The organism is Nocardia terpenica (assembly GCF_013186535.1).
GTDB lineage: Bacteria > Actinomycetota > Actinomycetes > Mycobacteriales > Mycobacteriaceae > Nocardia > Nocardia terpenica.
The window spans coordinates 170314-283907 of the sequence record NZ_JABMCZ010000004.1 but is presented as its reverse complement, the minus strand read 5'-3'; the positions used below and the strand labels follow the sequence as shown (position 1 = coordinate 283907).

Here is a 113594-nt window from a genome sequence, read left to right as displayed (position 1 = left end):
GGTGAGCGGTGCCTGGACGCCTGCGGTGACACCGCCGGTGACGCCGACGCTGGGGGTGAACACATCGACGCCGATGTTGTGTAGCGACCACGGTACTCCCACTTCGAATCCCACGTCGAGCGTGGCTGTCCCGGTGGTCGATTCGCGGCCCGAGCGCGGCCGGATCCACGAATTGCACCGACACGGACGGCAGTCCGGGCGTGCCGATCGCCGCCGCGACGGCAAAGCGCGGTCAGGGACCGCATTCCGATCGATCTCGCCTCGCTCAGCCGTCATACCGAACTCCCGCGCCGACCTACGTGATTGCCAATCATTTGCCAGACTAGGGCAATTCCCTTAACAATGGTGTAAATCCGCAGTGTCATCCGGGAAAATTCCGGCAGGTTCGGGCAATCGGCCGACAGTTGCCGATCATTCACTATATGTCGTGATGGTCAATCGTACGCCCCCGGCCACGACCACACCACACTCGAAAACAGGCCGCCGACGGGCGCGGAAGCCGTTGGCCCGCATCGTCGCGCCCCGGTCGGCGGGCGGATTACGGGCTGTGTCAGCGACTGTGGGGCAGGGCGCGGGCGAGGCGGTCGCGCAGGCGGCCCAGTTGCGCGATCAACTCCGGGGATTCGCGGATCTCGAAGTCGACGCCCAGCGAAATCAGCCGGGTGGCGAGCCATTCCGGGTCGTCGTCGCGGGTGGCGACGAGGCGGCAGGTGCGCTCGTCGACCGCGTCGAGGGCGCCGGGCGGGTCGCCGAGCCTGCCCGCGATGCGGTGCGCGGGCGCGTGCACGGTGATGTCGACCTCGTATGCCGGTGTGGCCCAATCGGTTCGGCGACCGGCCAGATACGCCGCGGCATCGGCGGCGGGCAGCGGGCGCGGAGTGAAACGGACCCCGGTCGGTTGGGCGGCGGCCATGCGGTCTGCGCGGAAACCGCGCCAGGCGGCGCGATCGAGGTCGAATCCGACGAGATACCACCGGCGGCCGGTCACGGCCAGTCCCGCGGGCTCGGCATGCCTGCGGGTTTCGGCGCCCGCGCCGTCGCGGTAGGTGAACCGCACTCGCTCGCGATTGGCGACGGCCGCGGCGAGCGCGGTGAGCACCTCGGGATCCGCCTGCGGACCGGGGCTCGATCCCGCGGCGGTGGCGGCGGCCACGACCCGGACCCGGCGCCGAAGCTGGGACGGCAGCACCTGTTCCAGCTTGGCGAGCGCCCGCACCGACGCCTCCTCGATCCCGGCCACCGCCTGCCCGGCCGCCGCGCGCAACCCCGACCGCGACGGCGACGGCCTCCTCGTCGTCGAGCAGCAGTGGCGGCAGGGCGGTTCCGGCGGCCAGGCGATACCCACCGGCCGCCCCGAGCGTGGCCGTCACCGGATAGCCCAGCTCCCGCAGGCGTTCGATATCGCGGCGCACGGTGCGATCGGTGACGCCCAGCCGCTCGGCGAGCTCGCTGCCCGGCCATTCGCGCGGCGTCTGCAGCAGCGACAGCAGGCGCAGCAGGCGTGCCGGAGTATCGGTCATCCCACCATCATTGCGCACATATAGGACCAGCTCGGTCCTATATCGGACGCGCTTCCCGCTCCGGCAGATGCACGAGAATCAGCCCCACCCCGGCGACGAGGAAGTTCTGCAGGGCCGTGGCGGAGGCGTTGATCTCCCGGTTGGCCCACATCCGGAACCACTCGCCGCCGACGGTGAGGAAGCCACCGACGAACAGCACGATCACCATGGTCCAGCCGAGGCTGGACAGCTTCACCGCGAATTCGCTGCCCGCCGCCCCCGACCGCCCCGACAGCGCCCGCACCCAGGCCACCGTGGCGGCCAACAGCACCAGCGCGATGAGGAATTCCCAGATCACGATGAGAATGTAGGCGACGTTCACGACCGCGCCGTTGCTGATCGCGTGCCAGTTGATGCTCGGGTTGTGAATGGTGCCGTGCATGGACAGCACCATGCGCACCCCGCGCCGATTCGTGTCGGTGTCGGTGCAATTGGTGATCGCGACGATCAGGTAGTACAGCCCGCTGATCGCCGTCAGCACCGCGACGGCCATCCACCGACTGCCCACCGTGTCGAGAAATCCCTTACCGCTGAACGCCATTGGTTCGCCCCTCCTTCATACGGTCACCTGCACCGCTCGGGGACGCGAACAACACCGCGATTCGGGCATTCCGCCCCGACTGCGGGCATGCTACCGCGCAGCGATCGCCACGACGGGGCAACGCCACGGGCGAGGCGAACCCCGCTGCGGGGTAGGTATTTCCACCTCGAGGGTAAGTATTTCCACCTCGAGGCGACGAGGGGTGCGATCAGCGCCGTCCGAACACCTCTCCGGCGGGCGGGACCGCGGGCGCCACCACCGCCGGTATCGCGCCCGCATGCACCGGCCGGGCGTGCTGGGCGTAGCCGAGCCAGCCGGTGCCGACGAACACGGCCAACAGCAGGGAGGTGGGTAGCTCGAGGAGCAACCAGCCGGGTGGGCAGTAGGACACGAACCGGCGGCGCGCTGGTTGTCGATACTCGGGGATCGCCACCGACCAGACACACTCGCCCCGCACCCGCCGCGTCACCCATACCTCCGTCGTCGTTTCCTCGTCCGGCCGTTTGCCGGGACGCCGCCAGCACACAGGATGCCGAACGAGGACCGCCGACACGGCCATTACGGCGAGGACGGTCGGCGTGTCCCGGAAAGTTTGCCGAAAGCTGCTTCGCAGCTACCGCTGCGGCCGGATCAGCGCACGCTCGCGTCGGGCAGACGCGACGGACACGGCGCCCCGGGCAGGGTGGCGAGTTCGAAGTGCCACCACTCGTTGTCGTAGGTGCGGCACAGGCCCCAGCGATTGCCGTTGGCCTCCAGCCACTGCGCGCCCTGCTGCGGTCCGACATCGATCGCCCGCCCCTGCACATGGGTCGACTCGTTCGGCGGCAGCACCCACCGGCGCGCGGCCTCGGCCCCGCCGTAGGTGCGAATCCCGTCCTCCCACAACCGTTCCTGCTCCTCGGGACTCCGGTAGCCGGAGGTGATCGACAGCGGCACCCCTTGCTCGTGCGCCTCCCGCTCGGCCAACGTGTAGGACACGGCCAACAGCGACCCGAGTCCCTCGGTCCCCGCGGCGAAGTCGGCGTGCGCCACCCCCGGCACCACCGCACCCGCAATCCCGATCCCTGCCCCCAGCATCACCCCGGCAATCCCTCGCACCATGCTCCCGATCCTAACGAAAACGATCACCACCACCGACGCGAACCGCCACCGACCGAATCACCGGTCGGCCGTCCGCACTGCGAGCGCGGCGACCGCCGAGGTCAGTACCAGCGCCGCGCCGATCAGTAGGTCGACGGTCATGCCGTGGTGGAATCCCGCGCCACCGGCGACCAGGGATCCGTATACCGCGACCGCCATGGCGGCGCCCATCTGGCGGATCGCGTTGAATACGCCGCTGGCCATGCCCGAGCGGTCGGCGGGGACCGCCTCCAGCAGGACACTCATGACGGTCGGGACCAGGAGGCCGCCGCCCGCGCCGACCGGCACGGCGAGGACGGCCAGCAGCGGGGCCGGGGTCGAATCGTGTACGCCGAGAAGCAGGATCGAGCCGAGCACGACCAGCAGCAGCCCGCCCACGATCGGCACCCGCGGGCCGAAGCGGGCGGCCACCCGTGGGGAGGCCACGTTGGCCAGCCCGATGATCGCCATCATGGGCACGAATGCCGCACCCGTCGCCGGGGCGGACAGGCCCCGCACCTGCTGCAGATACAGGCTCAGCAGGAAGACGATGCCGTAGAAGGCGGCATTGAACGCGAATCCGACGGCCATCGTGATCGACACGCCGCGTGCCCGGAACATGCCCAGCGGCACCATCGGCTGCTCGACCCGGGACTCCACCACGAAGAAGGCCGCGCCCGACAGCACCGTCAGCACCAGCGCGCCCAGCACCGGTCCACTCCCGAACCCGGCCTGGCCGCCCTCGATCAGCGCGAAAGTCAGTGCGGCCGAGGCGAGGACGGCGGTGGCCTGGCCGAGCAGATCCAGCGGCGCGGCCCGGCGCGGCGACGGCGCCATCCGGGCGACGAACACCAGCGCCGCGATGCCGAAGGGCACATTGATCAGAAAGATGGCCCGCCAGCTCACCATGCCGGTCAGCACTCCCCCGGCCACCGGCCCACCGGCGATGGCCACCGATCCCGCGACCGCCCACATCGACAGCGCCCACGCCCGCCGCGCCGGATCGGCGAAACCCTGCCGCACCAGCGACAGCGAGGACGGCAGCACCAGCGCCGCGGCAATGCCCTGCACGAATCGGGCGCCGATCAGCGTGCCGAGATTCGGGGCCGCCCCGCACGCCACCGAGGCCAGCGTGAATCCGGCCAGCCCGATCGAGAAGGCCCGCCCGGCGCCGATGCGGTCGGCCAGCGCACCCGCCGACAGCATCAGCGCGGCGAACATGAGCGTGTAACCGTCCAGCACCCACTGCAATCCGGACACGCTCGCGCCCAGCTCGCGGCCCAGCACCGGCACCGCGACATTCACCGCCGAGGCATCGAGCACGATCACGAAGCTGCCGAACAGCGCGGGGATCAGCACCCGCGCCGACGGCGAGCCGGTACGCACCGCGGTCGGCGATGCGGTTTCCAAGGTCGTCGACATGCTGCCGATTCTGTTCCGGGCCTGCGGATTCCGGCAGGGCGCGCGGAACAGGGGTGTGCCACACCCTCTCTCGCGTCACCGGACACCCGTACTATTCGAACAATGGCCGCACCGAGCGAATTGGGGATATTCCTGCGGGCACGCCGCGAGCTGGTGCGGCCCGGCGATGTCGGATTGCCCACCGCGGGAATACGCCGCACCCCCGGCCTGCGCCGCGAGGAACTCGCCACCCTCGCCGGGGTGAGTGTCGACTATTACATCCGGCTCGAGCGCGGCAAGGAGACCCGGCCCAGCGCCGCCGTGCTGGAGCGGCTCGCCACCGCATTACGGCTCACCGAGGCCGAATTCGCGCATCTGCGCGCGCTCGCCGCCCGCACCGCCGGGCACGCCCCCGGCCGCCGCCGCGGCAGCAGTCGGGCGGTGCGGCCGACCGCGCGGCTGCTGCTGGAGGCGGTCCGGCCCAGTCCCGCGCTGGTGCTCAATCGCATCAACGATGTGCTGGCCGCCAATCCGGCGGGCCTCGCCCTCATGCCCGGACTCGCCGACTGGCCGCCCGCCCAGCGCAATCTGCTGCGCTACCACTTCCTGCACCCGGCGTCGCGCTCGCTGTGGGCCGATTGGACGTCGATGGTGGCGGGCAGCGTCGCGAACCTGCGCGCCATGTCGGGCTCCTATCCCGACGATCCCGAACTGGCCGCGCTGGTCGGCGAATTGGTGGTCAAGAGCCCGGAATTCGCGCGGCTGTGGCATCGCTACGAGGTGCGGCCGCGCGGCGCGGGCACCAAGATCTACCACCATCCCACCGTCGGCCGGATGAGCCTCGAGTTCGAGTCCATGCCGCTGGCCGACACCGACGGGCAGCGCCTGGTGGTCTATCTCGCCGCCCCGGGCACCCCCGATCACGATGCGATGGTGCTGCTGGACATGACCGCCGAATCATCGCTTCGGTAACGCCCCGGGCGTCGTACCCACGAATCAGCGACCTTTCAGCTACCGTGAGATCCACCGCGCGCTCGGCTCCACCGACAGCGAAGAGGGTGTCATGGCGCTACCGACCACCGCGAACCTGCTCGTCCCGCTGGCCGCCGCCCTCGGCGCCGCGGCCCTACTGACCCTGACCGCCCTCTCACCATCGCGCTCCGATTCACGCGCCCGCCTCCACCCGCGCGACGCAGCCCAATCCCGCGGCCCCGGCGCAACCCAACCCTTTGGTCCCGGCGCAGCCCAATCCCTTGGTCCCGGCGTGCTTTTGGCCGGGACCTCGTCAGATTCCGGCCAAAAGCACGCCGGAATCACAAGATTGAATGAATAGGAACCCTCAGACCCGTTCCTTGGACCGCGTGCGCACCCGCAGCGCGATCGGCTTCTGGGTCTCGGCGAAGAAGTCGTTGCCCTTGTCGTCGACGACGATGAAGGCCGGGAAGTCCTCGACCTCGATCTTCCATACCGCCTCCATGCCGAGTTCCGGATACTCCAGCACCTCGACGGAGGTGATGCAGTCCAGCGCGAGCCGGGCCGCGGGACCGCCGATCGAGCCCAGGTAGAAGCCGCCGTGCTCCTTGCACGCCCGGGTCACCTGCGCGGACCGGTTGCCCTTGGCGAGCATGACGAACGAGCCGCCCGCGGCCTGGAACTGGTCGACATAGGAGTCCATCCGCCCGGCCGTGGTCGGGCCGAACGAGCCGGAGGCGTAGCCGTCGGGCGTCTTGGCCGGACCGGCGTAGTAGACGGCCATGTCGCGCAGATACTCCGGCATCGGCTCGCCCGCGTCCAGCCGCTCCTTGATCTTGGCGTGCGCGATGTCACGCGCCACCACCAGCGGTCCGGTCAGCGAAAGCCGGGTCTTCACCGGGTATTTCGACAGCTCCGCGCGAATCTCCGACATCGGCCGGTTCAGGTCGATCCGCACCACGTCCCCGCCGAGGATCGCATCGGTCTGTTCCGGAAGATACTGCGCCGGTTCACGTTCCAGCTGCTCCAGGAACACCCCCTCCGGGGTGATCTTGGCCAGCGCCTGCCGGTCGGCCGAGCAGGAGACGGCGATGGCGACCGGGCAGCTCGCCCCGTGCCGCGGCAGCCGGATCACCCGCACGTCGTGGCAGAAGTACTTGCCGCCGAATTGCGCTCCGATGCCGAAGGATTGGGTGAGCTTGAACACTTCTTCCTCGAGCTCGAGATCCCGGAAGCCGTGCGCCGCCATCGAACCCTCGGTCGGCATGGCGTCCAGGTAGTGCGCCGACGCGTATTTCGCCGTCTTGAGCGCGAATTCCGCACTGGTGCCGCCGATCACGACCGCCAGGTGGTACGGCGGGCAGGCCGCGGTGCCCAGCGAGCGGATCTTCTCGTCCAGGAACTCCAGCATCCGATCCGGATTCAGGATGGCCTTGGTCTCCTGGTACAGGAACGACTTGTTGGCCGAGCCGCCGCCCTTGGCCATGAACAGGAACTTGTACGCCGGATGCGCGGGATCGCCCGCGGCGGAATACAACTCGACCTGAGCGGGCAGGTTCGAGCCGGTATTGCGCTCCTCCCACATGGTGATCGGGGCCAGCTGCGAGTAGCGCAGGTTCAGCTTGGTGTAGGCGTCGTACACGCCGCGGCTGATCCACTCGGCGTCGTCGACACCGGTCAGCACGCCCTCGGATTTCTTGCCCATGACGATCGCGGTGCCGGTGTCCTGGCACATCGGCAGGATGCCGCCCGCGGAGATATTGACGTTCTTCAGCAGGTCCAGCGCCACGAAGCGGTCGTTGCCCGACGACTCCGGGTCATCGATGATCCGGCGCAGCTGCGCCAGATGGGCCGGGCGCAGATAGTGACTGATGTCGTGCATGGCCTCGGCGGTGAGCAGCCGCAGCGCCTCGGGCTCGACCTGCAGGAACGTCCGGCCACCGGCCTCGAACGTGCTGACACCCTCGGTGGTGAGCAGCCGGTACGGAGTCTCGTCGGCGCCGGTCGGCAACAGGTCCGAATACAGGAAATCAGGCGCGGTCACGAATCGCACTCCTCGCGGTGGGTCCGGTGGGCTCGAGCTGGGACTCTAGCCAGCGACCGACACGCCGTTGATCTCAGGCAAGCCTAATCTTCATGATCATGGTCGAGGTTGCACCTTCAACAGTAGGGGTGTACCTCTCAGTGAGTGGTGGCCGAGAACGGGGAGGCAATAGCATGACGAACCTGGGACCTGGAGAGGAATCGTGACCGAACCCCGTTGGCTCGACGACCTCGAGAAGCGCGCCTGGCTCGGCTTCGTGTTCACCCGCGACCTGATCGCCGCCGCGGTGGGCCGCGATTCGCTGCGCGCCTCGAACCTCACCTACGTCGAGTACACGGTGCTCTCCCGCCTCGCCGACGCCCCCGACCACCGGCGCAGCTTCGCCGACCTCGCGGCCGTGCTGGAGTGGTCGCAGAGCCGGCTGTCGCACCAGATCACCCGGATGGAGAAGCGCGGATTGGTTGCGCGCGAAGCGATTCCGGACGACGCCCGGCGCACCGCCGCGGTGCTCACCCCCAAGGGCTACGACGTCTTGGCCACCGCCGCGCCCGCCCATGTCGACAGCGTCCGCAGGCACATGATCGATGTCCTGGACCGCGATCAGCTCACCGCCCTGGCCGATATCTACGACACCCTGCTCGCGCACCATCGCGGACCGGCCGATCATCGCGGGTCGCACAACGGCCACGGGGGCTGACACCCCACCGATCGTCGATGTTTGTTTTGCACTCCACCGGGTAAGGGGTAAGACTAGGCTCGACTTGCGGCGGCCTCGGCCTGTCGTGTGCGAGCCCTGACGAGCTACCGACCTACCCTTAAGGAAAGGGACAGGAGTTTCATGTCCGATGTGTCCATCGGCCTCTCGCCGGATTCACGGCCGGCCGGCCCGGTCGACAACCTGCTTCCGGAGCTGGTCGAACATTTGCGTCAGAATCGCACCGAGCTGCGTGAGGAATGGGCCCGCCGCATCACCGATGCTCAGCTGCTGACCGCCATGACGCCGGAGGAGATCTTCTCCGAGGCCACCTCCGTGTACGACAACTACGTCGAGGTGCTGGAAACCGGTAGCGTCGAGGCGCTGCAGGCGTACGCGCGCGATCTGTCCGAGCGCATCATTCCGCGAGGCGTCGAGACCGATGAGGTGGTCGGTATCGTGCTGCTGCTACGAGATGTCCTCTCGCGCAGCCTGTTCGAGAAATACCAGTCGGACTTCGAACTGCTCAAGAAGGTGCTCGACGCCTACGAGCCGGCCGCCAACCGCATCGCCAACACCGTGGCCATCTCCTTCGTGCAGGAGCGCGAGCGCGTCATCCGCCAGCAGCAGGAGGCCATTCGCGAGCTGTCCACCCCCGTGCTGCAGGTGCGCGAGCAGCTGCTCATCCTCCCCATCATCGGCGTGCTGGACAGCCAGCGGGCCCGTCAGCTCACCGAGCAACTGCTGCGCGCCATTCGCGCCAACCGCGCCAAGGTGGTCGTCATCGACATCACCGGTGTGCCCATGATCGACTCCACGGTCGCCAACCACCTGGTGCAGACCGTCGACGCGTCGAACCTCATGGGCGCCAACGTCATCATCACCGGTCTGTCGTCGGAGATCGCGCTCGCCCTGGTCACCATCGGCCTGGACCTGACGAAGATGAACGCCGTCGGTGACCTGCAGGGCGGTATCGAAGAGGCGGAGCGACTTCTCGGCTACGAAATATCGCGACTGAGCGATCGCGACGGCCGGTAATCCAGGGCGGGCCCATGCCGGTACCCATTCTGAAGCAGGGCACCTACCTCATCGCGTCCGTGCAGTCGGCACTCACGGACGCCGATACCGAGCGCCTGCAGGACGATCTGATGAAGTACGTCAGCAAGTATCGCGCCCAAGGCATCATCGTCGACGTCACGGCGATCGATGTGATGGATTCCTTCGCCGCGCGCTCGCTGCGTACCATCGCCCACATGACCAAGCTGCGGGGAGCGGAGACGGTCATCGTCGGCCTGCAACCCGAAGTCGCTTTCGCCATGGTGCAATTGGGCCTCACGTTCGAAGGCATGCACACCGCCCTCGATCTCGAGGAGGGCCTCGCATGGCTGAACAAGCAGTTGCCCGCCCGCCGCCGCCAGCGAGACGGTCGTGACCGTGGCCGCTGACAATGTGGTGATCGCGGTGAAGGTGTCCAACGACATCGTGACCGCACGTCAGGCCGGGCGCGAACTCGCAGCGAAGCTGGGGTTCACCCTGACCGACATCACCATGATCTCCACGGCCATCTCCGAGGTCGCCCGCAACATCACCAGTTATGCGGGCACGGGTGAGATTCGGATCACCGTGGAGGATCGGGAGGGTCGGCGCGCACTGGTCGTGCAGGCCCAGGATCAGGGGCCGGGGATCCAGGACATCGCACGCGCCCTGGAGGACGGCTATTCGACCGGGCGCGGTCTCGGACTCGGTCTGCCGGGAGCACGGCGGCTGATGGATCGACTGGTGATCGAGTCCTCGCCCGGACAGGGCACGCTGGTGGAGATGTGGAAGTGGGTACCCATCGGTGCATGAGGACGGCTACATCGGTCAGATCGAATGGGGGATCGCCGGGCGCGCCCTGCCGGGCCAGCGCGTGTCCGGGGATCGCTCGCTGGTGCTCGACGCAGGCGGCGGCTCGGTGCTTTTCGCGGTGCTCGACGGGCTCGGGCACGGGGCGGCGGCGGCCGACGCGGCCGATCGCGCCACCCAGGTGCTCGCGGAGAATCGCGCGGAGCCGCTGGACGTGCTCATGCTGATGTGTCATCGCGCCATGTCCGACACCCGCGGCGCGGCGGTCTCGCTGGCCCTGTTCGGTCCCGGCGACCGATTGCAGTGGCTGGGGGTGGGCAATGTCGAAACCCGGGTCGTCGCGGTCGGTCCCGGCAAGCCGACCATCCGCGCGGGGGCGCTGCCGACCCGCGGCATCGTCGGCTACCTGCTGCCCCCGAGCCTGCAAACCCAGACGGTGTCGGTGCGTCCCGGCGACCTGCTGCTGATGTCCACCGACGGCATCGTGGACGACTACGTCGACGGCCTCGACCTGGCCAAGCCCACCGCCGAGATCACCTCCGACATCCTCGCCAAGTACGCCAAGGACACCGACGACGCGCTGGTCCTGGCCGCTCGTCATCGCGGGCCCATGGGACCTGCATCGTGAGCGCGGTTTTGGCCGCTTTTCGCGAAGCGTATTCGAATGCTCTTCGCCTGCATCTGGATTCGCCGACACAGAACACGCTGTCCGAGGGGTACGAGCTCGGGCGGCGGGCGCTGGTCGAGGGCGTGAGCATTCTCGATCTCACCGAACACCACTTCCGGCTGCTCGAACGCGAGGGACTGCTGGAGCCGCCCGTCGGCTCGGAGGTGAAATCCGAAGCGGCACTGGAATTTCTGCTGCAGACCATGGCGGCGCTGGACGTGGCCACCCGCGGCTTCCTGGACAGCACCCGCAGCTACGAGATGCAGCGTTCGCGCGCCGAGGATCTGGCGGGCCGCGACGCCTTCCGGGCCGCGCTGGTGGAATCGCTGCAGGACGGCTTCTTCGTCTCCGATGCGCGCGGCACGCTGCTCGAGGTGAATTCGGCGTTCGGCGCGCTGACCGGGTACGGGCCGGAGGGCGTGCCGTACGCGCTGCCGCATCCGTGGGCGCCCGACGACGGGTCGCGCTATCCGGATCTGGGCACCGAGGCGGCCCGGTTCGTGATGCCGGTGCGCCATCGCGACGGGCGGCGGCTGTGGCTGGCGGTGAGCACCTCCTCGCTGGTGAAACCCGAAGACGGCGAACGCATTTTCGTCGGCACCATCCGCGACGTGACCGCCGAGCACGACGCGCAGGCGCGCGATCAGGCGGTATCGCGGCTGGCGACCGCGGTCGGCGCGGCCACCAGCGTGGTCGAGGTGCTGACCGTGGGCCTCGAGGAGCTGCGGCGCACGATCGGCGCGGAGACCGCGGTGGTATCGGTCTGGCCGAACCGGCAGACCGGCCCGGAGCTGTATGTCTCGGGGCCGGTGGCGAATCCGGATCCGACTGCCGAATCCGATACCGCCGCAGGCGATTCCGAGGCGGCGGTGTCGCGGCAGGTGCTCGACGCGCGGGCGCGGGCGCTGCTGGACCGGGCCCGAATGCGGCCGGGCCGCACCATGTTCGCGATTCCGGAGGGCGCGGCGACCTCCGAGGGGATCGTCGCTCCGCTGGGCGAGGCCGCCGATGCCGCACTGTGGTTGCGCTTCGCCGCCCCGCGCGCCATCAGTCCCGGCGACTGGGCGCTGTTCTCGCTGCTGGTCGGGCATCTCAGCCTGGCGGTGCAGCGGGCGCGCAACTTCGACCAGGCGCGCTCCACCTCGCTGACCCTGCAGCGGGCCATGCTCGGCCCGATCGAACTGCCGCCGCGGTTCTCGGTGCACTACGAGCCCGCGCTGCCGCCGCTCGAGATCGGCGGCGACTGGTACGACGTGGTGCAGCTGCGCGACGGCACGATCGGCGTGGTGGTCGGCGACTGCGTCGGCCGCGGCCTGAAGGCGGCCGTCGTGATGGGCCAATTGCGCACGGCCGCACAGGCTCTGCTGCTGCGCGGGGCCGGTCCCGCACAGCTGCTGGCCGAGCTCGACACCGTCGCCGCCCGCATTCCCGGCGCGATGTGCACCACGGTGTGCGCGGCCATCATCGACCCGGTCCGCGGCGTGCTGCGCTATTCCAGCGCCGGGCACATGCCCCCGGTGCTCGCCGATCCCGGCGGCAAGGGACGACTGCTGGAGGGCGGCCGCGCGGTCCCGCTGGCCACCTTCGATCCCCCGGTCCGCCCCGAGGACAGCACCGCCCTGGAACCCGGCGCGACCCTGGTCCTGTTCACCGACGGCCTCGTCGAGCAGCGCGGCATCGACATCGATATGCGCTTCGACGAACTCGCCGACGAATTATCCGATGCCGCAACCCATCTCCCCCGCGAGGTCGCCGACGCGGTCCTGTCTCGCCTCCGCCCCGCCGCCGGTTACGACGACGACGTCGCCATGGTCGTCTACCGCCAACCCCCCGCCCCCCTCGAGCTCGACGTGCCCGCCGAGGCCCTCCGCCTGTCCGGCATCCGCCGAGCCCTCGCCCTGTGGCTCACCGCCGCCGGCGCCCCCCACGAACTGTCCGCCGACCTCATCTCCGCCGCCAACGAGGCGTGCAGCAACAGCATCGAACACGCCTACTTGAACAGCGCCCCGGGTCATGTCGCCCTGACCGCCCACTGCGCCTCGGACCGCGTCGTCATCGAGGTCGCGGATGTCGGAATCTGGCGTCCACTGCCGGAGGATCCGGGGAATCGGGGGCGGGGAATCACGATGATGCGAGCGCTGACGGACGAGCTGGTGATCGACCATCACGGGACCGGGACGCGGGTGCGGATGGTGGCGAAACTACCCGCGGTGTCGTCGTCGGCGACCAGTCGGGTGTAGTCGCCGACCTGTCACCCGACGCACTGGAATCACGCAGGCCGACCGCAAGGGGCCGCATATGTCCGTTTCGGTGCGTGGGGCGCAGATGTGACACTCCGTCGCATATCCGTCGGCGACCTTTTGGCAACCGTTCGAATCGGCGGTGTAGCTGGGGTTTTCACTTGTCTCGAAAGCGCGAATCGGGTGTCGATCCGGCCAACGATGCAGCGCTTCGGGCGGGTTCATGGCAGATTGGTCTTCTGTGACCAACACTTCCGGAGACGCGTATCCCCTCGCCGACACGATGACCACCTCGGTCTCGGTGCACGACGAAGCGACCGTGCTCACGGTGGCCGGCGAGGTCGACCTGGCGACCGCACCCGCGCTGGAGAATGCGATCGAGGCGACGCTGGGCGGCAAGCCCCCCGCGGCGCTGATCATCGATCTCTCGCAGGTGAGCTTCCTGGCCTCGGCCGGGATGGCCGCGCTCGTGGCCGCCCATCAGCGAGCCGGGTCGGCCACCCGCATCGCCGTGGTCGCCGACGGCCCGGCCACCAGCCGCCAACTCAAGATGACCAATCTGGACCAGGTGTTCGCCCTGTACCCCACGCTCGAGGAAGCGTTGACGGCGCTGCGACAGGGGTAGAGCGGCCAAGGAAACAGAGCGAACCCGCAGCGCGGCCGAACCGAGCGGCCGACCAGTACGCCAGCGGCTGTCTAGACCAACTCACGCAATTGCTCGACCAGCTTCACCCGCTCGGCGGGCGTGGCGGCCATCGGGACCACGTTCAGGACCGTCACCCCCGCCTCGCGGAACGCGGCGATTCGTTCCTTGACGAAACCCGCGGATCCGATCAGGGAAATGTCGCGCACGAGGTCGTCGGGGACCACCTTGGCGGCCTCGTCCTTCTTTCCGGCCAAATACAGTTCCTGGATGCGGTCGGCCTCCGGGCCGTAGCCGTATTTGGTGGCCAGGGTGTGGTAGAAGTTCTTGCCCTTGGCGCCCATGCCGCCGATGTAGAGGGCCAGGTGCGGCTTGACGAATTCGCGCAGCGGCTCGATATTGTCGCCGATGGCGACCGCCGGGCCCGCGTAGACGTCGAGATCGCCCAGGGCCGCGTCGCGCTTGGCCCGGCCCGTGGCCAGCGCCTCGCCCCAGATGTCGTTCGCCTTCTCCGGCAGGAAGAAGATCGGCTGCCAACCCTCGGCCAGTTCGGCGGCCAGTTCCACGTTCTTCGGGCCGAGCGCGGCCAGCAGCACCGGAATGCGTTCGCGGACAGGGTGATTGATCAGCTTGAGCGGCTTGCCGAGGCCGGTGCCGCGATCGGCGGGCAGCGGGATGGTGTAGTACCTGCCGCTGTATTCCAGCCGCTCGCGCCGCCACACCTTGCGGCAGATCTCGATCACCTCGCGGGTGCGGCCGATCGGCGCGTCGTAGGGCACGCCGTGGAAGCCCTCGATCACCTGCGGGCCCGACGCGCCCAGGCCGAGGACGTAGCGGCCGTCGGACACATAGTCCAGTCCGGCCGCGGTCATCGCGGTCAGCGTGGGCGTGCGGGTGTACAGCTGCAGGATGCCGGAGGCCAGCTGGACGCGCTCGGTCTTGGCGGCCAGGTAGCCCAGGGCGCTCACCGCGTCGTAGGAGTACGCCTCGGGCACGAAGACGATGTCGACCCCGGCCCGTTCGAGATCGGCGACCTCCGCCGCCACCTCTTTGAAGCCGCCCGCATAGTTGATGCCCAATCCGATACGCATAGGCCCGAACCTACTGCCTGGTCGGCCGGGACGTCCGCGCAGGGCGCGCCGCGGCGACCGGGTACGGTATTCGGCGTAGCAGCTGCCGCATATCGGAACGGGAGGCCCCGCAGCATGTCTCAGGACATCGCGTCGTCACAGGACACCACCCCCTTCGGGGAGTCGGCGATCGGGCGGTACCTCGACGATCTGGCCGCCAAGATCCCCGCCCCCGGCGGCGGCGCGGTGGCCGCCCTGCACGCCGCCCAGGGCGCGGCGCTGGTGGCGATGGTGGCCCGCTACACCACGCGCGCCAAGGATGCCGCCAACCGCGAGGTCGTCGACCGCATCATCGCGGCCGCCGACGCCGCCCGGGCGCGCTCGCTGGCCCTCGCCGACGCCGACGCCGCCGCCTTCACCGCGGTGGGCGCGGCCTACAAGCTGCCCAAGGCCACCGACACCGAATCGGCCGCGCGCGCCGAGGCCATCACCGCCGCCCTCGTCCAGGCCGCGCGGGTACCGGCCGCGGTGGTCGACGAGGCCGACGAAATCCTTTCGCTGGCAGCGGATCTGCTGCCGATCGGCAATCCCAATGTGGTCACCGATATCGGCGCGGCCGCCGACGCCGCCCGCGCCGCGGCCACCAGCTCGCAGCTCAATATCGCCATCAATGTGGGCTCGCTGAGCGAGGGGCAGGGCGCGGAGTTCGCGCCGGTGCTGCGCCGCATCGAGGAGATCACCGCCCGCGCCGACGCCCTGCACGCCGACGTGCTGTCCGCCGTCGCCCGCTGACCGGCGGGACCGTCACAGCGGCCCGTTCGGGACCGTCGTCGGTGGCTCGTCGTAGCGGCGCAGCCAGTCCAGTACGACGCTGCGCCCGGCCTGCGCGCCGATATTGAGGACCTTCGCGTCGTAGCCGTGGTCGACGAACGGGAACTCCACGTAGCGGTGGGTGATTCCGGCGGCGGTCAGCCGGTCGGCGAACTGCCTTGTGCGGGAGGCGAAGACGAGATGGTCGCCGCGGCCCTGCACCAGCAGGGTGGGCGGGGCGTGCGGGCCGATCTGCGGCGGTGAGTCGGCGGCGGCGTAGCGGGCCGGGTACTCCGCGGGCGTGCCGCCGAGGTAGGCGCGGCCGACCTTCGCGCCCTGACCGGTGTCGGACTGCGATCCGGCCAGCTCGACGGCGGGATACATGCCGATCACGGCCCGAATCCGCGGCAGCTCCCCCGCGGTGCCGCAGGACGGCTTCAGCGTCCCGTTGGCGATCTTGTACGCCACGTTGACCGCGAGGCTGCCGCCCGCCGAGCCGCCGAAGGTCACGACCCGGTGCGGATCCCAGCGGTACTGCTGGGCGTGCGCCATCGCCCAGGTCAGCGCGCAGCCCACGTCGGCGTCCTGAGTGTTCCAGCGCAGGTCGTCGGTGCTGGACAGCCGGTAGTCGACGTCCAGCACGGCGTAGCCCTGCTCGGCGAGCCAGCGGGTGTAGGGCGTGGAACCGCGGCTGCCCGCGATGAACGCGCCGCCGTGGATGCTCACCACCAGCGGCGCCGGATTCGCCGCGGCCGCAGGCAGATACAGGTCGGCGTGCATCGGCCGACCGTCGAGGGTGGCGTAGACGACGGTCTCGTCCGGCGGTTTGGCGTCGTTCAACAGGGGTGCGGCCGGGCCGAACAGCATCCACTTGCCGGTCGCGCTGTGCGCCGAGACCACCAGCGTCACCGACGTGATCAGCGCCAGCGCCAGGCCCAGCCCGGTCGCGGCCGTCAGCGTGCGGGCCGACCAGGACCGGCTGCCCCACGCGGCCGCGGCCGCCGCCAGCACCGCGACCAGGGCGATCACCGGATTCCAGGAGCCGATCAGCGCGCGATTCCACCCGATCGCGAGGATCACCGCCTGCACGCCCGCGCTCCGCAGCACCGGCTGGGTCCAGCCCACCGGCACGATGGCGAGAATCTGAGCGATGAGGGTGTAGAGCCCGAGCACCACGGCCACGATTGCCAGCCCGATGCGCACGGGCGAGCGGCGCCGCGGGGTCAGCGGCAGCCCGGGTCCGGATGGGATCGTCACAACGCCGCCTCCGTCGTCCGCACTATTTCCGAATGGATCCGATGCTACGGGCGAGCACGGGGTACCCGCCGGATATGCACCGCCCAATGTGATCCGGAACTCGGCGACATGCCGATTTCCGATAACACGCACATCACCGCGAATCGCGCAGCGACATGCGGCAAATTGGTCACGATGCGTGCGATCACCGGGGGGCGCGGTGATCATGAAGTTAAGACTGTGTATAGAGACCACTCGAAGGGGTGGAAGCCATGCGGAACATGATTCGGCAGATGTTCCTGGCGCTCGTGATCGGGGCACTCGCCGCGATCACCACCGGCACGGCGGCCGCGCTGGCGGCGACGCCGCAGACCTACGCCGTGGAATCCCTCTCCCCGTCCGATGGCGCGGTCGTCGGCATCGCCCATCCGGTGACCGTCCGGTTCGCGACCCCCGTCGCCGATCGCGCCAGAGCCGAGCGATCGGTGACCGTCGGCGCGCTACCCGGCTCGTTCACCTGGCACGGTGATCGCGAATTGGTCTGGCAGCCACGGGGTTTCCTGCCCGCCGCCACCCGATTGACCGTCGCGGCGGGCACCGCCCGCACCGAATTCCGCACCGACGGCGGCACCACCGCCGACGCGGACATGTCGGCGCACACGTTCACCGTCGACGTTCCCGGCCAGCCGCCGCGGGTGATGCCCGCGTCGATGGGCAAGCCCGGCCGCGAGACGCCGGTGGGCACCTTCCCGGTGCTCGAGCGGGATCGCTCGGTCGTCATGGACTCGCGCACCATCGGCATCCCGCTCAGCAGCCCGGAGGGTTACTACATCACCGCCCAATTCGCCGAGCGGCTCACCTGGAGCGGCGTGTACGTGCACTCGGCACCGTGGTCGGTCGATCAGCAGGGACACGAGAACGTGAGCCACGGCTGCATCAACCTCGCCCCGGACGATGCCCAGTGGTACTACAGCGTCGTCCGGATCGGCGATCCGGTGACGACCCACTGGTGAGGGTCGCGGGCCGGTCAGGAGTGGGCGGCCTCTGCGGCCTCGACGACGTGCCGCATCAGTAGCGCCGTGGTGACGGGCCCGATGCCGCCGGGCACCGGGCTCAGCGCGGACGCCTTGCCGCGCACCGAGTCCGCGTCCACGTCGCCGACGATCTTGCCGTCCGGGCCCTCGTTGGTGCCGACGTCGAGGACCACCGCGCCCTCGCGGATGTGCGCGGCGGTGAGCAGACCGGCGCGGCCGACGGCGGCGACCACGATATCGGCGGCCGAGGTCACCGCGGGCAGATCCGTGGTGCGCGAATGGCATACGGTCACGGTCGCGTTCTCGGCCAGCAGCAGCTGCGCCAGCGGCTTGCCCACCACATTGGAGCGGCCCACCACCGCGACGTGCCGCCCGGCGAGCGGAATCCCGTGAGACTTGGCCAGTTCCACCACGGCCTGCGAGGTGGCGGGCGGGAAGCCGGGCAGACCCGCGGCCAGCAGGCCCAGCGACTGCGGGCTCACGCCGTCGACGTCCTTGGCCGCGGCGATGGCGGAGCTGACATCGGCCAGCGCGACACCGGCGGGCAGCGGGGTCTGCAGCATGACCCCGTCCACCGCGGGATCGGCGCTCAGCGCGGTCAGTTCGGCGCGGATCGTGTCGGCGCTCGCGTCGGCGCCCAGATCCACGGTGTCGCAGGCGATTGCGAGGCGTTCGGCGGCGCGCTGCAGCGACTTCACATACCAGCCGCTGGCCGGGTCGTCGTTGGCCACCACCAGCACCAGCCGCGGGGCGGCGCCCTGTGCGGTGCGCGCGGTGGCGCGCTGTGCGGTGTCGGCGTTGAGGGCGGCGGCAAGGTCCTTGCCGGTCAGCGAAGTCGTGTCCACGGATTCCCACCTTAACGGGCGGCCCGGCGGCGCCGACGGCGGGCGGCGCGAGTCATCGCTATCGATCCGCTATCGCCGCTCGGGCCTTCGCGCACTGCTCGGAAGTCCGACCCGCGCCGCGGTTTACACGGCGGGCAATCGATCGGTTCCCGGTCGCGACCGCGAATCTTACGAAAAGAAATCCTCGCCCTGCGCGACTTCCGCCCGTATCGTGATCATGGATTGACCTCGAGCCACTTGCCAGCAACACATGCGAGACCCCGATCGTCGGAAAGGTGTCGACAGCAGTGAAAATCGCAAGGCGTTTCAGATATCTGGTGGCGGCGGTCTCGATCGCCGCCGCCGTCGCCGGACCCTCGGCGGCCACCGCCTCGGCCGCCATCGGGCCCGCACCCCTGTACAACTCCGCCCAGTCCAACTTCATCGACGGTAACGACGCCGCCGGTCTGGCCGACCTGCACGCGCTGCTGGACCAGACCCCCGACGATGCCCAGGCCCTCGCGCTGCAGGCCATCTGGTCGGACTACGTCGGCGATTTCATCACCCGCGAGACGGCGTTCAACCGGCTCAGCGCGCTCGATCCCGCCATGGCGCAGGGGGCGCGAAACGTGCTGGGCGCCATCGGCGCCGCCGTGGGCACCCTGCCCAATCCGCTGCCCGCGCTCATCGGCCCGCAGACCGGCATCGTGGTGCTCGGCTACGGCCTGCTGCCCGACGGCACCATGCGCCCCGAACTGGTGGCCCGGCTCGAGGCCGCCTGCCGGCAGGCGTTCATCGCGCCCGGTTCCCCGGTCGTGGTCACCGGCGGGAATCCGCAGAACGGCGTGCCGGAGTCGGCGGCGATGGCGGGATGGCTGATCGGCCACGGCCTTCCGGCCTCCCGGGTGCTGGTGGAAGATCGCGCCAACTCGACCGTGCAGAACGCCCTGTTCAGCACGAAGATGCTGCGCGACGCGGGCGCGACCAGCGCGGTCGTGGTCACCTCGCCCAACCACATCCGCCGCGCGGTGGGCGATTTCATCGTCGCCGGGACCCGGGTGGTGGGCGCGACGACCTCGCTCGATCAGCTGGTGTCGCAGCTGCCGCCGCCCAGCCGGGCCGCCCAGCGCGGCATCTATATCGACGCCACCCGCACCTTCCTGCTGCCCGCCATGCGATAAACCATTCGACCCACCCCGCAGAATGGTCCGGTGACCACACCCGACCACGACACCCTGGTGACCGCGCTGCGCGCCGCCGGGTGCGTCTTCGCCGAGGAGGAGGCCGCGCTGCTCACCGCCGCGGCCTCCTCACCCACCGAGCTGGAAGGGCTGGTGGCGCAGCGGGTTTCCGGCGTGCCGCTGGAACATCTGCTGGGCTGGACCGAGTTTCGCGGCCTGCGGGTGGCGGTCGCGCCGGGGGTGTTCGTGCCGCGGCAGCGCACCGGATTCCTGGTCGAGCAGGCGGTGGCGCTCACCGCGCCCGGCCGGGATGCGGTGGTGCTGGATCTGTGCTGCGGCTCCGGGGCGCTCGGGCTGGCCACGGTGACCGAGCTGGCGGGCCGCGGGATTCGCGCCCGGCTCACCGCGAGCGATATCGAACCGGCCGCCGTCGCCTGCGCCCGCCGCAATCTGCGCGCGCTCGACGCCCGCGTGCTCGAGGGCGACCTGTATTCGCCGTTGCCGCCGGAACTGGCCGGACGCGTGGACATTCTGCTGGCCAACACGCCGTACGTGCCAACCGAGGCGATCGCGGCGATGCCGCCGGAGGCCCGCGACCACGAGCCGCGCCGCGCCCTGGACGGCGGCCCCGACGGGCTCGACGTGTTCCGCCGGGTGACCGCCGACGCCCCCGCCTGGCTGGCGCCCGGCGGTCGGCTGCTGGTCGAGGCGAGCCGCGCTCAGGTACCGATCGCCACCGACATCCTCGCGGACCTCGGGCTCGTGCCGACCGTGGCCGAATCCGATGAACTAGACGCGACGGTCGTCATCGGTACCAAGCCACACTGAGGACGCTGCCTCCCGGCGCGCTCCCCCCGTCATCCCGGCGCGCTCCCCTCCGTCATCCCGGCGTGCTCCCCTCCGTCATCCCGGCGTGCTTTTGGCCGGGATCTCAGTGGATTCCGGCCAAAAGCACGCCGGAATCACGGACTAGGCTGTGCGGCCGGTGAATTCGTCCATCGAGTGGTATACACCGACCGCGTTCAGGTACAGGTCGCGGATCTTGAGTGGTAATAGGCCCGAGATGGCGCGGTTGAGCCGCGAGGTCCACGGCATGACCACCAGCGGGGAGCCCTTCTTCATCTCGGACCAAGCTGTGTCGACGGCGTGGTCCTGCTCGATGATGGGGGTGAACAGGAAACCCTTTGCCCCGGCGAACATTCCGGTGTTGATGTAGGTCGGGCAGAACGTGGTCATCTTCACGTGCCCGTTGCCGGACTGCTCGAGCTCCAGCCGCACCGAATCCGACCAGCCCAGCGCCGCCCACTTGGAGGCCGCGTACACGCTCATTCGCGGATTGGACACCAGCCCCGCGGAGGAGGCGACGGTCAGTATCCGCGCCGGGCTGCGGTGTGCCACCATGGCGGGCAGGAATTCCAGCGTAATGTACATGGGCGCAAGGGAATTGATTGCCATCGTCTGGTCGATGTCGGCGCGGTCGCGGGTCTCCCAGAAGTAGCCGTTGCCGCGCACGATGCCCGCATTGTTGATCAGCACGTCGATCACGCCGACCGCGGCGCGCACCGATTCCGCCGCCGCGGCGATCGCGTCCCGGTCGGACACGTCGACGGCGTACCGGTGAATCCTGCTGCCGCCCACTGCCGTCAGCTCGGCGGCGGTCTTGTTCAGGGCCTCCTCGTTCACATCCCACAGCACCACATCGGCGGCCCGCTCCCGCACCGCCCGCTCGGCGAACGCCTTGCCCAGCCCCATCGCGGCGCCGGTGATGAGGACCTTGGTCCCGGCTACGGTCTCCATATTCCTGCCCTTTCCCGTATTCACTGCTGCCGCAACGCCTTCATGACGCCGAAGTACAGCGTGAGCGTCTTCGCCCACACCGCCTCGGACATGCCGGGCAGCGGCGCGATCGGCAGCGCCCGCTGCACCGCGATGGTCTGGGTGTCGATGTACTTGCGCAGCCCCTCGGGACCGTGCCGACGGCCGCCGCCGGAAATCCCGAGCCCGCCCGACGGTGCCGCCGCGCTGCCCCACGCCGCGATGAAGCCCTCGTTGACGTTCACCGATCCGGCGGCGATGCGGGCGGCGACCGCGCGCGCCCGCGCCCGATCCCGGCCCCACACACTGGCATTGAGGCCGTAGGCGGTGTCGTTGGCCCGCTCGACGGCCTCGTCGTCGCCGTGCACCCGGTACACCGACACCACCGGACCGAACGTCTCCTCCCGGTATACCGTCATGCCGGGCCGCACGCCCTCGAGGATGGTGGGCTCGTAGAAGTACGGGCCGAGGTCGGGCCGGGCGCGGCCGCCCGCGAGCACCGTCGCGCCCTTCGCCACCGCATCGTCGACATGCGCTGCGACGGTGTCGATCTGGCGCGCGAAGGTGAGCGAGCCGATCTGGTAGGAGTAGTCCAGCGCCGAGCCGAGGGTGAGTTGGCGGGTGTTGTTCACGAATTCGCCGACGAATCGCTCGTACACGCTGTCGTGCACGTAGATTCGCTCGATCGATTCGCACAGCTGGCCCGCCGAGGCGAAGCAGGCGCGCACCGCGATCTTCGCCGCCGCGCGCACGTCGGCGTCGTCCAGCACCAGCATCGGGTTCTTGCCGCCGAGTTCGAGCGAGTAGCCGATCAGCCGCTCCCCCGCCTGCCGGGCGATGGTGCGGCCGGTGGCGCTGGACCCGGTGTAGTCGACGAAATCGGCGCGCGCGATCACCTCGCCGCCGATGGCCGAGCCGCGGCCGAGTACCGCCTGCCACAGGCCCTTCGGCAGTCCGGCGCGTTCGGCGGCGTCGATGGCCCACAGTGCGGTCAGCGCGGTCTGGTTGTCGGGACGGGAGACGACCGCGTTTCCGGCGGCGAGGGCGGGCAGCGCGTCGGAGGCGGCCAGCGCCAGCGGATAGTTCCACGGGGAGATCACCGCGACCACGCCCTTCGGGCGGTGCCGCACCTCCACCCGGGTCAGCACCGGCAGCACCCCGCGCGGGCGGCGCACCGCCAGCAACCGCTCGGCCGCGGCGGCGCAGTAGCGGGCGTTGACCGCGACGTCGGCGACCTCGTCGAAGGCGTGCACGCGCGACTTGCCGGTCTCGGTCTGCACGATATCGAGGATGGCGTCCTGTTCGGCCAGCACCAGATCGTGGAATCGGCGCAGCACCGCGACCCGCTCGCGCACCGGCACCCGCGCCCACTCCCGCTGCGCTCGCCGGGCGGCCGCGAAGGCGGTGTCGATATCGGCGACCGACGACTGCGGCAGCTCCGCGATCTTGTGGCCCGTGGCGGGCGCATACACCTCGACCGCCGGAGCGCCGCCCGCGACGGCGTGCGACAGCAGCCGCTCCACCAGCGGGAACGGCAGGGCTGCGGCGGGAGCGAGCTCCGGGGCGGTCGTCATTGTCGGCCCTCTCTATTAATTGAACACTACTGTTAGATTAATGACCGCGTGGGACACTCTGTCAAGACCGTGCCACCGATCAGGGAAGGATCCACAGATGCCCAGCGACGCGGTGGTTACCTCCCATGGTGGCGCGCGGCGGGGACGACCGCCGCAGACGCCCGAGCAGGCCGACGAGGTGCGTGCCCGGATCGTGTTCGCGACCGCGCAGGTGTTCACCGAGCACGGCTCGCGCGGGCTGAGCGTGGCCCGGATCATCGAGCGGGCCGGGATCTCGCGGCCCACCTTCTACCGCTATTTCGGCAATGCGGAGGCGCCGCTGCACGCGCTGCTCACCACCTCCAACGAGGGGCTGGTCGGCGGTATCCGGGCGGCGGCGGAGCGGTCGGGCGAGCCGGTGGAGCTGGGCATCGGCATCATCGACGCGTATCTGGACTGGGCGCGCGGGCACGGCCCGATGCTGCGGCCGGTCTTCGCCGAACTGCACGATCCGGCCTCACCGGTGTCGGCCTATCGGGAGCGGGCCTTCGACGATATCCGCGCGCTGGTGTGCGCCAAGTTCGCCGAGCTGGGCCGCCCGCGCCCGGCCCTGCTGGATCTCGATACCGCCCTACAGGTCTGCGAATTCGTGGTCTACCGGGTCTCGGCGGCGACCGCGCCCGGCGGCGAGCCCGACCCCGGCGAGGTCGCGGCGGCCCGGCTGACAATGATCCGGAACGTCCTGGTCACGCTGGGGCGGCGCGAGGACGTGGAGCGTGCGCTGGCGATTCCCGGAATCTTCGAGGGCACAGCCTGATTCACGGCGCGCTCGCCACCCTCAGCGTCAATTCACAACGTGCAGCGGCTCACGCCGTTCCGCCCGAGCGAATCGCAGTGCGCCGTCATCGATCTTCCCGTACCGGAACGCCGGAATATCGCGCAGATAGTTCATGTGCAGCCGCCACGGCTTGCGATCGCCCGCGACCGGGAAGCGATCGGCGGCGCGCAGCACGTAACCGGCGCTGAAGTTCGGCAGAAATGGCGTCGTGCCCACCGAATGATCGCGCACCGGGGTCACGCTGGAATAGCCGTGCTCGTCCAGGTACCGCAGCAGGCGAACCACGTACTCGCACACCAGATCCGCCTTCAGCGTCCAGGAGGCGTTGGTGTAACCCATGATGTAGCCGAAGTTCGGCACCTCCGACAGCATCATGGCCTTGTACGCCATCGCCTTCGGCACGTCGACCACGGCGTCGTCCACCACCAGTTCGATGCCGCCGAACAGGAGCAGGTCCAAACCCGTTGCGGTGACGACGATATCGGCCTCCAGCTCGGTTCCGGAGGCGAGGCGCACGCCGGTCTCGGTGAAGGTGTCGATGCGGTCGGTGACCATGTCCAGGTCGCCCGCGCGGATGGCGCGGAACAGATCGCCGTTGGGCACCAGGCACAGTCGCTGATCCCACGGGTTGTAGGCGGGCGTGAAGTGGGTGTCGATGTCGTAGCCCGCGGGCAGCCAGCGCTCCTGCCAGCCGCGGATCCAGGCCCGCATGCGGTCCGGATACCGTTGGCACAGTTGATAGATCGCGGTGCTGACGGCGATGTTCTTGGCGCGGGCCAGCGCATAGGCGGCCTTGGCGGGCAGCAGCGTGCGCAGCCGGTCGGCCAGGTCGTCGCGGGCCGGGGCGGACAGGATGTAGCTGGGCGAGCGTTGCAGCATGCACACCGTCGCGCCGAGCCGGGCCAGCGCCGGACCCAGCGTGACCGCGGTGGCGCCGGAGCCGATGATGACGATCCGCTTGCCCGCCACGGCCAGATCCTCGGGCCAGTGCTGCGGGTGCACCACCGTGCCGCCGAAGCGGTCCAGGCCGGGGAATTCCGGAGTGTAGCCCCGGTCGTAGCGGTAGTAGCCGGAGCAGCCGAACAGGAAGTCCGCGGTGAGGACGACCGATTCGCCGGTGTCGGTGCGCTGCGCGGTGACGGTCCAGCGCTGCCGCTCGGACGACCATTCCGCGCGCACCACGCGGTGCCCGAACCGAATGTGGCGATCGATGCCGTATTCGGCGGCCGTCTCGCGCACATAGCTCAGGATCGAGTCGCCGTCGGCGATCGCCTTGTCGCCCAGCCACGGCCGGAACCGATAGCCGAGGGTGAACATGTCCGAGTCGGAGCGAATCCCCGGATACCGGAACAGATCCCACGTCCCGCCGACAGCATCCCGCGCCTCCAGAACAACGAGGCTCCGCCCCGGAAACGCCCGCCGCAAGTGACAGGCCGCCCCGACCCCCGACAGCCCCGCCCCGACAATGAGCACACCGACGTGCTCAGCCACACTGGTCATGTCTCGAACCCCTCGATCCGCACAGATCCCGACACGTGCCGTATAGCCCCAGCGTAGATCGTTCCGACGCAACATACCTATCAAGTCGCCCCAACACGATCTATCGAGTCCCCCGCCTTCAGTCATCCCGGCGGCCCTGCCCTCCAACCATCCCGGCGGCCCCCCTTCCAGTCATCCCGGCCACCAAGCCCTTCAGTCGTCCCGGCATGCTTTTTGCCGGGATCACCCGCGTAAGCCGCTGGCGCGGAGGACGCGGCGGGCGATTCCGGCGCGGATGGCGTCTTCGGTGCCGAGGATGCGGACGTGGGTGCGGGCGCGGGTGATGGCGGTGTAGAGGAGTTCGCGGGTGAGGAGGGTGGAGTCGGGGCCGGGGAGGACGACCGAGACGGTGCCGTATTGGCTCCCCTGGCTGCGGTGGATGGTCATGGCGTATACCGTTGTGACACCGGGGAATTGGGTGGGATGCACCAGGTAGGGCTCGGAGCCGCGCTGCAGGGCCGCGCGCAGGGTGCCGTCGGGGGCGCGGACGATGACGCCGGTGTCGCCGTTGTAGATGCGGGCCTCGTGGTCGTTGGCGGTGACCAGCAGCGGCTGGCCCGGGAACCAGTGCCCGGCACCGTGTTCCGCGCCGATTCCGGCCGCGGCGACCCAGCCTCCGGCCAACCGGTCCCAGCGGTCGACGCCGAACTGGCCCTGGCGGTGCGCGCACAGCAGGCGATGGGATTCCATGGCCGTCAGCGCCGCCGCCGCATCACCGCGGTCCGCCGCGGCCGTCGCCGCGCGGGCGGCCGCCACGACATCGGCTCGCACGCCGATGATGTCGTCGGGCTCGCACAGCGTGAGTTCGTCGCCGCCGTCGGCCAGCAGCGCCAGCGCCGCATCCGCGTCACCGGCGCGCACGGCGACGGCGAGTGCGGCGATGCGGCCACCGAACCTCCGGCCGCGGGTCAGGCGAACGATGCCGCCGCGCAACCGGTCCCGCTCGCGCGGGGTGAGCGCGTCGGGATGCTCGACGCCGGTATTGCCGTCGAGCACCTGATCGAGCACCGGATTCGGCTGCCCGGCAACCGGTCCCGCGACGAGGTCGGCGAGCACCGCACCGGCGTCCACCGAGGCGAGCTGGTCGGGGTCGCCGACCAGGACCAGGCGGGCGTCGGGACGCACCGCGGGCAGCAGGCGGCTCATCATGGTCAGCGACACCATGGAGGTCTCGTCCACCACGATGATGTCGTAAGGGAGCCGGTTGAATTCGTGGTGCCGGAACCGGGTCGCGCCGCCGCGCTGCCACCCCAGCAGGCGGTGCAGAGTCGCGGCGGTGAGCTCCGGCAGGTCCAGGTCACCCGCCTGTTCGCGCACCGATTCCTGAAGCCGCGCCGCGGCCTTGCCGGTGGGCGCGGCCAACGCGATCCGCAGCGCGGGCGCACCCGGCATCGACCGCTGATGGGCCACCAGCAGCGCCAGAATGCGAGCGATGGTGTGGGTCTTGCCGGTTCCCGGGCCGCCCGCCACGACGGTCGTCCAGTGGGTGGCCGCCAGCGCGGCCGCCACCCGCTGCCGGTCCGGCGGATCGTGCGGTCCCGTCGGCTCCGGGAACAGCCGATCCAGTTCGCGCCGAACGGTTTCCGGATCGATCAGCGGATATCCCGCGCCCCGCTCGATCAGCGCCTGCCGAATGGTCTGCTCCTGCCGGTAATACCGGTCCAGGTACAGCAGCGGCCCCGCATCGTGATCGACCAGCCGCAACGGCCGCAGCGGCCCCGCCGGACTCCCCTGCACCAGCGGACTGACCCGCAGCGCCGCCAGCACCGCATCGACATCGGGCCACGGCAGGGTCGCCGGATCGATCGCCTCCGGATCGCCACCGGTATCGAAACCCTCCCCGTCGATACCGATCTCGTGCATCCGTAGCAATTCCAGACACACCGACCCCGACCGCACCGCCCGCACCGCCAAGGCCGCCGCAAACAACACCACCTCGGACTCTTCCCGCCCCAACCGCCCCAGCCGCACCGCCACATGCACATCGGCCGCCGACAGCACACCCGCGGTATTGAAGGTGCGCAACAGCCCGGTTGCCCGCTGCGCCAATTGAATAGCGGTCATCGCGCACTCCTCGCCACGGGCAGAGCAATACCCGACAAGCTCGCACCGACGGACGACGGACCGCCGATGGCGCCGAGCGCACGGGAGGGCCGAGTTGCCCGCTCCGCCAGCCGAACAGCGGTCATCGTCCACTCTTCGCCGCGGGCAGAACGGCTTTCAACACCCGGAAAATTCGAGCCGACGGCCGAAGCACAGTCAATATCATCGATCGCGCAGGAGAACCGAGTTGCCCTCTGCGCCAACAGGCTTGCCGTCATCGCCCACCAACCCGCGTTTGATGGCCGATGCCCGCCAGCAGGTCCGACAGGTCGGTGATCAGGGCGGCCGGTGGGTCCCAGGCGAAAACGCCGTGGTCGGGTGGGGTTTCGGGGCCGATCATGCCGCGGACGAACAGGTAGCGGACGCCGCCGAGGTGGCGGGTCGGGGTGTAGTCGGGTAGGCGCCAGCGCAGGAAGCGGTGCAGGGCGGCGGAATACAGGAGGGCTTGCAGGGGGTAGTGGGAGCGCATCATTTCCGCGGCCATGCGGTCGCGGGTGTAGTGCGCCACGGTGAGGTCGCCGGTGCCGAGGCGGTTGGTCTTGTAGTCGACGACCACGAAACGCGGTCCGGCCGTGCGCAGGACGGCGTCGATGCTGCCGGTGAGGTAGCCGCGCAGGGGCGAGTCCTCGATGGTGTCGAGCCGGTCGGCGTACTCGGCGAACGGGTCGTCGGCGGGCAGGTGGGTGCGCAGCAGGGTCGCTATCTGCCGCAGCGTCACCCGCTCGGTGCGCGGGGTGTCGCCACCGCCGAGGGGCAGTTCGAAGTCGAGCTCGTTGAGGCGGTCGCGGCTGGAGATATCGGCCAGGGAACCGCCGTCACCCAGGGGTGTACGCAGGACCGCGAGCAGCGCGGACGCCAGTTCGTCGGGGTCGATGTCGGCGAGCTGTTCCTCGATCGCCCGGGCGCAGCGGGCCCGGACCTCGGCGGCCAGATCGGCGGCGTCGGTGTCGACCACCTCGAGCACACCGTGCACGAGCGTGCCGAATTCCGCACCGTAGGGCAGGGCGTTCATCAGAGACGGTGCGGCCGTGTCGAATTCGGTCCTATCGTCGAGATCGGCTGCGGGAGCGTCGGGTTCGTCGGTCCCGGGGACCTCGTCCGGTTCGGCGGTATGCAGGTCGTGGGCGCCCGCGGTGAGCGCGGAGTACGAGGTGCGCCGCCAGTCGTGGTCGAGCACCCGATCGAAGCGGGCCGCCGCCAGTTCGCCGGTCGCCGCGGCGGCGCGCTCCCAGCGCGGCCGGACCGGCCCCACCGCCGTCACCGCCTCGATGGCGATCGTGTCGGCCACGCCAGCGGCCGACCAGGCCGAAAGCTGTTCCAGCACCACCGAATCCGCCGCGACCGCACTGCGCGCGGGCACCTCCGCGCTGCCCGGCATCCGGCCCAGGATCATCCGGTGCAGCGGCGCGAACGCGGTGCCGTAGGCGGGGGCCCACCACGCCACCACCTGACACTGCGCGCGGGTGAGGGCCACGTACAGCAGCCGCAGCTCCTCCCCCGCGTCCTCGGCGTCGGCGGAGCGTTTGCGCTCCGCGTATCCCGGCGCTTCCGCGCCGCCCACATCGAGGACGCGGTCGCCGCCGCCGTCGTGGAACAGCAGCGTCACCGGGTTCGGATTCTTGGCGCTGTCCCAGGCGAAAGGCACATACACGACCGGGAATTCCAGGCCCTTGCTGGCGTGCACGGTCGCGATCTGCACCGCCGCGGCATCGCGATCCAGGCGGCGGCTGCGGTCGGATACCGTGCCGGACGCCGGATCTCGCACCCGGTCGGCCAGCCAGCGGGTGAGCGCGGTCAGGCCGAGCGATTCGCGCAGCGCGACCCGATCCAGCAGCTGCGCGATATGCCGCAGATCGGTGAGCTGCCGTTCGCCGCCCGCCACCGCCAGCAGCCGGGGCGCGAGTTGTGTTTCGGCGGAGAGCTTCTCGAAGACGGCGGCGAATCCGGCGCGGCCGAACAGGCGAGCCGCGTCCCGCAGCTGCGCGCCCAGCGTGCCGACCAGATCCGCACCGCCGGAATCGATCTCGGCGGCCGACAGCCCGAGCAGCGGGGTGCCCGCGGCCAGCCGGACGCGGTCGCCGCGATGCGGTTGCTCCAGGGCGCGCAGCAGCCACAGCCAGTCCGTGGCGCTCCGGGTGCCGAAGACGCTCGCACCGCCCGCGAGCACCGACGCCACCCCGACCTTGTCGAGCGCGCCGCGCACCAGGTCGATCTGGGATCGCGTGCGCACCAGCACCGCGATATCGCCCGGGCCCAGCGGGCGGTCGTCGATCCGCACGCCCGCGTCGAGCAGGCGCACGATATCGGCGGCCAGGTCGTCGGCGACGCGGGAGCGCTGGCGGCCCACCGCCGGGAAGTCCGTCTTGTTCAGCGGTCCGGCGCCCGTGCGCGGAAAACAGCGCAGCCGCAGGGGAATCGGTGTGTGCTCGGGTGCCGTGAGCCGGGTGCGGGGGCGCACCGCCGCCACCGGGTGCACCACAATCTCCTTGTGCCCCAGGGCCGCACCGCGCATGAGGTGGTCGAGGGCGTCGAGCAGCCCGGCGTCGCTGCGGCGATTGGTGGTCAGTTCACGACGGGAATCGGCGTGTGCGACCGCGTCCAGGTAGCTGAGCACCTCCGCGCCGCGGAAGGCGTAGATGGCCTGCTTGGGGTCGCCGACCAGCACCAGGGTGGCGTGGCCGTGGAACGAGCGGCGCAGAATGTCCCACTGCAGCGGATCGGTGTCCTGGAACTCGTCGACCAGCGCCACCCGGTAGCGCTCGCGGATGCGGCGGCACGCGCGCTCGCCGTGCACCGGGTCGGCCAGCACGTCGTGCAGCAGCACCAGCAGATCGTCGAAGTCGCGGATGCCCGAAAGCCGTTTGCGCCGTTCCACTTCCGCGCGCACCTCGGCGGCGAAGGCGACCCGCTCGGACGCCGGGTGATCGCCGATGTCCTCGTCCGGCACCAGGCGCGCATGCCGATCCTGCACCGCGGCCGCCGCCAGCTGATGCGCGTCCTTCAGCGAGAACGGCGGCCCGCTGCGCGCGTAGCGGGCCAGGAACAGGTCATCGGCGACGGTGTCGACCAGATCGTCGACGCCCTCCACCATGCGCACGCCCGGATCCTGCTCCCCCGCCAGCCCCAGCTCGTCGAGCATGCGCTGACAGAAGCTGTGCGTGGTCGCGATGGTCCCCGAATCGAAATCCGACAGCGCCGCGACCAGACGTGCCCGCCGCCGCGCCACCTCCGCCGAATCCGCCTGCGCCAGATGGCGAATCAACTCGTCGGCGCTGTCCCGCGCCGCCGCATCGGCCAGTCCCGCCGCCACCGCGACGAACCGGTCCCGAGTCCGCTCCCGCAGTTCCTGCGTGGCCGCCCGGCTGAACGTCACGAGCAGCAACTCCGAGACATCCACCCCGGCCTCGGCCACGAACCGCACCGCCAGCCCGACGATCGCATAGGTCTTCCCGGTCCCCGCACTGGCCTCCAGCACGGTCGTCCCCGTCGGCAGGGGGCCGCACAGCTCGAATCGCGTGCCGTCCGGCTTCGAAGTAGTTTCCGGGGCAGTGCCCGCCATCGCGTCGGCCTCGGATGAGGTACCGGCCCCGGCGGATTCGGCACCGGCAGGCGAGACGGGCTCGACAAGGCTCAGCGTGCCGTCGGTCTCTGATGCCGAGACGGCCTGGGGTGCAACAGATGTGGCCGGGCGGCGGCGGGTGGGGCGGTGGGCCGGTTGCAGGTCGGCGACGGAGAACAGTTCGTCGGTCACGGCTGCCCCTGGGATTCGCAGGCCAGCAACGGATTCCACAGGCGGCGGGCGAGGGCGCCGAACCGGGTGCGCTCTCCGGCGGGGTCGGGGTCGGGCAGGGGGGACTCCAGGTGTTCGAGGCGTGGGGCCGGGCCCCAGACGTAGCGGAGGTAGCGGTCGGTGTGGTCGCCGAAGGGCTTGGGACCGTTGGGGCCGCCGAGGAATTCCTGATCCGCGGCGAGGCGGGCGTCATCGAGACTCGCGCCCTGGCAACGGCGTTCGGCATAGACCGCGGAGGCGGTCGGCGCGATCGGCAGCGGCTCGGCCAGGCCCTCGTCGCGCAGGTCGGCCAGGTCGCGCAGAATCGACTGCGCCACCGCGCCATTGGGTGCGGTCAGCGCCGAACGCCACGCGGGACGGCCGAATTTGCCGCGGCCGATGCTCAGCGCCCGCCAGCCCTGGTGCCGCTCGGTGGCGGCCAGGGCCAGCACCCGCACCCAGGCTGCCATCCGATGCTTGGGCGCGAGCCGGGAGAAGGTGGTGCGCACGACGGCGTCGTCGTGCACGTCCGGCACCGTGCCGCTGAGCAGCCGCCCGTCGCCCAGGTCGACGGCCACGTCGATGGTGCGCGCGGGCACCTCGTGCAGCGGCCGCGCCACCCGGACCAGCCGGTCCACGGTGTCGGCCACATCGTCGAGGACGGCGGCGCCGAGCCCGAACGGCGGCAGGGTGCCGCGCCGCCATTCGGCCGCCCGCAGCGTCGCGGGATCCGCGCCGGTGAGCCGGGCCGACAGCATGCGCTCGCCCATATTCCACCGGGCCAGGCCGTCGAGTTCGATCGGCAGCCGCTCGTCGATCTCCTCCTCTTCCTCCGGCACCCGGATGCCCAGGCGCTGCCACAGGAACGCGCGCACCGGGTGTTCGGCGAACGAAATCAGTTCCGCCAGCTCGACATCCACGCGTGCGGCGGCGGGCAGCGGGCCGGGCAGGAAGGCCGGGCGTTCCCGCGCCGGGCGGGCGGCGGCCCGGGCTCCCGCCAGCGCGACGGTGTCGAAGCTGAACGGCCGGTCCGGGTCGAAATTGCGACTGTCGAAGGACTGCAACGGATGTCGGGTCACCACGGTCGAGAGATCGCCGGTATGGGCGCGCAGCACGTCGAGCAGTTCGGCGAGCGGGATGGCGGGCGGGCGGTGTGCGCCGGTCACCGGATCGGCGCCGGTGTGCAGCACGATCAGTTTCTCGCGCGCGGCCAGGATCGCGTCCAGCAGCAGCTGCCGATCCTCGCTGCGCGAATCCCGTTCGCCCACTCGGGGTTCGCGCGCCAGCACGTCGTCGCCGTCGATGCCGCCCGCACGCGGGAACACGTCGTCGTCGAGCCCGAGCAGCACCACCACCCGGTGCGGGACCGAGCGCAGCGGCTGCAGCGTGCACACGGTCAGTTCGCCGGTGCGAAAGTTGGTGCGCGACACCCGGCTCGCGAGCCTGGCGTGCAGCAGCGCCGCGATATCGGGCAGCCGCAGGGCGATGTCACCGGCGTGGTCGAGGGCCACGCGCACATCGCGCCGCGCCTGGACCGCCTGCCAAGAGTTCGCGTGGGTGGTGTCGGTGAGCAGGTCCAGGGCCCGGCCTAGCACCTGCGCCCATTCGTGCGCCGGGCGTTCGGATCCGGCGGGTTCGGCCGGGGTGGGGCCGCGCAGGTCGCGCACGCAGACCGCGAGCCGGTCGACGAATTCGGCGAACCGGCCCGCGAGATCGACGTCGCCGGAGTCCACGTCCTCCAGCGGCAGCGCGAGATCCAGCCAGTCCTCGGAGGATTCGCCCGCCGCGACGCCGAGCAGAATCCGGTCGACGGCCGCGTTCAGGGTGTTCTGCGCGAAGTCGGTGAGGCCGAACGCCTGTCGCTGCCGCTGCCCGATGCCCCACCGCGCGCCGGTCTCGGCCGCCCATTCGCGCAGCCGCTCGATATCGTCGTCGTCGAAGCCGCAGCGCAGCCGAATCGGTTCCGCCGCGGCGAGATCCAGCACCTGGGTGACGGTTACCCGCCCGTCGGCCAGGGCCAGCAGCTCCTCGAGCACGCTCAGCACCGGATTGACCACGCCCGGCGACCGATCGGCCAGCCGCACCCGCAGCCCGTGCGCCGGATGCGCCGGTCCCGCCGTGAGCTCACCGTGCCACTGCCCGAACGCGGCCCGCACCAGCGGCCCGTAACCGTCCACATCCGGGCACAGCACGATCACATCCCGCGCCTGGAGCGTCGAATCCGCCGCGAACAGCCCCAACAGCACATCCCGCAGCACCTCGACCTGCCGCGCCGCCCCATGACACGAATGCACCTGCACCGTGCCGTCACCGACCGCATCGCCCCGCGGCGGCCACACATCCCCGACGATCCCGGCCTGCACCTCGGAAAGCAAAGCCCCCGAGGACATCCCCCCGCCCGGATGATGCACATCGCACACCCCCCCCGAGCACCCGCAGCCGCTGCTGCAACTCCCGCACATCCCGCCCCAGCGCCGCCGACAACGGATGCGACACCACCAACGCACTACCGTCTCCCGCGCGAACGGGTGCTACGACCTCGGCGACCCGATCAGTACCGAGATCGGTGCTCTGATGCCACCCGATCGTCCCGGCACGTTCTCCTGCCATCCCGGCGGGCACTCCCGCCACCCCGACACGCTCTCCAGTCACCCCGGCGCACTCTCCCGCCACCTCGGCGGGCACTCCAGTCACCCCCGCGCGCTCTCCAGTCATCCCGGCGCGCTCTCCAGTCATCCCGGCGCGCTTTTGGCCGGGATCCATCGTAACCCGCTGCATACCAGTAGATTCCGGCCAAGTGCACGACGGAATCACGGAGGTCGGTGACGACATCTCCCCCAGCCGCTTCCACAGGACAGGGCTCGGATGTATGAGCCAGAGGTGGACATCCCGTTGTTGTCCCAGGGCGTCGAGCACCAGCAGTTGGTCGGTGCTGAGGCGGGTCACGCCGAACAGTGAAAGGCGTTGCGGCAGGGCGACGATGGCGGGGGTGGAGCGTAGGCGGGCGCAGGCGTCGGTGAGGCGTTCAGCGGGGCTCGGGGTGCCGAGGTCGGCGCGCAGCCGTCGCCACAGTTCGGGTTGCCAGCGCAGGTCTTCCGGGAGGGGGGTGCCGCAGCCGTCGGTGTCGGAGCCGGTGGCCCAGGCGGTGAGCACGGTGGGGCGGTGGGCGGCGTAGCCGTCGAAGAGGGCGGCGATGCGAGCCGCGGTGGCGAAGCGGCGGCCCGCGCGATGGCTGCGCCCGGCCGGTTCGTCGGCACCGAGGTGGTGGGCCAGGACCGCGCACCACGGCTCGCCGACGGCGGCGTCGATGACACGCAGCAGCGACCACACCATCCGGTCGGGCGCCCACGGGTCGTCGTCGGCCGCGATCCCGGTCGCCCCGGCCAGCGCCTCGGCGACCAGGGCGGCGGGACTCGGGAACGCGATATTCGCCGACACGCCGTCCCCATCCGCCGCGCCGAGCATCCCCGCGAGCCGCTGGGTGAGCCAGCGCTCCACGCCCTTGGCGGGCACCGCCACCACCTCGGCGGCGAACGGATCGGCCAGCGGCCGCGCCAACACCGCCCCGAGCGCGTCCGCGAGCGTCTCCGCTCGCTCGCCCCGGTGGATGTACAGCACCATCGACCGCCTCTCTACCCTCGCCCACTGCCCCGCCGATCCCGACGCGCAACTCACCGACTCTCCCGGACCACGCGCCCCGCGGGTCATCCCGTCGAGCTCTCGCGCGCCCGCGCCGGTCGGTCCGGGGCTCCGGCGCGCACCACACCGGATGGTCCCGACCCGACGCCGACTGTCGGCTCCGCAGATCGTCTCGGCACGTCTTTCGTCGATGCCTCGTGGTTGCTTGTCGCTGGCCGATCCTACAAAGTCGCGGGCTCGAATCTCGGGTGCGACTCGGGTTCCGCGACACATACTCTGCGGTCGCTATCGAGCAACCGTCTCGCATACCCGTTCATCACGCATTTGACGATTCAACCTAACTACACCAAATTCGCAGCAACACAAACGATCTCGATGTCGATCACATCAACCGCGATTCGCCACCGCGTGTCACCCGGGATGCCCGGGTGTCATGTGCCACAGTGCTCTGCGGGGAGGTAACGGGAGAAGCAGTATCGAAAGGCTGGTTCGTTCATGCGTGCGACGGTGGTTCCCCTCATGCCCAGATCCGGGTTCACGGTCCGCCGAGTCGGTGAGCGGTGGGAGCTGATCAATTCGCGGTACTACGGTCGCACCGTCGTTCTGAACTCCTGGCCCCGCGACGGCCACGGCGAAGCGTTCGCGCACTGCTACCGGCTCAACGGCCGCAGCGTCGAGGATTTCCTGGCCGCTTTCCGCTGACCCCGGACCGCTCGGCGGCCGGGGTCGGCACGCAGCGAAATGCGATGCGCCGCAACGGGCGACGACGGGGCGTCGGACCGGGCGATCGGATCGCAGACGTGCACGACGAGCCGTTCGGTGGCTATCCTTGTCCACCGTGCGTACTCCCAGGGCCGCCTCGCGCGCCATCCGACCCTCGCGCATGGCCGTCGGTGCCTGCGCTCTCACCGCCGCGCTGATCACCGGCGCGCCGGCCCTTCAGTCCGCCGTCGCCGTCGCGGCGCCGATCCACGCGCAGGGCTGCGTCGGTTGCGACCTCGCCGGTCGCGTCGCCGCCGTCGACGCCTACCTGTCCGGACGCCCCGGCGTGACGGGTTACGTTGTGCGCGACCGGGTTACCGGCGCGGTGTTCCGCAACGACAATGCCGACACCATGATCTGGACCGCCTCCACGATCAAGCTCGCGATCGCCGAGGACCTGATCAACCGGCAGCGGGTCGGCGCGATCGCGCTGACCCCGGAGGACCGCTCGCTCATGGAGTCGATGCTGGCCACCTCCAACGACAATGCCGCCGACATGCTGTGGAGCAAGTTCTCCGGCCCGGACCACCAGGCGTTCAACAACGCCTTCCGCGCCAACGGCATGACCTCGCTGACACCGCAGCCCACCGGCGGCGCACGGCCGTTCCCGGACTGGGGTTTCCAGCAGTGCACCCCCGCCGACCTGGACCGGCTGATGAACAACGTGCTCGACCACATGCACCCCGACGACCGCTCCTACCTGCTGGACCGCATGCGCAATGTGGACACCAACCAGCACTGGGGCGTGTGGGGCGCGGGCGACGCCATGCGCCCGGGCCTGAAGAACGGCTGGTCGGACGAGCGGGGCGGCTGGGTGGTCAACTCGGTCGGCTTCGCGGGCCCCGGCGAGCGCTACACGCTGGCGGTGATGAACTCGCTCGGCGACCAGGGCGGCTACGAGGACGGCGAGCAGACCACCACCCAGGTCGCCAAGCTGCTGCTCGGCTAGGCCCGCCGCCGCAACCGCATCGGCGCGCCGTCGCGCGGGAACGGAATGGTGGTGAATCCCCAGGGCATCCGATAACTTTCGGGGATCCGCCACTCGTAGTCGCGCACCATGGCCGCGATGATCACCTTCACCTCGAAGGTGCCGAAGTGCATGCCGATGCACTTGTGCGCGCCCGCGCCGAACGGCATCCAGGCCAGCCGATGCGACCTGTCCTCGCGGCGATGCTCGGCGAACCGTTCGGGATCGAAACGCATCGGGTGCGACCACAATTCGGGCAGCAGGTGGTTGACGCCGTACGCGACATCGATCTGCGTACCGGCCGGAATGTAGTGCCCGGCGATCTCGGTGTCGCGCGCCGACCGTCGCGTCAGCCCGGGCACCGGCGGCACCAGCCGCAGGCTCTCCTTGATCACCAGGTCCAGATCGGGCAGCCGGTCCAGATCGGCGATGGTCGGTGGGCCGCCGCCGGTTTCGGCGGCCAGGGCCAGCGCCTCGGCTCGCACCCGGTCCTGCCAGTCCGGATGCCGCCCGAGGTAGTAGGCGACCGCGGTGGCGGTGGTGGTCGTGGTGTCGTGCGCGGCCATGATCAGGAAGATCATGTGGTTGACCACGTCCGCGTCGGAGAAGGTCTCGCCGTCCTCGGTGCGGGCCTGGCACAGGGCGCTGAAGAAGTCCGCGCCCGGCGCGCGCCGCTTGTCCGGAACCATCCGAGTGAACCAGTCCTCCAAGACCTTTCGCCCGCGCAGCCGGGCCCGCCACGGCATGCCCGGCACCGGATAGCGCACCACCGCGAGCGGGGCGTGCGTGCAGGCCAGGAACGCCGCCCCCAGCCGCTTGCGCTCCGGACCGGCGTGCACGCCCATGAACGTCTCGGTCGCGATCTCGAGGGTCAGGTCCTTGACCGTCGGATACAGCCGGACCTGGCGCGCCTCGCCCGGCACCCAGCGGTCGATCGCCGCGTCGACCACGGGCGCGAGTTCGGCCAAATGCGCTTCCAGCCGGTCCCGGGTGAACGCCTGCTGCATGATCCGCCGGTGGTACATGTGTTCGGAGAACGACAGCAGCAACAGCCCGCGCCGGAAGAAGGGGCCGATGAAGTAGTCCCAGCCCGAGCCGAAATCGTTGCGCCGCTTGCCGATCACCTCGTCGACCGCGTCGGGGCCCGCCACCATCACCCGGTCGGTGCCGAGCGCGGAGTTGTAGGTGACCGGGCCGTAGCGGCGGTAGCGGTCCAGCGCCTCCGCCGGGCCCCAGCGCATGTAGTGCAGCGAACGGCCCAGATACGGCAGCCCGGCGTCGCCACGGACCGGCACGGTGTCGCTGCCGGGCGGCGGATCGGCCAGCGTCCGTTCCCGCCCCGGCAGCAGCCGCAGCATCCGGTCGATCGGATGGCGGGCCGGGATTTCGAACAGGTCGATGTTCTCGCGATCGGCGCGATACGCGCGCGGGTCGACACTGACCATGGGAAGCCTCCCGTTAAAAGTACGCTCTGTACTTTACAGGTAGAGTGGGCGCTGTGACAAGGGACACATCATCGACGCGCAGCCGCGGGCGCCCGCCGGGCCCACCGCGCGATCCGGCCCGTCGCCGCTCGGAAATCCTGGACGCGGCCGAGCGCGTGGTCGCCGAGCTGGGCACCCGCATCACCATCGCGCAGGTCGCGGCCGAGGCCGGTTATGCCCGCACCGCGGTGTACGCGGTGTTCCCGGATCTGCCCGCGCTCATCGACGCGCTCGCCGAGCGGCACATGGAGGTCATCATCGCGGCCGCCGACACCGTGCTCGCCCAGCCGCTGCCCGCGCGCCGGCTGCTGCGCGAGATCGTGGCCCTGATGTGCGACTTCGTCGACGCGAACCCGAATCTGCACCACGTGATGATGCAGCGGCTGGAGAGCGGGGAGGCCGAGCACCGGCCGTTCTTCACCCGCGTCTCCGATTGGGCCACCGCGGTTTTCGATCTACTCCTGCGCAGACTGGACGCAGATCCGGGCCTGGCCCGGATCTGGGCGACCGCGACCGTCGGCGCGATCCTGATGTCGGCGGAGGCGTGGGCCCAGGACCCGGGCCGCTCCCGCACCGAGTTCGTGGACCAGCTGGCCGCCTTCCTCTGGCCGACCGTCGAAAGCATCGGTGGAGACCGTCTGGTCGGTCCTATAACTCCGGAGGTTGCTTCGGCGGCGCACGGAAGAGGTCCCGGCCAAAAGCATGCCGGGATGACTTAAGGGGCATGCCGGGATGACGGGAGGGTATGCCGGGACGACGTGAGGCGATGGTCACCGACTACCGTTATGCATGTTGTAGATCGAACGTCCGCATGAGGAGCTACCGATGAGCATCGAGACGACCGTCGCGACCCGACGCCATCGAGTGGTGGTGATCGGATCCGGCTTCGGGGGGCTGTTCGCCTGTAAGCATCTGAAGAATGCCGACGTAGACGTCGTATTGATCTCCAAGACCTCCACCCACCTGTTCCAGCCGCTGCTGTATCAGGTGGCCACCGGCATCCTGTCCACCGGCGAGATCGCGCCCGCCACCCGGCTGGTGTTGCGCAAGCACCGCAACACTCAGGTAATTCTCGGCGAGGTGCGCGATATCGATCTGGTCAACCGGACGGTCACCTCGCACCTGCTCAACGACGACACCGTCACCTCCTTCGACAGCCTCATCGTCGCGACCGGTACGCAGCAGTCGTATTTCGGCAACGATCACTTCTCCACCTACGCGCCGGGCATGAAGACCATCGACGACGCCCTCGAGCTGCGCGCCCGCATCCTCGGTTCGTTCGAGGAGGCCGAGCTGGCCAAGACCCAGGAGATGCGCGACCGGTTCATGACGTTCGTCGTGGTCGGGGCCGGACCCACCGGCGTCGAATTGGCCGGGCAGATCGCCGAACTCGCCGACCACACCCTGGAGGGCACCTTCCGCAATATCGACCCGCGCGACGCCCGGGTCATCCTGCTCGAGGGCGCGGACGCGGTGCTCAAGCCGATGGGGCCCAAGCTCGGCGGCATCGCCCAGCGGCGGCTGGAGAAGATGGGCGTGGAGATCCAGCTCGACGCCATGGTCACCGATGTCGACGCGCGCGGGGTCACCGTCAAGGACAAGGACGGCAGCACGCGGCGCATCGAGGCGGCGTGCAAGGTGTGGTCGGCGGGCGTGCAGGCCAGCGAGCTGGGCAGGATGCTGGCCGAGCGGTCCGAGGGCACCGAGGTCGACCGCGCCGGGCGGGTGATCGTCGAGCCGGACCTCACCATCAAGGGCCACCCGAACGTGTTCGTGGTCGGCGATCTGATGGCGGTGCCGGGCGTGCCGGGTCAGGCGCAGGGCGCGATCCAGGGCGCGACCTACGCCGCCAAGCAGATCAAGGCCGAGCTCGCCGGTAAGCAGACTCCCGAGCAGCGCAAGCCCTTCCACTACTTCAACAAGGGCAGCATGGCGACGGTCTCGCGGTTCTCCGCGGTGTGCCAGATCGGCAAGCTGGAGTTCGGCGGGTTCCTCGCCTGGCTCATCTGGCTGGTGCTGCATCTGTACTACCTGATCGGCTACCGCAGCCGCATCGTCACCGTGTTCCAGTGGCTCGTCACCTTCCTCGGCGGCCGCAACCGCGGGCAGATGGCGGCCACCGAGCAGTGGGTGTTCGCGCGCCTGGCGCTGGAGGCGATGTACGGCAACGAGGAGGACGGCCGGGAGGTGCAGGCCGAGCTCGGCGAGAAGCCCGCGGCGAGCGCGAAGCAGCCCTCGGATCGCCGGGCGGGCTGACCCGTCCCCTCGGTTGGTACACCGACGAATATTTCGCTGTAGCAACCGAAGAGTGATCGACACCGAAGCGAGAGCCGGGATCTCATTCGAGATCCCGGCTCTTTCGTTGGCACGCTTGGCGGTTCGTCCGAATCGCAGCTAATCACTCGCTACGGCAATGGCTTCGGCGTGTCGAAATCCGTACCCATCCGGTCGCGCTCCGGGTCCGAATGTCGAGCGTCGGATCCTCCTGAAGAAAGGTCGTTATGGCCGCAGGCAAACACAGAGCGCCCAACCCGCATCGTCTCAGAGTCAGCAATGCCGTCGCCGCCGGTGCGGTGCCATTGGTGCTGGCGATCGTCGGCTCCGGGGTCGCCAACGCCGCCCCGGCCGAGCAGAGCCAGGCCGCCCAGCAAGATCAGGCGCCCAAGCCGCAGTGGCCCGCGGGCGACACGCCCAACGCCCGGCCCTACGAGGGCCTGCACATCCCGGGCAACACGCTCAGCTCGCTGCAGTCCGCACGATCCATGCCGGACCGCAGCTACCTCGCCCCGGTCGGTGTGCTGCATCCGCCCGCCCCGGTGCCCGCCGTACCGCCGATCGCGCCGCCGCCGGGCAAGTTCCGCTTCGGCGACGTGCAGGTCGACGCGCCGCAGTGGATGGACCGCGAGCAGGCCATCGAGATCAACGACAACTCGGCGCAAACCGAGGCGAACCTCGCCACGTTCCTCGATTCGATCGGCATGGAGCGCAGCCGTTCCGACCGCATCGCCGGGCAGACCGTCGGCACCGCCGCCCAGGGAGCGGTCGCCGGTGCGGCGATGGCCGCACCGCTGGCGCTCACCTCCGGCCTGGTCGGAGGCGCGCTCGGGCTGGTGATCGGTTTACCTTTCATGCCGGTCGGAGTCGTTGCCGGGCCCGTGCTGGGCGCCAGTATCGGCGCGGGCGTCATCACCGCTCCGGCCGCGGCCGCCGGTGCCGCCGCCGGTGCCGTGGTCGGTGCGGTCAGCTCTTTCAACGCGCCCCCGCGCGTGGTCGGCGACTGACGACGCCGACCGGCTCGTCCGGGGCGGGAATCGGCCGACGACGTCCGCTTCTCGCCCCGTACGCGCACCCACGCCCGGCTCCGAGCGCAACCTTCCGCTGTGATCTACCTCTCAATACAGTTCTGTATCGAAACACGCTATGCCACGCTGTCCATAAGTAGCTGACAGTTAACTGGTGGCTCGACGGTCACCGGCACCCTAGAGGAAAGCGATTCGGTCATGAGCGCCGTCACTCCCGGCTCCACCCGCGAGACCACGCCCCGGCCCGCCCTCGCCGACGCCCCTGACCACGACCTCGAGCCCCTCGCCCCCTTAGCCGTCCTGGCCGGCTTAGCCCTCCTGATCGCCGCCTTCGCCACCCTCGGCAAGATCCCCCACTGGGCCGACGAATACAGCCACATCCTCGTCTACCTGGCATTCGTCCTCTACATGACCCTCGCGGGCCGCCTCACCTGGTGGGGCATAGACACCCTCACCACCCGCCTCCGCCACCGAGCCTGACGGCGAAAGGGCAACCGCCGCAACGGGTTCAGTACTCCAGCTCCGACCAGGGAATGCGGACCGGGAAGGGGAAGTCGATCTCGATACCGTCGGGATTCTCGCGGGTCCATTCCCCGACGACGATGTAGTTCGCGGAGCGCAGCGGGTGAACACCGTCGGGCAGATGCGCATGCCCGGTGTCCAGACCGTATGCCCGAACCACCGCGACGGCACTGACCTCGCGCTCCAGCACAACCTCCCAATACCAGGGAATGCCTGCACCCGCGTAACGAGCCTTCTTCGCCTCGATGTCGGGTGGTGTGTTACTCGGCGACAGCACCTCGCCGACCAGCAGCACGTCGGTTGCTCGCAGGTCCTGATAGGCCGATCCCAGGCACCGATGTACGAGGAAGTCCGGTGTCAGGAAGTCCGATTTCCCAGTCTTCCCCATGAAGATGTTGGTCTCCGTGGTGACGCGCCAGCACTGCTCCGGATCATCGGACATCACTTTTCGCGCCCAGCGCTCGAGCGAAGCCCACAGGCGGTTCGAGAAGGTCTGATGTTCACTGGGTCCGCGACGCACCCACACCACCCGACCGTCCCACAGCTCGATCTGCTCAGCGATCTCCTCGGGCAAACGCTCCAACTCTTCCCAGGTCATACGCTCGGGAAGATCGGGCCGCTCGACACCAGGCACGGACATGCCGCAATCATAAGTGCACGCACCGACAGTTCAGCTCACACCGAGGCACCGAGCAGCCGTCCCGTCCGGGTGAACAAGCTTCCCCCCGCTGCCAGGGGAAGTCGGGCCGAGTCCAGGCCGATTGTTTCGGGTGGGCGGTTGTCCGGGTAGCGCAGTTCGCTTTCGAGGGCGCGGGGGGCCGAGAGGGGGTCGTCGGTGGGGGTGTGCGGGCCGAGGTCCAGGCGGTGGCGGAGGAGGGGGTGGGTGGGTAGGTCGGCGGTGAGGTCGCCGCGCCAGTAGCCGGATTCTTCGCCGGTGCGGCCGATTTGGACGCGCTCGCGGAGGCGGAGGTGGGCGGATTCGGTGAGGTGGACGGTGGTTCGGGATTCGTGGTGGGCGCCGCCCGCGATGACGGTGGGTTCGGGGTCGAAGTCGAGGGCGCCCGCGATCTCGAAATGCCAGTGCGCGTGGGATTTTCGGGTGCGGCGGCCGGGGAGGGCGATGGTGGCGGCGACCGAGCGGACCGTGAGGTGGGCGCCGGGGTCGACGAGGATGGTGATGTCGAGCTCGTCGCCGCCGAGAGGGGTTGCGGCCGTGCCGATCAGGTGCACGGTCGAGCGGCCGGTGCGCCGCGCGGACAGTCCACCGGTGGCGTGGATGTCCGGCAGCGCACCGGCTTTCGCGTGGATGCGCAGCTCAGTGCGCAACGGCGGCGTCGTGGTCGGCGACCAGGCGGAGCTGCTCGCGCACCCAGGTGAGCACCGGGGTGGCGGCCGGATCGTCGGTCAGCGAGGTGAACACGAACGGGCGGCCCTCGCGGACGGCGGTCGAATCACGGTCCATCACGGCCAGATCCGCGCCGACCATGGGGGCCAGGTCGGTCTTGTTGATGACCAGCAGGTCCGAGAAGGTCACGCCCGGGCCGCCCTTGCGCGGCACCTTGTCGCCGCCGGCCACATCGACGACGAAGATCTGCACGTCGATCAGGCCGGAGGAGAAGGTCGCGGTCAGATTGTCACCGCCGGATTCGACCAGGATCAGATCCAGCGGCGGATTCGTCTCGAGCAGGTCGTCGATGGCGTCCAGGTTGGCGGTGATGTCGTCGCGGATCGCGGTGTGCGGGCAGCCGCCGGTCTGCACGGCGCTGATCCGCTCGTCCGGCAGCACCGCGTGCCGCCGCAGGAAGTCGGCGTCCTCGGTGGTGTAGATGTCGTTGGTCAGCACCGCCAGCGACAATTCGTCACGCAGTTGCCGGCACAGCGCGGCCACCAGGGCGGTCTTACCCGAACCGACCGGGCCGCCGATGCCGATCCGCAGCGGCTCGCCCGGGGTGCGCTCGCGCTTGGGGCGGTCGTGCGCGTGATCGTGCGGCTCGCCGTCGATGAGATGTGGGGGCATGGGCGAATGTCCTTTCCTACGATGCGAACAGCGGCATATCCCGCTCGACGTGCCGCTGGGCGAGCACGTCTTGCAGCGGATCCGAGAGTGCCGCAAGACCTTTCACGGCCTCGGCGGCGGTCCGGTCGCACAGCTCGGTGAGCCGGACGGTACCGGCGGCGACCGTGGCGGGGTCCAGGGCCAGCAGGCGCTGGGCGGCGGTCGCGGCCCCGGTCATGGTGGTATAGACCACGATTGCGGCGATCTGTTCCGGCGTCGCCTGCGCGACCGTGCCGACCACGCCGAAGACGGTGGACAGGTGCGGCCGCGCGCCGAGCGACCAATCCCGTTGCGGCCACACCTGTTTGGCCAATCGCAGCAGGCCCCTCCCCTGCGCCCGGGACGCGGTGCGGGCCGCGGGCGCCGGGGTGCGCGCGTCGGCCTCCGCCTCGGCGCGCACCGGGTCCAGCTCGCCGCCGCACACCGCCGCGGCCAGCGACGCCGCCACCAGCCCGGAGGTCCGGATGCGCCGCCGCAGATACGACTCCACGCTCGCCGCATCCCGCACCAGCCCGGACGCGATCGCCTCCTCGACGCCGCCGGAGTGCACGTGTCCCCCGATCGGCAGCCGCGAGTCGGCCAGCGTCATCAAGATCGCCAGGCTCATCGGCGCACTTCCGGGGCTTGCACGGTTCGATCCTAGGCGCAGCCTCCCGCTGGCCCCGCAGGTGGTCGCGTCGTCGCCCCGGTCACACTCGCTTGACCTGAACTTATATTGAGATTGCACGGTGGGTCGCATGTATGCGATTCGTCTGCACGAGTTCGGACCGGCCGGAAACCTGCGCTACGAGAGCCTCGACGATCCGGTGCCGGGTCCCGGCCGGGTGCGGATCAAGGTGGCGGCGGCCGGAGTGCATCTGGTGGACACCGCGCTGCGGGAAGGAAAGCCGGGGCCGTATCCGCGGCCGGAGTTGCCCACCGTGCCGGGGCGGGAGGTCGCCGGAACCGTCGATCGAGTGGGACCGGAGGTGGACGAGACCTGGCTCGGCACACCGGTTGTCGCGCATCTGGGCGCGGCGCCCGGCGGGTACGCGGAGCTCGTGGTGACCGAAGTCGAACGGCTGCACGAGATCTCGGCCGATCTCGACCCGGCCGAGGCGGTGGCCATGATCGGCACCGGCCGAACCACGCTGGGCATCCTGCAATTCGCCACGCTCGAGCCCGGGGCGGTGGCCATCGTGACGGCCGCGGCCGGTGGTATCGGCACCCTGCTGGTGCAATACCTGAACAATGCCGGGCTCACGGTGATCGGCCTCGCGGGCGGTCCCGCGAAAACGGAGATGGTCGCCGCCAACGGCGCCGAACTCGCCCTGGACTACCTGCGCCCCGACTGGCCCGACCGCGCCCGCGCCCGCTTCGGCGACCGCCCCGCCGCCCTGCTGTTCGACAGCGTCGGCGGCGAAACGGCCCGGACCGCAACGGATCTGCTCGCAGAGAACGGCCAGCGGCTGGTCTACGGCTGGTCCGCCGGTGCACCACTCACTTTGGACGAGGACTACCTGCGCGACCGCCGCATCACCTCCGAGGAGGTCCTCGGCCCCAAGATGCTCGACCGCGCCGGAGGCATCCGCAACCTCGAAACCCACGCCCTGAACCAATGGATCACCGGCCACCTCCGCCCCGCAATCCACCGCTTCCCCCTACCCGAAGCCGCCACCGCCCACCACGCCCTCGAAACCCGCTCCACAACAGGCAAAGTCGTCCTGATTCCGTGAATTTGCACGACCGGTGCCCGAATGACGGAAAGGTGGTTCAGCGGCGGAAGCCGCGGGACATGAAGCGGTGGGCCGGGCCTCGGGTGAGTTCGGTCCAGGCCTGGAGTGGGGCGCTCCACCAGGGGGCGATTTCCAAGGGTTTGGCGACCACCGCGTGGCATACGACGTCGGCTGCCTCGTCGGCCGTCAGGCCGGGCATGCTCCCGAAGTTGGTGGGGGCGCTCATGCGGGTGTGGACCAGGGGCATGTATACCGAGGTCGTCGTCACGTTGTCGGCGGCGATTTCGGTGGCCACGGTGCGTAACCATGTGTCGAAGGCCGCCTTCGAGGCGGTGTAGGCCGACCAGCGCGGCGTGGGCGGCATGCGCAGGCCCCAGGTGGAGATGTTGACGATGTGGCCCGCGCGGCGTTCGCGCATGGCGGGTAGCAGGGTCAGCAGCAGGCGGACGGGGCCGAGGTAGTTCACGTCGATGGTGCGGGTGAAATCGTGGAAGCGGTCGTAGGATTCGTCGAGCGCGCGCCGAATCGACCTGCCCGCGTTGTTGATCACCACATCCACGTGCCCGTGCGCGTCGAGCAGGTCGCGGCCCAGCCGGTCGGTGGCGTCCATATCGGTGAGGTCGGCGCGGTAGACGTGCGCGGTCCCGCCCTCGGCGCGGATCTCCTCCGCCACCGCCTCCAGGTCCTCCAGCGAGCGCGCCACCAGCGCCACCACCGCCCCGGCGACGCCGAGTTTGCGCACGGTGGCCTTGCCGATGCCGTGCGAGGCCCCCGTCACCAGCACCACCCGGCCGGAAACCGCCTCGCGCAGCGCCCTTTCCCGCGGCCGCGAGGTCGGATACAGCAGCCGCGTCGCCACCCGCTCGGCCAGTGGTCGGCCATTGGCTGTGGTCTCGTTCACACTTCCGACTCTAGGCGGCGGGGATGATCTCCGCTCGGGAACCCGACGACGCCCGCACCCGCGCACCGGGCGTGACCAACTCGCGTTCCGGCAGCCATACAGTAATCGGCATGGCCGAACGTTCCTACCATCACGGCGACCTGCGCGCGACGCTGCTCACCCGGGCCGAGGAGATGCTGCGGGTGTCCGGCACGAACGACATGTCGCTGCGCGAACTCGCCCGGGTGGTGGGCGTCAGCCACGCCGCGCCGCGCCGGCATTTCGCGGACAAGGCGGCGCTGCTGGAAGCCCTTGCCGCCGAGGGGTTTCGCCGCCTGGGCGCGGTGCTGACCCGGGCCGCCGAGCGCGACGACCGGAGCGTGGCGGCCACCCTCACCGATATCGGCATGGCCTACGTGCGGTTCGCCACCGCCAACCCGGCGCTGCTGGACCTGATGTTCGCCAGCAAACACCGCACCGACGCCTCCGAGGAACTGCGCCGCGCCGCCGAGGACACCTTCGCCTCGGTCGTCGCGCTGATCGCGGCCGCGCAGGAGGCCGGAGATCTGGTACCCGACGACCTCCACCGAGTCGGCACGGTACTGCTGGCGACTCTGCAGGGACTCGCGTCGCTGATCACTTCCGGCATGGTCGACACCCTCGACGACGAACTCATCGCCTACACGATCGAATCGGTGCTGACCGGTTTGACGCCCCGGACTTGATCGGCCGCCCCGGCCGTGCCCTGCCCGCGCGACCGCGCGCCCACCAGCACCGCCACCGCCATCAGCACCAGCAGCCCCGCGCCGACCGACACCGCCACGTGCATACCGGTGACGAACGACGCCCGCGCCGAATGCGCCAGCGCCGCATCGCCGCCCGCGCGCACGACGGTCTCGCCGAGCGTGGCCGCGAAATCGCCGCCGGACCGGAACACCAGGGCCGCCAGCGACCCCAGCAGCGACAGGCCCAGCGCATTGCCGAGTTCGAAACTGGTCTCGGAGATGCCGACCGCGGAACCGGCCCGCTCCGCCGGAACCGACGACACCGCCACCTCCGACACCATCGTGAACACGATGCCGTATCCGATGCCCGACACCGTGGAACCCGCGACATACCAGGCGATTCCGGCGTCCACGCCGATGCCGAGGATCATCAGGTTGCCGATCGCGGCCGCGCTCAGGGCGAGCACGAACGACGCCCGGGTGCCCAGTCGGCGCGCGATCCGCGCGCCGCTCATCGAGAACACGAACACCACCGCCGCCGCCGGAATGCTCAGCAGCGCCGCGGCGAGCGCGTCGCGCCCGGCCACCGACTGCAGATAGATACTGGTCAGATAGCTCATCCCGGCCAGCGACATCATGCCGATGGTGGACGAGCCGATGGCGATCGAGAAATACCCGCGCCGGAACAGCTTCAGATCCAGCAGCGGATCGGCCAGCTGCCGCTGCCGCCGCACGAACAACACCAGCACGACGATGCCGACCACACCGGCCACCACCACCAGCGCGTCGAAGCCCTCGGCCGCGGCCTGTTTCACCGCGTACACCAGCGGCAGGATGCCGCCGATCGACATGGCCACGCTGAGCAGATCCAGCGGCCCGCGCCCCGTGCTGCGATGCTCCGGCAGCACGAACGGACCCATCGCCAGCAGAATCACCAGCACCGGGATATTGATCAGGAAGACCGAACCCCACCAGAAGTTGTGCAGCAGCAGGCCGCCGATGACCGGGCCCACCGCCGACCCGCCCGCGAAGAACGCCGTCCACACGCCGATGGCGGTGCCGCGCACCCGCGGATCCGGGAACAGGCTGGAGATGAGCGCCAGGCTCGACGGCAGCAGCGTCGCGCCGCCCATGCCCATCAGCGCCCGGGCGGCGATCAGCACCCCGGCGCTCGGCGCGAACGCCGCCAGCACCGAGGCCAGGCCGAACACCGACGCGCCCACCAGCAGGATATTGCGGCGGCCGATGCGATCGCCCAGGTTGCCCATGGTGATCAGCAATCCGGCGATCATGAAGCCGTAGATGTCGAGGATCCAGAGCTGCTGGGCGGCCGAGGGATCCAGTTCGGCGGTGAGCGTCGGCATGGCCAGGAACAACACCGACATATCCATCGACACCAGCAGCACCGGCAGGATCAACACCGCCAGGCCCAGCCACGCGGCGCGCGAGGTCACGGGTGTGCGGGTATCGAGGTCGGTCATCACCTATCCTTTTCCGAGCAGTGCGTACAACGTACGCGGGCAGATCGGGTACAGCGTACGCACCCGGTCGCGAAAATGAAAGCGAGTTATCGATGACGGAGCCGAAGCTCACCCGTGCCGCCATCGTCGACGCGGCCATCGGGCTCGCCGACGAGGCGGGCCTGGAGGCGCTGTCGATGCGGCGAATCGCCGAGCGGCTGGGGGTGGGCGCGATGTCGCTGTACCGGCACGTCCCGAACAAGGACACGCTGCTGGCGGAGATGACCGACGAGGTGGCCCGGCGCAACCCCTATCCGGACCCGCGGCCCGGCTGGACCTGGCGGGACCGGGTCACCATCGCGGCCGATATCGATTGGCGCCTGTACCAGGAACATCCGTGGGTGCTGTTCACCTTCGCGGTGCCGCGCTACAACTTCGGCAGGCACAGCATGACCTGCCTGGCCTGGCTGGTGGAGGGCTTCACCGAGCTGACCGACGACCGGCGCGAGGCCACCCGGATGTCGCTGTCGGTGTGGAGCTACATCTCCGGCATCGCGCTGCAACAGGTCAGTGCCACGCTGCTGGCCAAGCGCGACAGCGAGGAGGAGATCTCCGGAATGGCCGCGCTGCTGGAGGGCGCGCCGCTGTGGCCGTCCCCGCCCGCGCTGGCGCCGCTGGAGGGCACCGGCCGGGGCGATCTGCTGAATCCGGAGCGGATGCTGCGGTCCGGACTGGATGCGCTGTGCGACGGTTTCGCGGCGCGGCGGTGACCTCGCCCGCGCGGCGCGCCCGGGGTCGTCAGTCCACGACGAGGGCGTAGACGAAGCCGTCCCAGCCCTTGGCGCCGACGGTCTGCAGGACGGTGCCGTCCAATCGCGGCTCGGCGGCGACGAATTCGATGACCTCGCGGCTGCCGCGCACGGACGCGTCGTCGGGGTCGCCGTCGACCAGGCCGCCGCGGCGGACCACGTTGTCCACCACGATCACCGAGCCGGGCCGGGTCAGCCGCAGCGCCCAGCGCACGTACTCGGTGTTGTTGGCCTTGTCGGCGTCGACGAAGACCAGGTCGAACGGCTCGGGATGCTCCTGCGCCAGCACCGGCAGCGTGTCCAGCGCCGCGCCGACCCGGATGTCCACCCGATCGCCGACGCCCTTGCGGTCCAGGTTCTCCCGGGCCACCCGCGCATGCTCCGGGTCGAATTCCAGGGTGACGACCCGGCCCTGCGGGCCGACCGCACGCGCCAGCCACAGCGCGCTGTAGCCGCCGAGGGTGCCGATCTCCAGCGCCCGCCCCGCGTGCAGCGACCGCGCGATCAGGTGCAGGAATTTGCCCTGCGGCGGGGAGACGTCGATGGCAGGGAGCCCGGCCGCCGAATTCGCTTGTTCCACATCCTGATCCCCGTGGCCGATGAGGGTGTCCACGAGGTAGCGATCCACGTCGCTCCAGTCCGCTTTCGTCATACCGGCCAGTCTGCCACCGCAGCGGATCAGAACAGGAAGTAGCGCTGCGCCATCGGCAGTTCCACCGCCGGGTCCTCCGCCCACACCTCGCCGTCGACGCGGACGGTGAAGGTGTCGGGGTCGACCTCGATGCGCGGCATGGCGTCGTTGTGCGGCAGGTCGGCCTTGGTGCGCCCGCGCACGTTCGCGACCGGCGCCAGTCTCCGGTTCACCCGCAGCCGTTCCGCCAGCCCGGCCTCCACGGCCTGTTCGGACACGAAGTGCAGCGACGCGCCCGCCGCCACGGTCGGCGCCGCCCCGAACATGGGCCGCGGCCGCACCGGCTGCGGTGTCGGGATCGAGGCGTTGGCATCGCCCATGGCCGCCCACGCGATCGCGCCGCCCTTGAGCACCGCGTGCGGCCGCACCCCGAAGAACGCCGGTTCCCACAGCACCAGGTCGGCCAGCTTGCCCACCTCGACCGAGCCGATCTCGTGATCGAGGCCGTGCGTAATCGCCGGGCAGATGGTGTATTTCGCGACGTAGCGCCGGACCCGGTGGTTGTCGGCGGCCCCGTCGCCGGGCAGCGCGCCGCGGCGGCGCTTCATCACGTGCGCGCTCTGCCAGGTGCGCAGCACCACCTCGCCGATGCGGCCCATCGCCTGCGCGTCGGAGCCGATCATCGAGATCGCGCCGAGATCGTGCAGCAGGTCCTCGGCGGCGATGGTGGAGGGCCGAATCCGGCTCTCCGCGAACGCCAGATCCTCCGGGATCGCCGGATTCAGGTGATGGCACACCATGAGCATGTCCAGATGCTCGTCGAGGGTGTTGACGGTGTGCGGCCGGGTCGGGTTGGTGGAGCTGGGCATCACGTTGGGATGCGCCGCGACGGTGATGATGTCGGGCGCGTGCCCGCCGCCCGCGCCCTCGGTGTGATACGAGTGGATGGCGCGGCCCGCGATGGCGGCCAGCGTGTCCTCCACGAATCCGGCCTCGTTCAACGTGTCCGAGTGCAGCGCTACCTGCACGCCCGCCGCGTCCGCCACGGTCAGGCAGGCGTCGATGGCCGCGGGCGTGGTGCCCCAGTCCTCGTGCAGCTTGAAACCGCCCGCGCCGCCGCGCAATTGCTCCCACAGCGCCTCGGGCCGCACGGTATTGCCCTTGCCCAGCAGCAGGATGTTCACCGGCCAGCCGTCGGTGGCCTCGAGCATCCGGCCCAGATGCCAGGCGCCCGGGGTGACGGTGGTGGCCTTGCTGCCCTCGGCCGGTCCGGTGCCGCCGCCGATCAGCGTGGTGATGCCGTTGCCCAGCGCCTCGTCCAGCAGCTGCGGGCAGATGAAGTGCACGTGGCAGTCGATGCCGCCCGCGGTGACGATGCGGCCGTTGCCCGCGATGATCTCGGTCGAGGGCCCCACCACCAGCCGCGGATGCACCCCGTCCATGATGTCCGGGTTGCCCGCCTTGCCGATCGCGCAGATGCGGCCGTCGCGAATGCCGATGTCGGCCTTGATGATTCCCCAGTGGTCCACGATCACCGCGCCGGTGATGACGGTGTCGGGCGTGCCCTCGGCGCGGGTGGCGCGGGCCTGACCCATGGATTCGCGCAGCACCTTGCCGCCGCCGAAGACGGCCTCGTCACCGGCGAGACCCGGTCCGCCGCTGCGATCCTCGGTGATCTCGATGAGTAGATCGGTGTCCGCCAACCGGATTCGGTCCCCGGTGGTGGGCCCGAACAGCTCGGCGTAGCGGGGGCGGGAGAGTTCGGCCATCAGGCGTCCAGCTTTCCGGGGGCGTCGAGTGAGATGCCGTGCACCTCGCGGGCGCCGCGCAGCGGGATCAGCGAAACCCGCTGCCCCAGGCCCGGTTCGAAGCGCACCGCGGTACCGGCGGGAATGTCGAGGCGGCGGCCGCGGGCGGCGGCGCGGTCGAACTCCAGGGCCGCGTTCGCCTGCGGGAAGTGCACGTGGCTGCCGACCTGCACCGGCCGGTCACCGGTATTCACCACGTCCAGTTCGATGCGGTCGGCGCCCGGGTTGATCTCGATCGGGTCTGCGGCATAGAGGAATTCGCCCGGCACCGGCCGCGCGAAAATGTCTGATTTAACCGAATCTTCATGTAGCATGGTCGCGTACCTCAGCCGATGGGGTGGTGGACGGTCACCAGCTTGGTGCCATCCGGGAAGGTCGCCTCCACCTGCACGTCGTGAATCATCTCCGGGACACCGTCCATGACGTCCGCGCGGGTGAGAACCGTTCGGCCCGAGGCCATCAGCTCGGCCACGGTGCGACCGTCGCGGGCGCCCTCGAGCACGTGATCGGTGATGATCGCGACCGCCTCGGGGTGATTGAGCCTCAGGCCGCGGGCTTTTCGGCGCCGGGCCAGCTCGGCCGCGTAGCTGAGCATCAGCCGTTCCTGCTCATGCGGCGACAATCGCATGCATGCTCCTCCGCGAATCGATAGCCGGGGATGGGGGAATTCTGGCACGGCCGCACGCGGGCGCCGTGGCGAAACTCAGCTGTCGGCAGCGAGATTCTGCAACCGCACCTGGCCGCGGGCGACCGCGCGGTCCTGCTCGTCGACGATGACGACCTGCCACAGCTGCTGCGACCGGCCGCGATGAATCGGCGTGGCCTCGCCGCGCAACACACCCTCGCGCACCGCGCGCAGGAAGTCGGTGATGTTGTTCACGCCGACCACGGTGCCGCGCTCGCCGTACCAGACGCCCGCGGCGACGCTGGCCAGGGTTTCGATGACGGTGCAGTACACGCCGCCGTTGACGATTCCGGCGGGCTGGAACAGTTGCGGCGAGACCACCCATTCACCGACGACCCGATCGGGTCCGATCTCGGTGTACTTCAGGCCGATCAGATCCGAGAAGGTGCCTTCGCTGAAGCGGGTCATCATCTCGGGAGTCATATCCGCGAGCGAACGAACCTCGGGCTCATCGTGCTGTGCCATAGGAAAACATTTACACAAGGCAACTACCAGCCGGTTGGCGGGTGTGCCGATCGGCCGGGTGAACCACGGAACCGATTGCCGCCCAGGGATATCGAACGAAGCGGCGGGCCCCCCGGGAGGAGGGGCCCGCCGCGGCAGAGGATCGGGGGTCGCTGCAGCCCTCAGCGACACTCACGCGATCCGAACGCCGCAGTCAGTGTAGGTCAGGCTTACCTAACAAAGCAAGAGGCACGCGGGGTCGCGGCTATCGGGACTGCACGAGCACCAGGCGGTTGGCAACCCGGCGCGTGCGATGTCCCAGGCAGGTCGTGCGGCGCACCGGCAAGCCGCGCTCCTGCAGGGCCGTCAGCAGGCCCTCGCCGCGCCGCGCGCCCACCTCGGGCGAGGTGCCCGCCAGGTCCGGCACATAGGTCGCGGCGCCCATGACGGCCTCGCCGACCAGCTCCCAGAACCGGCCCGGATCCAGCCCGGCGTGCCGGGCGAGGCTCTGCTGCACCATTGTCAGCGAGGCGTCGCAGCGATGGGCCAGCCAGACGAACATCGCCCGTTCGCACGGCAGCGCCACCACGCCGGGCTCCCCCGCCGCCGCGTCGCCGTCGACGACGCGAATCGTGGTGTCCGACAACCCCGCCCAGTCGACGCCGCCGTCGTTGTCGGTGTGCAGCCACAGGTTCTCCAGCCCGGGATCCCAGGCGCGGCCCTCGGCCACCAGCAGCGCGGTGACCCGGCCGATCACGCCGTGCACCAGCGCCGTGGCCACCACCTCGGCCGCGATGTCGGCGCTGATCATCTCCGCGGCGTGCCGGTGATACATGAGCTCGATGCGGCCCTCGCGGTTCCCGTCGGCCAATCGCCACCAGCGGCGCCGGGCCTGTTCGGCGATCGCCGCCACGGCGTACACCCGCGGATGTTCCGGCTGCAGCGAGCGCAGTCGCGCACAGGCCCGCCCGAACACCGCCTCGGAGCGAGTGGTCGGGCGAGCGGTCATCGGTTCGTACATCGAACCTCCTCTGTCGATTGGCGGTGCGGGCCGAAACGGAAGATAGGTTAGGCTTACCAGACTCGCCGAGCAATGAAAGTAATCACGTCAGGAGTTATTCGTCGCCGTGCCCGCTGAAGTCACCCGTAAACGGCATCGTGCGGCCGGTCTGCTCGTTCTGTCCGGATTACTGCTGGTCGCGGCCGTCGCGGGGATCGCGATCGGCGCGCGATCGCTGTCGCCGGGCGACGTGTTGCACACCCTGGCGTGTCCGGGCGGCTGGCCGCTGAGCTGCCCGGCCCGCACGCCCGCCGATCAGATCGTGCGCGAATTGCGGCTGCCGCGAACCGGACTCGCCGTGGTGACCGGGCTGGCGCTCGGCATGGCGGGCGCGCTCATGCAGGGCTACACCCGCAATCCGCTGGCCGACTCCGGGCTGCTGGGCCTCAATGCCGGGGCCGCCTTCCTGGCCGCGCTGAGCATCCACTTCCTCGCGCTGACGCGACCCGAGCAGTACATCTGGTTCGCGTTCGCCGGGGCGCTGGTCGCGGGCCTGGTGGTGTTCGGTGTCTCGGCGCTGGGCGGCGCCACCGCGAGCCCGCTGAGCCTGGTGCTCGCGGGCGCGGCGGTCACCGCGTTCCTGCAGGCGCTCACCAATACCGTCGTCCTGCTCGATCCCGCGTCCATGGACACCTACCGGTTCTGGATCATCGGCTCGATCTCCGGCCACGACGCGACCGTGCTGCGGCAGGTGCTGCCGTTCATCGCGCTCGGCGCCGTGCTGGCCTGCTGTGCCGCACCGGGTTTGAACGCCCTGAGCCTGGGCGAGGACGTGGCGCGCGGACTGGGCGTGCACATCGGCCGCAACCGCGCCCTCGGCCTGGCCGCGGTCGTGCTGCTCACCGGCGCCGCCACCGCCGCCGTCGGCCCCCTCGCCTTCCTCGGCCTGCTGGTCCCCCACCTGGCCCGCATGCTCACCGGCCCCGATCACCGCTGGCTGCTTCCCTATTCGGCCCTGCTCGGCGCGTTGGTGCTGCTGGTGGCCGACATCATCGGCCGAGTCCTCGCCCGCCCCGGCGAACTCCAGGCCGGAATCATCCTGGCCGCCTTCGGCGCCCCGTGCTTCGTCTACCTGGTGCGACGGCGAAAGGCGGTGGGGCTGTGAGTGTCTCGACACTGTCGCGGGTGCGGCCCGCGGTGCGCGCCGGGCGGTTGTCCGCGGTGCTGCGAATCACCGTGCTGCTCACCGTGATCGCGCTGGCGGCCGGGGTGGTCGTGCTGTTCGCGGTGGATATCGCCATCGGCGAGTACACGATTCCGGTCGGGCGGGTGCTGGAGGTGCTGGCCGGGGGTGGGAGCCGGGCGCAGCGGTTCATCGTCGTCGACTCGCGGCTGCCGCGGGCGGTGACGGCCGTGGTGGCGGGGGGCGCGCTGGGCACCGCGGGCGCGGTGACCCAGTCGATTCTGCGGAATCCGCTGGCCAGTCCGGATGTGCTGGGCATCACCTCGGGGGCGAGCCTCGCCGCGGTGGCCGTGCTCGCCGGAACCGGTGGCGCGACAACGGGTGTCGCGGCCGCGCTCGGGGTGCCGCTGGCCGCGCTGGCGGGCGGGCTGGGCACCGCGGTGCTCATCTACCTGCTCGCCTGGGGTCGCACCGGCGCGGGAACGGCCGGAGTCAGCGGGCTGCGGCTGGTCCTGCTCGGCATCGGCGTCAACGCCATGCTGATCGCCGGGATCAACTGGCTGCTCACCCGCGCCAGCCTGGCCGACGCCACCCGCGCGCAGCAGTGGCTGACCGGCTCGCTCGGCGGCGCGGACTGGGGGCGGGCCGTGCCCGCGGCCCTCGGATTCGGGCTGGTGCTGGCGGTCGCCGCCGGGTCGGCGCACACGCTGGCCGCCCTGCGCTTCGGCGACGACACCGCCCGCGCGCTCGGCGTGCGCGTGCAGACCCGGCAGGCGGTGCTGATCGGCGCGGCGGTGACCGGGGCCGCGCTCGCGACCGCCGCCGTGGGACCGCTGGCCTTCGTCGGATTGGCCGCGCCGCAGATCGCGCGCCGACTGCTGCGCGCGCCCGGCGAACCGATCGTCGGGTCCGCGCTCGTCGGCGCGCTCGTGGTGATCGGCTCGGATGTGGCCGCCCGCACCGTCTTTCCCGTCGACCTGCCGGTCGGCATCGTCACCGCCGCGCTGGGCGGACCGTTCCTGCTGTTGCTGCTCGTGCGCGCGAACCGGAAGGCGACCTGAGTCATGACCGCGACCCCGCATCGGCTGCACGCCGACGACCTCACCCTCGGCTACGGCGGCCGGGTGGTGATCGACGATCTCTGTCTCGCCGTCGAACCCGGCCTGATCACCACCGTCATCGGCCCCAACGGCTGCGGCAAGTCCACGCTGCTGCGCGCGCTGGGCCGGCTGCTGCGCCCGCAGACCGGGCGAATCCTGTTGGACGGCAAGGCGATCGCCACCATGAAGACCCGCGACGTGGCGCGCGTGATCGGCCTGCTGCCGCAGACGCCGAGCGCGCCGGAGGGCCTGACCGTCGCCGATCTCGTTGCGCGCGGCCGCCATCCACACCAGTCGTGGCTGCGGCAGTGGTCCTCCGACGACGAGTCCGAGGTCGCCGCCGCCCTCGCGCAGACCGGCATCGCCGACCTCGCCGACCGCCCGCTCGAGGAACTGTCCGGCGGTCAGCGCCAGCGCGCCTGGATCTCCATGGCGCTCGCGCAGGGCACCGACATCCTGCTGCTCGACGAGCCCACCACCTATCTCGATCTGGCCCATTCGCTCGACGTGCTGGACCTGGTCGACCGCCTGCACGCCGAGCTGGGCCGGACCGTGGTGATGGTGCTGCACGATCTCAACCTCGCCATCCGCTACAGCGACCGGCTGGTCGTCATGCACGCGGGCCGCATCGTCGCCCAGGGCGCCCCGGGCGACATCATCGATGCCGAATTGTTGCGAGAGGTCTTCGGCCTGCGCGCCGAACTGCACGACGATCCCGTCTCCGGCCGCCCGATGATCGTCCCGATCGGCACCCGGCACGTACGCGCTACGATCGGCGGCCCGAATCCGTGCCCCACCTCGCTATGAAATATCCCACACAGCTACCGACCGGTTACGACGACCTGTAGTACGCATTTGTGTCGTTGCCTCCGTAAGCTTGAGGGATGGCAGGTCTTGGTGAACTCGAGAAAGCGGTCATGGACCAGTTGTGGTCGGCCGATGAGCCACAGACGGTCCGGCAGGTTCACGAGGCCCTCGCAGCGCGGCGCGAACTCGCGTACACCACGGTGATGACCGTTCTGCAGCGGCTGGCGAAGAAAAACCTGGTCGTGCAGCAGCGCGATGATCGCGCGCATCGCTACGCGCCCGTGCACACCCGCGACGAACTCGTCGCCAGTCTCATGGTCGACGCGCTGCAACAGGCCGACGAGGTCGGCAGTCGCCGAGCGGCGCTGGTGCACTTCGTCGAAGCGGTCGGTAAGGACGAGGCTGCCGCGCTGCGGGAGGCACTCGCTAAGCTCGAAGAAGCCGAGGCCGCGCGCAACGCGCCCGACGACGACACGGGAGCCGCCCCACCGCAGTAGATTCTGCGATGTCCCGTGGGAGCCGCCGGACCGCAACAGCGCCGCGATCTCGGGCACCCTGGCCCCACAACGCAGTGAGCTGAGCATGAATGCAACCGCGCCGGTATTCGCCGGTCTCGCTTTGCTTCTCGCGGGACCGGTCCCGGCCCTGCTCAGTCGAGCCACCTGGCCGTACCGGACCCCGCGGGCGGCCCTGGTGCTGTGGCAGGCGGTCGCCCTGGCCGCCGTGCTCAGCGCCTTCGGCTCCGGTCTGGCGATCGCGAGCCTGCTGCTGGTCCCCGGCCCCGACGGCCGCCCCACCACCTCCCCCACGCAGGAGATCCACGCGCTGGGGCTGCCGCTGTGGCTGGCGTATGTGGTCGTGTTCGCGCTCACCCTGCTGGTCGGCGCGCGGCTGATCTACGCCGTGGTCCGGGTCGGCGTGCACACCCGCCGCCGCCGGGCGCGCCATCGCATGCTGGTCGACCTGCTCGATCAGGGCGGCGGCGACTACCCGCACGCCGATACCAAGGCCCCCGACATCCGGGTGCTCGGCGCGACCGAGCCCATCGCCTACTGCCTGCCGGGCCTGCGGCGGCGAGTGGTGTTGAGCCAGGGCACCTTCGCCAGCCTGTCCGAGTCGGAGCTCACGGCGATCGTGAGCCACGAGCGGTCGCATCTGCGGGCCCGCCACGATCTGGTGCTGGAGGCGTTCACCGCCGCCCACGAGGCGTTTCCGCGGGTGGTGCGCAGCAAGTCGGCGCTGGACTCGGTGAAACTGCTGATCGAGTTGCTCGCCGACGATTCCGCGGTGAAGGTCACCGGCCCGACGCCGCTGGCCCGCGCGCTGGTGGCGTGCTCGAATTCGACCGCGCCGCAGGGCGCGATGGCCGTCGGCGGGCCCACGACGCTGATCCGCATCCAGCGGCTGACCGGTCCGCTGGGCGATCTGCGCGTGGCCTCCGCCGCGTATGTCATGGCCGCGGCGATCCTGGTCGTGCCCACCATGGCGGTGGCGATTCCGTGGCTGGTGGAGCTGAAGCGGCTGTTCCGTGCCTGAGCCCCGCTTCGCCGACCTGGGCCTCCCGCCGATCCTCGTCCAGGCGCTGCGCCGCGCCGGGCTGGCGACCGCGTTCCCCATCCAGGCCGCGGTCATCCCCGACATTCTCGACGGACGCGACGTATTGGGCCGCGCCGCAACGGGTTCGGGCAAAACGCTGGCATTCGGACTGCCGATGCTGGTCCGGTTGCGCCGCGGGGTGTCCGCACCGGGGAAGCCGCGCGGCCTGATCCTCGCCCCGACGCGCGAGCTGGCGGTGCAGATCGAGCGGGCGCTCGACGACCCGGCGGTCGCCCTGGGTTTGCGGCTCGGCACCGCGGTCGGCGGCGTGCCGATCAAGCGGCAGACCGACCGCCTGGCCCGCGGCGTCGATCTCCTGGTCGCCACCCCCGGCCGGGTCACCGACCTGATCGCCCAGGGCGCGGTCGCCTTGGACGCCGTCCGGGTGGTCACCGTGGACGAGGCCGACCACATGGCCGAACTCGGCTTCCTCGACCAGGTCACCGCGCTGCTCGATCGGGTCCCCGCCGACAGCCAGCACCTGCTGTTCTCCGCGACTTTGGACGAGGCCGTGGATACATTGGTCCAGCGTTATCTTCGCGAACCGGTCGAGCACGCGATCGATAAGGCGGAAACCACCGGCGCACAGCCGGATTCGGCCATGTCGCACCACGTTCTGCGCATCCGCAAGACCGACAAGCGCAAGCTCGCCACCGAAATCGCCGCGCGCCGGGGCCGGACGCTGCTGTTCGTGCGGACGCAGTACGGGGCCGACAAGCTCGCCCGGCAGCTGCGCGAATCCGGTGTCCCGGCGGTGCTGCTGCACGGCGGCCGCGCCCAGAATCAGCGCTCGCGCGCGCTGGCCGCCTTCGCCGACGGGTCGGCCCCGGTGCTGGTCGCCACCGATGTCGCCGCCCGCGGCATCCACGTCGACGACATCTCCCTGGTCGTGCACGTCGATCCCCCGGCCGACCCCAAGGACTACCTGCACCGCGCGGGCCGCACCGCCCGCGCCGGAGCCACCGGCACCGTCGTCACCCTGGTCACCGACGAGGACCGCGACGCCTTCGCCGCGCTGCTGGACCGGGCGGGCATCACCTTCACCGAATCCCGGGTCCATCCCGGCGATCGCGAGCTGGTGGCGCTCACCGGCGCGCGCCCGCCCTCCGGCCGCCCGGTGCCCGATCCGGCCGCACCCCCGGTCGACGACACTCCGCACCCCCGCGACACGCCAGGAAATCGCCGCCGGAATACCCGCCCGCACACCGGGTTCCCGCGCCGCCGCAACCGTTCGGCTAATTGAGCTCGGAAGTGCCTGGGGCGCAGCCCATCCGAACAAACACCACAATCGGGTGAATCCGGGCGCGTTGGTATGCTGGCGGCAGCGTCGACTGTCGAAGGGGATGGCGATGACCGAACGCAAGCCGCCGGGTGTGAGTTACGAATTCTGGCTGGACAAGCAGATTCGCGAGGCCACCGAGCGTGGCGATTTCGACGATCTCCCCGGCAAGGGCAAACCGCTGCCGGATGCCGGGCAACCCTACCGGGAAGACTGGTGGCTCGAGAGCTACCTGCAACGTCAGGGCGTCGGCGGCGAGGGCCTGCTGCCGACCTCCCTGCTGCTGCGCCGCGACCTGGAGCGGCTGCCCGAGACCGTGCGCCGCCTCGGCACCGAATATCAGGTCCGCAGAACGGTCACCGACCTCAACACCCGCATCACCGACTGGTTGCGCATGCCGCACGGCCCCTGGGTGAACGTCGCCCCGGTCGATGTCGACGAGGTTGTCGAACAGTGGCGCAGTCGCCGCCAACCCGTGACGACGACCCCCGAAGCGGCCCGCGGGCACGCCGGATCGGGCCGCGGCGGCACCGATCGCCGGACCACGTGGTGGCGCAGCCTGTTTCGCCGCCGCCCCGAAGCGCACCCGTAGCGATCACGCATCCGGGCCGTGACCAGGACGACCGGACCGGGCCCGGGCTTTCCGCGCATCCCGGGCATTCCCCTACAATGGCCAAAGTGCAGTTTCTTCCAGGCCACACGCCGCCGTACGACCTGACCTACGACGATCTGTTCCTCGTCCCCAATCGGACGGATGTGGCGTCGCGCTTCGATGTCGACCTGTCGACCACCGACGGGACCGGCACGACCATCCCGATCGTGGTGGCCAATATGACCGCCGTCGCCGGTAAGCGCATGGCCGAGACCGTCGCCCGCCGCGGCGGCATCGTCGTCCTACCGCAGGATCTGCCGATCGCCGCGGCCGCCAAGACCATCGGCTACGTGAAGAGCCGCTCGCTCACCGCCGAGACCCCCGTCACCCTCGGCCCCGACCACTCGGTGTCCGAGGCGCTGGCGCTGATCCACAAGCGCTCGCACCGGGCCGTCGTGGTCGTCGAGGACGACCGCCCGGTCGGCGTCGTCACCGAGGCGGCCTGCGCCGACGTCGACCGTTTCGCGCGCCTGCGCACGGTCGCGGCCACCGACTACATCACCGCGCCCGCCGACACCTCGCCGCGCGACATCTTCGAACTGCTCGAATCCCGGCACGCCGACCTGGCCGTGCTGCTGGCCGCGGACGGCACCCTCGCCGGTGTCATGACCCGCACCGGCGCGGTCCGCGCGGGCATCTACACCCCGGCCGTCGACACCGCGGGCAAGCTGCGCGTCGCGGCCGCGGTCGGCATCAACGGCGACATCCCGGCCAAGGCCAAGGCGCTGGTCGACGCGGGCGCCGACGTCCTGGTGATCGATACCGCGCACGGCCACCAGGTGAAGATGCTGGAGGCGCTGCGCTCGGTCGCCGATCTGAAGCTGGGCGTGCCGCTGGCCGCGGGCAACGTGGTCTCCGCCGCCGGGACCCGCGACCTGGCCGAGGCCGGGGCCGACATCATCAAGGTCGGTGTCGGGCCGGGCGCCATGTGCACCACCCGCATGATGACCGGCGTGGGCCGTCCGCAGTTCTCCGCGGTCGCCGAATGCGCCGCCGCCGCACGGGAACTCGGCGTGCACGTGTGGGCCGACGGCGGCGTGCGGCACCCGCGCGACGTGGCGTTGGCGCTGGCCGCGGGCGCGTCGAACGTCATGATCGGCTCCTGGTTCGCGGGCACCTACGAGTCGCCCGGCGATCTGCGCACCGACCGCAACGGCACCGCCTACAAGGAGAGCTTCGGCATGGCGTCCAAGCGCGCCGTGGCCGCCCGCACCGCCTCCGACTCCGGCTTCGACCGGGCCCGCAAGGCGCTGTTCGAGGAGGGCATCTCCTCCTCCCGCATGCGCCTGGACCCCGAGCGCCCCGGCGTCGAGGACCTCATCGACCACATCTGCTCCGGCGTCCGCAGCGCCTGCACCTACGCCGGCGCCCGCACCCTGGCCGAACTGCACGACCGAGCCGTCCTCGGCGTCCAGTCCGCCGCCGGCTTCGCCGAGGGCCGCCCCCTGCCCTCCGGTTGGTGATCTCTCCGTAGCCCCGACGCGCTCTCCCTGCGGTTCCAGCGCGCCCGCTCACCGCGGTTCCAGCGCGCCCGCTCACCGCGGTCCCAGCGCGCCCGCTCACCGCGGTCCCAGCGCGCCCGCTCACCGCGGTCCCAGCGCGCCCGCTCACCGCGGTCCCAGCGCGCCCGCTCACCGCGGTCCCAGCGCGCCCGCTCACCGCGGTCCCAGCGCGCCCGCTCACCGCGGTCCCAGCGCGCCCGCTCACCGCGGTCTCTGCGTGCCATCTCCTCGCGGTCCTGGCGCGCCACCTCACCATGGTCCCGGCGTGCTTTTGGCCGGGACCACGGTGAGATTCCGGCCAAAAGCACGCCGGAATCACAAGGTGCACCCGGAAGGACACGACGACCGACCGGGACGAGACCGGCGCGGCGACCGTACTGTGGTCGGGGCAACCGGGGCGGGGCGGCGTGGAGCCGGTAGCATGAGAATTGCCTTGTTCGGGAGCTCGGCTTCCGGGGTGGGCACTCATACGAATCCGTACGCACTGCGAAAGGAACCAGTTGTCACCCGCGTCCGAGGGCGCCACACAGGAGGGCTCCTCTACCGAGCCGGGTGACCAACCCGGCGCCTCCGACCTCGCAGACCCCCTCCAACCGGGACGGTGCTGACGGTGTCGGTCGTTCTCACGCTGCTCAGCCTGGTGGGGTTCGTCGCCCTCACCGCGGGCACCGCACTGTTCGTCGCCGCCGAATTCTCGCTCACCGCGCTCGAGCGCAGCACCGTCGAGGCGCATGCGCGCGACGGTGACCGGCGCGCCCGGCAGGTCCGCCGCGCCCACCGCACCCTCTCGTTCCAGCTGTCCGGCGCACAGCTGGGCATCACCATCACCACCCTGGTCACCGGTTTCATCGCCGAGCCGGTGCTGGCCCGGCTGTTCGAGCCGATCTGCACCGCGATCGGATTGAGTCCCGGTGCCGCACAAGGCGTCTCGCTGGTGGCGTCGCTGGTGCTGGCCACCTCGCTGTCGATGATCTACGGCGAGCTGGTCCCCAAGAACATCGCGATCACCGCGCCGCTGGGCACCGCACGCGTGGCCGCCGTGCCGATGATCGCGTTCTCCTCGGTGTTCGGCTGGCTGATCAATTTCCTCAACGGCGTCGCGAACTGGGCGGTGCGCCACATGGGCATCGAACCCGCCGAGGAACTGCGCTCGGCGCGCTCCCCGCAGGAACTCGGCTCGCTGGTGCGCACCTCCGCCCTGCGCGGGTCGCTGGATCAGCGCACCGCGCAGGTGGTCGACCGCTCGCTGCAGTTCGGTGAGCGCAGCGCCGAGGAATTGATGACCCCGCGCGTGAAGATCGAAACCCTCGACCAGGACGACACCATCGCCGACCTCATCGCCGCCGCGGGCCGCACCGGCTTCTCCCGGTTCCCGGTCATCGACGGCGATCTCGACGACACCCTCGGCGTCGTGCACGTCAAGCAGACGTTCCTGTTCCCGGCCGGGCAGCGGCGCACCATCAGGCTGCGCGACCTCGCACACGCCGTGCCGATCGTCCCGGCCAGCCTGGACGGCGACGAGGTGCTGGAGCGGGTGCGCGCCGACGGCATGCAGGTGGCGCTCGTCGTCGACGAGTACGGCGGCACCGCGGGCATGGTCACGATGGAGGACATCATCGAGGAGATCCTCGGCGACGTGCGCGACGAGCACGACGAGGAGGAACTGGTCGTGCGCCGCACGGCCGCGGGCTGGAACTGCTCGGGTCTGCTCCGCATCGACGAGATCTCCCGCGCCACCGGTTACGACGCCCCCGAGGGCGAGTACGAGACCCTGGGCGGGCTGGTCCTCACCGAACTGGGCCGCATCCCGGACGTCGGCGACGAGATCCTGCTCCCGGAACCCGGTGCCGCACACCAGCATTCGCTGGATCCGCACGTGCGCGGCGGCTGGCTGGCCCGGGTGGAGCGGATGGACGGCCGCCGCATCGACCGGGTGCTGCTGCGCCCGGTGGACGCCGACGCCAAGTCGACCTGGGAGCTGAGCCATGGGTGACCTGTTCGGCGTGCTGCTGACGCTGATCCTGCTGGCGGGCAACGCCTTCTACGTCGCCGCCGAGTTCGCGCTCATCTCCGCCCGCCGCGATCGGCTGGAAATCCTTGCCGCCCAAGGTAAGCGGGGCGCGCACACGGTCATCCGCGCGGGCGAGCACCTGTCCATGATGCTGGCCGCCGCGCAGCTGGGCGTCACCATCTGCTCGCTGCTGCTGGGCCGCATCGGCGAACCGGCGGCGGCGCACCTGCTGCAGCGGCCGTTCGATCTGGCCGGGCTGCCGGATCAGCTGCTGCATCCGGTCTCGTTCGCGCTGTCGCTGGCGATCGTGGTCATGCTGCACATGCTGCTGGGCGAGATGATCCCGAAGAACATCGCCCTGGCCGGTCCGGAACGCGTTGCGCTGCTGCTGGTTCCGATCATGCTGGCGTGGCTGCGGCTGGCCCGCCCGCTCATCGTGTTCTACAACAAGGCCGCCAACCTGAGCCTGCGCGCGCTGCGCATCGAGCCCAAGGACGAGCTCGACGCGACGGTGTCGTCGGTGGAGCTGGCGGAGATGATCGGCGAGTCACGCTCGCAGGGCCTGCTCGACGAGGAGGAGCACCGCCGCCTCACCCAGGCGCTGGGCACCACCGACCGCATCGTCGCGGATGTGATGGTGCCGCTGGCGAAGACGCGGTCGGTGCCGCTGCGCGGCGACGGCACCACGCTCGGCGATATCGAGAACGCGGTCGCCGAGACCGGGTTCTCCCGCTATCCCGTGCGCGCCCACGACGGCTCGCTGGTCGGCTACCTGCACGTGAAGGACGTGCTGGACAAGGTCGCCGACGACGCGGCCGGACCGTCGACGCCCATCCCCCGCACCGATATCCGCCCGCTGCCGACGGTCAGCATGGGCACCACGCTGTACGAGGCGCTGGCCCGGCAGCGGCGCACCAACAGCCATCTCGGCCGGGTGATCGACAGCCGCGGCAATACCGTCGGCATCGTGGCGCTCGAGGATCTGGTGGAGGAGTTCGTGGGCACGGTGCGCGACGCCACCCACCGGATCGCGGAATGAGCAGGACGGCCACGGGAATTCGCGTGCTACCCGAGTCCGCATGGCGGGCTCGGGCGGCCGCGCATCGGGACCGGGCCGACGAGCTGGTCCGCCCGTATCTGGAGCACCGCGCCGCCGGGATGAAACACCCCGTCATCGACTTCCTGTTCACCTACTACGGCCACAAACCGGCCCAGCTGCGGCGCTGGCATCCGGGTTACGGCGTGGCCCTGGCGAATGCGACGGAGTACGCCGGATCGCGCGGCTACCACCAGGTTTCGGGACCCGCCTGGACCGCCTCCCCCGACTTCCTCTCCCGCCGCCGCGACACCATCCGCTTCGTGGCGAATCTTCTGCGCGCCACCGCATCCCGGCCGCCGCAGCTGTCCTGCTTCGGATTGCACGAGTGGGCGATGGTGTACCGGACCGACGCGGTGCGCCACGAGCAGGTGCCGCTGCGCCTGACGCCCGCCGCCACCGATGCGGTGGTGGAGTCGATGTCGTTGCGCTGCACGCATTTCGACGCGTTCCGCTTCTTCACCCCGGAGGCGGCGCCGCGCAATGCGGAACCGCTCACCCGCGACGATCAGGTGCGCCGCGAGCAGCCCGGCTGCCTGCACGCGAACATGGACCTCTACAAGTGGGGTTTCAAGCTGATCCCGCTGATCGATGCCGAACTGCTGCTGGACTGCTTCGCCCTGGCCTGCGCCGCACGCGAACTCGACATGCGGGCCAGCCCGTACGACCTGTCCGAATTCGGCTATTCCCCGGTGCCGATCGAAACCCCGGCCGGGCGAGCCGAATACGTGCGGGCGCAGGCGCAGCTGGCCGAGCGGGCCGAACCGCTGCGGGCACGGTTGCTCGGCGCGGCCGAGGCGCTGCTCGCCGTCGATCTCGCGGAGTGACCGGCCGCGGCCGGAAGTTCTCGCGGCGATCCGGCGAAATCACGCAAAGCGACCGCTTGGGATATTAGAAACTAGTTCTTTTTTCAAAATGCCCGTGCGGCAGGACCGGGGCGTTTACCGTTGCACATGTTGGCGTAACCAGCGGTACTAGCTACCGATACGGCGCAGGTGGATGGGGTGACCGCGATGGTGCGGTGGTCAGGGATTCGGCGGTCCAGGCCGATGGTGGCGGTGGCGGCCGCGCTGCTGGCGGCGGCGGTGCTGCCGGTCGGCGGCGCGTCGGCGGATCTGCAGTCCGATATCGCCACGCAGGTGCAGCAGTTCCTCGACATCGGGCGGACATCGGTGCCGCGTGCGGACTGCGGTCCGGGGTCGATGCCGGAAACCGGCCTGCAGGGCGATGTTCCGGCCGCCGATCGCGACAGTCGCCGCAGCATGCGGGGATACAGCTGCAATATGTCGTTCGTCGGCGGCTATGCCGGGCGCGGCGGCGGCATCACCTCCACCACCTACGACCACTGCTCCTACACCGGCTCGTTCTTCCCGGGCAATCTGCTCGGCCCGGCGCAGGGCGTGCAGGTCATCGATGCCGCCGATCCCGCGCATCCGGTGCTGACCGCGACGCTCACCGAACCGGCCATGCTGGCCGGGACCTGGGAGAGCCTGAAGGTGAACGAGGCGCGAAAGCTGTTGGTGGGCACCGGGGTTCCGCTCGTCGAGGGCGCGGGCTACCTGTCGGTGTACGACATCTCCGACTGCGCCCATCCGCGGCTGCTGAATCCGGGTCCGGGCTCGAATCTGGCCATGCCGCTGCCGATCACGACGCACGAGGGCGGATTCTCGCCGGACGGCCGGACCTACTGGGCCTCGGGCATCGCACCCGGTTTCGTCTCCGCGGTGGATCTGACCGATCCGGCCAACCCGCACGTGATCTGGCAGGGACTGACCGGAATCGAGGCGCACGGCTTCGGGATCAGCCCCGACGGCAATCGCATGTATCTGTCGGCGCTGGGCGGTTTCACGGTGCTCGATATCAGCGCCGTGCAGCGCCGCGACCCGAACCCGCAGGTCAACCACATCGGGCGAGTGTTCTGGACCGACGGCTGGGCGACCCAGCACAGCATTCCGGTCACCTACGGCGGCAAGCCGTATCTGTTCACCGCGGACGAGGGTGGTTCGGGCGGAGTGAAACTCGTCGACATCTCCGACGAGAACAACCCGAAGGTGGTCGACAAGATCAAGCTGGAGATCAACCTGCCCGAGCATCAGGACAGCATGCTGGCCTCGGCCATGGGCGGGTCGGTGTTCGCCTACGATTCGCACTACTGCGCGGCCGACCGGCCCGCCGATCCCACCGCGCTGGCGTGCGGGTGGGAGTCCTCGGGCATCCGGGTGTTCGATGTGCGCGACCCGTTCCACGTGCGCGAGATCGCCTACTACAACCCGCCCGCCCGCACGGGACAGAATCTGCAGCTGTGGAATTCGCCGCACGCGCTCGGCTCGCTGATCGGACCCCCTGCGATGGAGGGCTTCTCGATCGCCCGCGCCATCCTGGACGGGAAATTCGATCCGGCCCGGGCACTGTCGCCGCGCAGCGGCATGCTCGCGCTCGGCGACGTCTCGACCGACTGGTGTTTCGCGCCGCCGGAGTGGCACGGCAGCCAGCTGTGGACCACCTGTAACGACAACGGTTTCATGGTGCTACAGCTCGGCAACGACGTGTATTCGCCACCGGCGGACCAGCATTCGATCGTGGGCTCGTAGTGCGGGGGTGGGTGCGCGGCGGCGCCTATGCCGCCGCCGCGCTGATTCTGCTGGTGATGGGCGCCGCGCTGCGCCCCCTGGTGCTGCCCGAGCACGTCGCCCCGTCCCGCGTGCTCGACGATACCGAGATCGGTTTCGCCCAGGACATGACCGCGCATCACCAGCAGGCGATCCTGATGGTGGCTCGGCTCGATCCGCACGCCGACCCGGGTGTGTTACAGCTGGCGCGCCAGATCGATCAGACCCAGCGGGTGGAGATCGGCACCATGCTCGGCTGGCTCCGGTTGGCCAATGCCGCACCGACCGCCGCCCATCCGATGGCCTGGATGCACGAGGATACCCTTGCCGCCCACCATCATTCGGCCGCCACCCCCGCCCCGGCCCCCGACGCGATGCCCGGCCTGGCCACCATGGCCGAGCTCGACCGACTCTCCGCCGCCCGCGGCCGGGACGCGGAAGTCCTGTTCCTGCAACTGATGTACCGCCACCACCAGGGCGGCATCACCATGGCCCGAGCCGCCGACCACGAGATCGCCTCCGGCCCCGTGAAGGAGACCGCCCGCAGCATGATCGTCTCCCAGAGCCAGGAGTGCGGGCTGATGGCCCTCATGCTGAGTCAGCGTGGGGCACAACCACTTCCGTAGATTCCGGCCAAAAGCACGCCGGAATGACGAGCGAGCATGCCGGAATGACGAGAGCGGGCGTATGTACCCGCTACTCGACCACCTCGCGGATCGCGCCGACCGGGCAGGTGTCCACCGCCCGGCGGGCCGCGCCCTGCTGGTCCGGCGGCGGCACCGGCGTCAGCAGCAGCACGCGGCCGTCGTCGGCGCTCTGGTCGAAGACGCTCGCGGCGAGCAGCGAGCACATTCCCGAACCGCAGCAGCGGTCCCGGTCCACCGCGAGCCGCATCACGACTCCCAGGTGACCGGGAGCCGGTCCACGCCGAGGATGTTCCCGATCCGCAGCGACACCTCCGTGCGCGGCACCGCCAGCCGCAGCGTCGGGAACCGGATCGCCAACGCGGGCAGGGCGACCCGCAGTTCCACGCGCGCCAGCTGCTGGCCCAGGCACTGGTGCACGCCGTGCCCGAACGCCAGGTGCCCGACCGCGCGCCGCCGGATGTCGAGGGTGTCCGGGTCGTCGAAGCGCCGCGGATCGCGATTGATGGCGTTGACGGCGATGGCCACCGTCTCCCCCTCCCGGATCGTCTCACCGGCCAGTTCGAGATCCTCGAGCGCGGTCCGGCCACCGGTGTGCGCGATGCTCAGATAGCGCAGCAGTTCCTCGACCGCGCCCTCGGCCAGATCGGGATCGCCGCGCAGCGCGTCGAACTGCTCCCGGTGTTCCAGCAGCGCGAACGTGCCCAGCGCGATCATGCTGCGGGTGGTCTCCATCCCCGCCCCCAGCAGGAACGTACCCATCCCGGCCAGTTCCTCGTCGGTGAGATCGGTGGTGGTCAGCGTGCTGAGCACATCGTCGGTGGGCGCGGCGCGCTTGGCCACGGCCAATTCCTTGATGTACTCCGCCAATCGCGTCCACGCCTCGCCCATCGCCTCGATCGACTCGGGCGCCGTGACCGCCGAGATCTGCTCGCGGAAGAAGTCGTGGTCGCCGTAGGGCACGCCGAGCAGTTCGCAGATCATCAGGGCGGGAATCGGAGCCGCGTAGTACTCGACCAGATCGATCGGCCCCCCGTGCCGCGCCATGGCGTCGAGGTGCTCGTCGGTGATCTGCCGGATGCGCTCGGTCAGCAGGTTCATCCGGCGCACGGTGAACTGGGCCGTCAGCGCTCGGCGCAGCCGGGTGTGCTGCGGGGCATCGACCCCGCTGAGATCGCCGGGGGCCGCGGGGATCCCGATCATGTCGACGTCGTTCAGCGGGTTGTGCATCAGCTCGTAGCGCACGCTGAACCGGGGGTCGGCGACCATCGCCCGCGCCACCTCGTGCCCGGTCACCAGCCAGCCGAGGTGCCCGTCCGGGAACGTCATCCGCGTCAACGGGCGCGTCCGGCACAACTCCGCCAGCTCCGCGGGGGGATCGAACGGTCGGTCCGGATCGCGGACGAGGGGCAATGTCACTGCGCCGGTGGATGATTCGGTCATCACGGTCTCCTTTTCGTGTCGAGCACCACGCTAGGAACCGTTCACTCCAGCGGCAACGAACATTCCGGGAAAGTACCTGGAAAAACCGAGTTCTTCGAAAATATCGGTGCAATGACAGTGAGCGCGAACGCAATTTACGCCGCTTCCTGTTGCAACAGCCTGTTCATGAATGCCACTCTGGAGCACATGCCGGGACATCGACTCACCTACCGCGACCGCCGCGCCATCACCGCGGGGCTGTCCGCCGGACTGACCTACGCCGAGATCGCCCGGCAGCTGGACCGCCCGACCTCCACCGTGACCCGGGAGGTCAACCGCAACGGCGGCCCCGCCGGTTATCGGGCCGAACCGGCGCAGCGCTCCACCGACGAGCGCGCCCGCCGCCGCCCCCTGCCGCCCCGCGCCGACGGGCCGACACCCTCGGACCCGGACGTGGTCCGCGAGGTGGGCGAACAGCTCATCGACATGATCGTCGCCGTGGGCCTGTCCCGGACGGCGGCGCGGGTGTTCGTCCACCTGTGTCTGTCCGACGACGACAGCCGCACCGCGGCGCAACTGGTGCAGAGCCTGCGGGTCAGCCCGGCCTCGGTCTCCAAGGCCATTCGCTTCCTCGAGGAGAACGGCATGGTCCGCCGCGAGCGCGACGGCCGGCGCGAGCGCTACCGCATCGGCCCCGATATCTGGTCCCGCGTCTCCATGATCAGCGCCCAAAAGGACCGGGCGGCAGCCGATCTGGCGTGGCGCGCGGCCGCTGTCCTCGGCGCCGACACCCCGGCCGGGTCCCGGCTGGCCGATATGGCGTGGTGTTTCGAGACGGTGCTGCGCATCGAGACGCTCGGCGCCGAAATGCTCGCGGCCTTCCCGCATCCGCCGGCGCAGTTCCGGCCCGACAAGCTGATTCCGGAGCACACGCCGTCCGGCAGCGTCGCGTGCCCGTCCTGCGGCACGGCCGTGCCCGTGCCCGTCCCGGTGGGGTAGCGCGGCTCAGGAGTGCGCGACCTGCTGGGCGGCCTGCCCCTCGGCGACGTCCTCCGGCGTGAATCGCATGGCCAGCACCACGATTCCGGCGGCCACGGCGAGGGCGGCGCAGCACGCGAAGGCCAGCCCGCACGTTTCGGCGACGGTCCGCAACTGCCGTGCCGACGGATTGTGTTCGAGCGCACCGGGCGACGCCGTCCCCGTGCCGACGATCGCCCCGACGATCACGAGTCCGACCGCGCCGCCGAGGTCCTGGGCCACATTCGCGAGCGCCGTGATCGGCCCGATCTCGGTGGCCCGGACACCGGCCACCACCGAGAGCGTCAGCGGAATCACCGCCAGCCCCAGGCCGAATCCGATGGTCAGCACCGGAACCAGGAACCACGGCAGATACGCGGGCCGGTGCGGGGCGAGCACGGCCGCGTACACGCAGCCGACGAGAACGATTGCGCCGCCGAGCAATACCAGCCAGCGCGGCTGGAACCGCAGCGCCAGCCGCGAGGCGATCGCCGCGGCGGCGGCCAGCCCGAAGGCGAAGGGCACCACGGCCAGTCCGCTGCGCAGCGGCGAATACCGCAGCGCCTCTTGCAGATACCGGGACACGTACACGGCCAGGCACATGATCATCGCTCCGGCGAGGACGATCGACACCAGCGCGGCGACCCGGCTTCGGTTGCGGAACAGGGCGAACGGCAGGATCGGATTGGCCGCCCGCCGCTCGACGGTCAGGAACACCGCCAGCAGCACCGCCGCGACCAGTGCCGGGAAGACGACCACGGGCCGTCCCCAGCCGCCCGGGCCTTCGTTCACCGCGAAGACCAGCAGCGTGATCCCCGCCGTCGCCGAGATGGCACCGGCCACATCCAACGGCAGCCGCTCCCCTTGCGATTCCCGCAGGCACACCACGGCACCGACCGCGACCAGCGCCCCGATCGGCACATTGATCAGGAACACCAGCCGCCACGACACCTCGGTGAGCACCCCGCCCGCGATCAGTCCGACCACCGACCCGACCCCGGTGAGCGCCGCGTACACCGCGAACGCCCGGCTGCGCGCCCGGCCCGGCGCATAGGTGGTGGCGATCAGGGCCATGGCCGTGGGCGCCGCGACCGCCGCCGACATGCCCTGTAGCGCCCGGCCCGCGATCAGGCTCGCCTCGTTCCACGCCAGCCCGCACAGCAGCGAGGTCAGCGTGAACGCCGCCACCCCGCCCGCGAACACCCGTCGGCGCCCGAACGCGTCGCCGAGCCGCCCGCCCAGCAGCATGAGCCCGCCGAACGCGAGCACATACGCGGAGATGATCCAGTTCCCCGCGGCGGTGGACAGATCCAGCGCCGCCCGGATCCGCGGCAGCGCGAGCGCGACGACGGTCCCGTCCAGCACCACCAGCAATTGCAGCCCGCCGAGCACGAAGATCGGTAACCCCCAGACCCGCTGCTGTCCCGTCGGTACGGCCGTGCCGGTAATCGCTGCCATGCCGACCGACGGTACCCGGACCGCCGCGAGCCCCGCCGCGGCGCTTCGCCGCCGAAACCCGCGCGGTGGACCGTTTCGGATGAAATCATCGAGGGGTCCGGGCAGGGCCGCGCGCCGCTGCGCTCGTAGGGGGAGCGCAGCGGCCCGGCTCACAGATTGCCGACCGCGTGTTCCAGCCTGCGCGCCACCAGCTCTCGCGCCTGCTCCCGCAGCGCGGGGCGATATCCGCTGGGGTACACCGGATCCGCGGGCGTGTACTGCTTCAGTACCTCCTTGGCGAGGGTGATCTTGTGCACCTCGGTGGGTCCATCGGCGATCGCCATCACCTCGGCGTAGTTCATCATGTCGACGAACGGCAGATCCTCGCTGACGCCGAGGGCGCCGTGCAGGTGCAGCGCGCGGCGGGCGACATCGTGCATGACCCTGGGCATGGCGACCTTGATGGCGGCAATGTCCTTGCGCACCTTCAGGTAATCCTGCTCCTTGTCGATGCGCCAGGCGGTGCGCAGCACCAGCAGCCGGAACTGTTCCATCTCGATCCAGCTGTCGGCGATGCGTTCCTGCGTCATCTGCTTGCCGCCGAGGACGCCGCTGCCCATCGGCCGCGACACCGCGCGCTCGCACATCATGTCGAATGCCTTGCGCACCATGGCGACCGTGCGCATGGCGTGATGCACCCGGCCGCCGCCGAGCCGGGTCTGCGCCACGATGAAGCCCAGGCCCTCGGCCCCCAGCAGGTGGTCGGCGGGGACGCGCACATCGGTGAAGCGCAGGTGCGCCTCGTGTTCGCTGAAGCCGTGCACGTGGAAGTTCTTGACGATCTCCAGGCCGGGGGCGTCGGCGGGCACGACGAACATCGACAGCCGCTGGTGCGGCGCGGCCTCGGGGTCGGTCACCGCCATCACGATGTGGAAGGCGGCGTACTGGGCGGCGGTATTGAACCACTTCTCGCCGTTGATGATCCAGGAGTCGCCGTCGCGCACCGCGCGGGTGCGGAAGCTGGTCGGGTCGGAGCCGCCGGTCGGCTCGGTCATGACGTAACAGGAGCCGATCTCGCCGTCCAGCAGCGGTTGCAGGTATGTCGCCTTCTGCTCCGGGGTGCCGTAGTGGGCGAGGATCTCGGCGTTGCCGGAATCCGGCGCCTGGCAACCGAACACCATCGGCGCGAACATCGAGGTACCCAGCACCTCGTTGAGCAGCGCCAGCTTCAGCTGCCCGTAGCCGGGGCCGCCGAGCTCCGGGGCCAGGTGGCACGCCCACAGGCCCTGCTCCCTGACCTGCGCCTGCAACGGTCGCAGCAGCGCCCGCACCTGCGGGTCGGTGCGGTTGTACGGGTTGAGGTCGGTCAGGTCGAGCGGCTCCACCTCGGTGCGGACGAACTCGGCCACCCAGTCCAGTTTCCTCTGATAGTCCGGGTCGGTCTCGAAATCCCAAGCCATGGTCAGCCTTTCGTGTGATGGGTGGGTGCGGTGATGCCGTCGAGAACGGTGGCGGCGAGGATGTCGGCGATCTCGTCCGGGCTGCGCCCGCCGTGCGGGCGGTACCAGAGGGTGACCGAATTCAGCATGGCGAGAACGCTGTTGGTGACGACGTGATCGGCGGTGCGCAGCAGCCCGGCGGCGTGCCCGGCGTCGATCACCCGCTGCCAGCGGTGCTGCACCCGGTCGCGCAGCTGTTGCAGGTCGGCGGCGCGGTCGCCGGTGAGGGCGGCGACGTCGCGCAGCTGGATGGCGACCTCACGGCGGTGTTCGATGATCAGCCGCAGGTGGCTGTGGATCAGCTTGCGCAGCTGGGTGATCGGGTCGTCGGGGCCGTCGGTGATCGCGCGGGCCTCGGCGTACATGAGTTCGGTGTAGCCGCGCAGGATCTGGAACAGCAGCTCCTCCTTGGAGCCTATGTGGTAGTACAGCGCCCCGCGCTGCACGTCGGCGCGGTCACCGATCTCGGCGACGCCGGTGGCGTGGAAGCCCTTCTCCGCGAACAGCTCCACGGCGGCGCGCACGATGCGCTCACGGGTCTCCCCGGCCGTCGAGGCGGGCGGGCGGCCCCGGCGACGCACCGGGGCGGCGGTCATCGCCAGCCCCCGTCCAGCGCCAGCGTCGCGCCCGAGCAGTAGCCGGAGGCGGCCGGGTCGGCGAAATACAGTGCCGCGCCGACGATCTCGTGCGGTTCGCCGACCCGGCCCGCGGCGGTGTGCGCGCTCAGCTGGGTGCGCAGTTCGTCGGGCCAGGCGGTGGAGATGTCGGTGGCGAAGGGCCCGCACTGAATCGTGTTGACCCGCACCGAAGGTCCGTAGGTCTGCGCCAATCCCAGTGTGAGCGCGTTCAATCCGGCCTTGGCCGCGGCGTAGGGCACCGCGAACGGTTCCGGCCGCACGGCCTCGAGCGAGGACACGTTGATGATCGACCCGCCGCCCGCCGCGGCCATGCGCGCCCCGATCAGCGCCGAAAGCCGGAACGGCCCCTTGAGATTCACGCCGATCACCTTGTCGAACAGCGCCTCGCTCACTTGGTCCAGGCTCGGGTACAGCGGGGACAGGCCCGCATTGTTGACCAGCACGTCGACCCGGCCGAACTCGGCGTAGCAGGCATCGGCCAGCGCATCGCACTGCGTCCAGTCGCTCACATTGCACGCCACCGGCAGGGCCCGGCGGCCGTAGGTGTCGCGCACCCGGTCGGCGAGCGCCGCGCACGCCTCGTATTGACGGCTGGCGATCACCACGTCGGCACCGGCCCGCGCGAACCCGAGCACCATCTCGCGCCCCAGGCCCCGGCTGCCGCCGGTGACCACGACGACCCTGTCCGACAGCATCGGCGGCACCTCCCGACCGTAATGTTCCACTCAGTACATTAAATGTACCGAGCGATACAATCAAGGCCGCACAGCGACGGGGACCACACCCCCATAGACCGTTTTCTACCGCCGAGTAACATGACGGACGTACTTTTTCCATCCGGCTTCTCGAAATGAGGCAGTAGATGACAGAGCGGATTCAGGTCGGCGGGCTCCAGGTTGCCAGCGTTCTGCACGCATTCGTCGAGAATGAGGCGCTTCCCGGTACCGGCGTAGATTCCGCCGCGTTCTGGTCCGGTGCCGAGGCGGTCATCAACGACCTCGCCCCGCGCAACCGCGCCCTGCTGGCCGAACGCGACGAGATCCAGGGCAAGCTCGATGCCTGGCACGCCGAGAACCCCGGCACCGGCTACGACAAGGCTGCGTACAAGAAGTTCCTCACCGACATCGGTTACCTGCGCCCGGAGCCGGCGGATTTCCGGATCGGCACCGAGAACGTCGACGACGAGATCGCCACCACCGCGGGCCCGCAGCTGGTGGTGCCGGTGATGAACGCCCGGTTCGCGATCAACGCCGCGAACGCCCGCTGGGGCTCGCTCTACGACGCCCTCTACGGCACCGACGCCATCCCCGAGACCGGTGGCGCGGAGAAGGGCTCGAGCTACAACCGGGTGCGCGGCGACAAGGTCATCGAGTGGGCGCGCAACTTCCTCGACGACGCGGTGCCGCTGATCACCGGCTCGCACATCGGCTCGCGGGCGTACAAGATCGTCGACGGCGAGCTGGAGGTCACCCTCGAGGACGGCACCGGCATCGGGCTGGCCGACGCCTCCGCGCTGGTCGGGTACCTGGGTGAGCCGCAGTCGCCGACCTCGATCCTGCTGCGGCACAACGGCCTGCACATCGACATCCAGATCGATCCGGCCTCGCCGATCGGGTCCACCGACACCGCGGGCGTCAAGGACGTCGTGCTGGAGTCGGCGGTCACCACGATCATGGACTTCGAGGATTCGGTGGCCGCGGTCGACGCCGAGGACAAGGTGCTCTGCTACCACAACTGGCTGGGCCTGATGAAGGGCGATCTGGCCGAGGAGGTCAGCAAGGGCGGTAAGACCTTCACCCGCACCATGAACCCCGACCGGGTGTACAAGGCGCTCGACGGTTCCGACCTTGTGCTGCACGGCCGTTCGCTGCTGTTCGTGCGCAACGTGGGTCACCTGATGACCTCCGACGCGATTCTCGACTCCGACGGCAACGAGGTGCCGGAGGGCATTCTCGACGGCCTGATCACCTCGCTCATCGCGGTGCACTCGCTGCGCGGCGACGCGCGGGTCACCAACTCGCGCAAGGGTTCGGTGTACATCGTGAAGCCGAAGATGCACGGCCCGGACGAGGTGGCCTTCGCCAGCGAGCTGTTCGGCTGCATCGAGGACGTGCTCGGCCTGCCGCGCAACACCCTCAAGGTCGGCATCATGGACGAGGAGCGGCGCACCACCGTCAATCTGAAGGCGTGCATCGCGGCGGCGAAGGACCGGGCGGTGTTCATCAACACCGGCTTCCTGGACCGCACCGGCGACGAGATCCACACCTCCATGGAGGCCGGCGCCATGGTGCGCAAGGCCGAGATGAAGAAGCAGCAGTGGATCCTGGCCTATGAGGACTGGAACGTCGACAAGGGCCTGGAGACCGGCCTCCCGCACAAGGCGCAGATCGGTAAGGGCATGTGGGCCATGCCCGATCTGATGCACGACATGCTCGAGCAGAAGATCGGCCACCCCCGCGCCGGCGCCACCACCGCCTGGGTGCCCTCCCCCACCGCCGCCACCCTGCACGCCACCCACTACCACCTGGTGGACGTGTTCCAGCGGCAGACCGAGATCGCCGAGAGCGGCCCGCGCGCAACCGTCGACCAGCTCCTCGAGATCCCGCTGTCCCCCTCGACCACCTGGACCGCGGACGAAATCCGCAACGAGCTGGACAACAACTCCCAGTCCATCCTCGGCTACGTCGTCCGCTGGATCGACCACGGCGTCGGCTGCTCCAAGGTCCCCGACATCAACGACGTCGCCCTCATGGAAGACCGCGCCACCCTGCGCATTTCGAGCCAGCTGATGGCAAACTGGCTGCGCCACAACATCATCACCACCGACCAGGTGATCGAAAGCCTGGAGCGCATGGCCCCCGTGGTCGACCGCCAAAACGCGGCCGACCCCCACTACAAGCCCATGGCCCCGGATTTCGCCGGCAGCATAGCCTTCCAAGCCGCCAAGGACCTCATCCTGGAAGGCACCCAACAGCCCAACGGCTACACCGAGCCAATCCTGCACCGCCGCCGCCGCGAGGCAAAGGCACTGGCCGCCAAGAACTGAGCGGGCTGCGTGACGTCCCCGGCCGGATGGTTCGGCCGGGGCGTCAGCCGCAGTCGGGTGTGATGGATCCGACTGGGGCGCCGGTCAATTCGGCGTGGCCGAAGCCGTCGATCTCCTGCTCCTCGCCTGCGAAGTGGGGCTTGTTGTTGAGGCGGATTATGCAGCCGAAGGAGTTCGGGATCGGGTTGTATGCCGAAAGTGGTTTGATCATGGGTTCGAGATCGTCTACTTCGGGGAAGGTGAAGCCCTCGTCGGTTACCTTGACGTCGAGGCGGTAGAGGACTTTTCCGGTCTGGTGGTGGCCGCTGAACAGGCAGAAGTCGGTGGATCGGCACTCGGGCGGGGGTGTCGCCTGAGCGGGGGCCTGTGCCAGTAACAGGCCGGTGGCCGCGACGGTGGTCAGTGCTAGGCCGATGGCTCGGGTCGACATGGCGGCTCCTTCGATCGTTGCGGATTGCATGGAAAACGACCGATTGTGCTGCGGCACTTCGCAATTAATGGTCGTGTGACCATCTTTGGCCCGGGCTCTTCGTGGTGTCAAGATCCACAAGGAGACCCCGTAGGGGTTCAAAGGCCAACTGTGGCAACATGTTCAGCGCGCGACCGCCCTCAGCCCAGATTCTCCAGGCACGTCGTCAACAGAGCGGCAAGGCGCCGAACGTCTTTCGAGGGAATGCCGGTCAGCATGCGATCCTCCACGTCGAAGACGATGGCATCGGCCCGGTCGAGCAGGGAGCGGCCGCCGGGGGTGAGGGCGACGGGCAGGGCGCGGCCGATGGTGGGCGCGTCGGCAATGGTCACCAGGTCCGCGCCGAGCAGACCGGACAGGACGTCACGCAGGGATTGGCGGGTGACGAAGGTGCGCCGGGCCAGTTCGGCGGCCGGGGCGGGGCCGATATCGGCGACGGCGCGCAGCACCGCGTACTGGGACATCGAAAGGCCCAGGGGGCGAAGGCGTTCCTCGCAGCCGCGATGGAACGCCTGTTGAGTCTGCTTGATCAGATAACCGATCTTCTCGCGGACATCCTCTTGACTCATGACAGGAACCTTACACATACTGGAGCGAGTAAGGAACCTGACACACCACCGAGGGGCGACATGAGCACCGAAACCACCATCGTCACCGACGCGCCGATCGCCACCCTGATCAACGTGTTCACCGTGCGACCGGACCACCAGCGCGCCCTGGTCGACCTGCTGGCCGAGGCGACGGAGCAGGTCATCCGGCACTCCCCCGGATTCATCTCCGCCAATTTCCACGTCAGCACCGACGGCGTCCGCGTGGTCAACTACGCCCAGTGGGAATCCCCCGAGGCCATGCAGGCCATGCTCGACGACCCGGCCGCCCAGGCCCACATCCAGGAGGCATCCGCCCTGGCCGACGGCGTCGAACCGCACGTGTACACCGTGGCATCGGTACATCACCGCTGACGAATGTGCCGGGCCGCGCGAAACCCGGCCCGGCACATCACGATCGGCCTACGAGCCGCCGAAGCTCCCCGTCGCGGGCAGCGCCGGGCGCGCGGGCACGGCGGGCGCGATCACCACACCGTCGCGAGGCTGCGCGGGCGAGATCATCACGCGATCGCGAGGCTGCGCGGGCACATGATCCGGATACTCCGGACCCACGATCGTCACCGTATCTCCCGGCGCCGGTTGGAAATTCGGCCCCTGCGTGACCATCGGGGCCGGGGCCGTCGGCGCGGCATTCGCCAACCCCGCCGCGCCGAGGACCCCCGCACCCGCGAGACCCGTGCCGACCACCACCGCGGCGATCCGCGCGCGACGCCGTCCGAACCGTCCTGCCATAGCTGACTCCTTTCGATTGCGCCGCCCCGATCCGGTCGGGGCGACGGAACCGACGGTAGGAGCGCAGTTTTCAGCGTCGGTTGCGCAATCGTTAGGGAACCGCTAGATCACGACGGGCTGTCCGCCCCCGGCCAGGCTTCGTCGACCGGCCAGCCGCCTGCCAGCAGGTGGGTGCGGACGCGGGTGAGGTCGGATTCCAGCGGCATCTCGTCGGTGAGCTTGGTGATGATCACCCCGGCGTCGGCCTTGTCGGCCGGGAGGGCGCCCTGCTGCACGAGCGCGGCCGCCACCTGCTGGACCTCCTCGCGCGAGAGCCGCCGCGCGAGCAGCGCCAGCAGCGGGATGTAGTCCGCGTCCGGCACGCCCTGCGGATATCCGGCCCGCAACCATTCGACGATCCTGGTGAGGAAGGCGGATAGCGCCATCGGGCTCCAAATCTGTCCGGGACGGACGTGTGTCGGGTGAAGTACGCGAGCCCACCCTACTTCTTCGGCCGCGCTCCGAATAACTGAACGTTCACGGTGTGGCTGATGAAATCCTTGGCGATGTAGAGAATTCCGAGCACCACCGCCAGCACGACCACCGCGAAACACAGATACGCGACCGCCTGGGCGGCCGTATTGCGCCGGGTCACCGCCGCGTCGGCGGCGGGCTCCATCGACCAGAACCGGATCCCGACGGCGAAGATCAGCGGCAGGCCCGCGCCGAGCACGAGCGCGATGAGCGTGACCTTGCCGAGCGAGGCGACGATGGCGGTGAACGTGTGCACGGGCGTGCCCTCCTCAGACCGCCGTACCGGCGGGAGACTCGGCGAGGCTGGACGGCGGGGTGAGCCCGCCCTCCCACTCCTCGTTGACATTGCGGGTGTCGACCGGGCTGCGCCGCGACCGCAGATACAGGTACGCCGACAGCGCGACCAGGATCGCGGTATCGACGAGCACCCCGCCCAGACCGCCGATCAGATGCGCGACCCCCCAGCACAGCGCGCCCGCCAGCGCGGCCAGCGGCAGCGTCAGCAGCCACGCGACCACCATCCGGCCCATGACGCCCCAGCGCACCACCGCGCCCGCCTTCCCCAGCCCGGTGCCGAGGATCGAACCGGTCGCGGTCTGCGTGGTCGACAGCGGCAGGCCGAACTGCGCCGAGGTGAGAATGATTGCCGCCGAGGAGGATTCGGCCGCGAAACCCTGCGGCGGATCGATCTCCACCAGTCCCTTGCCGAGCGTGCGGATGATCCGCCACCCGCCCAGGTAGGTGCCGAGCGCGATGGCCAGCGCGCAGCAGATCTTCACCCACATCGGGATGTTGTCGCTCGCGGTGTAGGTGCCGTGCGCGACCAGCGCCATGAAGATGACGCCCATCGTCTTCTGCGCGTCGTTGGTGCCGTGCGCGAGCGAGACCAGCGCCGCCGAGCCGATCTGGCCCAGCCGGAAGCCGGTGCGCACCTTGGCCTCGGCGGCCTTGCGGGTGATCCGGTAGACCAGGAAGGTGCCCAGCCCCGCGACCAGCGCCGCCACGAACGGCGCGAGCACGGCCGGGACGATGATCTTGTTGAGGACGCCGGTGCTCTGATTCCCGGTCCAGATCACCCCGCTCGCGCCGAGGGCGGCCACCGCCGCGCCGATCAGGCCGCCGAACAGGGCGTGCGTGGAGCTGGACGGCAGGCCGAGCAGCCAGGTCAGCAGATTCCAGAGAATGCCGCCGATCAGCCCGGCGAACACGATGTGCAGCATGGCTATGTGGTTGACGCCACCGATGTTCAGCAGCCCACCCGAGACGGTCTTGGCGACCTCGACCGACAGGAACGCGCCGACCAGATTCAGGACCGCCGACATCGCCACCGCCACCCGCGGGCCCAGCGCCCCGGTGGCGATCGAGGTCGCCATGGCATTGGCCGTGTCGTGGAAACCATTGGTGAAATCGAAGGCCAACGCGGTGACCACGACGATCAGGAGAACGATGAGTTCCGAGCTCACGTGGACAGTCTGAGCCCGGACGACGGCGGCGGACCACCACGGGCCGATTGTTCATTCGACGTTAAGCTCCCCGAAAAATGATCCGACACCGGCGGTAACGCTGTGTCACCATGGGGACGATGTGCATACGCCGTCGCGGTGCGAAATACGGTGACTCCCATGCTGTTCCGGCACGCCGATGCGCGATCCGCACTGCCCGAAGCGATTCGGCCGTTGCGCTACGCCCATCTCGTCGCCGCACAGCGAGTGGACCCGAGAAAGGAGGGATCCGAAATGACGAACGCAGTACAGGAGCTCACCCTGGTGGATCTGCTCCCGCTCTCGGACTCGCAGAGCTGGGATCAGGCCGCCTGCAAGGGTGATCCGAACCACGACGCGTGGTTCCCGTACCCGTCGCAGGACTTCGCGTACGCGCGCGGCGTCTGCGCGGGCTGCCCGATTCGCCGCCAGTGCACCGAATTCGCCGCGAGCACCGGCCAGTCCGGCGTCTGGGGCGGGCACGAGTACGACCGCGGGCGCATGATCCGGGAGTAATCGCGGGAACATAGACTGATTCCTCGTGGGCACACATCGCAGCGCGGCCGGGTCACGGGGCGTCAGCAAAGGTCTCGTTATTTCCATCGCGGCGGCGCTGTTGGTGGTGGCGGTCGTCGGCGGCTGGTTCTGGTTGAACCGGCAGTCCGCCTCGCAGGACCGCAGCGCCGCGTCCGGATGCCTGGCGGGCCCGACGACCCTGGCCGTCACCGTCGATCCGGCGCTGGCCACGCCCGTGCGCGCGGCCGCCGACCGATACAACGCCACCAAACCGACGGTGCGCGACCACTGCGTCACCGTCGCGGTGGCCGCGCAGCCGTCGGCGGCCATGGTGGCCGGGTTCACCGCCACGGCGTGGGACGCCAAGCTCGGGCCGCAGCCCGCGCTGTGGATTCCGGATTCGTCGCGCTCGATCGAGGAGATGCGGGTGCCCGGTCTCGTCCAGGGCACGCCGGTACCGGTCGCGGCCAGCCCGATCGTGCTCGCGGTGCCCGATCCGCTGCGGCAGGCGCTGGAACAGGCCAAGACCAGCTGGTCGGATCTGCCGCGGCTGCAGCAGGGTTCGCTGGGCGATATCGGGCTGGGCGGCTGGGGCGGGCTGCGCATGGCGCTGCCGGGCGACGACGAGACCCTCGCCGTCGCGGCGGCGGTGGGCGCGAACGTGTCCGGCAGCGACCCGCTCACCGACCAGGCCGCCCGGTCCGGACAGGTGATCACCGCGATCTCGCAGCTGGCCGCGGGCGCACCGCGGTCCGACGACGCCGTCTCCACCCTGTCCGGCGTCGCCGGATCGGCCGCGGACGCACCCGTGCACGCGCTGGCCGTTACCGAACAGCAATTGAAGGCGAAGGGCGGTGTCGGCGAGTATCGCCCGGCCGGGTCGGCGCCGATGGCCGACTACCCGGCGGCGCTGCTGTCCGGGCAGTGGGTGGACAAGACGCAGAACCTGATCGCCGGTCTGTTCGCCGACTACCTGCGCGCGCCGGAGCAGCAAAAGCTGTTCACCGACGAGGGTTTCGCCGCAGCCCCCGCCGCGACCACGCCGGTGCCACCGAAATCGGTTCTGGACCAAGTACATTCGGCGCTCACCAAGCCGGTGCTGGGCATGCAGACCACGGTGCTGATCGACACCGGCGCGGACATGGGCATCACCGACGGATCGCTGACCCGCCTCGGGAACACCCTCGGCGCGGTGCAGTCCACCATGGACACCATGCCGCCCGACTTCGGCCTGGGCGTGCAGACCTACGCCAACGACGCCGAGAACAAGGTCCTGTCCCCCACCGCCCCCCTCAGCCAGCAGCACCGCGCCGAACTGTCCAAGGCACTGAGCAATGTCTCCGCGACCAGCGCCCACGGCGACCACACCTATCCCGCCCTGGAGGCGGCCTACCACACCGCGGTGACCGAATACGCCACCGGCAAAACCAATTCCGTCCTGCTGATCACCGGCGGCCCCAACGACGACTCCGCCGTCACCCCCGACCAACTCCTCGCCGACATCACCGCCGCCACGGACCCCGCCCACCCCGTCCGCATCGACATCATCGTCCTCGGCGGCCCCGGCGCCCCCACCCTCCAAACCCTCGCCCAAAAAACCGGCGGCACCTACACCCGCCTCCCCACCTCCGACGACCTCACCTTCGGCACCGCCGTCAACCAGGCCCTCACCACGCCCTGATCCCGGCCAAAAGCATGCCGGGACAACAAAGAATGTCAGCCCCGTCTGTCACCATGCCCTCATGGGGAGGCGATACTGGCAGGCGCCGCCGTGTGTGTACATCCTGGCGAATCGACCCGACGGGATCATCTACATCGGCGCGACCCGCAATCTGGTCGGCAGGGTGTGGCAGCACAAGAACGATGTGGTGCCCAGCTTCACCCGGCGCTACCGGGTACACACCCTCGTCTGGTACGCGGCGCACGACACGCTGGAAAATGCCCTCCTTCAGGAGAAACGTCTCAAGACATGGCGACGCGAACGCAAGATCGCGCTGATAGAGGCCGGGAATCCGGAATGGGCCGACCTCTATCCGACGCTCCTGTGACCTACTCCCCGTACGCCTCCAGTGGTGGGCAGGAGCAGAGCAGGTTGCGGTCGCCGTAGGCGCCGTCGATGCGGCGGACCGATGGCCAGACCTTGGCTCGGGCCGAGGACAGTCCGCGGGGGTAGACGGCGGTTTCGCGGGTGTAGGGGTGGGGCCAGTCGCCGACCAGGCTGGCGGCGGTGTGGGGGGCGCCGCGCAGGGGGTTGTCGTCGACGGGCCAGACACCGCTGGCTACCTGGTCGATCTCGGCCTTGATGGCGATCATCGCGTCGATGAAGGCGTCGATCTCCTCCAGGTTCTCGCTCTCGGTGGGCTCCACCATGAGGGTGCCCGCGACCGGGAAGCTCATGGTGGGGGCGTGGAATCCGTAGTCGGCCAGGCGCTTTGCCACGTCGTCGACGGTGACGCCGGTGCGCCTGGTGATTTCGCGCAGGTCCAGGATGCACTCGTGGGCGACCATGCCGTTCTCACCGGTGTAGAGCACCGGGAAGTGCGGATCCAGCCGCCGCGCAATGTAATTCGCCGACGCGATGGCGGTGAGCGTGGCCCGCCGCAGGCCGTCGGCGCCCATCATGCGGATGTAGGCCCAGGTGATCGGCAGGATCGACGCCGAACCGTGCTCGGCGGCCGACACCGCGTGCGAGCCCGCCTCCAGCGGATTGCCCGGCAGGTACTTCGCCAGGTGCTCGCGCACCGCGACCGGCCCCACACCGGGACCGCCGCCGCCGTGCGGAATGCAGAAGGTCTTGTGCAGGTTCAGGTGCGACACGTCGCCGCCGAACCGGCCCGGACGGGCGAGTCCCACCAGCGCGTTCAGGTTCGCGCCGTCCACGTACACCTGGCCGCCGGCGTCATGCACCAGCGCGCACAGCTCGGCCACCTCCTGCTCGTACACGCCGTGCGTGGACGGGTAGGTGATCATGATGCAGGCCAGCCGGTCGGCGTGGTCGGCGATCTTGGCGCGCAGGTCGTCGAGGTCCACGTCGCCGTTCTCGCGGCACTTGACCACCTCCACGCGCAGCCCGGCCATGGCCGCGGACGCGGCGTTGGTGCCGTGCGCGCTGGACGGGATCAGGCACGTATCCCGGTGTGTGTCACCGCGATCCAGGTGGTAGCGGCGGATGGCCAGCAGGCCCGCGTACTCGCCCTGACTGCCCGCGTTGGGCTGCAGGCTGACCCGGTCGTACCCGGTGATCGCCGACAGCCAGCCCTGCAGATCCTCGATCACCCGCAGCATCCCGGGCACGTCCTCGATCGGGGCGTACGGGTGCAGGCGGGAGAATCCGGGCCAGGTGATGGGCTCCATCTCCGCGGTGGCGTTCAGCTTCATGGTGCACGAGCCCAGCGGAATCATGCTGCGGTCCAACGCGATGTCCTTGTCGGACAGCTGCCGCAGGTAGCGCAGCATCGCGGTCTCGGTGTGGTACCGGGTGAACGCCGGATGGGTCAGGTACTGCGAGGTCCGGGTCTCGATCGACGGCAGCTCCGTCGCGGCGGGCACGCCGTCGGCGCCGAAGCTGTCCAGCACGATCGCCACGTGCTCGTCGGTGGTCGCCTCGTCGCACGCCACCGCCACGTGATCGGCATCGACCAGCCGCAGATTGATGCCGCGCCCCTTGGCCTTGGCCACCACGGCCTCCGCGCCGCCGGGCACCTGCACCAGCACGGTGTCGAAGAAGCGTTCGTGCACAACGGATTCGCCGAGCCCGGTCGCCAGCTGCTCGGCGTGCCGGTGCACCCGCCGCGCGATCGCGCGCAGGCCGTCCGCGCCGTGATAGCTGGCGTACATGGCGGCCACGATGGCCAGCAGCACCTGCGCGGTGCAGATGTTGGAGGTCGCCTTCTCCCGCCGGATGTGCTGCTCGCGGGTCTGCAGCGCGAGCCGGTAGGCGCGGTCGCCGTCGGCGTCCACCGAGACGCCGACCAACCGGCCCGGCAGCTGCCGGGCGTGCGCGTCGCGCACCGCGAGATACCCGGCGTGCGGGCCGCCGAAGCCCAGCGGCACACCGAAACGCTGTGTGGTGCCGAAACATACGTCCGCGCCCTGCTCGCCCGGCGACGTAATCAGCGTCATCGCAAGCAGATCCGCGCCCGCGGCCACCAGCGCGCCGCGCTCGTGCGCCGCCGCGAACACCGGGGCCCAGTCGACGATGCGGCCGGAGGCGCCCGGAACCTGAACCAGCACACCGAAGAACTCGCCCTCGGGCAGCACCCCGCCGGACAGGTCGGCCTCCACGATCTCGATGCCCAGCGGCTCGGCGCGGGTGTACAGCACGGTCCGCGTCTGCGGGAACAGGTCGGTGTCGACCAGCAGCCGCGGCGACTTGCTCGCGCGATTGGCGCGGCGCAGCAGCGTCATCGCCTCGGCCGCGGCGGTGGCCTCGTCCAGCATCGACGCGTTGGCGACCGCCATGCCGGTCAGGTCCGACACCATGGTCTGGAAGTTCAGCAGCGCCTCCAGCCGCCCCTGGCTGATCTCCGGCTGATACGGCGTGTAGGCGGTGTACCAGGCCGGATTTTCCAGCAGATTGCGCACCAGCACCGGCGGGGTCAGCGTGTCGTAGTAGCCGAGACCGATCATGGAGGTGGCGACGGTGTTCGAATGTGCCAGCGCGGCAAGCTCGTTCAGCGCCTCGTGCTCGGACAGCGCGGGCGGCAGCGCGTCCAGGCCGTTACCGGCGGACTGATCGAGAATGCTCGCGGGCACGGCGCGCCCGGCCAGGTCCTCGAGCGAACCGACGCCGACGGCGGCGAGGATGTGCTCGAGGGCACCGGCATCGGGCCCGATGTGGCGGTCGGCGAAAGAGCGGGTCACGGCAAGCTCCCAGGGGTCGGGTCATAGGGCCCTCCCCCTCTGTCGTGGCGCCTGAGAGATTCGGGACCCGGGCTCGGGTTCCCTTTCCCCATGGGCGGCTGGTCCGCATCGGATACGGCCAACTCTTTCCAGAGGCGTCGAGTGTCCGTACGGTCCCTGGTGCCTGAGAGATTGACGGGGAGGTGCTGCTCCTTCGGCGCCCGGGCCGGAACCCGGAGCTCTCCCGCACGGCGGCGACGCACTGCCAAGTCTATGTGGTGAAAAGTGACATGCGTGTTACCGGGCCGTGTTTGCGGCTAACCGGTTTTGCGGCTCATCCGCGCCTTGCGGCGGTAGGCCAGTTCGTCCTCGGGACGTTCACTGGTGGTGTGGGCCTCGGCGCGCTCGGCCGGGAAGTTGGCGATCGCCCCGGTCAGCTCTCGCATCGCGCCGCTCACCGCGATGCCGAACACGCCCTGCCCGCCTTGCAGTAAATCGACGACCTCCTCGGGGGAGGTGCATTCGTAGACCGTGGTGCCGTCGGAGAACAGCGTGATACCGGCCAGATCCTCGACGCCGCGGCTGCGCAGATGGTCGACGGCGATGCGGATGTTCTGCAGCGAGATGCCCGCGTCCAACAACCGCTTGACGATCTTGAGGACCAGGATGTCCTTGAACGAGTACAACCGCTGGCTGCCCGAGCCGGACGCGCTGCGGATCGAGGGAACGACCAGCCCGGTCCGGGCCCAGTAGTCGAGCTGCCGGTAGGTGATGCCGGCCACCTGGCACGCGCTGGGCACTCGATAGCCCATCAGTTCGTCGGGCACCGTATCGTCGGGGAACAGCCCGGGCTGCACCACCGCGGCGGGCCGCGGATTCGATGCTGTGTGATGCGGTAGGTCTCCCACTGACTACTCCCTCACTGCTTCGCCGAAGTCGAGCTGCGGCCTAACTGTCGAGGCTACTCTTTCGATTGTCTCGGCAGGATCGGCATGGAGCCAAACTCCGCGCGCGGCGTGTTTCTCGACCTCTACGTGAGGTTCACAACGTTGTCACTCCGTCGTGCTATCGACCAGGTCAGGGCCGTAATCGTGCCGCTATCGCGCGGCTATCGCAAGTCAGCTATCGGTGGCCTTGAAGTCGTCCGGCGAGACCGACTCCAGGAACTCCTTGAACTTCTCCACTTCGTCTTCGCGCTCGTCCGGCATGACCAGCCCGGCCTCCTCCAGAACCGGCTCTTCGGCATAGATCGGGCAACCTACGCGCAACGCGATGGCTACCGAATCCGAGGGCCGGGCGGAAATCCGCAGATCGTTCTCGAACACCAGATCCGCGTAGAAGGTGCCCTCCTGCAGATCCACGATCCGGACCTCCTTGAGGGTGTGCCCGAGTTCGTGGATGAGGATCTTGATCAGGTCGTGGGTGAGCGGGCGAATGGGCGTGACGCCCTCCTGCTCGAGCACGATCGCCGTCGCCTCGGTCTGACCGATCCAAATGGGTAGATACCGATCGCCCGCTACCTCGCGAAGCAACAGCACGGGCTGATTCTGGGGCTGTTCGACCCGAATGCCGATCACACGCATCTCGCTCATCGCACTGCTCGCCTCCCGTGAACTCTCCGGCCACCCTCCGCGGCAGCGGGCCAGCCGTATCACCGAGTCTAGGCGAAGATTTCAGCCACCGAGGGCGGCGCGCACCGACGTCTTCACGAGGCTGGTGTGCAGCGTCAGCGACAGGGCCGCGAGCTCGCGCACGGTCTCCTCGGCGCGGGCGCGCGCGTCGGCGTCACGGCTCTTGGCGATCGGGGCCGCGATCTGGGCCACCATGGCCGCCTCACGATCGGCGGCGAGCTTGAAGGCGCGCAAATGCCGCGCCTCCAAACCGAATTCGCTCAACGCCTTGGCCGTGCGGGCGAGTGTCACGGCCTCGGCGTCGAAGTACCCCGCCGCGCCCGGGGTGATGAGGTTCGCGCGGATCAGTTCGGTGAGGAACTTCTCGTCGATGCCGGCCCGTTCGATCAGATCGCCGCGCGTGATCCGGATTTCATGATCGAACCGCAGCTCTTCGGGAGAGACTTCACCGGGCACCACGCCGAGCCTCCGGGGCGGAGCGAGTTCTGCAGATGTACCGGAGGGGGCGGCGGAGCCGGGCGCACGCCCCGGTCCGGCCGCTCCGGCGCCGTCGGCCCGGGCGCGCGCCTCGCGCACCCCGAGCGTCGCGGCGCCACTGTCGATCGCCTCGAGTTGCTCCTTGATCACCTTCAGCGGCAGGTACTGGTCGCGCTGCGCCGTCAGGACGAACTTGAGCCGTTCGACGTCGGCGACGGAGAACCTGCGATAACCCGAGGGCGTGCGCTCCGGGCTGATCAGCCCCTCCGATTCGAGGAAGCGGATCTTCGAAATGGTGATGTCGGGGAAGTCCGGACGCAGCAGGTCGAGCACGGAGCCGATCGACATCCCTCCGCGTGTCCACTGCGCTGCGCCTGTCATCTCGTCTCGGCCTCGGTCTACAGTGCGCCCGCCGAGTCGCTCTGGGCGGGCTTCGGGCCGGTCAGGAAGACCAGCCGGAACTTGCCGATCTGCACCTCGTCGCCGTTCTGCAGCTCCGAGGAGTCCACCGGTTCCCGATTCACGTAGGTGCCGTTCAGGCTGCCCACGTCCACCACCTGGAAGGTGTCGTCGTCCTGACGGAACTCCGCGTGGCGACGGCTGACCGTGACATCGTCGAGAAAGATGTCGCTGTCGGGGTGACGTCCCGCCGAGGTCGTCGGCTGATCCAGCAGGAACCGCGAGCCCGCGTTCGGACCGCGCTTGACCACCAGCAGGGCAGCGCCCGCAGGCAGGCCCTCGACCCCTTGCACCGGCTGTTCGCCGGTCTGCTCACCGGAGCGCGACGCGTCGACCTCGTTGAGGAAATCAGCGCGGAACACCGATGTGGTCTCGGCCGCGCTCTCCCCGTAACCCGGGTCTTTGTTCTCGCTCACCCTTGCTCTCCTCCTCGAACCGATTATCCGTACAAGCATCATCCGAAGCCGTCACCCAACGCGACCGGCTGTCGCGCCCTTGGAGATTCCGGCACCGGTCGCCGGCACATCTGTTGGCATTGACCGTACCCTGCCAGGGTGTCCCCGTGCAGGTAGAACTGTGAAGGCCGCTTCAGTCCCCGATAACTCCTTCATAACCTGCGGCATCGAGCAGTTCGGCGAGTGTTGCGTCCAGCTTCGCGGCGTCGTCGACCTGCAGCTCGAACAGCCAGCCGTCGCCGTAGGGATCGGTATTCAGCGTTTCCGGCGCGCCGTCCAGAATGTCGTTCACCGCAACGACTTTCGCGCTCAGCGGAGCATAGATGTCGGAGACGCTCTTGGTGGACTCGACCTCGGCGATACCGTCTCCGGGCGCGACGTCGGTGTCGAGCGCGGGCAACTGCACGAAGACGACGTCACCGAGCTGTGACTGCGCGTAGTCGGTAATTCCGACGCGCACGCGAGTCGGACCGACACGCCGCACCCATTCGTGTTCCTCGGTGTAGCGCAGGTCCTCCGGAAGGGAAGTCACAGGCCGAATCCTTTCACCGCATGTCCTTTCACGTGGCGTCCTTTCGCACGTGTCGTGCTCACTGTATCGGCTGCCGTGATCCGTGCGGGACAGCCGGTATCGCCCGCGCGACGGCGAGGGCCCTACCCAGGTACAGCAGTCCGGTCCAGACGTAGGTCGCCGTACCCCAGATCAACAGTGCCCAGCCGAAGGCCCGGCCGAAACCTGCCGCGGCCCAGTCCATCTGCCCGGCCAGCAGCCACGGCAGCGCCGACATGAGCGCGAAGGTGGCGGCCTTGCCCAGGTAGATCACCTCGGGCGGGGGCAGGCCGCGGCGGCGGTAGATCGGCAGCGTGGTGGCCAGGATCGCTTCCCGCGCGACCAGCACCAGCACGATCGGCCACGGCAGGATGCCGCGCACCAGGAAGCCGAGCACGGTCGCCACCAGATACAGCCGGTCCACCAACGGGTCCAGCAGCGCACCCAGCCGCGAGGACTGATCCAGCAGCCGGGCCAGCTTGCCGTCCAGGAAGTCGGTGACGCCGCTGGCGATCAGCAGCGCGAACGCCCAGCCGTCGGCCTCGACCACCAGCAGCAACCACAGCAGGACCGGCACGCCGATCAGGCGCAGCACGCTCAGCGCGTTGGGCACGGTGAGAATGCGGCTCTCGGGGTCGGTCGCCGGTGCTCCGGCGGGTTCGGGGGTCACAGCACGTTGCATACCGGAATCGGGCGCGGACCGCCATTCGGGCACGCCGCGGGGGCCGCAACGGCACGATAGTTTTCGACCGTGTGCGACTGATGACACAATGAGTCGGAAACCGTTTCATTGCGGTGGGTTGACGAGAGGATCACGATGCCCGACTTCGACTACGACGTGGTTGTGATCGGCTCCGGGTTCGGCGGGAGCGTGAGCGCGCTGCGCCTGACCGAGAAGGGCTACCGGGTGGCGGTGCTGGAATCGGGCCGGCGCTGGCCGGCCGAGGCCATCCCGGGCACGAATTGGAATGTGCGCAAATCGATCTGGGCGCCGCGGCTGGGCCTGACCGGGACGCAGCGGATCAGCCTGCTGGGCAAGTGCGCGGTGTTCTCCGCGTCCGGCGTGGGCGGCGGATCGCTGATCTACGGCAATACGCTCTACGAGCCGCTGCCCAACTTCTACCGCGACCGGCAGTGGTCGCACATCACCGACTGGCGCGACGAACTCGCGCCCTACTACGACCAGGCCAAGCGCATGCTGGGCGTGACGGCGAATCCGCGCACGACCCCGGCCGACGAGGTGATCCGGTCCATCGCGGTGGATCTGGGGGTGCAGGACACGTTCCATCCGACCAATGTCGGGGTGTTCTTCAACGAGGACGATCCCGGTGTCGAAGTGGACGATCCGTACTTCGGCGGCGCGGGGCCGCGGCGGCGCGGCTGCATCCACTGCGCCCGCTGCTTCACCGGCTGCCCGCACAATGCCAAGAACACCACCCCGACCAACTACCTGTACCTGGCCGAGCAGGCCGGGGCGGCGGTGTTCGAGCTGACCACCGCGACCCGGGTGCGGCCCATCGTGGGCGGCGGGTACGCCATCGAGACGGCGCGCTCGGATCGCTGGATCCGCAAGGCGCGCAAGACCTTCACCGCCGAGCAGGTGGTGTTCGCCGCGGCCGCGCTGGGCACCCAGAAGCTGCTGCACAAGATGCGCGACGAGAAGGTGCTGCCGCAGCTGTCGCCGCGGCTGGGCGAGCTGACCCGGAGCAATTCCGAGGCGATTCTCAATGTGGTCAGCCGGGATCGCAGCGATTTCGCCGAGGGCATCGCGATCACCTCGTCCATCCATCCCGAGCCCGACACCCACATCGAGGTCTGCCATTACGGCAAGCGGCAGAACGCGCTGTTTCCGCTGTCGGTGCCGATCGTGGACGGGGGCGCGTTCCGGTTCCTGCGGTTCCTGCTGGCGATGGTGCTGCATCCGATGGTGTTCCTGCGCAGCCTCAATGCCCGGCACGCGTCGGAGAAGTCGGTGATCCTGCTGGTGATGCAGTCGCTGGACAACTCGCTCACCTCGTTCCGGCGCTGGGGGCAGCTGAAGACGAAACAGGGCACCGGGCAACCCAATCCGACCTGGATCCCGATGGCGCACGATGTCGGCCGCCGCTTCGGCGCGAAGGTGAACGGCGATGTGCACGGGCTGGTCATGGACGTGTTCAATATCCCCGCGACCGCCCACTACATCGGCGGCTGCGTGATCGGCGAGGGACCCGACACCGGCGTGGTCGATCCCTATCAGCGCGTGTTCGGCCACCCCGGCCTGCACATCGCCGACGGCTCCGCCGTCACCGCCAACCTCGGGGTGAACCCGTCGCTCACCATCACCGCCCAGGCCGAACGCGCCATGGCCTTCTGGCCCAACAAGGGCCAGCCCGACACCCGCCCCGAGCTCGGTCGGCCCTACCGCCGCATCGAGCCGGTGGCCCCGGCGTACCCGGCGGTCCCCGCCACCGCCCCGGGCGCCCTGCGCCTTCCGATCACCCCCGTCGACCCGGCCGTGCCGACCGCCTGACCCCCGCCCGGGTCATGCCTCGGGCAGGCCGGGACACGGGAAGTGGCTGGTTCGGGTGACAGGCGGGCGGAGATGCCTGCTCGAACTCGCACAGCCACTTATGCTTTGCGGTATCGAGTGTCGACGGGAAGGGCGGGTCGCGAATGCTCGTGCGAGTGCAGAACGCCGCCGGCACCCTGGCCGAGCGGGCGCTGATCGACTGGTTACGCACCTGGAAGGGGCCGGGCGATCCGCACGGCGTGGCCATCGTGAATTGCAGCCTGTTCTATGCCGATCGGCTGCACCAGTTCGATGCCGTGGTGTGGACCCCGACCAGCTGCGTGGTGATCGAGGCCGAGGCGCTGGTCGAGCGGGTGGACGGCGAGCTGGAGGTGCCGCTGAACGGGCCGTGGCGGGTCGGCAGCCAGGTGGTGACGCTGGAGGGCGGCGATCGGCATACGCCGCTGGACAAGTCGCGCGATCACACCTATGCGCTGCAGAGTTGGCTGGCCGAGCGCGGTCTCGGGCAGCGAGTGGTGCACGGCGTGGTGCTGGTGGTGCCGCCGCAGGGCTCGCGCCTGCAGATCCGCCAACTGTGGAGCGATCCCGGTTTCCAGGTGTTGCTGGGCACCGACCCGCGGCCGCTGGCGGAATATCTCAACACCCTCGCCTCGCAGGGCCGGGCGCAGTGGACGGCCAACGATGTGGCGCTGTCGTTCCGCGGGCTGGGCGCGCTGCCGTATCTGCCCGCGCCGCAGGATCTGGTGCGCGAGGGCTTCGGCGGGTCGGTGGACACCACGCTCTGGTACGGCGGCCCGCAGCAGGCGCAGGCCGAGGCATTCATGGAGGAGCAGGCCCGCATGGACCAGTCCGCCAGCGGCCCGCTGGCGTTGCAGGCCCCCTGGTACAGCCCGTGGGAGCTGTACCCGAAGCAGTCCGACGGCATCGACCTGGGCCGCGCCTTCATGCGAATCGCCCTCGCCCTGGGCATGCTCATCGCCTTCGCGTGGGCCCTGTGGTTCGTCATCGCGGTCGTATTGACCTACGGGCCGGGCTGATTCGGCGGTCTACTCCTGACCACGGCGCAGACCGCGGACGCGACGAGCACCGCGGCGACGGCGGTCGCGATGCCGCCGACGATGTCCGTCGGATAGTGGTATCCCAGTCCGATCATGCCCACCGCCACTCCGGCGAATATCACGGCGGCGGTGGCGGTTTCGACGATGCGGACTCGCGCCGTACCGGCCACGAGGACGAAAGCCGCTGCTATGGCCACGAATTGGACGGTGTGCCCGCTCGGGTAGGCCAGGTAATGCTGTAAGTGGCGATGCCACAGGGGCTTCAGCGCCCAGGTGTTGACCGCGACCACGAGTTCCGGCACCACGAGCAGGAATCCGGCCCGCCACCACTGCCGACGCCACGCGTACCAGAGCACCCCGAGCGCCAGCAGCGGAATCAGGACGTAGGCATTGCTCGGAATCACCAGCGCCCGATACACCCCCGGATGCGCGTCCAGGGCGCGGTGGATCCGGTCGCCGACCGCCCGGTCGAACCCCGTCGGCCCTCCCCCGGCCGGAAAGCTCAGCGGCAGCAGGACAGTGACGAGCACCCCGATCGCCACGGTCGCCGATGCGGCGACCCGGTGCGGGGTGAGAACGAGCGGTCGGTTCACGCCCCGACCCTATCGAGGTTGCAGCGGATATGCTCTAGCCCGTGCGCGTGCGCGAATTGTCCGTTTTATCGACCGGCGGGTTGCTGGTCCTGCTGCTCGGCCTGCTGCCGCCGGTGATGGACGTCTTCATCGTCAATGTTGCGCTGCCGACGCTTTCGGCCGATCTCGGCGGCGGGGACACGCGGATCGAGCTGGTGGTGGTCGGGTACGGCGCCGCGTTCGCGGTGATGCTGGTGCTGAGCGGGCGCCTGGGTGATCGGTTCGGGCGGCGGCGGGTGCTGGCGGCCGGGCTGGCGGGGTTCGGGCTGGCATCGCTGTGGTGCGGGCTCGCGGATTCGATGACGGAGCTGATCGCGGGGCGGGTGGTGCAGGGGGCGTTCGCCGCGCTGATCCCGCCGCAGGTGCTCGCCACCATCCGGGCGGCGACGCCGCGGGCGCGGCGGGCCCGGGCGGTGAGCTGGTACACCTCGGTCAGCGGCTTCGCGGCGACGTTCGCGCTGCTGGCCGGTGGGCTGCTGCTGGCCGGGGATATCGTCGGAATGTCGTGGCGCGCGGTGTTTCTGGTGAACGTCCCGATCGGGCTCGCGGTGCTGGCGGGGATCGCGCGCTCGGTGCCCGAGACGCGCTCCGAGGCGCCCGGGGACCTCGATCCGATCGGCGCCGGACTGCTGGCGGTCGTGCTGCTGGCCGCGCTGATTCCCGCCACCCGCGCCGCGGCCGCACCCTGGACGGTGCCGCTGCTCCTGGTGATTCCGGTGGCGGCGATGGTGCTGTGGCGCTGGGAGATTCGCCTCGCCACCAGCGGCCGGATCCCGCTCGTTCCGCCGGAGCTGGTGCGCACCACCGCGATTCGCCGCGGCCTGCTGCTACTGGCCCCGTTCCTGGCGGTGGGTGGTGGGTTCCTGTTCGCGTTCCCGCTGACGATGCAGGACGGGTTCGGATTCGGCCCGCTCGCCGGGGGTCTGGCGACCATCCCCATGTCGGCGGCATTCTTCGCCGTGTCGTTCGCCGTGCCCCGATCGCTGGCCCGGTTCGGGACCGCGACGGTGACGGCGGGGCTGATCCTGCAGCCGATCGGCCTGGCGCTGATCCTCGGTGTGCTGCACGGGATGTCGGTGACGCCGTGGACGGTCGCGCCGGGTATGGCGCTGGTCGGATGCGGGCAGGCGCTGGCGATCGGGGGCGTCAACGCCTCGGTGATGGCGGCGGTGCCCGCCGAGGTCGCGGGGGTCGGCGGCGGCGCGCTGATCATGGTGCATCAGGGCGCGATCGCGATCGGGACGGCGATCGTGGGCACCGTATACACCACTCTCGCCGCCGCGCACGGCCATGCCGCCGCGTTCTCGGTCGTGATCGCGGTCCAGATCGCCCTGGCGCTCGCCCTCGCCGCCGTGTCGGGGTTCAGGCGGTGAGCGCGCCCAGATCGTCCAACGACATCCGCATCTCCTCGACCAGGAAGCGGGCCATGGTCCAGTATCGCAGCGCCCCCGCGTCGAAGGGGCCGAAGGCGTTCTGGTACAGCGGGATCCAGCGCAGCCCCTCCTCGATCATCTGCCGCCGGTCCGGCTCGGCCCCGTAGTCCTGGTAGCTGATGCTGCGATGGTGGATGAATTCGCCGCCGGGCAAACGGTTCTCACACAGGTCGCGGTATTCGCGGGTCTGCAGGATGAGGTAGTGCCACACCTCGTCGACGGCCTGCTCGACCGGCAGGAACAGCCCGGCGAGGCGCTCGCGGTGCGCGGAGATCAGGTAGAGGTAGCGCGCGCATTCGAGCATCGGGCGCTGCGCCGCGGCGGCGTCGGTCCCGGTGGCGTGGGCGGTGTGGGCGACCGTCTCGTCCCACAGCCGCGGACCGACCAGCTCGCGCAGGTCCTCCGGCGTCACGATCGGCGACATGGCGGCGCTCCTAACGGGTGTCGAGGTCGTCGACCAGCCAGGCGTACTTGCCGGACCGGCCGATCGGAAGGTGGTCGCGGTGGGCGAGCTCGCACGGCATACCGGTGTGGAACGAGATCGTCTCCGCCAGTTCGCCTTCGGCGGACTCCGACAGCGGCCGGTCGTCGAAGGTGGTGTACCGCAGCACGATGCGGCGCTCGGTGGTGATGTGCAGCTGATGCAGGAAGACCCGCGAGGAGACCGCGGCGATCCAGTCGTCGAGATCGGCGTGCGCGATCACGGTGGCGCCGATCCGCAGCAGTTCCTTCTCCCGGCCGCAGAAGCGGGCGATCTTCGCCGGGTCCGGGCTGTCGTCGGTGGTGCGCACGCAGTCGCCGGACCGGTAGCGGATCAGCGGCATGTACGGATTGCGGACGCTGGACACGATGAGGCCGAAGATGGTGCTGCCCTCCGCGATCGGCACCAGCTCCAGGGCCATGTCCTCGAGGTAGGGGTGGTAGGCGCCGCGCCGGTCGGAGTAGTAGAGATAGCCCAGTTCGGTGCTGCCGAACAGGTCGATGATCGGACAGTCGAAATGCTGCCGCAGATAACGCCCCACGGTGATCGGGGTGTACTCGTAGGCGTGAACAATGCTGTCGGGCAGGGGAAATCGGTCCCACAGCCGCCACCGCGTCACCTTGCGCAGCAGATGGGCGAGGTGATAGCCCGAGCAGTCCAGATGGTAGCGGCCCTGCGGGTGCGCGGCGCGCAACTCATTGATCTCGTCGAGCATGCGCTCCACCTCGGCACGCGTCCATTCGGCCGGATCCAGGCGCAGATTGACATAGACCGTCCGCTCGTCGAGGCGGCGGTCCGCGAGCGCCGGTATCGCGGCCGGAGTCGCCCCGATCTTCGCGGCATTGACCCGCGCGACGTGCTCGGTGGCCAGCACGGTGGTGAGCGAGATCCGCGGGCAGCCCGACGCCCAGGTGCCGGAGATATCCGGATGCTCGCTCCAGAGCCGGTAATAAGATTTCAGCAGGAAATAGGGCGGGCGAATCAATTGCATGCGGGCATGATTGGTGCCCGTCGAGAGGACGAATTCGGCGCGCCCGTCCGCCAGCGCCGCCGCCACCTCGGGGGTCATCCAATTGTCCGGAAATCCGTCGGCGATCACCGACTTCTCCAGGATCGGGAAATACCCGCGGTCGATCGCATCGCGATAGAGGGGGATATCGCGAATGCGATCGACCATGGCGGCGGTCGGCTGGGAATTCACCAATTTCCGGGTCAGCTGATGCAGCCCTGCTTGACCACGGAAATGCAGCCCTCCTTACCGGATTCCCGGACGGAATTGGCCGCCACCCACTTCTCCCACGCGGCATCCTCGGCAATAGCTTCGATCAGGCGTTCCACGATGAATCTCCTCGGTCGAAAGGGGTATTGCCCCACCGAGAGTAATGGGATGGTAAAGGGGTGTCAAATGAAATCTTTTCCGATTCGGGGGTTCACCGCTGGTGCACGCTCGCGTCGTCGAGCATGGCGGCGTGCAGCATGGTCTCGGGGACGCCGAGCGCCTCGACCAGGGTCGCGGCCTGCGGGCGCAGGCGGTCGACCAGCTCGTTCACCCCGCGGCGGACGGTCTTGGCGCGGTCCACCGACATGAATCGGTGCATGATGTACCACGCCTGGTTCTGCTCGATGGTGGAGTACACGTACAGGTCGCACACCGTGTCGGCCACCTCCCGCGCCGCCGGGTCGTCGATTCCCGCGATGCCCTCGATGAACGCCTCCAGCACCAGCCGCTCGATATGCGCCTCACCGGCGACGAGGATGTGGTCCTGGGCATTGTTGAACGCCTCGAACGGCCCGGTCTCCTGGGCGCGGGCGCGCAGCCGGTGGGCGGCCGTGCGGACCAGGTAGTCCTCGCGATCGGCGAACAGCTGCAGCTGCACCGAACGGCGGGACAGATCGCCGTCGTCGATGCCGTCGTCGGCGCGGTCGCGCAACCGCTGAATGAGCTGGCGCACTCCGGAACTCTCGCGCACCACGTCGCGGGCCATGGTGGCGGCGAACCGCACCCAGCCCAGTGCGTCGAGATCGCGGACCTCGTCGGAGTAGGCGGTCAGCAACTCCTTGGCGACCAGCTGGGTGAGCACCACGTTGTCGCCCTCGAAGGTGGTGAACACATCGGTGTCGGCCTTCAGCGTCACCAGCCGGTTCTCGGTGAGATAGCCTGCGCCGCCGCAGGCTTCGCGACACTCCTGAATCGCGCGGGTGGCGTGCCGGGTCTGGGCGACCTTGAGGCCCGCGGCCCGCTTCTCCAGGGCGCGCTGCGCGTGCGGGTCCAGGTCCTGCCCGGTCTGGATCACGTGCATGCGCCGAACCAGATCGTTCTGCGCGAACGCCAGCGCGAAGGCGCGCGCCACATGCGGGAGCAGCCGGCGCTGATGGCTGCGGTAATCCAGCAGCACCACCTCCTCGCCGGTTTCGGTGTCGGCGAACTGGCGGCGCTTGTCCGCGTAGCGCAGGGCGATGCTCAGCGCCACCCGCGCGCCCGCGGCGGCCGCCCCGCCCACGCTGACCCGCCCGCGCACCAAAGTGCCGAGGGTGGTGAAGAATCGGCGGCTGGGGTTCTCGATCTCGGAGCTGTAGGTGCCCTCCGGGGTCACGTCGGCGTAGCGGTTGAGCAGGTTCTCGCGCGGGATGCGGACATGGTCGAAGCGGATGCGGCCGTTGTCGACGCCGGGCAGGCCGCCCTTGAGCCCGCAGTCGGAGGTGGTGACGCCGGGCAGGTCGCTGCCCCGCTCGTCGCGGATGGGCACCAGGAAGCAGTGCACGCCCTTGCTCTCGCCCTCGATGATCAGCTGCGCGAAAACCGCTGCCATGCGGGCATGTTCGGCCGCGCCGCCGATGTAGTCCTTGCGCGCGGACTCGGTCGGGCTGTGCACCACGAACTCCGCGGTGGCCGGATCGTAGGTGGCGGTGGTCTCCAGCCGCGCCACGTCGCTGCCGTGGCCGGACTCGGTCATGGCGAAGCAGCCCAGCAGATCCAGCGACAGCAACCGCCGCACCACGTCGCGATGCCGCTCGGTGCCCAGGTTCTCCACCGCGCCGCCGAACAGGCCCCACTGCACACCGGATTTCACCCACAGCGACAGGTCGGCGTAGGCCAGCATTTCCAGGCCGGTGACCGCGCCGCCCGGATCGCCGGTGCCGCCGTTCTCGAGCCGGAAACCGCGCTCGGCATAACCGAATTCGCGGACCAGCCGCATTTGATCGAGCACGCGCGCCCGCGCCGCCCGATAGTCGAGAAAGGGGTCGCCGTACAGGCGGTCGTCGTCGAGTTGCCGCCGGGCCTGCTCGCGCACCTCGCGCCAGGGGCCGTCGAGAGCCGCGCGTAGATGGTCTGCCGTGGATTTGCTCGCGGTCGCCATACCCCCGACCCTAACGGCGCGCGCCACATTCACCCTCGTGATCGGCCTCACGTGTTGTGCGCGCCGCCGGTGACGGATCGCAACCGACCATCTACCTTGCAGTATATGAGCGAGCGGAGCGAGCGAACCAAAAATACAGCCGAGCCCTCGCTCGTGGCGACGCCGAGCGCCAGCGAGGTGTCGGCATGAGCGAGCGGAGCGAGCGAACCAAAAATACAGCCGAGCCCTCGCTCGTGGCGACGCCGAGCGCCAGCGAGGTGTCGGCATGAGCGAGGAAGTGGATTCGGACCTGGCCCGGGACTCCACACCGGAATTACCGGGACCGCGGTGGCGGCGGGTCGTGCATCGCTTCGTCGACCGGCTCACCGCGGAGCGGGAAGCCACCGTGGACGCCGTGGTCGAGGCGCCGACGCCGCTGCAGCCCATCGATCTGGCCGACGACGCCAAGGTCACCCAGGTGCTGGAGTTGGCCGAGCGGGTCGGCGAGGTGGTGCTGGCGTCCGGCACCGCGGTCACCGACACCACCACGCAGGTCGAATTCATCGCCGCCACCTACGGTTTGGCGCAGTGCGACATCGACGTCACCTACAACTCGATCCGTATCTCCGCCGACCGCGGGCCGACGCTGCCGCCCGCCAGCACCATGCGGGTGGTCCGGTATCGCTCACTGGATTTCACCCGGCTGGCCGCCGTGGACCGGCTCACCCGCCGCATCCGCCGCGAGGTGGTGCCGCCGGAGGACGCGCACGCCGCCCTGGACACCATCACCACCGCGCCGCATCCGTACAACCGGTGGGTGGCCACGGCCGGATGGTCGCTGCTGGCCGCCTCGGTCGCCCTGCTGCTGGGCGGTGGAATCCTGGTCGCCGCAACCAGTTTCGTCGGCACGGCCATGATCGACCGCGCCAATCGTGAACTGAACAAGCGCGGACTGCCGTTCTTCTTCCAGCACATGGCCGGTGGGGCGATCGCCACCGTGCCCGCAATCGTGTTGGCCACCTTCGCCGGTCGCATCGAGGCCAATCCGTCGCTCGTGGTCGCGGCCGGAATCACCGTGCTGCTCAGTGGATTACAACTCGTCGGCGCGGTCGAGGACGCCATTACCGGCGCGCCGATCACGGCCGCCGCGCGTTCGCTCGAGGTGGTGATGATGACCGCGGGCATCATCGCGGGCGTGGCGCTGGCGCTGCGGGTCGCCGATCTGTTGCACGCGGTGGTCCCGATGATCGACATGACCTCCTCCCGCGATATCGACAATCTGCCGCTCAAGGTCGCCGCCGGTGCCGTGGCGTCGATGGCGTTCGCGCTGGCCTGCTATGCCGAGCTCCGGGCGCTGGCCGCGGCGGCGTTCAGCGGCGCGGCGGCGACGGTCTGCTATCTGGTGGTGCAGCATTCGGGATTCGGGCCGGTGGTGTCCTCCGGCGTGGCGGCGACCGCGGTCGGCCTCGCCGGTGGTCTGATGGCCCGCCGCTCGCTCACCCCGCCGCTGGTCGTCGCCGTCGCCGGTATCACTCCCCTGCTCCCCGGTCTCCGCCTGTACCGGGGCCTGCAGGCGTTGCTGAACAGCGAACAGCTGATGGGACTGAACCAGCTGTTCGGTGCGTTCACCGTCGGCTGCGCCCTGGCCGCCGGTGTGACACTGGGCGAATGGATCGCGCGATTCCTGCGGCGCCCCCGAATCATGCGGCGGTTCCAGGGGATTCGGCATCCCATGCCGGGGCAGTGAGCGGCCCGGTCAACCCGCCCTGTTGTTCCCGGCGCGCTTTTGGCCGGGATCTTGCGGTAGGTCCCGGCCAAAAGCACGCCGGGAACAACGGAGGAAGCACGCGGGAACAACGGAGGAAGCACGCCGGGAACAACGGAGGAAGCACGCCGGGACCGACGGAGGAAGCACGCCGGGAACAACGGGGAGAGAGCGCCGGGACCGACGGAGGTGATGGTTACAGGCCGATGGTGCGGGCCAGGTCGGCGAGGGTGGCGTCGAACAGGGCGTCCGGGTCGCTCACCAGCATGGGGTAGTTGCCGAAGACCTCGAGGGTGACGTGGCCGTAGAGGCGGGCCCAGAAGGTCATCATCAGGTAGGTGACGCCGAGGTCGAGTTTTTCGGCGGGGAACTTCTGGCCGGATTCGGCCAGGACCGCGAGCAGTTCGGTCTGGAAGGAGACCAGGTCCTCGCGCAGCGGCTCGGGAATGACATCGGTGGCGGGGGTGACGATGTCGTAGGTGGTGAGCAGCTTGCCCGCAGCCTCCAGGAAGATGCGGCCGAACGGCTCCTCGAATTCCCGCATGGCGCTGCGGGTCTCACCGGCGGGCGAGGCGAACACCAGGGTGAACTCGCGGGCGTGCGCCAGCGCCCAGCGCCGAAATCCCTTGCACAGGGCGAACAGCTGCACCACCCCGTCCTCGGGCAGCGCCGCCACCTCGACGCTCAGCTCCGCGGCCAGGTCGGCGCAGATGTCCAGGCGCAGCGCCCCCACCAGGGCGTCGCGCGAGGCGTAATACCGATACAGTGCCGGGGCGGTGATGCCCAGCTCGCGCGCGATGGCGCGCAGGGTCACCGCCTCCGGCCCCTGGTCGACCAGCAGCGCCCTGGCCACCCGCCGGATGTCCGCGTCGGCGACCGCGGGCATCCGGCCCCGTCGTGCGGGTTGTGTCATTGATATGCGACCTGCCAGCTCTTGATCCCGTTCAACCACCCAGAGCGTAGCCGCACCGGCTCGGAAATCTGGCGCAAGTGCGGCATCGCGTCGGCGATCGCGTTGAAGATCAGGTCGAGCTGCAGGCGCGCGAGGTTGGCGCCGAGACAGTAGTGGGTGCCGGTGCCGCCGAACCCGACGTGCGGGTTGGGGTTTCGGGTGACATCGAATTCAAACGGCCTGTCGAAGTGGTCTTCGTCGAAATTGGCGGAGGCGTAGAACAACCCGACCCGCTGTCCCTGCGCGATCGGCTGCCCGCCGAGCTCGGTGTCGCGGGTGGCGGTGCGCTGGAAGGCGGTGACCGGCGTGGCCCAGCGCACGATCTCGTCGGGCGCGGTGCGCGGGCGCTCGGCCCGGTACAGCTCCCACTGCTCGGGGAAGTCGACGAACGCCTTCATGCCGTGGGTGGTGGCGTTGCGGGTGGTCTCGTTGCCCGCGACCGCCAGCAGGATGACGAACCAGGCGAATTCGTCGGAGCCCAGCGCCTCGCCGTCCAGATCGGCGGTGACCAGTTCGCTGACGATGTCGTCGACCGGGCACTTGCGCCGCTCCTCGGCGAGATTCCAGGAGTAGCCCATGATTTCGGCGGTCGCCTCGCGGTGATTGCCGTGGAAGTCGGGGTCGTCGTAGGAGATCATCTCGTTCGACCAGTCGAAGATCTTGCGGCGGTCGGACTGCGGGATGCCCAGCAGCTCGGCGATCGCCTGCAGCGGCAGCTCGCACGCCACCTGCTGGACGAAGTTGCCGCCGCCGGTCTGCTTGGCCTCGTGGACGATTCGCTCGGCGCGCTCGGTGAGCGCGGCCCGCAGGCTCTCCACCGCGCGCGGGGTGAAACCGCGAGAGATGATGCGGCGCAGCGTGGTATGCGCCGGCGGGTCGGTGTTGACGAGCATGGCGCGCTGGATGTCGATCTCGTCGCGGGTGATCTCGCCGTTGAATCGGATGACCGCGGTATTGGCGCTGGAGCTGAACACCTCCGGGTGCTTGGAGATCTCCTTGATGTGGTCGAGCTTGCTCACCACCCAGTACCCGCCGTCGTCGAACCCGCTCACCCCGTCCGGCTGCGGCACCCACCAGACGGGCGCGGCGCGGCGGAGCTCGGCGAACTCCGCCACGGGTAGCCGACGAGACAGCAGGTCGGGATCGGTGAAATCGAAATCGGAGGGGATGGACGGAGCGGACACGGGGACCTCCTTTGGAACACGTTCCAAGGAGTGAACCACATCACACCCCGCTTTGTGAACAGGTATTACTAAATAATGTTCACATCAGTACGCGCCGTCCCCGCGCGTCACGGCCCCGATGGTCTTGGCGATCAGCTGGAGATCCCACACCATCGACCAGTTCTCCACGTACGACAGGTCCAGCCGCATGGAATCCTCGAGCGACAGATCCGACCGGCCGCTGACCTGCCAGAGCCCCGTCACGCCGGGTTTCACCAGCAGCCGCCGCCGCATCGTGCTGTCGTAGGAGTCGACCTCGCGCCGCACCTGCGGGCGCGGGCCCACCACGCTCATCTCGCCGCGCAGCACATTGAGGAACTGCGGCAGCTCGTCGAGGGAGAACTTGCGGATGACCCGGCCGACCGGCGTGACCCGCGGGTCCCGTTTCATCTTGAAGAACAGCGGGTTGCCGCCGTGGGCCGCGATCAGTCCGGCGATGTGCGCCTCCGCGTCGACGTACATGCTGCGGAACTTGATCATCCGAAACGGCCTGCCGCCCCGGCCGATTCGCTCCGACAGGTAGAACACCGGGCCGGGGCTGGTGAGCTTGACCGCGATCGCGATGGCGAACAGCACGGGGGCGATGACCGTCAGCGCGGCCAACGAGAACAACAGGTCGAACACGGCCTTGCCGGTCGATTCGGCCCGGCCGTAGCGCGGTTTGCCGACGTGCAGCATGGGCATGTCGGCGACGAGCCGATGGGTCAGCCGGGTACCGGCGATGTCGACCAGTCCGGGCGTGACGATCAATTCCACGCCGAGCGGGTCGAGTTCCCAAGCCACGCGCCGGAAGTCGGCGGGACCGAGGTTGTCGGTGGCGGTCACCGCGACGGTGTCGGCGCCGGTGGCCCGCACCGCGGCCAGGATCGAACGGTCCTGCCCCACAACGGGAATCGCGCGATCGCCGACCCACAGGTCCGATGCGGCGCCGTCGGGGGTGCAGACACCGGCCACCTGGTATCCCGACGCCGGGTCGCGGGAGAAGGCGGTCACCATGGCGGCGGCCGCGTCCCGGCTGCCGACCACCAGGACCCGGATCGAATACCCGCCCGCCACACGGCGTTTGGCGATCCAGCGACGCCACATCCGGCGCTGCGCGATGAGGCCGGTCACGCCCAGCGGCAGCGCGATGGCCAGATACCCGCGGGCGATGTCGACGCGAAAGATCAGCGATCCGATGGCGGCCACCCCGAACAGCTCCAGGGTGGCCGCCACCACTCTTCGGTATTCCTCCGTGCCGCTGCCGATCACCCGCGGCGATCGGCTTCCGGCGCTGGTGAGGAATATCGCCCACACCATGGCGAGCAATATCGAGACCACCGTGTAGCGGACCTCGAGCGGTAATCGGGTCGCCAGCGGCGGGTCGGCGGGTCCGCCGAACCGGATGATCTGCGCCGCGGCGACCGCGAGGCCGACCACGAGCAGGTCCCCGGCGAACAGCCGGCGGGCGTAGTCGGCCTGCCAGCATTCGCGCTCGGAAGGGGGCGTGGACCTGATCACGGACATGCGTGAGCCAGGGTGGAGTTCGAAACTCATGAATAAAGCACCGCCACGAATGAACTCGGTTCCGATCTCCACTGACCGGGCCCCCCGTCGCGGCGCGCCGTGGCCGACGACGGTTCGCCGATTTTCTAAAGCCAGGAGTCGAATGATAGCGGTCGTAGGCGCGCATAGGAACCCGAATGTTCCGCGCGGCAACACATCTCGGAGACCGCCGGGAACGTGGCAACCGGTCCCTTCCAGAATCCCCTAATGGCGCAATTTCGGAAGTACCGTCCGCCCCGCATTTTTCGTACCCTCGGACGGGAGGGAAACCGACCGGAATCTCAGGTCACAGGGTTACCCACCAGATACTTCTTCGAAACGCGAATCGTGTTGTAACGTAGGGAGCGTCGAAGCCGACGTGGAGGCCGTACCGGCGCTGTCGCCGACAAATCTCTGCCCCGGCGAAAGGTGGGGGAATCTTCGAATGCGTTGCCGTTTGTGCGATTCTGCGCAGCTGATCGACGTCGTCGATCTGGGCGCAACCCCGCCGTGCGAGAAATTTCTCGCACCCGCGGAGCTCGATCTTCCGGAACCGACCTATCCCCTGCACCTGCGACTCTGCGCGGACTGCCTGTTGCTGCAGATTCCCGCGCTGATCACCCCGGCGGAGACGTTCACCGAGTACGCGTACTTCTCCTCGTACTCCGACTCCTGGGTGCGTCACGCGAAATCCTTTGTCGACCAGGCGATCACGGCCCTCGGCCTGGGGTCGGGCACGCTGATCGTGGAGGTGGCCAGCAACGACGGATACCTGCTGCGGCACGCGGTCGCCGCGGGGGTGCGGTGCCTGGGTATCGAGCCGTCGATCAATGTGGGCGCGGCCGCGCGGGACCACGGCGTGCCGACCGTTACCGCCTTCCTGGACGAGGATCTGGCCGCGGCCGTCCGCGCCGAGCACGGCCCGGCGACGCTCGTCGTCGCCAACAACGTGTACGCGCACGTGCCGGACCTGCTGGGTTTCACGCGGGCGCTGCGCGGGCTGCTCGCCGACGACGGCTGGGTGTCGATCGAGGTCCACCATGCGCTGAATCTGGTGCGGCTCGGGCAGTTCGACACCATCTACCACGAGCATTTCCAGTACTACACGGTGCTCTCGGCCCAGAACGCGCTCGCCACCGCCGGATTGACGGTGGTCGACGTGGAACTGCTTCCCACCCACGGCGGTTCGCTGCGGCTGTGGGCGCGCCCCGCGGCCGTCGCCCGGCCCCGACCGAGTGTGGCGCGGGTGCTGCGCGCCGAGTCCGATGCCGGGTTACACAGTCCCGCAGGCTATTCCGGCCTGCGGCCGCGCGCCGAACGGGTGCGCCAGGAGTTGCTGCGGTTCCTGCTGGACTGCCGCGCCGCCGGGAAGGCGGTCGTCGGCTACGGCGCGCCGGGCAAGGGCAACACCCTGCTCAACTACTGCGGTATCCGCCCGGATCTGTTGTCCTACACCGTCGATCGCAATCCGTACAAGCACGGTCGGTACACCCCGGGCACCCGGATTCCGATCCATTCCCCCGAACGTCTCGACACCGATCGCCCCGACGTGGTGGTGGCGCTGCCGTGGAACCTCGAGGCCGAGATCACCGCGCAGCTGCGGCACATCGGCACCTGGGGCGGACAGCTGGTGTATCCGCTGCCGACCCTGCATCATGCGGACCTGTCTGGGAGTTTTTCGTGAAAGTCGTTCTGTTCTGCGGTGGTTACGGCATGCGCATGCGCGGCGGCGCCGAGGATCCGGTGCCCAAACCCATGCAGATGGTCGGGCCGCGGCCGCTGATCTGGCACGTGATGCGCTACTACGCGCACTTCGGGCACAAGGACTTCATCCTGTGCCTGGGCTACGGCGCGGCCCACATCAAGCAGTTCTTCCTCACCTACCAGGAGTCGGCGTCCAACGACTTCGTCATCCGCGGCGGGCGGGTGGAGCTGCTGGGTTCCGATATCGGCGACTGGACCATCACCTTCGTCGACACCGGCCTGGAGTCGGCGATCGGTGAGCGGCTGCGGCGGGTGCGCGAGCATCTGGCGGGCGAGGAGTACTTCCTGGCCAACTACGCCGACGTGCTCACCGATGCCCCGCTGGACGAGATGATCGACAAGTGCATGGCGGCCGGGGCGGCGGCCTCGATGATGATCGTGCCCCCGCAGTCGTCGTTCCACTGCGTCGACGTGGACCCCAACGGCGCCGTCGCGCACATCACACCCGTTGCGCGGCTACCGATCTGGGAGAACGGCGGGTACTTCGTGCTCACCCAGGAGGTGTTCGATCTGCTGCCGCCGGGCGGGGATCTGGTCGAGGACGCCTGCGGCGCGCTGGCCGCCCAGGGCCGGCTGCTCGGCTATCAGCATCTCGGATTCTGGAAACCGGCCGACACCTTCAAGGAGCGCGCCGAGCTCGACGCCGCCTATCACTCGGGGCGGCGGCCCTGGGTGGTGTGGGAGCGGAGTCGCGCGTGCTGACCCTGGCCGCGGCCGGTGTGCGCGAGGTGGCGCTGCTCGGTGCGCACTGCGACGATCTCGCGCTCGGCGCGGGCGGCACCCTGCTCCGCCTCGCCGAATCCGGTGCGGGACTGCGGGTCCGGGCGCTGGTGCTGTGCGGCGGCGGCAGCGTCCGCGCCGCCGAGGAGCGCGCGGCGCTCGAATCGTTCTGCCCGGGAGCCGAACTCGATCTGACCGTGCTCGAGCTGCCGGACGGGCGCACCCCGGCGCACTGGGACGCGGCGAAGTCCGCGGTGGCGCGGTTGCGGCGCGGCGGCGACCCGGACCTGGTGTTCGCGCCGCAGCGCGGGGACGCGCATCAGGATCACCGGCTGCTGGCCGAGCTGGCGCCCACCGAATTCCGCGATCACCCGATCCTGGGGTACGAGATCCTCAAGTGGGAGACCGATACGCCGCGCCCGACGCTGTTCGTCCCGCTGCCCACCGCGATCGCGGAGCGCAAGGCCGAGCTGCTGCTGAAACATTATCCGTCCCAACATGATCGGGACTGGTTCGACCGGGACGCCTTCCTCGGCCTGTCGCGGCTGCGCGGGGTGCAGTGCCGCGCGCCGCACGCGGAGGCGTTCGTCGTCGACAAGACCGTTCTCGCCTTCGGAGGTGTGTGAGGATGCGGGTGCTGCTCACCGGGCATCAGGGATATCTCGGCACGGTCATGGCGCCGGTGCTGCGTGCCGCGGGACACGAGGTGACCGGGCTGGATATCGGCTATTTCGCCGACTGCGTGCTCGGCGAGCTGCCCGCCGACCCGCCCGGCACCGCCACCGACCTGCGGGAGGTGGGCGCGGACCGGCTCGCCGGATTCGACGCGGTGGTACATCTGGCGGCGCTGTCGAACGATCCGCTGGGCGCGCTCGCGCCGCGGATCACCTACGACATCAACTATCACGCGTCGGTCCGGCTGGCCCGGCTGGCGAAACAGGCCGGGGTCCGGCGCTTCCTGTACGCCTCGACCTGCTCGGTGTACGGGGCCGCGGGCGACGGCCTGGTCGGCGAGGACGCCCCGCTGCGCCCGCTGACCCCCTACGCGGAGAGCAAGGTGCGGGTCGAGGGCGAGGTGGCGGCCCTGGCCGATGCCGAGTTCTGCCCGGTGTTCCTGCGCAATGCCACCGCGTTCGGGTTCTCGCCGCGGCTGCGCGCCGATATCGTGCTCAATAATCTGGTCGGCTACGCGGTGCTGACCGGTGAGGTGCGGGTGCTGTCGGACGGCACGCCGTGGCGGCCGCTGGTGCACGCCGAGGACATCGCCCACGCGTTCGCGGCCTGCCTGACCGCGCCCGCGCAGCGAATCTCGGCCCGCGCCTACAATATCGGCGACGAGGCCAATAATCTCACCGTCGCCGACATCGCCGGGTCCGTGGCCGACGCGGTCCCCGGATCGCGGCTGGTGATCACCGGCGAAACCGGCCCGGACCCGCGCTCCTACCGCGTCGATTTCGCCCGGGCGCGAGACGAATTGGGCTTCTCGGCCCGGTGGAGCATTCCCGCCGGGGCGGCGGAGCTGGCCCGGGAGTATCGGGCACGCGGCCTGACCGCCGCCGACTTCGCGGCACGATTCACCCGCCTGGCCCGCCTGCGTGCCCTGAAAGATGCGGGGCTCCTCGATGATTCGCTGCGGCGACCGACGGTCGGGGCATGAGATGGTCGCAGGCTGCCGGGGCTGCCGGGGCACCGGGCTGGATCGGGTGCTGGATCTCGGGAGAATGCCTGCCGCGGACCATTTTCCGCGCCTGGACGACCCGGTCGGCGCCGATGCGACGCACGCGCTGGCAATGGATGTGTGCCGCTGGTGCGGGCTGGCGCAGCTCGCCGAGGACGACACGGTGGTGGCCGAACCCCGGGGCGTGGAGCCGCGGGCGCTGCGCGATCAGGCGGCCGATGCCGTGGCCCGGGTGGCCGCCGCGGGCCTGCTGAACGGCGGCACGGTGCGCGAGTTCGGCAGTCCGCACGGCGGCACCTGGCTGCCGCTGCTGACCGCCCGCGGTTACACCGAAACACCCACGCGCCCCGCCGATGTCGTGCTCGACAGCTTCGGGCTCATGCACGAGCCGGACCAGCGCGCCGCCGTCGCCGCCCGGGCCGCCGCCCTGCGCGCGGACGGGGTGCTGCTCGTACAGTTCCATTCGCTGCGCGCGATCGTGGCGCAGGGGCAGTGGAATGCGCTGCGGCACGGGCATTTCGCCTACTACTCCCTGGCGGCGCTGTGCGGCCTGCTGGCGGGCGCGGGCCTGCACGCCGCGACCGCGTGGGAGTTCGATCTCTACGGTGGCACGGTGCTCGTGGCCGCCGGGCACCGCCGGACCGAACCCGGCGAGCAGATCCGGCGCATGCTGGCTGCCGAGGCCGCTCACTTCGACCCCGCCTCCCTCCAGGCCGCCGCCGATCGACAGGCGCGCGACCTGTTCTCCTGGTTGGAATGCGAGGCGGCACAGGGCAACAGGGTCTACGCCTACGGCGCGGCCTCCCGGGCGGTGGCCCTGTTCGCGCGAGCCGGGCTGACCCGCGATCACCTCGGCGGTGTTGCCGATGCCTCCCCAACCAAACACGGCCGCCGCATGCCGGGCACCGATATACCGATCATCTCCCCGGAGACTTTGGTCGCCGCGCGGCCGGATCGCGTGCTGCTTACCCTGCCGGATCTCTTGCCGGAGGTGCGGGCCAAGTTACCTGCGCTACGCGGGAAGTGGGTGGTAGAGATTCCGCGACCACCGTGAGCGACGGCAGCCGCCCTCGTGATTCCGGCGTGCTTTTGGCCGGAATCTACCGTGAGGTCCCGGCCAAAAGCACGCCGGGACCAGGGGAAGGCAACCGCCGGGACCGGGGGAAAGACAACCGCCGGGACCAGGGGAAGGCAACCGCCGGGACCGGGGGAAAGACAACCGCCGGGACCAGGGGAAGGCAACTGCCGGGACAAGGGGGGCAGTACCAATTTCGCAGTAAGGGGCTTGGGGAGAGTTATGAGTGAGAATATTCGGCGGGCCGCCGCGGTGGCGGGTGCCGTCGTCCTCGGCGTGATCACCTCCGGGGCCGCCGCGTCCGCCGCGGTGGACAGTACCAACAGCATTCAGGATCATGGTCGGCGGACGATCGAGGCGATGTCGGAAAATACCCGGATCGACTTCGTGCCGCCGCTGGACGGGAGTCCGCTGACCCGCGAGTGGTTCCACAGCGGCAAGGCCGGATTCGAGATATCGGGGCCGGGCGCCGGGGACTGGCACGGGCACATCACCATCGGGTACATGGTCGGGTTCCCGGCCACGCTGTCCGGGAAGATCAAGTTCCAGTACGACACACCGGGACTGGAGCTCCAGCTCAGCGCGCCGTCGACGCTGGACGTGTTCGACCTGATCCCACGGCTCGGCATCGAACTGGAGGTCGGGCCGGGGCCGGGCATTCAGACCGTCGAGGCGGCCGGGGGCGACATCTCCGGGGCCGAGGGTTTCATCCAGATGTCCGGCTTCCACGGCACGGTGACCGGAGTGATCGGCCCGACCACCATCCGGCCGTTCGTGAAGGTGGTCAGCGCCGACGGCGACACCGTCGTCAGCTACGGTCCGCTGTCGCAGAACTGAGTCAGCGCAACAGATCCGGGCGGTGACGCACCGTCGCCACCGCCCGGATCCGCAGCCGCTCCCACGCCTGCCCGGCCAGGCGCAGATCGCCGGTGAGCACATCCGCGGGCGTGACCAGTTCCCGATATTCCCGGCGCAGCCGGTGGTGGAAGCGCGCCAGCTCGGTCAGCTTGGACACCGTGGAGGTGTGGCTGCACAGGTTGAACGACGAATTGCGCCACGCCGCAAGCACTTCGGGCATGCCGTAGAACACCCCGAACTCGCAGACCCGGGCGAACAGGTCGACGTCCATCGGGAACACCAGGTCGCCGCGGAAGCCGCCGACCCGGTCGAAGTCGGTGCGCCGGAACATGGCCGCCGCCGTCGGGCCGAAATCGGCGGGGCCGCGGCGCACGATGACCTGCATCAGCGTGCGCGCCGACCGCATGCCCAGCAGCCCCGGCAGGCCGAGATCGGCGTCCTCGACCGCGCCCGCCTCGTCGATCACATCGAATTTGCCGGAGCTGATGGCGATTCCGGCGTCCCACATGACATCGAACTGGCTCTTCACCGCGCCCGGTAGCAGGATGTCGTCCGCGCACACCACCTTCACCAGCGCCCCGGAGGTCAGCGCGACCGCCCGATTCCAGTTCTCCCCGATCGGCAGCACCCGGTCGTTGCGGTGCAGGCGAATTCGCGGGTCGTCGACGGCGGCGGCGATCGCGCCGGTGTCGTCGGTGCTGGCATTGTCGAGCACGATCAGTTCGAAGTCGGTGTCCTGGTCGAGAATCGAGCGCAGCGTGGTCTCGAGGGTGCGGGCGGCATTGTAGGCGGGCACGCAGATCGACAGCGGGCTGTTCATCGCTCCACCAGCCCGAACACCCGGTCCAGGCCGGTGCGGGCGGCGGCGATCTGGTCGGATGCGCTCTGCCGCAACGGTTCCCGCAGGCCGGGGGCGTCGCGCCACAGATCCTCGATCGCGGTCGCCAGCGTCTGCTCGAGGTTGCTTTCGTCCAGGTGCACCACGCGCAGGCCGGGCCCGAACAGGTCGGCCAGGCCGTAGAACTTGTCGTCGTAGTAGCGCGAGGCGGTCAGGCCGATGGCCGGAATCCCCTGCGACAGCGCGAATACCGCGAGATGGTAGGCGCTGGTGACCAGGATGCGGCAGCCCGACACCTGCCGGGCCACCTGGTCGGCGGTGCCGCCGCGGCCGATCGGGCGGCGGGTGCGGGCGGCCCCGGCCAGCAGCGGCAGCGTGCAGCGCCGGTCCTCGGAGTCGTATTCGGAGATGATCAGCGGGGCCAGGGCGGCGCCGAGATCGGCGGCGGCGGTGCGCACCACCCGGCCCAGCACCGCCCGCGCCGCATCGGCGACCCTGGCGTAATCGGCCACGCGCACACAGATTCCGAGGTCGGCGCCGAGTTCGGGGCGGCGCAGCCGATAGGCCGGTTCGACGGCGTCGTCCCCCGTCACCAGGACGCGGTCCGGTGCGACACCGAGTTCGGCGAGCAGCGCCGGGCCGCGACGGCCCTCGCGCAGCCCGATGAAGCCGACGCCGGGCAGCACCCGGGCGGCGTGTTCCAGCAGCCGCGGGTTCTCGATGGGGCCGACGCCCTGGCCGATCATGGCGGTCGGAATCCCCTGGCGCTGTGCGTATTCGAGCAGATTCAGGGCACGATGCGCCTGATACAGGTCGACATCGGTCAGGTAGCCGCCGCCCTGGGCGAGCACCAGCGCGGCCTCGCCCACGGCGGGCGGGATCGGCGGCTCGGGTAGCTCCGAAGCTCGATTACCGCTGTTGCGCAGCGCATTTCGGAGTGCACGCGCCCTGGACCTGGGACCGTCGGTGACGGCCCGCCAGCGTAATGCCGCGGTGGCGAGCGACCGGTTCGGGGCGCGGCCGCTCCCCCAGCGCCCACCGGCGCCCGCCGGGACCGGCTCGGCGTGCGGCACGAGGGCGGGCAGG

General features: G+C 69.8%; 107 protein-coding genes, 2 pseudogenes and 1 riboswitch (2 of these 110 only partly in view). Of the genes and pseudogenes, 51 read left to right on the top strand and 58 right to left on the bottom strand.

Going from position 1 to position 113594, the window contains the following annotated elements:
• From HPY32_RS45130 to HPY32_RS34065, 6 genes and pseudogenes are all read right to left on the bottom strand, one after another.
• A protein-coding gene (locus tag HPY32_RS45130) for an MspA family porin (RefSeq protein ID WP_156674528.1) crosses the window boundary here: on the bottom strand, positions 1–276 show its 5' portion. It extends 156 nt beyond the left edge of the window; only the first 276 of its 432 coding nucleotides appear in the window; the start codon lies at positions 274–276; its stop codon lies beyond the left edge, outside the window.
• Positions 277–550: 274 nt separating this feature from the next.
• Positions 551–1520, bottom strand: a pseudogene (locus tag HPY32_RS34085) (helix-turn-helix transcriptional regulator).
• Between the two features lie 37 nt (positions 1521–1557).
• A complete protein-coding gene (locus HPY32_RS34080) occupies positions 1558–2100 on the bottom strand; it encodes a DUF2165 domain-containing protein (protein ID WP_067589693.1) in 543 nt (180 codons plus the stop codon).
• Between the two features lie 208 nt (positions 2101–2308).
• The gene (locus HPY32_RS34075; RefSeq protein WP_156674529.1) at positions 2309–2569 is read right to left on the bottom strand and encodes a hypothetical protein; all 261 of its coding nucleotides are present in this window, start codon (positions 2567–2569) and stop codon (positions 2309–2311) included.
• Between the two features lie 161 nt (positions 2570–2730).
• Positions 2731–3201, bottom strand: a complete 471-nt coding sequence (locus HPY32_RS34070; RefSeq protein WP_067589699.1) for a M15 family metallopeptidase — start codon at positions 3199–3201, stop codon at positions 2731–2733.
• Between the two features lie 57 nt (positions 3202–3258).
• Positions 3259–4641, bottom strand: a complete 1383-nt coding sequence (locus tag HPY32_RS34065) for an MFS transporter (RefSeq protein ID WP_067589702.1) — start codon at positions 4639–4641, stop codon at positions 3259–3261.
• A 102-nt stretch (positions 4642–4743) separates the two neighbouring features.
• On the opposite strand from HPY32_RS34065, the gene HPY32_RS34060 reads away from it, so the two are divergent.
• Complete coding sequence (locus HPY32_RS34060) at positions 4744–5592, top strand: helix-turn-helix domain-containing protein (protein WP_067589705.1); 849 nt, start codon at positions 4744–4746, stop codon at positions 5590–5592.
• A 367-nt stretch (positions 5593–5959) separates the two neighbouring features.
• Here HPY32_RS34060 and HPY32_RS34055 read toward each other — a convergent pair whose 3' ends face one another.
• Positions 5960–7636 (bottom strand): fumarate hydratase, encoded by a 1677-nt coding sequence (locus HPY32_RS34055; protein WP_067595950.1) that lies wholly within the window; start codon positions 7634–7636, stop codon positions 5960–5962.
• Positions 7637–7838: 202 nt separating this feature from the next.
• Between HPY32_RS34055 and HPY32_RS34050 the strand changes: the two genes are divergently transcribed.
• From HPY32_RS34050 to HPY32_RS34020, 7 genes are all read left to right on the top strand, one after another.
• Positions 7839–8333 carry a MarR family winged helix-turn-helix transcriptional regulator gene (locus tag HPY32_RS34050; protein ID WP_067589708.1) on the top strand — a complete coding sequence of 165 codons (495 nt, stop codon included), beginning with the start codon at positions 7839–7841 and terminating at the stop codon, positions 8331–8333.
• Between the two features lie 141 nt (positions 8334–8474).
• Positions 8475–9368, top strand: coding sequence for an STAS domain-containing protein (locus tag HPY32_RS34045; RefSeq protein ID WP_067589711.1), 894 nt, complete (start codon positions 8475–8477; stop codon positions 9366–9368).
• Positions 9369–9382: 14 nt separating this feature from the next.
• Complete coding sequence (locus HPY32_RS34040) at positions 9383–9775, top strand: STAS domain-containing protein (RefSeq protein ID WP_067589713.1); 393 nt, start codon at positions 9383–9385, stop codon at positions 9773–9775.
• Positions 9765–10178: an ATP-binding protein gene (locus HPY32_RS34035; protein ID WP_067589716.1), complete on the top strand. Its 414-nt coding sequence runs from the start codon at positions 9765–9767 to the stop codon at positions 10176–10178. The genes HPY32_RS34040 and HPY32_RS34035 overlap by 11 nt, the downstream gene beginning before the upstream one ends.
• Positions 10171–10803: a SpoIIE family protein phosphatase gene (locus tag HPY32_RS34030; protein ID WP_067589719.1), complete on the top strand. Its 633-nt coding sequence runs from the start codon at positions 10171–10173 to the stop codon at positions 10801–10803. Before HPY32_RS34035 ends, HPY32_RS34030 begins: the two co-directional genes overlap by 8 nt.
• The gene (locus HPY32_RS34025; protein WP_067589722.1) at positions 10800–13082 is read left to right on the top strand and encodes a SpoIIE family protein phosphatase; all 2283 of its coding nucleotides are present in this window, start codon (positions 10800–10802) and stop codon (positions 13080–13082) included. The genes HPY32_RS34030 and HPY32_RS34025 overlap by 4 nt, the downstream gene beginning before the upstream one ends.
• 283 nt (positions 13083–13365) lie before the next feature.
• Positions 13366–13707 (top strand): STAS domain-containing protein, encoded by a 342-nt coding sequence (locus HPY32_RS34020; RefSeq protein WP_067595951.1) that lies wholly within the window; start codon positions 13366–13368, stop codon positions 13705–13707.
• 71 nt (positions 13708–13778) lie between these two features.
• Here HPY32_RS34020 and HPY32_RS34015 read toward each other — a convergent pair whose 3' ends face one another.
• Positions 13779–14816: an LLM class F420-dependent oxidoreductase gene (locus tag HPY32_RS34015; protein WP_067589725.1), complete on the bottom strand. Its 1038-nt coding sequence runs from the start codon at positions 14814–14816 to the stop codon at positions 13779–13781.
• Positions 14817–14930: 114 nt separating this feature from the next.
• Here HPY32_RS34015 and HPY32_RS34010 point away from each other — a divergent pair, with 114 nt between their 5' ends.
• Positions 14931–15587 (top strand): cyclodeaminase/cyclohydrolase family protein, encoded by a 657-nt coding sequence (locus HPY32_RS34010; RefSeq protein ID WP_067589728.1) that lies wholly within the window; start codon positions 14931–14933, stop codon positions 15585–15587.
• A gap of 12 nt (positions 15588–15599) precedes the next feature.
• Here HPY32_RS34010 and HPY32_RS46320 read toward each other — a convergent pair whose 3' ends face one another.
• Complete coding sequence (locus HPY32_RS46320; RefSeq protein WP_067589731.1) at positions 15600–16862, bottom strand: alpha/beta hydrolase; 1263 nt, start codon at positions 16860–16862, stop codon at positions 15600–15602.
• Positions 16863–17113: 251 nt separating this feature from the next.
• Here HPY32_RS46320 and HPY32_RS34000 point away from each other — a divergent pair, with 251 nt between their 5' ends.
• Positions 17114–17854, top strand: coding sequence for a L,D-transpeptidase (locus HPY32_RS34000; RefSeq protein WP_067589734.1), 741 nt, complete (start codon positions 17114–17116; stop codon positions 17852–17854).
• 14 nt (positions 17855–17868) lie between these two features.
• Here HPY32_RS34000 and HPY32_RS33995 read toward each other — a convergent pair whose 3' ends face one another.
• Positions 17869–18720: a bifunctional 5,10-methylenetetrahydrofolate dehydrogenase/5,10-methenyltetrahydrofolate cyclohydrolase gene (locus HPY32_RS33995; protein WP_067589737.1), complete on the bottom strand. Its 852-nt coding sequence runs from the start codon at positions 18718–18720 to the stop codon at positions 17869–17871.
• 287 nt (positions 18721–19007) lie between these two features.
• Here HPY32_RS33995 and HPY32_RS33990 point away from each other — a divergent pair, with 287 nt between their 5' ends.
• Together HPY32_RS33990 and HPY32_RS33985 are read left to right on the top strand one after the other, a co-directional pair.
• A complete protein-coding gene (locus tag HPY32_RS33990) occupies positions 19008–19880 on the top strand; it encodes a YdcF family protein (RefSeq protein WP_171983200.1) in 873 nt (290 codons plus the stop codon).
• A gap of 30 nt (positions 19881–19910) precedes the next feature.
• Positions 19911–20708 (top strand): putative protein N(5)-glutamine methyltransferase, encoded by a 798-nt coding sequence (locus HPY32_RS33985; protein ID WP_067589740.1) that lies wholly within the window; start codon positions 19911–19913, stop codon positions 20706–20708.
• Positions 20709–20849: 141 nt separating this feature from the next.
• Here HPY32_RS33985 and HPY32_RS33980 read toward each other — a convergent pair whose 3' ends face one another.
• Both HPY32_RS33980 and HPY32_RS33975 read right to left on the bottom strand, forming a co-directional pair.
• Entirely contained in the window at positions 20850–21677 is an 828-nt protein-coding gene (locus HPY32_RS33980) for an SDR family NAD(P)-dependent oxidoreductase (RefSeq protein WP_067589745.1), read from the bottom strand.
• Between the two features lie 20 nt (positions 21678–21697).
• Complete coding sequence (locus HPY32_RS33975; protein WP_067589748.1) at positions 21698–23269, bottom strand: succinic semialdehyde dehydrogenase; 1572 nt, start codon at positions 23267–23269, stop codon at positions 21698–21700.
• A 97-nt stretch (positions 23270–23366) separates the two neighbouring features.
• On the opposite strand from HPY32_RS33975, the gene HPY32_RS33970 reads away from it, so the two are divergent.
• The gene (locus HPY32_RS33970; RefSeq protein WP_067589751.1) at positions 23367–24065 is read left to right on the top strand and encodes a TetR/AcrR family transcriptional regulator; all 699 of its coding nucleotides are present in this window, start codon (positions 23367–23369) and stop codon (positions 24063–24065) included.
• A gap of 27 nt (positions 24066–24092) precedes the next feature.
• Here the strand turns inward: HPY32_RS33970 and HPY32_RS33965 are convergent, their stop codons facing one another.
• The 4 genes and pseudogenes from HPY32_RS33965 to HPY32_RS33950 form a co-directional block, all read right to left on the bottom strand.
• A complete protein-coding gene (locus tag HPY32_RS33965; RefSeq protein WP_067589755.1) occupies positions 24093–25586 on the bottom strand; it encodes a flavin-containing monooxygenase in 1494 nt (497 codons plus the stop codon).
• A gap of 222 nt (positions 25587–25808) precedes the next feature.
• Positions 25809–27689, bottom strand: a complete 1881-nt coding sequence (gene recD, locus HPY32_RS33960) for an exodeoxyribonuclease V subunit alpha (protein WP_067589758.1) — start codon at positions 27687–27689, stop codon at positions 25809–25811.
• A gap of 253 nt (positions 27690–27942) precedes the next feature.
• Positions 27943–31287, bottom strand: a complete 3345-nt coding sequence (locus HPY32_RS33955) for a UvrD-helicase domain-containing protein (RefSeq protein WP_067595953.1) — start codon at positions 31285–31287, stop codon at positions 27943–27945.
• Between the two features lie 188 nt (positions 31288–31475).
• Positions 31476–35115: pseudogene (locus HPY32_RS33950) on the bottom strand (exodeoxyribonuclease V subunit gamma).
• A gap of 540 nt (positions 35116–35655) precedes the next feature.
• Between HPY32_RS33950 and HPY32_RS33940 the strand changes: the two are divergent.
• Together HPY32_RS33940 and HPY32_RS33935 are read left to right on the top strand one after the other, a co-directional pair.
• On the top strand, positions 35656–35838 hold the full coding sequence (locus tag HPY32_RS33940) for a hypothetical protein (protein ID WP_228786912.1): 183 nt from the start codon (positions 35656–35658) through the stop codon (positions 35836–35838).
• Positions 35839–36019: 181 nt separating this feature from the next.
• Positions 36020–36847, top strand: coding sequence for a serine hydrolase (locus HPY32_RS33935; RefSeq protein ID WP_067589767.1), 828 nt, complete (start codon positions 36020–36022; stop codon positions 36845–36847).
• On the opposite strand, the gene HPY32_RS33930 is transcribed toward HPY32_RS33935, so the two are convergent.
• Positions 36844–38310, bottom strand: coding sequence for a cytochrome P450 (locus HPY32_RS33930; RefSeq protein WP_067589770.1), 1467 nt, complete (start codon positions 38308–38310; stop codon positions 36844–36846). The genes HPY32_RS33935 and HPY32_RS33930 overlap by 4 nt on opposite strands.
• A 53-nt stretch (positions 38311–38363) precedes the next feature.
• Here HPY32_RS33930 and HPY32_RS33925 point away from each other — a divergent pair, with 53 nt between their 5' ends.
• From HPY32_RS33925 to HPY32_RS33910, 4 genes are all read left to right on the top strand, one after another.
• Positions 38364–39068 (top strand): TetR/AcrR family transcriptional regulator, encoded by a 705-nt coding sequence (locus HPY32_RS33925; RefSeq protein WP_156674530.1) that lies wholly within the window; start codon positions 38364–38366, stop codon positions 39066–39068.
• 106 nt (positions 39069–39174) lie between these two features.
• Entirely contained in the window at positions 39175–40605 is a 1431-nt protein-coding gene (locus HPY32_RS33920) for an NAD(P)/FAD-dependent oxidoreductase (RefSeq protein ID WP_067589776.1), read from the top strand.
• Positions 40606–40850: 245 nt separating this feature from the next.
• On the top strand, positions 40851–41630 hold the full coding sequence (locus tag HPY32_RS33915; protein ID WP_067589778.1) for a DUF456 domain-containing protein: 780 nt from the start codon (positions 40851–40853) through the stop codon (positions 41628–41630).
• A 219-nt stretch (positions 41631–41849) separates the two neighbouring features.
• Positions 41850–42131 (top strand): hypothetical protein, encoded by a 282-nt coding sequence (locus HPY32_RS33910; RefSeq protein ID WP_067589781.1) that lies wholly within the window; start codon positions 41850–41852, stop codon positions 42129–42131.
• A gap of 28 nt (positions 42132–42159) precedes the next feature.
• On the opposite strand, the gene HPY32_RS33905 is transcribed toward HPY32_RS33910, so the two are convergent.
• From HPY32_RS33905 to HPY32_RS33890, 4 genes are read right to left on the bottom strand one after another with little or no spacing between them, the layout of a single operon-like run.
• Positions 42160–42813 carry a Uma2 family endonuclease gene (locus HPY32_RS33905; RefSeq protein ID WP_067589784.1) on the bottom strand — a complete coding sequence of 218 codons (654 nt, stop codon included), beginning with the start codon at positions 42811–42813 and terminating at the stop codon, positions 42160–42162.
• 35 nt (positions 42814–42848) lie between these two features.
• Positions 42849–43499: an urease accessory protein UreD gene (locus tag HPY32_RS33900; RefSeq protein WP_171983199.1), complete on the bottom strand. Its 651-nt coding sequence runs from the start codon at positions 43497–43499 to the stop codon at positions 42849–42851.
• A complete protein-coding gene (ureG, locus tag HPY32_RS33895) occupies positions 43489–44190 on the bottom strand; it encodes an urease accessory protein UreG (protein ID WP_067589791.1) in 702 nt (233 codons plus the stop codon). The genes HPY32_RS33900 and ureG overlap by 11 nt, the downstream gene beginning before the upstream one ends.
• 16 nt (positions 44191–44206) lie before the next feature.
• Positions 44207–44836, bottom strand: a complete 630-nt coding sequence (locus HPY32_RS33890) for an urease accessory protein UreF (RefSeq protein WP_067589794.1) — start codon at positions 44834–44836, stop codon at positions 44207–44209.
• Positions 44837–44966: 130 nt separating this feature from the next.
• On the opposite strand from HPY32_RS33890, the gene HPY32_RS33885 reads away from it, so the two are divergent.
• Entirely contained in the window at positions 44967–45944 is a 978-nt protein-coding gene (locus tag HPY32_RS33885) for a zinc-binding dehydrogenase (RefSeq protein WP_067589797.1), read from the top strand.
• A gap of 37 nt (positions 45945–45981) precedes the next feature.
• On the opposite strand, the gene HPY32_RS33880 is transcribed toward HPY32_RS33885, so the two are convergent.
• Positions 45982–46845 carry an SDR family NAD(P)-dependent oxidoreductase gene (locus HPY32_RS33880; RefSeq protein WP_231951697.1) on the bottom strand — a complete coding sequence of 288 codons (864 nt, stop codon included), beginning with the start codon at positions 46843–46845 and terminating at the stop codon, positions 45982–45984.
• A 110-nt stretch (positions 46846–46955) separates the two neighbouring features.
• On the opposite strand from HPY32_RS33880, the gene HPY32_RS33875 reads away from it, so the two are divergent.
• Complete coding sequence (locus HPY32_RS33875; RefSeq protein ID WP_067595955.1) at positions 46956–47549, top strand: TetR/AcrR family transcriptional regulator; 594 nt, start codon at positions 46956–46958, stop codon at positions 47547–47549.
• Here the strand turns inward: HPY32_RS33875 and HPY32_RS33870 are convergent.
• Positions 47504–49030 carry an MFS transporter gene (locus HPY32_RS33870; RefSeq protein ID WP_067589800.1) on the bottom strand — a complete coding sequence of 509 codons (1527 nt, stop codon included), beginning with the start codon at positions 49028–49030 and terminating at the stop codon, positions 47504–47506. The genes HPY32_RS33875 and HPY32_RS33870 overlap by 46 nt on opposite strands.
• Positions 49031–49122: 92 nt before the next feature.
• Between HPY32_RS33870 and HPY32_RS33865 the strand changes: the two genes are divergently transcribed.
• The gene (locus HPY32_RS33865; RefSeq protein WP_067589803.1) at positions 49123–49779 is read left to right on the top strand and encodes a TetR/AcrR family transcriptional regulator; all 657 of its coding nucleotides are present in this window, start codon (positions 49123–49125) and stop codon (positions 49777–49779) included.
• Between the two features lie 28 nt (positions 49780–49807).
• Here HPY32_RS33865 and HPY32_RS33860 read toward each other — a convergent pair whose 3' ends face one another.
• From HPY32_RS33860 to HPY32_RS33835, 6 genes are all read right to left on the bottom strand, one after another.
• Complete coding sequence (locus HPY32_RS33860) at positions 49808–50470, bottom strand: O-methyltransferase (protein ID WP_067589806.1); 663 nt, start codon at positions 50468–50470, stop codon at positions 49808–49810.
• A gap of 26 nt (positions 50471–50496) precedes the next feature.
• On the bottom strand, positions 50497–52218 hold the full coding sequence (locus HPY32_RS33855; RefSeq protein ID WP_067589809.1) for an urease subunit alpha: 1722 nt from the start codon (positions 52216–52218) through the stop codon (positions 50497–50499).
• Positions 52218–52571: an urease subunit beta gene (locus HPY32_RS33850; RefSeq protein ID WP_067589812.1), complete on the bottom strand. Its 354-nt coding sequence runs from the start codon at positions 52569–52571 to the stop codon at positions 52218–52220. The genes HPY32_RS33855 and HPY32_RS33850 overlap by 1 nt, the downstream gene beginning before the upstream one ends.
• 11 nt (positions 52572–52582) lie before the next feature.
• Positions 52583–52885 (bottom strand): urease subunit gamma, encoded by a 303-nt coding sequence (locus HPY32_RS33845; RefSeq protein WP_067589815.1) that lies wholly within the window; start codon positions 52883–52885, stop codon positions 52583–52585.
• 75 nt (positions 52886–52960) lie between these two features.
• Positions 52961–53365: a PaaI family thioesterase gene (locus HPY32_RS33840; protein ID WP_067595956.1), complete on the bottom strand. Its 405-nt coding sequence runs from the start codon at positions 53363–53365 to the stop codon at positions 52961–52963.
• 286 nt (positions 53366–53651) lie between these two features.
• Positions 53652–54407, bottom strand: coding sequence for a hypothetical protein (locus HPY32_RS33835; protein WP_067589818.1), 756 nt, complete (start codon positions 54405–54407; stop codon positions 53652–53654).
• Between the two features lie 106 nt (positions 54408–54513).
• On the opposite strand from HPY32_RS33835, the gene HPY32_RS33830 reads away from it, so the two are divergent.
• The 13 genes from HPY32_RS33830 to HPY32_RS33770 all read left to right on the top strand — a co-directional run bounded on the left by HPY32_RS33830 (position 54514) and on the right by HPY32_RS33770 (position 68847).
• Positions 54514–55551 carry a FecCD family ABC transporter permease gene (locus HPY32_RS33830; RefSeq protein WP_067589821.1) on the top strand — a complete coding sequence of 346 codons (1038 nt, stop codon included), beginning with the start codon at positions 54514–54516 and terminating at the stop codon, positions 55549–55551.
• Entirely contained in the window at positions 55548–56630 is a 1083-nt protein-coding gene (locus HPY32_RS33825; protein WP_067589824.1) for a FecCD family ABC transporter permease, read from the top strand. Before HPY32_RS33830 ends, HPY32_RS33825 begins: the two co-directional genes overlap by 4 nt.
• Before the next feature lie 3 nt (positions 56631–56633).
• A complete protein-coding gene (locus HPY32_RS33820; RefSeq protein WP_067589827.1) occupies positions 56634–57476 on the top strand; it encodes an ABC transporter ATP-binding protein in 843 nt (280 codons plus the stop codon).
• A gap of 77 nt (positions 57477–57553) precedes the next feature.
• A complete protein-coding gene (locus HPY32_RS33815) occupies positions 57554–57973 on the top strand; it encodes a BlaI/MecI/CopY family transcriptional regulator (protein WP_067589833.1) in 420 nt (139 codons plus the stop codon).
• 85 nt (positions 57974–58058) lie between these two features.
• A complete protein-coding gene (locus tag HPY32_RS33810) occupies positions 58059–59012 on the top strand; it encodes a M56 family metallopeptidase (protein ID WP_067589836.1) in 954 nt (317 codons plus the stop codon).
• On the top strand, positions 59005–60315 hold the full coding sequence (locus HPY32_RS33805) for a DEAD/DEAH box helicase (protein WP_067589837.1): 1311 nt from the start codon (positions 59005–59007) through the stop codon (positions 60313–60315). Before HPY32_RS33810 ends, HPY32_RS33805 begins: the two co-directional genes overlap by 8 nt.
• 106 nt (positions 60316–60421) lie before the next feature.
• Positions 60422–60943, top strand: coding sequence for a DnaJ family domain-containing protein (locus HPY32_RS33800; RefSeq protein ID WP_067595957.1), 522 nt, complete (start codon positions 60422–60424; stop codon positions 60941–60943).
• Between the two features lie 86 nt (positions 60944–61029).
• Positions 61030–62466 carry a GuaB1 family IMP dehydrogenase-related protein gene (locus HPY32_RS33795; protein WP_067595958.1) on the top strand — a complete coding sequence of 479 codons (1437 nt, stop codon included), beginning with the start codon at positions 61030–61032 and terminating at the stop codon, positions 62464–62466.
• A 649-nt stretch (positions 62467–63115) separates the two neighbouring features.
• Positions 63116–64498: a hemolysin family protein gene (locus HPY32_RS33790; protein WP_067595960.1), complete on the top strand. Its 1383-nt coding sequence runs from the start codon at positions 63116–63118 to the stop codon at positions 64496–64498.
• Complete coding sequence (locus HPY32_RS33785) at positions 64491–65555, top strand: hemolysin family protein (RefSeq protein ID WP_067589838.1); 1065 nt, start codon at positions 64491–64493, stop codon at positions 65553–65555. The genes HPY32_RS33790 and HPY32_RS33785 overlap by 8 nt, the downstream gene beginning before the upstream one ends.
• Positions 65552–66439, top strand: coding sequence for a 3-methyladenine DNA glycosylase (locus HPY32_RS33780; RefSeq protein WP_156674531.1), 888 nt, complete (start codon positions 65552–65554; stop codon positions 66437–66439). Before HPY32_RS33785 ends, HPY32_RS33780 begins: the two co-directional genes overlap by 4 nt.
• A 186-nt stretch (positions 66440–66625) precedes the next feature.
• Positions 66626–68203: an LVIVD repeat-containing protein gene (locus HPY32_RS33775; RefSeq protein ID WP_067595961.1), complete on the top strand. Its 1578-nt coding sequence runs from the start codon at positions 66626–66628 to the stop codon at positions 68201–68203.
• A 56-nt stretch (positions 68204–68259) separates the two neighbouring features.
• Positions 68260–68847: a DUF305 domain-containing protein gene (locus HPY32_RS33770; protein ID WP_082871874.1), complete on the top strand. Its 588-nt coding sequence runs from the start codon at positions 68260–68262 to the stop codon at positions 68845–68847.
• Positions 68848–68917: 70 nt separating this feature from the next.
• Here the strand turns inward: HPY32_RS33770 and HPY32_RS33765 are convergent, their stop codons facing one another.
• Both HPY32_RS33765 and HPY32_RS33760 read right to left on the bottom strand, forming a co-directional pair.
• Complete coding sequence (locus HPY32_RS33765) at positions 68918–69115, bottom strand: ferredoxin (RefSeq protein WP_067589841.1); 198 nt, start codon at positions 69113–69115, stop codon at positions 68918–68920.
• On the bottom strand, positions 69115–70308 hold the full coding sequence (locus tag HPY32_RS33760; RefSeq protein WP_067589843.1) for a cytochrome P450: 1194 nt from the start codon (positions 70306–70308) through the stop codon (positions 69115–69117). The genes HPY32_RS33765 and HPY32_RS33760 overlap by 1 nt, the downstream gene beginning before the upstream one ends.
• Before the next feature lie 165 nt (positions 70309–70473).
• Here HPY32_RS33760 and HPY32_RS33755 point away from each other — a divergent pair, with 165 nt between their 5' ends.
• Positions 70474–71286, top strand: coding sequence for a helix-turn-helix domain-containing protein (locus HPY32_RS33755; RefSeq protein WP_216676630.1), 813 nt, complete (start codon positions 70474–70476; stop codon positions 71284–71286).
• A gap of 6 nt (positions 71287–71292) precedes the next feature.
• Here the strand turns inward: HPY32_RS33755 and HPY32_RS33750 are convergent, their stop codons facing one another.
• The 4 genes from HPY32_RS33750 to HPY32_RS33735 all read right to left on the bottom strand — a co-directional run bounded on the left by HPY32_RS33750 (position 71293) and on the right by HPY32_RS33735 (position 75573).
• Positions 71293–72762 carry an MFS transporter gene (locus tag HPY32_RS33750; RefSeq protein WP_067589848.1) on the bottom strand — a complete coding sequence of 490 codons (1470 nt, stop codon included), beginning with the start codon at positions 72760–72762 and terminating at the stop codon, positions 71293–71295.
• A gap of 149 nt (positions 72763–72911) precedes the next feature.
• Positions 72912–74201, bottom strand: a complete 1290-nt coding sequence (locus HPY32_RS33745) for an acyl-CoA dehydrogenase family protein (protein WP_067589851.1) — start codon at positions 74199–74201, stop codon at positions 72912–72914.
• A gap of 2 nt (positions 74202–74203) precedes the next feature.
• Positions 74204–74836 (bottom strand): TetR/AcrR family transcriptional regulator, encoded by a 633-nt coding sequence (locus HPY32_RS33740; protein WP_067589854.1) that lies wholly within the window; start codon positions 74834–74836, stop codon positions 74204–74206.
• Positions 74833–75573 carry an SDR family NAD(P)-dependent oxidoreductase gene (locus HPY32_RS33735; protein WP_067595962.1) on the bottom strand — a complete coding sequence of 247 codons (741 nt, stop codon included), beginning with the start codon at positions 75571–75573 and terminating at the stop codon, positions 74833–74835. Before HPY32_RS33735 ends, HPY32_RS33740 begins: the two co-directional genes overlap by 4 nt.
• A 167-nt stretch (positions 75574–75740) precedes the next feature.
• Between HPY32_RS33735 and HPY32_RS33730 the strand changes: the two genes are divergently transcribed.
• Positions 75741–77924: a malate synthase G gene (locus HPY32_RS33730; RefSeq protein ID WP_067589857.1), complete on the top strand. Its 2184-nt coding sequence runs from the start codon at positions 75741–75743 to the stop codon at positions 77922–77924.
• A gap of 43 nt (positions 77925–77967) precedes the next feature.
• Here the strand turns inward: HPY32_RS33730 and HPY32_RS33725 are convergent, their stop codons facing one another.
• Positions 77968–78354, bottom strand: a complete 387-nt coding sequence (locus HPY32_RS33725; RefSeq protein ID WP_067589860.1) for a hypothetical protein — start codon at positions 78352–78354, stop codon at positions 77968–77970.
• 179 nt (positions 78355–78533) lie between these two features.
• Positions 78534–78962: a MarR family winged helix-turn-helix transcriptional regulator gene (locus tag HPY32_RS33720; RefSeq protein WP_067589863.1), complete on the bottom strand. Its 429-nt coding sequence runs from the start codon at positions 78960–78962 to the stop codon at positions 78534–78536.
• 60 nt (positions 78963–79022) lie between these two features.
• On the opposite strand from HPY32_RS33720, the gene HPY32_RS33715 reads away from it, so the two are divergent.
• Positions 79023–79355 (top strand): antibiotic biosynthesis monooxygenase family protein, encoded by a 333-nt coding sequence (locus tag HPY32_RS33715; protein ID WP_067589866.1) that lies wholly within the window; start codon positions 79023–79025, stop codon positions 79353–79355.
• A gap of 48 nt (positions 79356–79403) precedes the next feature.
• Here the strand turns inward: HPY32_RS33715 and HPY32_RS33710 are convergent, their stop codons facing one another.
• The 4 genes from HPY32_RS33710 to HPY32_RS33695 form a co-directional block, all read right to left on the bottom strand.
• Positions 79404–79733: a hypothetical protein gene (locus tag HPY32_RS33710; RefSeq protein WP_067589869.1), complete on the bottom strand. Its 330-nt coding sequence runs from the start codon at positions 79731–79733 to the stop codon at positions 79404–79406.
• Between the two features lie 107 nt (positions 79734–79840).
• Positions 79841–80158, bottom strand: coding sequence for a DUF3349 domain-containing protein (locus tag HPY32_RS33705; protein ID WP_067589872.1), 318 nt, complete (start codon positions 80156–80158; stop codon positions 79841–79843).
• A gap of 56 nt (positions 80159–80214) precedes the next feature.
• The gene (locus HPY32_RS33700) at positions 80215–80502 is read right to left on the bottom strand and encodes a hypothetical protein (RefSeq protein ID WP_067589875.1); all 288 of its coding nucleotides are present in this window, start codon (positions 80500–80502) and stop codon (positions 80215–80217) included.
• Between the two features lie 13 nt (positions 80503–80515).
• Complete coding sequence (locus tag HPY32_RS33695) at positions 80516–81709, bottom strand: inorganic phosphate transporter (RefSeq protein ID WP_067589878.1); 1194 nt, start codon at positions 81707–81709, stop codon at positions 80516–80518.
• A 273-nt stretch (positions 81710–81982) separates the two neighbouring features.
• Between HPY32_RS33695 and HPY32_RS33690 the strand changes: the two genes are divergently transcribed.
• From HPY32_RS33690 to HPY32_RS33680, 3 genes are all read left to right on the top strand, one after another.
• A complete protein-coding gene (locus tag HPY32_RS33690) occupies positions 81983–82243 on the top strand; it encodes a WhiB family transcriptional regulator (protein ID WP_067595963.1) in 261 nt (86 codons plus the stop codon).
• Between the two features lie 25 nt (positions 82244–82268).
• Positions 82269–83924, top strand: a complete 1656-nt coding sequence (locus HPY32_RS33685; RefSeq protein ID WP_197696538.1) for a substrate-binding domain-containing protein — start codon at positions 82269–82271, stop codon at positions 83922–83924.
• Positions 83925–83985: 61 nt separating this feature from the next.
• Positions 83986–84291, top strand: coding sequence for a GIY-YIG nuclease family protein (locus HPY32_RS33680; protein WP_067589881.1), 306 nt, complete (start codon positions 83986–83988; stop codon positions 84289–84291).
• 1 nt (position 84292) lies between these two features.
• Here the strand turns inward: HPY32_RS33680 and gcvP are convergent, their stop codons facing one another.
• The 7 genes from gcvP to HPY32_RS33645 all read right to left on the bottom strand — a co-directional run bounded on the left by gcvP (position 84293) and on the right by HPY32_RS33645 (position 91339).
• Positions 84293–87106: an aminomethyl-transferring glycine dehydrogenase gene (gene gcvP, locus HPY32_RS33675; protein WP_067589884.1), complete on the bottom strand. Its 2814-nt coding sequence runs from the start codon at positions 87104–87106 to the stop codon at positions 84293–84295.
• A 140-nt stretch (positions 87107–87246) separates the two neighbouring features.
• Positions 87247–87342, bottom strand: a riboswitch (glycine riboswitch).
• A gap of 60 nt (positions 87343–87402) precedes the next feature.
• Complete coding sequence (locus HPY32_RS33670) at positions 87403–87993, bottom strand: MerR family transcriptional regulator (protein WP_067589889.1); 591 nt, start codon at positions 87991–87993, stop codon at positions 87403–87405.
• Between the two features lie 210 nt (positions 87994–88203).
• A complete protein-coding gene (locus HPY32_RS33665) occupies positions 88204–88677 on the bottom strand; it encodes a bifunctional nuclease family protein (protein ID WP_067589892.1) in 474 nt (157 codons plus the stop codon).
• Between the two features lie 81 nt (positions 88678–88758).
• Complete coding sequence (ftsR, locus tag HPY32_RS33660; RefSeq protein WP_067589895.1) at positions 88759–89574, bottom strand: transcriptional regulator FtsR; 816 nt, start codon at positions 89572–89574, stop codon at positions 88759–88761.
• Positions 89575–89591: 17 nt separating this feature from the next.
• Positions 89592–90068, bottom strand: a complete 477-nt coding sequence (gene garA, locus HPY32_RS33655; protein WP_067589899.1) for a glycogen accumulation regulator GarA — start codon at positions 90066–90068, stop codon at positions 89592–89594.
• Positions 90069–90240: 172 nt separating this feature from the next.
• Positions 90241–90639: a glycine cleavage system protein GcvH gene (gene gcvH / locus HPY32_RS33650; protein WP_067589902.1), complete on the bottom strand. Its 399-nt coding sequence runs from the start codon at positions 90637–90639 to the stop codon at positions 90241–90243.
• Positions 90640–90697: 58 nt separating this feature from the next.
• Positions 90698–91339, bottom strand: a complete 642-nt coding sequence (locus HPY32_RS33645) for a CDP-alcohol phosphatidyltransferase family protein (RefSeq protein WP_067595965.1) — start codon at positions 91337–91339, stop codon at positions 90698–90700.
• Between the two features lie 135 nt (positions 91340–91474).
• Here HPY32_RS33645 and HPY32_RS33640 point away from each other — a divergent pair, with 135 nt between their 5' ends.
• Positions 91475–93169, top strand: coding sequence for a GMC oxidoreductase (locus tag HPY32_RS33640; RefSeq protein WP_067589905.1), 1695 nt, complete (start codon positions 91475–91477; stop codon positions 93167–93169).
• Between the two features lie 155 nt (positions 93170–93324).
• Complete coding sequence (locus HPY32_RS33635; protein ID WP_231951699.1) at positions 93325–94206, top strand: nuclease-related domain-containing protein; 882 nt, start codon at positions 93325–93327, stop codon at positions 94204–94206.
• Here HPY32_RS33635 and HPY32_RS46315 read toward each other — a convergent pair.
• Positions 94191–94820: a phosphatase PAP2 family protein gene (locus tag HPY32_RS46315; RefSeq protein WP_067589911.1), complete on the bottom strand. Its 630-nt coding sequence runs from the start codon at positions 94818–94820 to the stop codon at positions 94191–94193. The genes HPY32_RS33635 and HPY32_RS46315 overlap by 16 nt on opposite strands.
• Positions 94821–94861: 41 nt before the next feature.
• On the opposite strand from HPY32_RS46315, the gene HPY32_RS33625 reads away from it, so the two are divergent.
• Complete coding sequence (locus HPY32_RS33625; protein ID WP_082871517.1) at positions 94862–96232, top strand: MFS transporter; 1371 nt, start codon at positions 94862–94864, stop codon at positions 96230–96232.
• Here HPY32_RS33625 and HPY32_RS33620 read toward each other — a convergent pair.
• From HPY32_RS33620 to HPY32_RS33610, 4 genes are all read right to left on the bottom strand, one after another.
• Positions 96222–96716: a glycine-rich domain-containing protein gene (locus HPY32_RS33620; RefSeq protein ID WP_067589914.1), complete on the bottom strand. Its 495-nt coding sequence runs from the start codon at positions 96714–96716 to the stop codon at positions 96222–96224. The genes HPY32_RS33625 and HPY32_RS33620 overlap by 11 nt on opposite strands.
• A gap of 10 nt (positions 96717–96726) precedes the next feature.
• Positions 96727–97974, bottom strand: coding sequence for an acyl-CoA synthetase family protein (locus tag HPY32_RS33615; protein WP_156674532.1), 1248 nt, complete (start codon positions 97972–97974; stop codon positions 96727–96729).
• An 11-nt stretch (positions 97975–97985) separates the two neighbouring features.
• On the bottom strand, positions 97986–98111 hold the full coding sequence (locus HPY32_RS45870) for a hypothetical protein (RefSeq protein WP_267466699.1): 126 nt from the start codon (positions 98109–98111) through the stop codon (positions 97986–97988).
• A gap of 92 nt (positions 98112–98203) precedes the next feature.
• The gene (locus tag HPY32_RS33610) at positions 98204–100132 is read right to left on the bottom strand and encodes an acyl-CoA dehydrogenase family protein (protein WP_067589917.1); all 1929 of its coding nucleotides are present in this window, start codon (positions 100130–100132) and stop codon (positions 98204–98206) included.
• A 265-nt stretch (positions 100133–100397) separates the two neighbouring features.
• On the opposite strand from HPY32_RS33610, the gene HPY32_RS33605 reads away from it, so the two are divergent.
• Complete coding sequence (locus tag HPY32_RS33605) at positions 100398–101858, top strand: threonine/serine exporter family protein (RefSeq protein ID WP_082871518.1); 1461 nt, start codon at positions 100398–100400, stop codon at positions 101856–101858.
• A 214-nt stretch (positions 101859–102072) separates the two neighbouring features.
• Here the strand turns inward: HPY32_RS33605 and HPY32_RS33600 are convergent, their stop codons facing one another.
• The 3 genes from HPY32_RS33600 to HPY32_RS33590 form a co-directional block, all read right to left on the bottom strand.
• The gene (locus HPY32_RS33600; RefSeq protein ID WP_067589920.1) at positions 102073–102789 is read right to left on the bottom strand and encodes a TetR/AcrR family transcriptional regulator; all 717 of its coding nucleotides are present in this window, start codon (positions 102787–102789) and stop codon (positions 102073–102075) included.
• The gene (locus HPY32_RS33595) at positions 102786–104012 is read right to left on the bottom strand and encodes a cytochrome P450 (protein WP_067589923.1); all 1227 of its coding nucleotides are present in this window, start codon (positions 104010–104012) and stop codon (positions 102786–102788) included. Before HPY32_RS33595 ends, HPY32_RS33600 begins: the two co-directional genes overlap by 4 nt.
• 84 nt (positions 104013–104096) lie before the next feature.
• Positions 104097–105557, bottom strand: coding sequence for a sugar transferase (locus HPY32_RS33590; protein WP_231951700.1), 1461 nt, complete (start codon positions 105555–105557; stop codon positions 104097–104099).
• A gap of 463 nt (positions 105558–106020) precedes the next feature.
• On the opposite strand from HPY32_RS33590, the gene HPY32_RS33585 reads away from it, so the two are divergent.
• The 6 genes from HPY32_RS33585 to HPY32_RS33560 all read left to right on the top strand — a co-directional run bounded on the left by HPY32_RS33585 (position 106021) and on the right by HPY32_RS33560 (position 111649).
• Complete coding sequence (locus HPY32_RS33585; RefSeq protein WP_067589926.1) at positions 106021–107259, top strand: class I SAM-dependent methyltransferase; 1239 nt, start codon at positions 106021–106023, stop codon at positions 107257–107259.
• On the top strand, positions 107256–108041 hold the full coding sequence (locus HPY32_RS33580; protein ID WP_067589929.1) for a glycosyltransferase family protein: 786 nt from the start codon (positions 107256–107258) through the stop codon (positions 108039–108041). The genes HPY32_RS33585 and HPY32_RS33580 overlap by 4 nt, the downstream gene beginning before the upstream one ends.
• Positions 108035–108685, top strand: coding sequence for a PIG-L deacetylase family protein (locus HPY32_RS33575; protein WP_171983196.1), 651 nt, complete (start codon positions 108035–108037; stop codon positions 108683–108685). The genes HPY32_RS33580 and HPY32_RS33575 overlap by 7 nt, the downstream gene beginning before the upstream one ends.
• Positions 108686–108687: 2 nt before the next feature.
• Positions 108688–109716, top strand: a complete 1029-nt coding sequence (locus HPY32_RS33570; RefSeq protein ID WP_067589932.1) for an NAD-dependent epimerase/dehydratase family protein — start codon at positions 108688–108690, stop codon at positions 109714–109716.
• A gap of 1 nt (position 109717) precedes the next feature.
• Positions 109718–110791, top strand: a complete 1074-nt coding sequence (locus HPY32_RS33565; RefSeq protein WP_067589935.1) for a transferase — start codon at positions 109718–109720, stop codon at positions 110789–110791.
• A 243-nt stretch (positions 110792–111034) separates the two neighbouring features.
• Positions 111035–111649 carry an MspA family porin gene (locus HPY32_RS33560; protein ID WP_082871519.1) on the top strand — a complete coding sequence of 205 codons (615 nt, stop codon included), beginning with the start codon at positions 111035–111037 and terminating at the stop codon, positions 111647–111649.
• A 1-nt stretch (position 111650) separates the two neighbouring features.
• Here HPY32_RS33560 and HPY32_RS33555 read toward each other — a convergent pair whose 3' ends face one another.
• Positions 111651–112490, bottom strand: a complete 840-nt coding sequence (locus tag HPY32_RS33555) for a glycosyltransferase family 2 protein (protein WP_067589941.1) — start codon at positions 112488–112490, stop codon at positions 111651–111653.
• Positions 112487–113594 carry the 3' portion of a polysaccharide pyruvyl transferase family protein gene (locus tag HPY32_RS33550; RefSeq protein ID WP_067589944.1) on the bottom strand. Its footprint extends 179 nt past the window's final position, so the window shows 1108 of its 1287 coding nt (coding positions 180–1287); its start codon lies beyond the right edge, outside the window; its stop codon occupies positions 112487–112489. The genes HPY32_RS33555 and HPY32_RS33550 overlap by 4 nt, the downstream gene beginning before the upstream one ends.

Coding starts and splice junctions, on each gene's coding strand:
- HPY32_RS33840 (WP_067595956.1), bottom strand. CDS start 53,365: ATGACTCCCGAGATGATGACCCGCTTCAGCGAAGGCACCTTCTCGGAT.
- HPY32_RS33725 (WP_067589860.1), bottom strand. CDS start 78,354: ATGTCGACCCGAGCCATCGGCCTAGCACTGACCACCGTCGCGGCCACC.
- HPY32_RS33980 (WP_067589745.1), bottom strand. CDS start 21,677: ATGGAGACCGTAGCCGGGACCAAGGTCCTCATCACCGGCGCCGCGATG.
- HPY32_RS33585 (WP_067589926.1), top strand. CDS start 106,021: ATGCGTTGCCGTTTGTGCGATTCTGCGCAGCTGATCGACGTCGTCGAT.
- HPY32_RS33930 (WP_067589770.1), bottom strand. CDS start 38,310: ATGGTCAGTGTCGACCCGCGCGCGTATCGCGCCGATCGCGAGAACATC.
- HPY32_RS33815 (WP_067589833.1), top strand. CDS start 57,554: ATGGCAGGTCTTGGTGAACTCGAGAAAGCGGTCATGGACCAGTTGTGG.
- HPY32_RS33645 (WP_067595965.1), bottom strand. CDS start 91,339: ATGCAACGTGCTGTGACCCCCGAACCCGCCGGAGCACCGGCGACCGAC.
- HPY32_RS33710 (WP_067589869.1), bottom strand. CDS start 79,733: ATGGCAGGACGGTTCGGACGGCGTCGCGCGCGGATCGCCGCGGTGGTG.
- HPY32_RS34065 (WP_067589702.1), bottom strand. CDS start 4,641: ATGTCGACGACCTTGGAAACCGCATCGCCGACCGCGGTGCGTACCGGC.
- HPY32_RS34015 (WP_067589725.1), bottom strand. CDS start 14,816: ATGCGTATCGGATTGGGCATCAACTATGCGGGCGGCTTCAAAGAGGTG.
- HPY32_RS33570 (WP_067589932.1), top strand. CDS start 108,688: ATGCGGGTGCTGCTCACCGGGCATCAGGGATATCTCGGCACGGTCATG.
- ureG (WP_067589791.1), bottom strand. CDS start 44,190: ATGCCCCCACATCTCATCGACGGCGAGCCGCACGATCACGCGCACGAC.
- HPY32_RS33715 (WP_067589866.1), top strand. CDS start 79,023: ATGAGCACCGAAACCACCATCGTCACCGACGCGCCGATCGCCACCCTG.
- HPY32_RS34010 (WP_067589728.1), top strand. CDS start 14,931: ATGTCTCAGGACATCGCGTCGTCACAGGACACCACCCCCTTCGGGGAG.
- HPY32_RS33770 (WP_082871874.1), top strand. CDS start 68,260: ATGGGCGCCGCGCTGCGCCCCCTGGTGCTGCCCGAGCACGTCGCCCCG.
- HPY32_RS33785 (WP_067589838.1), top strand. CDS start 64,491: ATGGGTGACCTGTTCGGCGTGCTGCTGACGCTGATCCTGCTGGCGGGC.
- HPY32_RS33750 (WP_067589848.1), bottom strand. CDS start 72,762: ATGGCAGCGATTACCGGCACGGCCGTACCGACGGGACAGCAGCGGGTC.
- HPY32_RS33940 (WP_228786912.1), top strand. CDS start 35,656: ATGCCCAGATCCGGGTTCACGGTCCGCCGAGTCGGTGAGCGGTGGGAG.
- HPY32_RS33780 (WP_156674531.1), top strand. CDS start 65,552: ATGAGCAGGACGGCCACGGGAATTCGCGTGCTACCCGAGTCCGCATGG.
- HPY32_RS34070 (WP_067589699.1), bottom strand. CDS start 3,201: ATGGTGCGAGGGATTGCCGGGGTGATGCTGGGGGCAGGGATCGGGATT.
- HPY32_RS33955 (WP_067595953.1), bottom strand. CDS start 31,287: ATGGCGGGCACTGCCCCGGAAACTACTTCGAAGCCGGACGGCACGCGA.
- HPY32_RS34045 (WP_067589711.1), top strand. CDS start 8,475: ATGTCCGATGTGTCCATCGGCCTCTCGCCGGATTCACGGCCGGCCGGC.
- HPY32_RS33910 (WP_067589781.1), top strand. CDS start 41,850: ATGAGCGCCGTCACTCCCGGCTCCACCCGCGAGACCACGCCCCGGCCC.
- HPY32_RS33855 (WP_067589809.1), bottom strand. CDS start 52,218: ATGGCCGAACTCTCCCGCCCCCGCTACGCCGAGCTGTTCGGGCCCACC.
- HPY32_RS33935 (WP_067589767.1), top strand. CDS start 36,020: ATGGCCGTCGGTGCCTGCGCTCTCACCGCCGCGCTGATCACCGGCGCG.
- HPY32_RS33640 (WP_067589905.1), top strand. CDS start 91,475: ATGCCCGACTTCGACTACGACGTGGTTGTGATCGGCTCCGGGTTCGGC.
- HPY32_RS33735 (WP_067595962.1), bottom strand. CDS start 75,573: ATGCTGTCGGACAGGGTCGTCGTGGTCACCGGCGGCAGCCGGGGCCTG.
- HPY32_RS33885 (WP_067589797.1), top strand. CDS start 44,967: ATGTATGCGATTCGTCTGCACGAGTTCGGACCGGCCGGAAACCTGCGC.
- HPY32_RS33740 (WP_067589854.1), bottom strand. CDS start 74,836: ATGACCGCCGCCCCGGTGCGTCGCCGGGGCCGCCCGCCCGCCTCGACG.
- HPY32_RS33720 (WP_067589863.1), bottom strand. CDS start 78,962: ATGAGTCAAGAGGATGTCCGCGAGAAGATCGGTTATCTGATCAAGCAG.
- HPY32_RS33620 (WP_067589914.1), bottom strand. CDS start 96,716: ATGTCGCCGATCGTGACGCCGGAGGACCTGCGCGAGCTGGTCGGTCCG.
- ftsR (WP_067589895.1), bottom strand. CDS start 89,574: ATGACAGGCGCAGCGCAGTGGACACGCGGAGGGATGTCGATCGGCTCC.
- HPY32_RS33775 (WP_067595961.1), top strand. CDS start 66,626: ATGGTGCGGTGGTCAGGGATTCGGCGGTCCAGGCCGATGGTGGCGGTG.
- HPY32_RS33610 (WP_067589917.1), bottom strand. CDS start 100,132: ATGGCGACCGCGAGCAAATCCACGGCAGACCATCTACGCGCGGCTCTC.
- HPY32_RS33845 (WP_067589815.1), bottom strand. CDS start 52,885: ATGCGATTGTCGCCGCATGAGCAGGAACGGCTGATGCTCAGCTACGCG.
- HPY32_RS33745 (WP_067589851.1), bottom strand. CDS start 74,201: ATGGCTTGGGATTTCGAGACCGACCCGGACTATCAGAGGAAACTGGAC.
- HPY32_RS33755 (WP_216676630.1), top strand. CDS start 70,474: ATGAATGCCACTCTGGAGCACATGCCGGGACATCGACTCACCTACCGC.
- HPY32_RS33920 (WP_067589776.1), top strand. CDS start 39,175: ATGAGCATCGAGACGACCGTCGCGACCCGACGCCATCGAGTGGTGGTG.
- HPY32_RS33915 (WP_067589778.1), top strand. CDS start 40,851: ATGGCCGCAGGCAAACACAGAGCGCCCAACCCGCATCGTCTCAGAGTC.
- HPY32_RS34020 (WP_067595951.1), top strand. CDS start 13,366: ATGACCACCTCGGTCTCGGTGCACGACGAAGCGACCGTGCTCACGGTG.
- HPY32_RS33730 (WP_067589857.1), top strand. CDS start 75,741: ATGACAGAGCGGATTCAGGTCGGCGGGCTCCAGGTTGCCAGCGTTCTG.
- HPY32_RS33965 (WP_067589755.1), bottom strand. CDS start 25,586: ATGACCAGTGTGGCTGAGCACGTCGGTGTGCTCATTGTCGGGGCGGGG.
- HPY32_RS33690 (WP_067595963.1), top strand. CDS start 81,983: ATGACGAACGCAGTACAGGAGCTCACCCTGGTGGATCTGCTCCCGCTC.
- HPY32_RS33850 (WP_067589812.1), bottom strand. CDS start 52,571: ATGCTACATGAAGATTCGGTTAAATCAGACATTTTCGCGCGGCCGGTG.
- HPY32_RS33800 (WP_067595957.1), top strand. CDS start 60,422: ATGACCGAACGCAAGCCGCCGGGTGTGAGTTACGAATTCTGGCTGGAC.
- HPY32_RS33590 (WP_231951700.1), bottom strand. CDS start 105,557: ATGTCCGTGATCAGGTCCACGCCCCCTTCCGAGCGCGAATGCTGGCAG.
- HPY32_RS33600 (WP_067589920.1), bottom strand. CDS start 102,789: ATGACACAACCCGCACGACGGGGCCGGATGCCCGCGGTCGCCGACGCG.
- HPY32_RS33820 (WP_067589827.1), top strand. CDS start 56,634: ATGACCGCGACCCCGCATCGGCTGCACGCCGACGACCTCACCCTCGGC.
- HPY32_RS33760 (WP_067589843.1), bottom strand. CDS start 70,308: ATGACCGAATCATCCACCGGCGCAGTGACATTGCCCCTCGTCCGCGAT.
- HPY32_RS33890 (WP_067589794.1), bottom strand. CDS start 44,836: ATGAGCCTGGCGATCTTGATGACGCTGGCCGACTCGCGGCTGCCGATC.
- HPY32_RS33560 (WP_082871519.1), top strand. CDS start 111,035: ATGAGTGAGAATATTCGGCGGGCCGCCGCGGTGGCGGGTGCCGTCGTC.
- recD (WP_067589758.1), bottom strand. CDS start 27,689: ATGACCGCTATTCAATTGGCGCAGCGGGCAACCGGGCTGTTGCGCACC.
- HPY32_RS34060 (WP_067589705.1), top strand. CDS start 4,744: ATGGCCGCACCGAGCGAATTGGGGATATTCCTGCGGGCACGCCGCGAG.
- HPY32_RS34080 (WP_067589693.1), bottom strand. CDS start 2,100: ATGGCGTTCAGCGGTAAGGGATTTCTCGACACGGTGGGCAGTCGGTGG.
- HPY32_RS33680 (WP_067589881.1), top strand. CDS start 83,986: ATGGGGAGGCGATACTGGCAGGCGCCGCCGTGTGTGTACATCCTGGCG.
- HPY32_RS33905 (WP_067589784.1), bottom strand. CDS start 42,813: ATGTCCGTGCCTGGTGTCGAGCGGCCCGATCTTCCCGAGCGTATGACC.
- HPY32_RS33705 (WP_067589872.1), bottom strand. CDS start 80,158: ATGGCGCTATCCGCCTTCCTCACCAGGATCGTCGAATGGTTGCGGGCC.
- HPY32_RS33765 (WP_067589841.1), bottom strand. CDS start 69,115: ATGCGGCTCGCGGTGGACCGGGACCGCTGCTGCGGTTCGGGAATGTGC.
- HPY32_RS33835 (WP_067589818.1), bottom strand. CDS start 54,407: ATGTACGAACCGATGACCGCTCGCCCGACCACTCGCTCCGAGGCGGTG.
- HPY32_RS33555 (WP_067589941.1), bottom strand. CDS start 112,490: ATGAACAGCCCGCTGTCGATCTGCGTGCCCGCCTACAATGCCGCCCGC.
- HPY32_RS33565 (WP_067589935.1), top strand. CDS start 109,718: ATGGTCGCAGGCTGCCGGGGCTGCCGGGGCACCGGGCTGGATCGGGTG.
- HPY32_RS33970 (WP_067589751.1), top strand. CDS start 23,367: ATGCCCAGCGACGCGGTGGTTACCTCCCATGGTGGCGCGCGGCGGGGA.
- HPY32_RS33860 (WP_067589806.1), bottom strand. CDS start 50,470: ATGACGAAAGCGGACTGGAGCGACGTGGATCGCTACCTCGTGGACACC.
- HPY32_RS33605 (WP_082871518.1), top strand. CDS start 100,398: ATGAGCGAGGAAGTGGATTCGGACCTGGCCCGGGACTCCACACCGGAA.
- HPY32_RS34040 (WP_067589713.1), top strand. CDS start 9,383: ATGCCGGTACCCATTCTGAAGCAGGGCACCTACCTCATCGCGTCCGTG.
- HPY32_RS33870 (WP_067589800.1), bottom strand. CDS start 49,030: ATGACCGACCTCGATACCCGCACACCCGTGACCTCGCGCGCCGCGTGG.
- HPY32_RS33875 (WP_067595955.1), top strand. CDS start 46,956: ATGGCCGAACGTTCCTACCATCACGGCGACCTGCGCGCGACGCTGCTC.
- HPY32_RS34000 (WP_067589734.1), top strand. CDS start 17,114: ATGCGGAACATGATTCGGCAGATGTTCCTGGCGCTCGTGATCGGGGCA.
- HPY32_RS33665 (WP_067589892.1), bottom strand. CDS start 88,677: ATGAGCGAGATGCGTGTGATCGGCATTCGGGTCGAACAGCCCCAGAAT.
- HPY32_RS33975 (WP_067589748.1), bottom strand. CDS start 23,269: ATGACGACCGCCCCGGAGCTCGCTCCCGCCGCAGCCCTGCCGTTCCCG.
- HPY32_RS33865 (WP_067589803.1), top strand. CDS start 49,123: ATGACGGAGCCGAAGCTCACCCGTGCCGCCATCGTCGACGCGGCCATC.
- HPY32_RS33810 (WP_067589836.1), top strand. CDS start 58,059: ATGAATGCAACCGCGCCGGTATTCGCCGGTCTCGCTTTGCTTCTCGCG.